104 protein-coding genes and 2 pseudogenes (1 of these 106 cut by a window edge) are annotated in these 113650 nt (G+C 62.7%); 39 read left to right on the top strand and 67 right to left on the bottom strand.

All coding sequences use genetic code 11. The annotated features are described in order from the left end of the window. The 4 genes and pseudogenes from J4G32_RS16550 to J4G32_RS16585 form a co-directional block, all read right to left on the bottom strand. Window positions 1–325, bottom strand: a pseudogene (locus tag J4G32_RS16550) (hypothetical protein); the annotation flags it as partial. 224 nt (window positions 326–549) lie between these two features. After that, entirely contained in the window at window positions 550–4641 is a 4092-nt protein-coding gene (locus J4G32_RS21855) for an autotransporter domain-containing protein (RefSeq protein ID WP_281413583.1), read from the bottom strand. 758 nt (window positions 4642–5399) lie between these two features. Next, window positions 5400–6077, bottom strand: coding sequence for a ferric reductase-like transmembrane domain-containing protein (locus J4G32_RS16580; RefSeq protein ID WP_210496630.1), 678 nt, complete (start codon window positions 6075–6077; stop codon window positions 5400–5402). A gap of 15 nt (window positions 6078–6092) precedes the next feature. Continuing rightward, window positions 6093–6593 carry a peptidase associated/transthyretin-like domain-containing protein gene (locus J4G32_RS16585; protein WP_210496631.1) on the bottom strand — a complete coding sequence of 167 codons (501 nt, stop codon included), beginning with the start codon at window positions 6591–6593 and terminating at the stop codon, window positions 6093–6095. A gap of 264 nt (window positions 6594–6857) precedes the next feature. Between J4G32_RS16585 and J4G32_RS22205 the strand changes: the two are divergent. Continuing rightward, window positions 6858–7036, top strand: a pseudogene (locus J4G32_RS22205) (LysR family transcriptional regulator); the annotation flags it as partial. 132 nt (window positions 7037–7168) lie between these two features. Here J4G32_RS22205 and J4G32_RS16590 read toward each other — a convergent pair. From J4G32_RS16590 to J4G32_RS16610, 5 genes are all read right to left on the bottom strand, one after another. After that, window positions 7169–8551, bottom strand: a complete 1383-nt coding sequence (locus tag J4G32_RS16590; RefSeq protein WP_246505177.1) for an adenylate/guanylate cyclase domain-containing protein — start codon at window positions 8549–8551, stop codon at window positions 7169–7171. 84 nt (window positions 8552–8635) lie between these two features. Next, window positions 8636–9697 carry an SDR family oxidoreductase gene (locus J4G32_RS16595; RefSeq protein WP_210496633.1) on the bottom strand — a complete coding sequence of 354 codons (1062 nt, stop codon included), beginning with the start codon at window positions 9695–9697 and terminating at the stop codon, window positions 8636–8638. Between the two features lie 226 nt (window positions 9698–9923). Further along, complete coding sequence (locus J4G32_RS16600; protein ID WP_210496634.1) at window positions 9924–10985, bottom strand: NAD(P)-dependent alcohol dehydrogenase; 1062 nt, start codon at window positions 10983–10985, stop codon at window positions 9924–9926. Between the two features lie 90 nt (window positions 10986–11075). Beyond that, window positions 11076–12071 (bottom strand): aldo/keto reductase, encoded by a 996-nt coding sequence (locus tag J4G32_RS16605; protein WP_210496635.1) that lies wholly within the window; start codon window positions 12069–12071, stop codon window positions 11076–11078. Between the two features lie 31 nt (window positions 12072–12102). Next, complete coding sequence (locus tag J4G32_RS16610; protein WP_210496636.1) at window positions 12103–12501, bottom strand: (R)-mandelonitrile lyase; 399 nt, start codon at window positions 12499–12501, stop codon at window positions 12103–12105. 92 nt (window positions 12502–12593) lie between these two features. Here J4G32_RS16610 and J4G32_RS16615 point away from each other — a divergent pair, with 92 nt between their 5' ends. Beyond that, window positions 12594–12806: a hypothetical protein gene (locus J4G32_RS16615; protein ID WP_210496637.1), complete on the top strand. Its 213-nt coding sequence runs from the start codon at window positions 12594–12596 to the stop codon at window positions 12804–12806. Window positions 12807–13345: 539 nt separating this feature from the next. Here the strand turns inward: J4G32_RS16615 and J4G32_RS16620 are convergent. The 10 genes from J4G32_RS16620 to J4G32_RS16665 form a co-directional block, all read right to left on the bottom strand. Further along, complete coding sequence (locus tag J4G32_RS16620; protein ID WP_210496638.1) at window positions 13346–13654, bottom strand: DUF4387 domain-containing protein; 309 nt, start codon at window positions 13652–13654, stop codon at window positions 13346–13348. A gap of 5 nt (window positions 13655–13659) precedes the next feature. After that, window positions 13660–15045 (bottom strand): acyclic terpene utilization AtuA family protein, encoded by a 1386-nt coding sequence (locus J4G32_RS16625; RefSeq protein WP_210496639.1) that lies wholly within the window; start codon window positions 15043–15045, stop codon window positions 13660–13662. Next, the gene (locus tag J4G32_RS16630; protein WP_210496640.1) at window positions 15042–16559 is read right to left on the bottom strand and encodes a tripartite tricarboxylate transporter permease; all 1518 of its coding nucleotides are present in this window, start codon (window positions 16557–16559) and stop codon (window positions 15042–15044) included. The genes J4G32_RS16625 and J4G32_RS16630 overlap by 4 nt, the downstream gene beginning before the upstream one ends. Next, window positions 16559–17098 carry a tripartite tricarboxylate transporter TctB family protein gene (locus tag J4G32_RS16635; protein ID WP_210496641.1) on the bottom strand — a complete coding sequence of 180 codons (540 nt, stop codon included), beginning with the start codon at window positions 17096–17098 and terminating at the stop codon, window positions 16559–16561. The genes J4G32_RS16630 and J4G32_RS16635 overlap by 1 nt, the downstream gene beginning before the upstream one ends. Beyond that, on the bottom strand, window positions 17095–18018 hold the full coding sequence (locus J4G32_RS16640; RefSeq protein WP_210496910.1) for a Bug family tripartite tricarboxylate transporter substrate binding protein: 924 nt from the start codon (window positions 18016–18018) through the stop codon (window positions 17095–17097). The genes J4G32_RS16635 and J4G32_RS16640 overlap by 4 nt, the downstream gene beginning before the upstream one ends. A gap of 85 nt (window positions 18019–18103) precedes the next feature. Then, on the bottom strand, window positions 18104–18994 hold the full coding sequence (locus J4G32_RS16645; RefSeq protein WP_210496642.1) for an isocitrate lyase/PEP mutase family protein: 891 nt from the start codon (window positions 18992–18994) through the stop codon (window positions 18104–18106). Window positions 18995–19006: 12 nt separating this feature from the next. Continuing rightward, entirely contained in the window at window positions 19007–20425 is a 1419-nt protein-coding gene (locus tag J4G32_RS16650; protein ID WP_210496643.1) for an MmgE/PrpD family protein, read from the bottom strand. Window positions 20426–20616: 191 nt separating this feature from the next. Beyond that, entirely contained in the window at window positions 20617–21993 is a 1377-nt protein-coding gene (locus J4G32_RS16655; RefSeq protein ID WP_210496644.1) for an MmgE/PrpD family protein, read from the bottom strand. A 1-nt stretch (window position 21994) separates the two neighbouring features. Continuing rightward, window positions 21995–23509 (bottom strand): FAD-dependent tricarballylate dehydrogenase TcuA, encoded by a 1515-nt coding sequence (tcuA, locus tag J4G32_RS16660; RefSeq protein WP_210496645.1) that lies wholly within the window; start codon window positions 23507–23509, stop codon window positions 21995–21997. A 37-nt stretch (window positions 23510–23546) separates the two neighbouring features. Continuing rightward, on the bottom strand, window positions 23547–24962 hold the full coding sequence (locus J4G32_RS16665; RefSeq protein ID WP_210496646.1) for an MmgE/PrpD family protein: 1416 nt from the start codon (window positions 24960–24962) through the stop codon (window positions 23547–23549). 155 nt (window positions 24963–25117) lie between these two features. On the opposite strand from J4G32_RS16665, the gene prpB reads away from it, so the two are divergent. Further along, complete coding sequence (prpB, locus tag J4G32_RS16670) at window positions 25118–26023, top strand: methylisocitrate lyase (RefSeq protein ID WP_210496647.1); 906 nt, start codon at window positions 25118–25120, stop codon at window positions 26021–26023. A 33-nt stretch (window positions 26024–26056) separates the two neighbouring features. Next, window positions 26057–27457 carry an MmgE/PrpD family protein gene (locus tag J4G32_RS16675; RefSeq protein ID WP_210496648.1) on the top strand — a complete coding sequence of 467 codons (1401 nt, stop codon included), beginning with the start codon at window positions 26057–26059 and terminating at the stop codon, window positions 27455–27457. A gap of 25 nt (window positions 27458–27482) precedes the next feature. Here J4G32_RS16675 and J4G32_RS16680 read toward each other — a convergent pair whose 3' ends face one another. From J4G32_RS16680 to J4G32_RS16715, 8 genes are all read right to left on the bottom strand, one after another. After that, on the bottom strand, window positions 27483–28226 hold the full coding sequence (locus J4G32_RS16680) for a sulfite exporter TauE/SafE family protein (RefSeq protein ID WP_210496649.1): 744 nt from the start codon (window positions 28224–28226) through the stop codon (window positions 27483–27485). A 41-nt stretch (window positions 28227–28267) separates the two neighbouring features. Then, the gene (locus J4G32_RS16685; RefSeq protein ID WP_210496650.1) at window positions 28268–30001 is read right to left on the bottom strand and encodes an ABC transporter permease; all 1734 of its coding nucleotides are present in this window, start codon (window positions 29999–30001) and stop codon (window positions 28268–28270) included. 79 nt (window positions 30002–30080) lie between these two features. Beyond that, window positions 30081–31133, bottom strand: coding sequence for an ABC transporter substrate-binding protein (locus J4G32_RS16690; RefSeq protein ID WP_210496651.1), 1053 nt, complete (start codon window positions 31131–31133; stop codon window positions 30081–30083). A gap of 12 nt (window positions 31134–31145) precedes the next feature. After that, window positions 31146–32234 (bottom strand): ABC transporter ATP-binding protein, encoded by a 1089-nt coding sequence (locus J4G32_RS16695; RefSeq protein WP_210496652.1) that lies wholly within the window; start codon window positions 32232–32234, stop codon window positions 31146–31148. 124 nt (window positions 32235–32358) lie between these two features. Continuing rightward, entirely contained in the window at window positions 32359–33054 is a 696-nt protein-coding gene (locus tag J4G32_RS16700) for a GntR family transcriptional regulator (RefSeq protein ID WP_210496653.1), read from the bottom strand. Window positions 33055–33185: 131 nt separating this feature from the next. Beyond that, complete coding sequence (locus tag J4G32_RS16705) at window positions 33186–34274, bottom strand: ornithine cyclodeaminase family protein (protein ID WP_210496654.1); 1089 nt, start codon at window positions 34272–34274, stop codon at window positions 33186–33188. Window positions 34275–34346: 72 nt separating this feature from the next. Beyond that, the gene (locus tag J4G32_RS16710; protein ID WP_210496655.1) at window positions 34347–34883 is read right to left on the bottom strand and encodes a chromate transporter; all 537 of its coding nucleotides are present in this window, start codon (window positions 34881–34883) and stop codon (window positions 34347–34349) included. Next, the gene (locus J4G32_RS16715) at window positions 34883–35452 is read right to left on the bottom strand and encodes a chromate transporter (RefSeq protein WP_210496656.1); all 570 of its coding nucleotides are present in this window, start codon (window positions 35450–35452) and stop codon (window positions 34883–34885) included. The genes J4G32_RS16710 and J4G32_RS16715 overlap by 1 nt, the downstream gene beginning before the upstream one ends. 433 nt (window positions 35453–35885) lie before the next feature. Here J4G32_RS16715 and J4G32_RS16720 point away from each other — a divergent pair, with 433 nt between their 5' ends. Next, window positions 35886–37007: a M24 family metallopeptidase gene (locus tag J4G32_RS16720; RefSeq protein ID WP_210496657.1), complete on the top strand. Its 1122-nt coding sequence runs from the start codon at window positions 35886–35888 to the stop codon at window positions 37005–37007. 266 nt (window positions 37008–37273) lie between these two features. On the opposite strand, the gene J4G32_RS16725 is transcribed toward J4G32_RS16720, so the two are convergent. From J4G32_RS16725 to J4G32_RS16740, 4 genes are all read right to left on the bottom strand, one after another. Beyond that, on the bottom strand, window positions 37274–37558 hold the full coding sequence (locus J4G32_RS16725; protein WP_210496658.1) for a hypothetical protein: 285 nt from the start codon (window positions 37556–37558) through the stop codon (window positions 37274–37276). A gap of 238 nt (window positions 37559–37796) precedes the next feature. Continuing rightward, the gene (locus tag J4G32_RS16730; protein ID WP_210496659.1) at window positions 37797–38894 is read right to left on the bottom strand and encodes an NADH:flavin oxidoreductase/NADH oxidase; all 1098 of its coding nucleotides are present in this window, start codon (window positions 38892–38894) and stop codon (window positions 37797–37799) included. Window positions 38895–39364: 470 nt separating this feature from the next. Then, window positions 39365–39778: a hypothetical protein gene (locus J4G32_RS16735; RefSeq protein WP_210496660.1), complete on the bottom strand. Its 414-nt coding sequence runs from the start codon at window positions 39776–39778 to the stop codon at window positions 39365–39367. 347 nt (window positions 39779–40125) lie between these two features. Beyond that, window positions 40126–40530, bottom strand: coding sequence for a YciI family protein (locus J4G32_RS16740; protein WP_210496661.1), 405 nt, complete (start codon window positions 40528–40530; stop codon window positions 40126–40128). A gap of 147 nt (window positions 40531–40677) precedes the next feature. On the opposite strand from J4G32_RS16740, the gene J4G32_RS16745 reads away from it, so the two are divergent. Further along, window positions 40678–42117, top strand: a complete 1440-nt coding sequence (locus tag J4G32_RS16745; protein WP_210496662.1) for a DUF1254 domain-containing protein — start codon at window positions 40678–40680, stop codon at window positions 42115–42117. A 72-nt stretch (window positions 42118–42189) separates the two neighbouring features. Here J4G32_RS16745 and J4G32_RS16750 read toward each other — a convergent pair whose 3' ends face one another. Next, window positions 42190–42636 (bottom strand): MarR family winged helix-turn-helix transcriptional regulator, encoded by a 447-nt coding sequence (locus J4G32_RS16750; protein WP_210496663.1) that lies wholly within the window; start codon window positions 42634–42636, stop codon window positions 42190–42192. Between the two features lie 79 nt (window positions 42637–42715). On the opposite strand from J4G32_RS16750, the gene J4G32_RS16755 reads away from it, so the two are divergent. The 5 genes from J4G32_RS16755 to J4G32_RS16775 all read left to right on the top strand — a co-directional run bounded on the left by J4G32_RS16755 (window position 42716) and on the right by J4G32_RS16775 (window position 47719). After that, window positions 42716–43486 carry a VOC family protein gene (locus tag J4G32_RS16755; RefSeq protein ID WP_210496664.1) on the top strand — a complete coding sequence of 257 codons (771 nt, stop codon included), beginning with the start codon at window positions 42716–42718 and terminating at the stop codon, window positions 43484–43486. Beyond that, window positions 43483–43893 carry a VOC family protein gene (locus J4G32_RS16760; RefSeq protein WP_343232669.1) on the top strand — a complete coding sequence of 137 codons (411 nt, stop codon included), beginning with the start codon at window positions 43483–43485 and terminating at the stop codon, window positions 43891–43893. Before J4G32_RS16755 ends, J4G32_RS16760 begins: the two co-directional genes overlap by 4 nt. Before the next feature lie 127 nt (window positions 43894–44020). Continuing rightward, complete coding sequence (locus tag J4G32_RS16765) at window positions 44021–44680, top strand: glutathione S-transferase family protein (RefSeq protein ID WP_210496666.1); 660 nt, start codon at window positions 44021–44023, stop codon at window positions 44678–44680. A gap of 197 nt (window positions 44681–44877) precedes the next feature. After that, window positions 44878–47304: an arylsulfatase gene (locus J4G32_RS16770; protein WP_210496913.1), complete on the top strand. Its 2427-nt coding sequence runs from the start codon at window positions 44878–44880 to the stop codon at window positions 47302–47304. Between the two features lie 76 nt (window positions 47305–47380). Beyond that, window positions 47381–47719 carry a hypothetical protein gene (locus tag J4G32_RS16775; protein WP_246505182.1) on the top strand — a complete coding sequence of 113 codons (339 nt, stop codon included), beginning with the start codon at window positions 47381–47383 and terminating at the stop codon, window positions 47717–47719. Here J4G32_RS16775 and J4G32_RS16780 read toward each other — a convergent pair. The 9 genes from J4G32_RS16780 to J4G32_RS16820 form a co-directional block, all read right to left on the bottom strand. Further along, window positions 47716–49305 (bottom strand): malonate--CoA ligase, encoded by a 1590-nt coding sequence (locus tag J4G32_RS16780; protein WP_210496668.1) that lies wholly within the window; start codon window positions 49303–49305, stop codon window positions 47716–47718. The genes J4G32_RS16775 and J4G32_RS16780 overlap by 4 nt on opposite strands. Then, the gene (locus tag J4G32_RS16785; protein ID WP_210496669.1) at window positions 49302–50696 is read right to left on the bottom strand and encodes a malonyl-CoA decarboxylase; all 1395 of its coding nucleotides are present in this window, start codon (window positions 50694–50696) and stop codon (window positions 49302–49304) included. Before J4G32_RS16785 ends, J4G32_RS16780 begins: the two co-directional genes overlap by 4 nt. A gap of 8 nt (window positions 50697–50704) precedes the next feature. Then, window positions 50705–51760, bottom strand: coding sequence for an AbrB family transcriptional regulator (locus J4G32_RS16790; RefSeq protein WP_210496670.1), 1056 nt, complete (start codon window positions 51758–51760; stop codon window positions 50705–50707). Window positions 51761–51987: 227 nt separating this feature from the next. Continuing rightward, window positions 51988–52815, bottom strand: coding sequence for a cobalamin-binding protein (locus J4G32_RS16795; RefSeq protein WP_210496671.1), 828 nt, complete (start codon window positions 52813–52815; stop codon window positions 51988–51990). An 87-nt stretch (window positions 52816–52902) separates the two neighbouring features. Continuing rightward, window positions 52903–53808 (bottom strand): isocitrate lyase/PEP mutase family protein, encoded by a 906-nt coding sequence (locus J4G32_RS16800; protein WP_210496672.1) that lies wholly within the window; start codon window positions 53806–53808, stop codon window positions 52903–52905. Then, the gene (leuD, locus tag J4G32_RS16805) at window positions 53805–54458 is read right to left on the bottom strand and encodes a 3-isopropylmalate dehydratase small subunit (protein ID WP_210496673.1); all 654 of its coding nucleotides are present in this window, start codon (window positions 54456–54458) and stop codon (window positions 53805–53807) included. The genes J4G32_RS16800 and leuD overlap by 4 nt, the downstream gene beginning before the upstream one ends. A 13-nt stretch (window positions 54459–54471) precedes the next feature. Continuing rightward, window positions 54472–55884 carry a 3-isopropylmalate dehydratase large subunit gene (gene leuC, locus J4G32_RS16810; RefSeq protein ID WP_210496674.1) on the bottom strand — a complete coding sequence of 471 codons (1413 nt, stop codon included), beginning with the start codon at window positions 55882–55884 and terminating at the stop codon, window positions 54472–54474. A gap of 43 nt (window positions 55885–55927) precedes the next feature. After that, window positions 55928–56809, bottom strand: a complete 882-nt coding sequence (locus J4G32_RS16815) for an MBL fold metallo-hydrolase (protein WP_210496675.1) — start codon at window positions 56807–56809, stop codon at window positions 55928–55930. A gap of 2 nt (window positions 56810–56811) precedes the next feature. Then, complete coding sequence (locus tag J4G32_RS16820; RefSeq protein WP_210496676.1) at window positions 56812–57387, bottom strand: carboxymuconolactone decarboxylase family protein; 576 nt, start codon at window positions 57385–57387, stop codon at window positions 56812–56814. Window positions 57388–57518: 131 nt separating this feature from the next. Here J4G32_RS16820 and J4G32_RS16825 point away from each other — a divergent pair, with 131 nt between their 5' ends. The 10 genes from J4G32_RS16825 (at window position 57519) to J4G32_RS16870 (ending at window position 67542) form a co-directional block, all read left to right on the top strand. Beyond that, window positions 57519–58517 (top strand): LysR family transcriptional regulator, encoded by a 999-nt coding sequence (locus tag J4G32_RS16825; protein WP_210496677.1) that lies wholly within the window; start codon window positions 57519–57521, stop codon window positions 58515–58517. 49 nt (window positions 58518–58566) lie between these two features. Continuing rightward, the gene (locus J4G32_RS16830; RefSeq protein WP_210496678.1) at window positions 58567–59058 is read left to right on the top strand and encodes a tripartite tricarboxylate transporter TctB family protein; all 492 of its coding nucleotides are present in this window, start codon (window positions 58567–58569) and stop codon (window positions 59056–59058) included. A gap of 2 nt (window positions 59059–59060) precedes the next feature. Continuing rightward, window positions 59061–60572: a tripartite tricarboxylate transporter permease gene (locus J4G32_RS16835; protein WP_210496679.1), complete on the top strand. Its 1512-nt coding sequence runs from the start codon at window positions 59061–59063 to the stop codon at window positions 60570–60572. Between the two features lie 51 nt (window positions 60573–60623). Beyond that, entirely contained in the window at window positions 60624–61601 is a 978-nt protein-coding gene (locus tag J4G32_RS16840; RefSeq protein ID WP_210496680.1) for a Bug family tripartite tricarboxylate transporter substrate binding protein, read from the top strand. A 74-nt stretch (window positions 61602–61675) separates the two neighbouring features. Further along, window positions 61676–62503, top strand: a complete 828-nt coding sequence (locus J4G32_RS16845) for an alpha/beta fold hydrolase (RefSeq protein ID WP_210496681.1) — start codon at window positions 61676–61678, stop codon at window positions 62501–62503. Then, a complete protein-coding gene (locus tag J4G32_RS16850) occupies window positions 62493–63293 on the top strand; it encodes an alpha/beta fold hydrolase (protein WP_210496682.1) in 801 nt (266 codons plus the stop codon). Before J4G32_RS16845 ends, J4G32_RS16850 begins: the two co-directional genes overlap by 11 nt. Before the next feature lie 36 nt (window positions 63294–63329). After that, entirely contained in the window at window positions 63330–64058 is a 729-nt protein-coding gene (locus tag J4G32_RS16855; protein WP_210496683.1) for an enoyl-CoA hydratase/isomerase family protein, read from the top strand. 116 nt (window positions 64059–64174) lie between these two features. Continuing rightward, a complete protein-coding gene (locus tag J4G32_RS16860; RefSeq protein WP_210496684.1) occupies window positions 64175–65863 on the top strand; it encodes an FAD-dependent oxidoreductase in 1689 nt (562 codons plus the stop codon). 389 nt (window positions 65864–66252) lie between these two features. Beyond that, window positions 66253–66915, top strand: a complete 663-nt coding sequence (locus J4G32_RS16865) for a CMD domain protein (RefSeq protein ID WP_210496685.1) — start codon at window positions 66253–66255, stop codon at window positions 66913–66915. Between the two features lie 15 nt (window positions 66916–66930). Then, window positions 66931–67542 (top strand): alkylhydroperoxidase domain protein, encoded by a 612-nt coding sequence (locus J4G32_RS16870; RefSeq protein ID WP_210496686.1) that lies wholly within the window; start codon window positions 66931–66933, stop codon window positions 67540–67542. Between the two features lie 55 nt (window positions 67543–67597). On the opposite strand, the gene J4G32_RS16875 is transcribed toward J4G32_RS16870, so the two are convergent. From J4G32_RS16875 to J4G32_RS16890, 4 genes are read right to left on the bottom strand one after another with little or no spacing between them, the layout of a single operon-like run. Further along, window positions 67598–68386, bottom strand: coding sequence for a heme ABC transporter ATP-binding protein (locus J4G32_RS16875; protein WP_210496687.1), 789 nt, complete (start codon window positions 68384–68386; stop codon window positions 67598–67600). Beyond that, entirely contained in the window at window positions 68383–69453 is a 1071-nt protein-coding gene (locus tag J4G32_RS16880; protein ID WP_210496688.1) for a FecCD family ABC transporter permease, read from the bottom strand. Before J4G32_RS16880 ends, J4G32_RS16875 begins: the two co-directional genes overlap by 4 nt. Continuing rightward, window positions 69450–70322 (bottom strand): heme/hemin ABC transporter substrate-binding protein, encoded by an 873-nt coding sequence (locus J4G32_RS16885; protein WP_210496689.1) that lies wholly within the window; start codon window positions 70320–70322, stop codon window positions 69450–69452. The genes J4G32_RS16880 and J4G32_RS16885 overlap by 4 nt, the downstream gene beginning before the upstream one ends. Window positions 70323–70381: 59 nt before the next feature. Then, window positions 70382–70969 carry a biliverdin-producing heme oxygenase gene (locus J4G32_RS16890; RefSeq protein ID WP_210496690.1) on the bottom strand — a complete coding sequence of 196 codons (588 nt, stop codon included), beginning with the start codon at window positions 70967–70969 and terminating at the stop codon, window positions 70382–70384. A gap of 518 nt (window positions 70970–71487) precedes the next feature. Here J4G32_RS16890 and J4G32_RS16895 point away from each other — a divergent pair. The 4 genes from J4G32_RS16895 to J4G32_RS16910 all read left to right on the top strand — a co-directional run bounded on the left by J4G32_RS16895 (window position 71488) and on the right by J4G32_RS16910 (window position 77937). Further along, entirely contained in the window at window positions 71488–74271 is a 2784-nt protein-coding gene (locus J4G32_RS16895) for a cadherin domain-containing protein (protein WP_210496691.1), read from the top strand. Window positions 74272–74366: 95 nt separating this feature from the next. After that, complete coding sequence (locus J4G32_RS16900) at window positions 74367–76340, top strand: TonB-dependent hemoglobin/transferrin/lactoferrin family receptor (RefSeq protein WP_210496692.1); 1974 nt, start codon at window positions 74367–74369, stop codon at window positions 76338–76340. A 17-nt stretch (window positions 76341–76357) separates the two neighbouring features. Then, window positions 76358–77350, top strand: coding sequence for a calcium-binding protein (locus J4G32_RS16905; RefSeq protein WP_210496693.1), 993 nt, complete (start codon window positions 76358–76360; stop codon window positions 77348–77350). Continuing rightward, window positions 77347–77937 carry a hypothetical protein gene (locus J4G32_RS16910; protein WP_210496694.1) on the top strand — a complete coding sequence of 197 codons (591 nt, stop codon included), beginning with the start codon at window positions 77347–77349 and terminating at the stop codon, window positions 77935–77937. Before J4G32_RS16905 ends, J4G32_RS16910 begins: the two co-directional genes overlap by 4 nt. Here J4G32_RS16910 and J4G32_RS16915 read toward each other — a convergent pair. Together J4G32_RS16915 and J4G32_RS16920 are read right to left on the bottom strand one after the other, a co-directional pair. Continuing rightward, window positions 77934–78305: a VOC family protein gene (locus J4G32_RS16915; RefSeq protein WP_210496695.1), complete on the bottom strand. Its 372-nt coding sequence runs from the start codon at window positions 78303–78305 to the stop codon at window positions 77934–77936. The genes J4G32_RS16910 and J4G32_RS16915 overlap by 4 nt on opposite strands. 63 nt (window positions 78306–78368) lie before the next feature. Further along, window positions 78369–79064, bottom strand: a complete 696-nt coding sequence (locus J4G32_RS16920; RefSeq protein ID WP_210496696.1) for a helix-turn-helix transcriptional regulator — start codon at window positions 79062–79064, stop codon at window positions 78369–78371. Window positions 79065–79254: 190 nt separating this feature from the next. Between J4G32_RS16920 and eda the strand changes: the two genes are divergently transcribed. The 4 genes from eda to J4G32_RS16940 all read left to right on the top strand — a co-directional run bounded on the left by eda (window position 79255) and on the right by J4G32_RS16940 (window position 84008). Continuing rightward, window positions 79255–79899 (top strand): bifunctional 4-hydroxy-2-oxoglutarate aldolase/2-dehydro-3-deoxy-phosphogluconate aldolase, encoded by a 645-nt coding sequence (gene eda, locus J4G32_RS16925; protein ID WP_210496697.1) that lies wholly within the window; start codon window positions 79255–79257, stop codon window positions 79897–79899. A 61-nt stretch (window positions 79900–79960) separates the two neighbouring features. Beyond that, window positions 79961–80758: a tellurite resistance TerB family protein gene (locus J4G32_RS16930; RefSeq protein WP_246505185.1), complete on the top strand. Its 798-nt coding sequence runs from the start codon at window positions 79961–79963 to the stop codon at window positions 80756–80758. Between the two features lie 65 nt (window positions 80759–80823). Next, complete coding sequence (locus tag J4G32_RS16935) at window positions 80824–82629, top strand: IlvD/Edd family dehydratase (protein ID WP_210496698.1); 1806 nt, start codon at window positions 80824–80826, stop codon at window positions 82627–82629. Between the two features lie 353 nt (window positions 82630–82982). Then, window positions 82983–84008, top strand: coding sequence for an AraC family transcriptional regulator (locus tag J4G32_RS16940; protein WP_210496699.1), 1026 nt, complete (start codon window positions 82983–82985; stop codon window positions 84006–84008). A gap of 1 nt (window position 84009) precedes the next feature. Here the strand turns inward: J4G32_RS16940 and J4G32_RS16945 are convergent, their stop codons facing one another. After that, on the bottom strand, window positions 84010–84444 hold the full coding sequence (locus J4G32_RS16945; protein WP_210496700.1) for a hypothetical protein: 435 nt from the start codon (window positions 84442–84444) through the stop codon (window positions 84010–84012). Window positions 84445–84545: 101 nt separating this feature from the next. Here J4G32_RS16945 and J4G32_RS16950 point away from each other — a divergent pair, with 101 nt between their 5' ends. Next, the gene (locus J4G32_RS16950; protein WP_210496701.1) at window positions 84546–85589 is read left to right on the top strand and encodes an AraC family transcriptional regulator; all 1044 of its coding nucleotides are present in this window, start codon (window positions 84546–84548) and stop codon (window positions 85587–85589) included. On the opposite strand, the gene J4G32_RS16955 is transcribed toward J4G32_RS16950, so the two are convergent. The 7 genes from J4G32_RS16955 to J4G32_RS16985 all read right to left on the bottom strand — a co-directional run bounded on the left by J4G32_RS16955 (window position 85586) and on the right by J4G32_RS16985 (window position 92537). Then, on the bottom strand, window positions 85586–86545 hold the full coding sequence (locus J4G32_RS16955; protein WP_246505187.1) for a 2-hydroxyacid dehydrogenase: 960 nt from the start codon (window positions 86543–86545) through the stop codon (window positions 85586–85588). The genes J4G32_RS16950 and J4G32_RS16955 overlap by 4 nt on opposite strands. A gap of 43 nt (window positions 86546–86588) precedes the next feature. Beyond that, window positions 86589–87449 carry a DMT family transporter gene (locus J4G32_RS16960; protein ID WP_246505189.1) on the bottom strand — a complete coding sequence of 287 codons (861 nt, stop codon included), beginning with the start codon at window positions 87447–87449 and terminating at the stop codon, window positions 86589–86591. A 127-nt stretch (window positions 87450–87576) separates the two neighbouring features. Further along, a complete protein-coding gene (locus tag J4G32_RS16965) occupies window positions 87577–88104 on the bottom strand; it encodes a MarR family winged helix-turn-helix transcriptional regulator (RefSeq protein ID WP_210496703.1) in 528 nt (175 codons plus the stop codon). 100 nt (window positions 88105–88204) lie between these two features. Then, window positions 88205–89068, bottom strand: a complete 864-nt coding sequence (locus J4G32_RS16970; RefSeq protein WP_210496704.1) for an ABC transporter permease — start codon at window positions 89066–89068, stop codon at window positions 88205–88207. A gap of 2 nt (window positions 89069–89070) precedes the next feature. Continuing rightward, complete coding sequence (locus tag J4G32_RS16975) at window positions 89071–89868, bottom strand: ABC transporter ATP-binding protein (RefSeq protein ID WP_210496705.1); 798 nt, start codon at window positions 89866–89868, stop codon at window positions 89071–89073. 2 nt (window positions 89869–89870) lie between these two features. Further along, a complete protein-coding gene (locus tag J4G32_RS16980) occupies window positions 89871–90881 on the bottom strand; it encodes an ABC transporter substrate-binding protein (RefSeq protein ID WP_210496706.1) in 1011 nt (336 codons plus the stop codon). Window positions 90882–90977: 96 nt separating this feature from the next. Then, window positions 90978–92537, bottom strand: coding sequence for an OpgD/OpgG family glucan biosynthesis protein (locus tag J4G32_RS16985; protein ID WP_210496707.1), 1560 nt, complete (start codon window positions 92535–92537; stop codon window positions 90978–90980). Window positions 92538–93192: 655 nt separating this feature from the next. Between J4G32_RS16985 and J4G32_RS16990 the strand changes: the two genes are divergently transcribed. The 4 genes from J4G32_RS16990 to J4G32_RS17005 all read left to right on the top strand — a co-directional run bounded on the left by J4G32_RS16990 (window position 93193) and on the right by J4G32_RS17005 (window position 96978). Continuing rightward, the gene (locus J4G32_RS16990; protein ID WP_210496708.1) at window positions 93193–94347 is read left to right on the top strand and encodes a type III PLP-dependent enzyme; all 1155 of its coding nucleotides are present in this window, start codon (window positions 93193–93195) and stop codon (window positions 94345–94347) included. 131 nt (window positions 94348–94478) lie between these two features. Continuing rightward, complete coding sequence (locus J4G32_RS16995) at window positions 94479–95051, top strand: GNAT family N-acetyltransferase (protein ID WP_210496709.1); 573 nt, start codon at window positions 94479–94481, stop codon at window positions 95049–95051. A 106-nt stretch (window positions 95052–95157) separates the two neighbouring features. After that, the gene (locus J4G32_RS17000) at window positions 95158–96588 is read left to right on the top strand and encodes a homospermidine synthase (protein ID WP_210496710.1); all 1431 of its coding nucleotides are present in this window, start codon (window positions 95158–95160) and stop codon (window positions 96586–96588) included. A 51-nt stretch (window positions 96589–96639) separates the two neighbouring features. Beyond that, window positions 96640–96978: a hypothetical protein gene (locus tag J4G32_RS17005; RefSeq protein ID WP_210496711.1), complete on the top strand. Its 339-nt coding sequence runs from the start codon at window positions 96640–96642 to the stop codon at window positions 96976–96978. On the opposite strand, the gene J4G32_RS17010 is transcribed toward J4G32_RS17005, so the two are convergent. From J4G32_RS17010 to J4G32_RS17045, 8 genes are all read right to left on the bottom strand, one after another. Next, the gene (locus tag J4G32_RS17010) at window positions 96979–97494 is read right to left on the bottom strand and encodes a DUF2937 family protein (RefSeq protein ID WP_210496712.1); all 516 of its coding nucleotides are present in this window, start codon (window positions 97492–97494) and stop codon (window positions 96979–96981) included. Between the two features lie 9 nt (window positions 97495–97503). Next, complete coding sequence (locus tag J4G32_RS17015) at window positions 97504–97782, bottom strand: hypothetical protein (protein ID WP_343232670.1); 279 nt, start codon at window positions 97780–97782, stop codon at window positions 97504–97506. Between the two features lie 10 nt (window positions 97783–97792). After that, the gene (locus J4G32_RS17020) at window positions 97793–98800 is read right to left on the bottom strand and encodes a WD40 repeat domain-containing protein (RefSeq protein ID WP_210496713.1); all 1008 of its coding nucleotides are present in this window, start codon (window positions 98798–98800) and stop codon (window positions 97793–97795) included. A gap of 132 nt (window positions 98801–98932) precedes the next feature. Next, window positions 98933–99895: a CobW family GTP-binding protein gene (locus J4G32_RS17025; RefSeq protein WP_210496714.1), complete on the bottom strand. Its 963-nt coding sequence runs from the start codon at window positions 99893–99895 to the stop codon at window positions 98933–98935. A gap of 64 nt (window positions 99896–99959) precedes the next feature. Beyond that, window positions 99960–100880: a metal ABC transporter substrate-binding protein gene (locus J4G32_RS17030; RefSeq protein WP_210496715.1), complete on the bottom strand. Its 921-nt coding sequence runs from the start codon at window positions 100878–100880 to the stop codon at window positions 99960–99962. Window positions 100881–100898: 18 nt separating this feature from the next. Continuing rightward, window positions 100899–101765, bottom strand: coding sequence for a metal ABC transporter permease (locus J4G32_RS17035; protein WP_210496716.1), 867 nt, complete (start codon window positions 101763–101765; stop codon window positions 100899–100901). A gap of 33 nt (window positions 101766–101798) precedes the next feature. Next, window positions 101799–102557 carry a zinc ABC transporter ATP-binding protein AztA gene (aztA, locus tag J4G32_RS17040; protein ID WP_210496717.1) on the bottom strand — a complete coding sequence of 253 codons (759 nt, stop codon included), beginning with the start codon at window positions 102555–102557 and terminating at the stop codon, window positions 101799–101801. Window positions 102558–102806: 249 nt separating this feature from the next. Continuing rightward, window positions 102807–104384, bottom strand: coding sequence for an OpgD/OpgG family glucan biosynthesis protein (locus J4G32_RS17045; RefSeq protein ID WP_210496718.1), 1578 nt, complete (start codon window positions 104382–104384; stop codon window positions 102807–102809). 157 nt (window positions 104385–104541) lie between these two features. On the opposite strand from J4G32_RS17045, the gene J4G32_RS17050 reads away from it, so the two are divergent. From J4G32_RS17050 to J4G32_RS17060, 3 genes are all read left to right on the top strand, one after another. After that, complete coding sequence (locus J4G32_RS17050; RefSeq protein ID WP_210496719.1) at window positions 104542–105510, top strand: TAXI family TRAP transporter solute-binding subunit; 969 nt, start codon at window positions 104542–104544, stop codon at window positions 105508–105510. 93 nt (window positions 105511–105603) lie between these two features. Beyond that, window positions 105604–107898: a TRAP transporter permease gene (locus tag J4G32_RS17055; protein WP_210496720.1), complete on the top strand. Its 2295-nt coding sequence runs from the start codon at window positions 105604–105606 to the stop codon at window positions 107896–107898. Beyond that, window positions 107895–108263: a DUF1850 domain-containing protein gene (locus tag J4G32_RS17060; protein WP_210496721.1), complete on the top strand. Its 369-nt coding sequence runs from the start codon at window positions 107895–107897 to the stop codon at window positions 108261–108263. The genes J4G32_RS17055 and J4G32_RS17060 overlap by 4 nt, the downstream gene beginning before the upstream one ends. Here J4G32_RS17060 and J4G32_RS17065 read toward each other — a convergent pair. Further along, window positions 108260–108502, bottom strand: coding sequence for a hypothetical protein (locus tag J4G32_RS17065; protein WP_425515527.1), 243 nt, complete (start codon window positions 108500–108502; stop codon window positions 108260–108262). The two genes, J4G32_RS17060 and J4G32_RS17065, sit on opposite strands and share 4 nt — an antisense overlap. Window positions 108503–108647: 145 nt before the next feature. On the opposite strand from J4G32_RS17065, the gene J4G32_RS17070 reads away from it, so the two are divergent. Further along, window positions 108648–110222 (top strand): gamma-glutamyltransferase family protein, encoded by a 1575-nt coding sequence (locus tag J4G32_RS17070; protein ID WP_210496723.1) that lies wholly within the window; start codon window positions 108648–108650, stop codon window positions 110220–110222. Between the two features lie 2 nt (window positions 110223–110224). Here J4G32_RS17070 and J4G32_RS17075 read toward each other — a convergent pair whose 3' ends face one another. The 3 genes from J4G32_RS17075 to ung form a co-directional block, all read right to left on the bottom strand. Further along, entirely contained in the window at window positions 110225–111253 is a 1029-nt protein-coding gene (locus J4G32_RS17075) for a nickel/cobalt transporter (protein ID WP_210496724.1), read from the bottom strand. Continuing rightward, window positions 111244–111891, bottom strand: coding sequence for a DUF1007 family protein (locus tag J4G32_RS17080; RefSeq protein ID WP_210496725.1), 648 nt, complete (start codon window positions 111889–111891; stop codon window positions 111244–111246). The genes J4G32_RS17075 and J4G32_RS17080 overlap by 10 nt, the downstream gene beginning before the upstream one ends. A gap of 101 nt (window positions 111892–111992) precedes the next feature. Then, complete coding sequence (gene ung / locus J4G32_RS17085; protein WP_246505193.1) at window positions 111993–112721, bottom strand: uracil-DNA glycosylase; 729 nt, start codon at window positions 112719–112721, stop codon at window positions 111993–111995. Between the two features lie 176 nt (window positions 112722–112897). Between ung and J4G32_RS17090 the strand changes: the two genes are divergently transcribed. After that, window positions 112898–113650, top strand: partial view of a bifunctional metallophosphatase/5'-nucleotidase gene (locus J4G32_RS17090; protein WP_210496726.1) — the 5' end (the start) only. 756 nt of this gene lie beyond the right edge of the window; the window shows 753 of its 1509 coding nt (coding positions 1–753); its start codon is at window positions 112898–112900; its stop codon lies off the right edge, out of view.

Here is a 113650-nt window from a genome sequence, read left to right on the forward strand (position 1 = left end):
CAAGCTCCGGGACGTCATGGACGACCAGCGCATCATCGGTATTGGCGCGCGAGCGGCGCTTGCCGGTATCCGGGTCCTTCATGTAGCGCAGGCAGTTCAAGCCCAGCTTGCCGACGTGGAGCTCGTTATTGAGGATGCCCGTGCCCCGTGCCCGATTGCCGTTGATGGTGGATGAACCCCAGGCGGCATGGCGCGGCCCGGGGATGCCGCGATTGAAATTCTGTCCAGAATAGCGCCAACTCGAGGTGAGCGCATGGCCCCCCACTCGCTTGCGGTTGGGCCCTTGCGGCAGATCTGGAATGCCTCTTTTCGTTGGCGCAGCCAAGCGCGGGAATGTTTCTCAATTTGCCGCGCAGTTCCACTCCGAGGTCACCTCGGCACGAGGCGGATCGCCTTGACGAGACTGAGGATTGGCTGGGGCGCAGGTTCGGACTGAACAGTGGCTGGAACTTGCCCGGTCCTCGACCGTAATCGAGGAAGGCTGAGGTAAGGCTAGCAGCTTCGGGCCTGGCGAAAGCTTTTTCCCCCTCAAGCCAACCTGTGCGGTTTTCAGAACTGCAACAAAAAACTCCCCCTGATACTGTTCTCGTAAGCATTGCGTGCGAACTGGCCAGAATACCCCAGGCTGAGCTTTGCGTTTTCTGTAAGGGCGTAGTCCAGACTGAGCTCAGTGAGCAGGGCATCGCGTGCAATCGGCGAGCCCGAAAAGTTGAAGGCCTGGCCCGTGGGGAAAGCCAGCGTCGCAATTGGTGAAGTGTCGCCGAATGCGTGACGCCAGCCCAGCGTCGCGCGTCCCGTCAGCGCCTGTGCTAACGGGCTGGACGCCCGCAGGCCAAGGGTCGAAAAGGTTGTGTCCAAGACAGTCTCGCCTGCCATGGCGGCCACACCCTGTTCACCCAGGCTGCCGCCAACGTGCACGTGCGCCAAGTTGGCGAAAGGCTCGAAAGCCGCGTCGCCAAGGACGATGCCATAAGCCAGTTCACCGAAGCCTTGCGCAGAAACGGCCGTATATCGCGCTGTCTGGCCCCCCGCCAAACTTAACACCGAGGCGAAACGCGAAATTGCGAGATCGTTCGATGCAAACGCCGCGCCTCCGCGCAGGCTCCAGGCACCGCTGCGCCAGCCGCCATAGAGCCCAACATGGTAGCTGTCGCTGGACCCGGACGCAGCGAGAGCCGATGATTGAAACGATGAGGAGCTGTAGCCTGCGGCAATGCCGACCCGCCACGCATTGTGGAGCGTGACGTCGATACCGGAGAGCAGCCCTCCGACCACGTCACTCGTCCGCCCGGCGTTGCCGTCACCGCCAAGCGATCCCCAACCGCGAAGCGCCCGCCCCCAGACCGCATATACCGGCGACGACGCAGATGCCCTTTGGGTCCCATTCACCGGATGCGTGACGGTCGCGCCGGCTCTCGAGTCTGTGGAACCGGTGAGGTCCCCGCTCGCGGGAGCGACGGGCGACAAATCTTCCCGCAACCGGTCATTCACGGCATCGCGGACGAAATGCGACTGCTGCGACAGGACGCTTGCCGCGTTGGCGTGAATGGAAGCATTGCTGAGACTGGCGAAGGCCGCACGCGCATCAGCCGTCGATGCGCCCACAACCTGCTGCCAGGATGGGCCGGCGTTAGCGCTGTCAAGCGCGTTTGCGGCGGCCGCCTGGTTAGGCGTCGCCGCCAGCTCGGCAAACCGCTCGGGGCTCCGCCATGTCGTCAAGTAGCCATTGCGGCCATCCTCGCTGAGGGTGAAGCCAATGAATGGAAAGTCGGCAATCGCAACGGTGGGAGCCTGAACGTTCAGGCCTCTCGTGGTGGTCAGGATGGTATAGGTTTTGCCTGGCAGAACTGGCGAGGTGCCGGTGTTGTAGCGTTCGATCCGAAACGTCGAACTCTGGATGTCGGCGTCGCCGATAACCGCGACCCTGTCGCTTGAGGCGCCATTGATCTCGACCTGGTATGTAGACTGCGGCTCCATCTTGAGGTGGCCGACCACATTCAGTGTCCCGATCGAATTTCCCGGCTCTAATCCGGCAGCCTCCGTGACGACACGGCCTTGGACAGTGCCGCTTCCGCCGAACGCAGCGCCCGGCCCGACATAAATGACTGGGCTCTTCAGGCTGCCGTTCACGGCAAGTTCCCCGGAATCGACGTCGGTCATCCGGGCCTCGACATTCCCGGTGGTCGACAGCCTGCCGACGCCGCTTTTGATCAGTTCGCCGGTTCCCGAGAGATTGCCTGCATATGTCCCGTCGACGTTCTGGTGGAAGCGGACAGAGCCACCGTTATAAATGTTTCCTTGCAGGCTGGTTGAGTTCCCCGATAGCCGTCCGGTCTGCACAACGGTGCCGCCGGCGTAGATGTTCATCCCGGTCAGGGTGAGGTTGCCGGCCCTCAAAATGACGGCGCCTGTGCCAGTGATATTGCCAGAAAACGCCGGATAATCGCCGCCCCTGGTCTTGCCCTGGAGCGTGTGATCGAAGAATACGGATGGCAGGTCGCTGGGGCTGCCGGTAAAGGCAATATCGCCGCGAATCGTTGAAGAGTTGCCCATGATCACGCCGCCATTGACGACGGTGTCGCTATAGCTGTTCCGCGTATTCGTGAGCGCGAGACTGCCGGGACCCAGCTTGGTCATCGCGCCGCCCGTCACCGCGCCATCGAGCGTCAGCGCGTTGTCGACGTTGAACGCGCCCCCGTTGGCCCCGAAGGCGACCGGCCGTGAGGTGGCAAAGGCGCCTGTCGCTCGCACCGCCGCGCCATCGATCGCGAGCGGTGTGTTGACACGACCGAGCGCACTATCGGCAGCAACCGTCAAGACTCCCCCCAGAACACTGGTGCCGCCCGCATGGATGTTATTGCCCGACAGAACGAGTTCGCCTGCGCCGGTTTTCACGAACGTCCCGCTGCCTGCTATCGGGCCGCTCCAGTCCAGCGAGCCCTGCGGGACATCGACCCCTCCGTTGCCGAGAAGCAGCAACGTGCGATTGACCGCCATATTGGTCGCTGCGCGGCTCGTCGTTCCGAGGCTGCCGCCATTGATCAGGATATCACCCGTCGCGTCGCCGAGGTTGTTGGGCGAGGTGAACCGCAGGACGCCGCCAGCGATACTCAGCCCCGTAAAGGTGTTTGCCCCGCCGAGCGTGACGTCGCCGCCGCCCGACTTCGTCAACCGGCCACCGCCGACAATGCCGCGGACGGCCAGATTGGTACCGGGTGTCGCATAAAATCCGCTGCCATCGACGGAGCCGAGTGTCACAGGCTGATTCAGTGTCAACTTGCCGCCGCCGGTTGCGCCCAGGGCGCCGCCGTTCAACACAATGCCGCTGCTCGCCGTGAGAGGGGAAGTCAGCAAAAGCACGCCGCCATTGACCGTTGTGCTGCCGGAATAGGTGGTCGCCCCCCGTTGCGTCAGAATGCCCGCGCCGGCTTTTGTAAGACTTCCGGAGCCTGAGATATCGCCGGTTCGGGTTGCATCGACCGCCTGATCAAAGGCGAGGTTCGCATTGTTGACGATATGGCCGGGGATGCCCGCAGCGTTGCCGCGCAGCACGCCTGCGTTGACCAACGTGCCGCCGGAGTAAGCATTGTGACCGGTGAGAACGGTCGTGCCATCGCCGTTCTTCACGATTGACCATTTGCCGGTGCCGCCAAAGCCGTACTGATCCGCGATGTCGTCCCTGATGGTCTGCGTTTGCCCGGAACTGGTAGACAGCGCAAGCGAGCCGTTTCCGTCAAGAAACAGGCCACTTCCGTAGGCCTTCCCGTCAGTTGCCCCGGTCCCACCGGCACCTGCCACGACTGAACCGCCCTTGATATTCAGGTTCCCCGCGATGGACAGCGAGCTACCGGTCTGAACGAAAATCGCCCCGCCGAAACCGCCACCACCACCGCCGCCAAGTTCCCGGTCGGTCCATGACGTATAGCCCCCGCCATCGCCGCCACCGAAGCCGCCGGCGCCACCAATTTGGCGCTCTCCCCACACTCCAGCGCCACCCCCGCCGCCGCCGAAGCCACCGGGCACCCCAGGCCCGCCACCGGTTCCCTGACGTTGGCCACCCCCGCCACCGCCATATCCGCCGGGCCGAGCGGTCGGTACGCTCGTGTTGACCACACCGAGGTTGTCGCCACCGTCGCCGCCATTGGGAAGCCCGCCATGACCTCCATATCCGATGGCAGTACCGATTTTGCCATCAGTCTCGTAGCCCCCGCCTCCACCCCCGGCGCCATAGCCATCGTGAAACCCGCTGCCGCCGTTGCCCCCCTGAGCCTTTCCGTTTTGAAGCGTGACATTGGCTATGGTCACGTTGGCTCCCGACAGAACCAGCAAACCTGCGCCGAGACCTGCGCCGCCACCGCCACTCCCACCGCTGTAGGCGGTATTGCCACGGGCGGGCATACTTCTTGGCGCGCCATTACCTCCCTTGGCGAAGGTATTGGATATATTCAGATCACTGATACTGACATTACTGGCTTCCACCGTGAGACCACGATAGCGAGTAGCGCCTGAAATATTGCTATTGTTGCCGTAGATCGTGATGTCGCTACGGATGGTGGGAAGGTTCCCGTTCAACGTGATGGTGGTGTTCGGCACGAAGGTAATCGTATCGCCACGCCGGGCGCTGCGGATCGCATTCGCCAAACTGGCACTATCGTTGACGGACCAGTCGCCAGCCGCCGCGGGCGACCAGGGGCTTGCCGCGACGAGAAGTCCCGCACACGCCAGACCGCTGCCCCCCCACCAAAGCCTCTTCTTTTGTACGATCGGCGGAAGACAGGAGCCAACTCCGGGTATCTGGAACGCGGTACTTACAGCCGCAGCCTCACGTCGTTTTCCACAGATCACCAAGCCATCCTCCGAGCCGTTTCGTAGGGTTGCCTAGCTTAGCCCTGAGCGCAAGTCACTCCTGGCGTTGCGCCAGATCGGTAGTATCAAGTCTTGGATCGGCCAATCAGCAATTTCTGAAGAGGGCCGGTCGAATCATCACGCACGTTGGACTTCGTGGTCGCGCTCGAAGTCGTCGCTCGAATGCCTATCGCAGATTGGCCGCGCCCCAAGCGTTAGGGAATTTGGATCACTTGGGCACGGATGAGGCGCCCACCTGCTTCCTCGCATGCTCGAACGTTACGGTACCCGGTCTGGCGACAGGCAATCGATCGCACGTCCTTGAGTTCGGATCGTTCGACGCATTTCTGCCGGATATCGCTGACCAGCGTGGACCCCTGCCGTGTTCCAGGTGAGCGAGACACCTAGTGTCGCGGCAAGGCGTTGGAGGGCTGGGGACGCCACCATCCGACGAAGGGCACAATAGCTCGACGTGACGATCTGAAGTCCTTCCAGGACGCGAGCGTCGGCCCCGACGAAAAGATAAAGGATACTCCCGTCGTCGAAGCGCCGTTTCACCGGATGGCGGACTCTGACGGCTCTCGTTTGGCGCCCCGTGTCGAGCCGCGGTTGCGCCACGCATGGATCGGCCTCACGACCCGAAGGTCCAAAAGCGCCACGCTCATCGCCGCCAGGGTCGCCATGCACAGCATCCACTTTGTGATCGGTTCCATTGCGCCCTCAATTTGCAAGGCGTGTATCACGGTCGCCACAACGACGATCGCGGCCAGACCGTTGTGGATCAGCCGCCAGATCGAAAATCGGAGGCCGAGTCGGCGACGGAAGACCACCAGCGCTGCCGTTGCTACGACACCCCACATGGCCGTGACGCCGTAGATTGAAAAAGGGGTGGGCGAGATGAGCAGGAGCGCATCGATCGTATCGGGCGGGCTGGTCAGGTAGAGCCCGCCTACATGAAGCACCACTGCCACAACGAGTGCGACGCCGACCCAGCGGTGCCAGCGCCGCCCGGCTGACCCCTCGGAACCAGCGAGATAGCCCGCGGGCAGAAGTGGTTGGATGAACAGAAGCGACAGGCTGATAACGCCCGCGAAGCCGCCTACGATGTAGGGGAGAGTACGGTACGCAAGGTACGGACTGAAGGCCGTGATCGCGGCCGGTACGATCATCACCAAGGCCGCGCCGCTCCAGGCGAGAACCGCCCAGATCCAGCGCCTGTCGATCGATCCCATGAGCTTAAGCCAGCGTCAGCTAGGGGCGAGGACAAAATCGGCGGACACCGACGTGTCCCGGGCGCTCGGCATGACCGGACGCAGAAAGACTGTCTCGAACGAGCCGTCATCATAGGCCAGGTGGGCATGGGGCTGCCCAAAGTTCGGGACGATCTGCGCCATCTCGAGCTCGAACGAGCCGTCATCGCGGGTCAGGACGCTCCCATGGTTGACCGGATCGGGTTCGCCCCCGAGAACCGTTGCAGCCCAGATCTGAATGCGCAGACCCTTTAGCGGCGTGCCGGCGCCGGCCCGCACCACTTTGCCACGCACGAAGAATCCAGAGCCTAGCCGCTCGACCATGGGAGCGTTTGGCCGATAGTTATTGGCACCCCCGCGCATCGTCTGCGTGGGGGCAATTGCGGTCGCGGCAGCCGCTGGCAAAACGAGGCCAAGGGGACTGGAAACGAGCGCCGGTCCGGCCAAGCCCGCCGTCGCCGCGAGAAATGAGCGGCGGCTGAGGAATTCATATGCCATGTCGCATCTCCGTGTAGGAACCAGTGTCTGCGCTCAGAAAGAATAAGCTTTCAGGCGAAGGCGAAATTGCCCAAGCGCAAAAGGCCGCCGGGTTTGGTGCAACACAGCACCGAAATGACCAAAATAGAGGTAGGGCCAGCCGGGCTCGCGGTCCATGGCGGGATCAATCAAGCGTGCGTGATGAAGGCCTTGTCGAGTGGGCTGTTCAGAAACTTCGGCGGCGCTAAGGCCGTCATGGCCCTGGCTGCGGCGGTAGCCGGGTAAGGCTTGGCTTACCCGCTCGAGGACCGGGTTCAGCCGCGCCTCGTCGACTGACGGCTGGTACGCGTGCTCGACGACGGTCGCGGGCCGTTCTCCGGTATCATCTGTATTATCCGAGACGTCGGCAACCGAAGCCAGCCTTCGCCTTGCTCCTCGTGGATGCGCTGCGGAATCGCTGCTGAACCGGATGCCTTCAGCGGTCCAAGTCGGGAATGTCCGTTTCCTTCAGTGGACCAATAAGATCTCCCCCTTCTGTTTGCGAAGCCAGAGACAGTCTCGGAGATGTCCAAGCCGCCGAATAAGCGCGAGACCTGTCACACTGCGATGCGAACGACGATGTTCTGCTGCCGGCCCCGGAGCTGGATCTCGCGGGAGAGCTGGAACCTCGTGAGCCACTCCGAGCCGCCTGCTGCCTGGATGCAGTCCTCCGAAGCGACGATCGAACCTCCAATTTCGCGGGTCAGCTCCTCAAGTCTGCACGCCACGTTCACTACGTCACCGACAACGGTAAACTCGATGCGCTCCCTGCCCCCGAGGTTGCCCACGGTCACTGGACCGCAATGAATGCCGATCGAGACGCTCAGCGGATCTGCGCCACGGCCGCACCTTTTCTGGTTCCAGCGCTCGATCTCTTGCTGTAGCTCGAATGCACACTCGAGTGCCCGGCCGGCCGCGTCCGGTTGCAGCCCAAGGGAGCCGAAGGTCGCCATAAAGCCATCGCCAAGGTACTTATCGAGCGTGCCGGCATGCTTGAAGACGATGGCGCTGCTCCGCTCCTGAAAGCTCCGAAGAAGGGCAAACGTCCGATCTGGTGATAGAGTCTCACTGATTTTTGTGAAGCCGACGATGTCCGCGAACAGGACAGCCACCGTCCGCGTCGCCGGTTCTCCGAATGCTGCCCCGCCGCGCTTGCTGAGCGCCTCGGCCACGTCCGGAGAGACGTAGCGCGCGAGATCCGCGCGCACGACCTCTGCCTCCACCTGTCTCAACAATGTCCGTCGGCTCCGCCAGACGGTCAGCGTTAGGAGCAGGGTGAACAGGGAGGTCGCGACAAGCTGAGTGTACCATGCCGTCAGGCCGACGAAGGTCGGCTGAAAGGAGAGCTCCAAGACCGTGGATGACGCCAGTGCGCCCTCGGCGGCGACGTCATTGAATCGAATTGTGTCCGGTTGAGAGTAAATCGCGAAGACACCGCTCGACCAGATGAAGAGGATCGAAGCCCCCGTCCAGAGCACCCTCCTCGGGGAGTAGGTGAGAGCAGCCTCAGCGAGGAGCAGGAGAACGAAAAGGAACTCCTGTCCGCGCAACCGGGTCTGCACGGGCCATTCGGTGCCGAGAGCGGGCGGGGGCGGCAGCAGGATCGCGGCCGACACCAAGGCGACATCAAGAACGATGAAGCCCAGCTTGATCATCTCGCCACGAGGATGGTGTCGGATGCGGTAAGGAATGTAGCCCAATAGGAAGAACCCGAAGGCGTACGAACCGTAATAGAGGTCACGCGGCCAGGGCACGATCCAGAACAGCCACATGGACACGACGACGATGGCGGTCAGCCTCGCGTAGAAGGCGAACTGGAGACCCTCTAGCTCTGCCTGGCGTGTGCTCGCCTGGAGGCGATCCGTCGAGCTGTCGGAAGCCCACGGCAGACGGAGGCCGTCGACGACCCAATGGCCCAAGCCGATGATCCGGCTCGTCATATCAGACATGCGTGGCCTCGCTGGTCAGGACATCGCTCCCGAACGGGATCCGGCAGCAACAGCCACCAGACTTCTCTGCAACGATCAGGGGATCAACCGGTCTAACCGAAGGTCGGCAAACAGATCGAAGAAGGCATCGTCGGTTGGCTGGTACCCAGTAAAGCCGAGACGACGGCTCTTGGACATGTCCGTCACCACCTCAATCGGCCGTCCGAGATCAGCATCCGTATGCCAAGGGGAGGCAAGACGGCCAAGGTCCGGCTCGACCAAGCTCTCCCGTTCGGCAATGTGACGCCAGATGGGGGCGTCCGCCTTCATTTGTTCCTCCAGCGGCAGGACGGAACCGTCGAAAGGGGCGGGCTCAAGGTTGAACCATTCTGCAAGGCGGCTCCACATCCATTTCCAACGAAAGACATCGCCGTTCACCACGTTGAACGCTTGATCAAAAGCGGCTGGGGTCGTCGCGGCCCATAGGAGATGCTTGGCCAGCTGTCTCGCATCGGTCATGTCGGTCAGTCCATTCCATTGTGCCGCCGAGCCGGGAAATCGGAAGGGACGCCCCGTCTCGCGGCAGAGCGTGGCATAGACCGCCAGCGTCGTTCCCATGTTCATGGCGTTGCCGACCGCCTTGCCAATGACCGTGTGAGGCCGATGAATACTCCAGGTGAAGCCATCGCGCTTGGCAGCAGCGAACACCTCGTCCTCCTGGGCATAATAGAAGTTCTCGATGTCGAGCCGCCCTTGATCTTCGCGGAACGGGGTCTGCGGGAGGGTGCCCTTGCCATAGGCCTCAAAGGGGCCGAGGTAGTGCTTGAGCCCTGTGACGAGGGCGACATGTCGGACCGTGCCCGCGGGGCGCAGTCCATCCAGGAGGTTGCGCACCATGGCGGCGTTGACGCGAATGTTCGCTGCTTCTGTCTCTTGCCGCGACCAGGTGGCAATGAACACGGCCTCAGGCTTAACCTCAGCGAGAGCCGCGGAGAGTGAGGCTTCGTCCTGGAGGTCGGCGGAAATCGGCGTCACTCGCGCCTGCGCGACCGGTGTTCTAGCCAGGCCGACCACATCCCAGCCCTCTGCGGCCAGATGCGCCGCAGTTGCGCTTCCGACGATACCGCTCACGCCTATCACCAATGCCGTCCGAGCCATCGCAGCCTCCCTGACCTGGGATGGTAGCTAGTCATCGAAGCCGTCGGTTCCTAGAGGGAACGATCCAGGCACATACCCGGTGCCCGGTGGTCTCAGCTCCGGATTCCGGGTTGGGCGTGGCCTGAACGATCGATCGACCGGCCTTGCCTTCGTCCTGAGCAGGAACTGTGGAAGCCCGACGCGCATACCGCTCCCTCGATTATCAGCGCGTCGGCAACTCTGCTGTTCAGGCCCCGAGCGACGCCATGTCGATCACGAAGCGATAACGGACGTCTGACCGCTCCATCCGCTCGAAGGCCTCGTTGATCTCGTCCATGCGGATCGTCTCGGTGTCGGGCAGAATGTTCTTGCGCGCGCAGAAGTCGAGCAACTCCTGCGTCTCCCGGATGCCGCCGATGGGCGACCCGGCCACTCGCCGCCGCCCCAGCAGCAGGGGAACGGACGACATCTCCTCGAGCGGGCCAATCTGACCCACAATCACCAGGGTGCCATCCACATCGAGCAGCGGCAGATATGGGTTGAGATCGTGCTTGCTGGGCACGGTGTCGATGATGAGATCGAAGCCGTTCGCGGCTTCAGTCATCGCCTCCGGATCCGTCGAGACGAGCAACCGGTCGGCCCCGAGGGCCAGTGCATCGGCCTGCTTGTCCGGCGAACGGCTCATGACGGTCACCTGAGCGCCGAGGCCGGCGGCGAGCTTGACCGCCATATGCCCGAGGCCTCCGAGGCCGATGACACCGACGCGGCTGCCCGGACCCACGTTCCATGTGCGCAGGGGCGAGTAGGTTGTGATGCCGGCGCACAGCAGCGGGGCCGCCCGGGAGAGATCCAAGCCGTCCGGCACCCGCAGGACGAATTCCTGACGGACCACGATGTGCTTGGAGTAGCCGCCGTGGGTCATCTCCTGCGTGATGCGGTCAAAGCCGCCATAGGTCCCGGTGTTGCCCTCGCGGCAGAGCTGTTCCTCACCCCTGCGGCACTGGTCGCAATGCTGGCAACTGTCGACCATGCAGCCAACCGCCACATGGTCGCCTGCCATGAAGCGGGTCACCTCTGGGCCGACCTCGATCACACGTCCGACGATCTCGTGGCCGGGCACGACCGGAAAGTTCGACCAGCCCCAATCGTTGCGCGCCCAGTGCAGGTCGGAGTGGCAGACACCCGCGTAAAGGATTTCCATCGCCACATCGTTGGGACGCAGTTCCCGGCGTTCAAAGGTGTAAGGCTGGAGACGTGCGCCGGCGGAGGGGGCTGCGTAGCCGAAGGTTTTGTAGCGAAAGCTGGCCATGATGTGTGTTCCATTTGTCTGGCTGGGAATGTCGAGTGCTTCGATGGTCGTCCGGGTACTGACGGCCGTCGGTGAGCGTAGCGCTTCGCCTTAGAGACCCGTCGTCTTCATCAACTGCTCGGGGTAGCGCTCGCCCTCGATCTGGATCGCAGCCGCGGCGCCCTCGATCTTGGCGAGGTCGGCGGCATTAAGCTCGAGAGCGGCGGCGGCGAGGTTCTCCTCGAGGCGATGAAGCTTGGTGGTCCCCGGGATCGGCACGATCCAAGGCTTCTGGGCAAGCAGCCACCCCAGCGCGATTTGGGCAGGCGTCGCGTCCTTCTCTTTCGCGATCCGCTTCAGGAGGTCGACCAGCGCCTGGTTCTTCTCCATGGCCTCCGGCGTGAACCGCGGCAGGATCCGGCGGAAATCGGTCTCGCTGATCTGGGAATCCTTGGACATTGCGCCCGTCAGAAAGCCCTTGCCGAGCGGGCTGTAGGGAACGAGGCCGATGCCGAGTTCCTCGCATGCTTCAATGATCCCGTTTGTCTCAGGACCACGCGTCCACAGCGAGTACTCGTTCTGGAGGGCCGAGATCGCCTGCACGGCGTGCGCGCGCCGCACCGTCTGGGCGCCGGGTTCCGACAGGCCGAAGTGGCGAACCTTGCCCTCTTGAATCAGGTCCTTGACGGTTCCGGCCACATCTTCGATGGGCACGTTCGGATCGACGCGGTGCTGGTAGAGCAGGTCAATGACGTCGGTCTTCAACCGCTTCAACGAGGCTTCCGCCACCTTGCGGATGTGTTCTGGGCGGCTGTCGAGACCGGCTTGCCTGTTCGACTCCGGATCGATGTGGAAGCCGAACTTGGTGGCGATCACGACTTGGTCGCGTACGGGTGCCAGTGCCTCGCCGACGATTTCCTCGTTCGTGAAGGGACCATAGATCTCGGCGGTGTCGAAGAAGGTCACGCCGCGCTCGACCGCTGCGCGGATGAGTGCAATGGCCTCGGGCTTTGGGATGGAGTGGCCATAGCTGAAGTTCAGCCCCATGCAACCAAAGCCGATCGCTGAGACCTCCAAACCGCTGCTTCCGAGCTTCCGTTTCTGCATAGCGTTCTGCCTTTGGGTGATGACGCTTGGATCAGCGGGATTGGTACTGTTCGTCGGTGACGTGCTCCATCCACTGTACGGGCGAGCCGTTGAGCTTTTCCTGGATGGCGATGTGGCTCATGGCCATGGTGGGCGATGCGCCGTGCCAGTGCTTTTCGCCTGGCTCGAACCAGACCACGTCCCCGGGACGGATCTCCTCAATCGGGCCGCCCTCGCGCTGAACATGACCGAGGCCAAACGTGACGATGAGGGTCTGCCCGAGCGGATGGGTGTGCCACGCGGTGCGCGCACCTGGCTCGAACGTGACATGCGCACCGGCGACCCGAGCCGGATCGGGAGGGCTGAACAGGGGGTCGATCCGAACCGTGCCGGTAAACCAATCGGCTGGCCCCTCGCCGGACGGCTGTGAGCCGCTTCGCTTGATGTCCATCGTCGTTCTCCTTCGATAATCGGTAGACGACGTCGCGTGGTGACGTCGGATGAAACAGGCACAGGGTGATGTAGGTCGATTGGAACAGGAATGTGCTGACATTGTGCATTGCCGCACAGTTCGACGCCTCGATCTGGGTTAATTTCGGAATCGAGCGCTATCAGGTGGAGGTTCAGTTGCGTAACGAGCTTCAAGTGTCGCAAAGGCAGCCAGCTTCGAACGGAAGGCTGACATGGTCAGAATGGGGAGCGGCTGCCAGTCTGCTTGCCTTTCTGATCTTCTGGTTCGGGGTCGCGTTGCTCTAGCGTCCGGAGCAGCGGATTCCAGTTGTATTTCGTCGGAAGGGCGGGCCTAGAGGCGGCAAGTCCTGCCGGCCGTTTTAAGCACATTGTTGCGAGGCTGAGAGAAGCTCCGACGGAATGCCAAAGGCCCCGGTGCCTCCTCCAGAGTCACGCTCGCTGGCCGGGCCTACGTCACCGCGCTCTTGCTGTCACCAGGAGAATGGAGCGCGTGATGCGAGACTTTAGCAGCTTCCACCCGTGGCGCAGAACGCCCATAGATTCGATCTTCGGCTCCTTGCCCTCGTGAGCAAAGAAAAGCTCTGCACGTAACAACTCCCCAGCGCGGTACCTCAGATCGCCAACCCAACGAAGCCGGCTGTGGGGGTTCGGTCCCGGATGACCAAAACCCCTTGAAGAAAAGCGCTCATGCACTCGTGCATCTGCGTGCTCTGAGGTTATTGTGTTCGGTCCGTCAGAGGCACCCTTCACGGAGTGAATCAATGTCACGGCGGTTCTGACGATCTGTGGCTTTGCGCAGCCAGACTGCCGCAACTCAGCCAGCATCAGGGAATGTCCACGTCGATCAAGGGGGCGTATTGTTGACCGCCGTGGTTATCGGCATCGTGCAGATCGCCCTGAAAGCGCGGGCGTGGAATTGATATCTTAAAGGCCAGAGCTTGCGGCACGACGAAGAACCGCACATCTTCGATTGGAAACCGATATAGGCACGCGAAGGTTTCCGCCGACAGGGCACAACTCGTCCGCACTCGCTCGAACACCTCGAACGTATCGAACATGATGTCGAAGGTGAGTTCGAACGGACCTGCATTCTTGCTGCGGATAAGACTTGCTAGTTCGCCGAGTTTCGCCATCGTCGTCACTCCACGTCAAGATAGTCGATCGGGAACATTTCGCACGGGTGATCTGGCGCGAGGACGTGATTCACGCAGAAGCGGTAGACTGCTCCCCGTTCTAGGTAGGCTGGGCTGTAAGGGCAGGCGAAGCCGGTTATCAGGCCGCTCCATTCCGGAATCGGCAGGTGAAGCGCCTGATGCCGGGCCAACGACACGATGGTCGTTGCGATCTCCTGAGTGCTTGCTGTCACTTCCAGAACTACACAAAGTTCATGCGTCGGGCCGTCGCGCTCGGGCTCAAGCGGGCCCATCGTCCCGTCCTTGCCATAGAGACGGATATTGAAGAGATGCTCGACCGGTCGGTCGCCGAAAACATCCCCGACCCGCGCCAGCAGTTTCTGCCGCAAGCGGTCGCACCAATCGTCGATTTGCCTGATGATGTAAGGATCTCGGATCGACCCGATCACGATGCTCTGATACCCCACATGTTCGGAGCCTTCGAGCTTCACCGTGTAGGTTTCGGCCTTGTCGAAACGGCTGCCGCGAACTCGGACGCTTCGCGCATCGATTGCTTGATAGCTCGCCTGTGTCAGATCAAGCACTCCGCTCGATTCCACCAGGCGATAGGGGTCTGCGTTCTCGTAGAGAGCATGCGCTGCCACACTTTGGGGGGTACAGCGCACGTTCGGATCAAGCGCATCAATATCGAAATGATCTCCGCGAAATGTCACGAAAGTGGAATCGGGCGACGGGCGGGAAACGGCGATCGCACTCCCGCATTCGAGCAGCTTGGCGGCGTGCCACGCAAGCCCTGGCGCCACGCCCAAGCGGATGGGAAGCCCGGCAAAGATCGCGCAATCGCTGGCGCGTCCAGCAATCACCACGTCGGCGCCGTGATCCAAAGCCTCGAGAAACGGCTCCTCGCCCATCATCCCGACGATTCGCTCCGCGCGATCGATCGCGTCGGCGTCGAATTTGGGCGCCGGCGAAAGCGGGCGGATCCGTCCCTCGCTCAGGCGCTTTTTCAGATAGGTCTTGTCCTGCTCCGCATGGATCAAGGCCAACCGGAACCGCAAGCCCTCCTCTCGCGCGATTTCGAGGACGATGTCGCGGACGGCGGCGAGGTGGGGGGCGCCACCCGCTGTTCCGGCAGATCCCACGAGAAGCGGAACATTTGCGTCGAGGGCCGCCTTCAGCATCAGCCGGAGATCGCGTTTGATGGATCGGAGCGGGAAGGCGGTCGTGCCGGCGCCGAGTGGACCCGGTCCCGGATCGGTTGAGCCCGCATCGCAGCCGATGAAATGCGGCCGTCGGGCCATGCCCGCCAGGAGCGAGCTTTCTTTGAAGCCCGATCCGCAGACCCCTGTGGCGGACAACACGCGAACTTCCGACGTCGCGGTCTTGCTCATGATGAGGCCTGGTCGAAAACACAGCGGCGGCGCCGCGAGCGATAGTATTCGACCAGTGGCGGTGCCACGAGAGCAATGAGGGCGATCGTCAGGATCGTGGCCGAAATCGGCCGCGTGAGAAAGACGGTCGGATCTCCCTGGCTGATCGCGAGAGCGCGGCGGAACTGCTGTTCGGCCATTGGACCCAGGATGAGCCCGAGAATGGCTGGAGAAACGGGGATTTCGGCGCACCGCATGACGTATCCGAGAACGCCGAACAGACAGAGTGTGCCGAGATCAAAGACTGAGGCATGCAGGCTATAGACGCCTAGTCCCGCGAACACGAGGATTCCCGCGTAGAGGTAAGGCCGCGGAATCGCGAGCAGCCGCACCCAAACCCCGGCAAGCGGAAGGTTCAGAACGAGCAACATGACGTTGCCGATATAAAGACTCGCGATCAGTCCCCAGACCAGATCGGGATTGCTCTGGAAGAGCAAGGGGCCGGGATGCAGGCCGTATTGCTGAAAGGCCGCAAGCATGATCGCAGCGGTCGCCGACGTCGGCAATCCGAGCGTCAGAAGGGGCACCAGAACGCCTGTCACGGCAGAGTTATTGGTTGCCTCGGGCCCGGCGACGCCTTCAATCGCACCCTTGCCGAATTCCTCCGGATTTTTGGAGAGCCGGCGCTCGAGCGAGTAGGAGAGGAATGTCGGAATCTCAGCGCCGCCAGCTGGCAGGGCTCCGAACGGGAAACCGATGACCGAGCCACGCAGCCAGGGCTTCCACGAGCGCCTCCATTCGTCCTTCGTCATCCAGATCTGTCCCTTGATGGGGATGATCTGGTCGGCCAGCAACTTCTGGCGAGACACGACGAACAATGTCTCGCCCACTGCGAACAGGCCGACAGCCAGGATCACCACCTCGATCCCGTCAAGCAGGTATGGGATGTCGAGCGCCATGCGAGCCTGGCCTGTCTGCATATCGATGCCGACAAGGCCTATTGCGATTCCGAGAAAGAGACTGGCGAGGCCACGCAGGAGAGATGTGCCCAGTACTGCCGCGACGGTGGTAAAGGCCAGCACCATCAAGGCGAAATAATCAGCGGGCCCGAATTTGAGCGCCAGCGTCACGACGGACGGTGCGAACAGCGCCAGAGCGAATGTCGCCAAGGTCCCGGCTACGAAGGAGCCGATCGCGGCGGTCGCCAACGCGGCAGCTCCCCGGCCACGCTTCGCCATCTGGTTGCCTTCGATTGCCGTCACGACCGATGAGTTTTCGCCAGGCGTGTTGAGAAGTATCGACGTTGTCGAGCTTCCGTACATCGCGCCATAGTAGATGCCGCCGAACATGATGAACGCGCCAATGGGCTCGAGTTTTGCCGTCAATGGCATGAGCAGCGCGACCGTGAGCGCGGGGCCAATTCCGGGAAGAACACCAACCGCCGTTCCAAGCGTGACGCCGACAAGTGCCCACAGGAGGTTGCCCGCGGTTAGTGCGACTGCAAACCCGTGCATCAAGCCGTCGAATACGTCCATCAGCGGGCTCCCCATATGGTTCCGCTAGGTAGCGGCAGGCCGAGGGCATAGGTGAAGCAGAGAAAGATGAAGCCGGAAAACATGGCGCCCACGGCGAGATCAAATGGGATCCGGCGACTGCCGAATGCGCGGGTCGTCAAGGCGAACATCAGCGTCGACGATACAACGAAGCCCAAAGGCGCGATGAGAAAGGCATTGACCACGAGCCCGAGCGCGACGAGGCCGACGTTGGACAATTGCCGCCAATAAGCCGGGCGCGACAGGGCATGTTCGTCGGCCGTCTCGGCCCACATCACCGGCCATGTCCCCTTGAGCGCGTCGATCGACAAAAGCACGCCAACGATCACCAAGCCAGCTCCGACCATATAGGGAAAGACCTGGGGGCCGACTCGCGCGTATGAGGATTGGTCCTGACCGATCAAATAGCCCTGATGCGCGACGAACAAACCAAAGGCCACGAGTGCGACCGATATGACGGTCGCACTCACCTTCTTTTGCGAGAGCCGCGGTTCCGCGTCGCGCTCGGTCTCTCCGATCATTTCACCAGCCCGAGTTGGGTGAGGATTTCAGTGATGCGCGTGGTTTCGTTGGCGATGTAAGTCTTGAAGTCGTCTCCCGCGAGATACTCGTCATTCCAGCCGTTGGTCTGGAGAATGTCCTTCCAGCTCTTCGACGCGACAACCTTGGCGATTAGATCGAGGTAAGCCTGGCGCTGGGCGGGTGTGATCCCCGGAGGTGCTGCAATGCCGCGCCAGTTGGACAAGGACGCATCGACACCCTGCTCCTTCAAGGTCGGAATATCCACGCCGGGAACGCGCTTGTCAGACGAGATGGCAAGCACACGCAGATTGCCAGCCTTGATCTGGTCGGCGAGTTCGCTGAAGCCACCGACGCCGACCGTCACCTGGCCTCCGATGATGGCGGCGAGCGAGTCGCCGCCACCCGAGAAGGCAACGTAGTTGACCTGCTTGGGATCGACACCGATCGCCTTGGCGATCGAGCCAGCCAGAATGTGATCGGTTCCGCCGGCGGAGCCGCCTGCCCAGGAAACGCCATTGGTGTTCTTCTTGAGCTGGGCGACGAGGTCCGCCAGGGTCTTGATCGGCGAGTCCTTCGGTACAACGACGACAGAGTATTCACTCATCAATCGCGCGATAGGCGTGACGTCCGCAAGGGTTACTTTCGATTTGTTTGTGGCGAACGATGCGATCATGCCGAAGCCGCCGACGATCATTGCGTTGTCGCTGCCGGAGCGATTGCGGATGAACTGAGCGAGGCCGATGGCGCCGCCCGCACCGCCGACATTGATCACGGTCGCCGTCCCGAGCTTGTCTTGCTTGAGGACCTGTTCAACAGCCCGTGAGGTGCGATCATATCCTCCACCGGGTGCCGCCGGCGCCATGATCTCATAATCTGCAGCCTGAACTCGATTGGCGCCGATCATGAGCGTTGCCATCATCAGTCCGGCGGCAGCGGCTTTCATGCGGGTCGAACGTAGGATCGTGGTCATGTGGTCCCTCCTGGATGCGGCGCGAGGCCTGTTTTTATGGTCTGGTGGTAAACCTGTTTTCGATAGCGTCCAGCGCTGCGGCGCCCATGAGCTCGTTCAATTCCTTGAACGACACCAGAAGGTCAGGGCGATGGGTTGGCTGGTCCGCATCGATCGTGGGTGCGAAAGCCTCCAAGGCGTTCATCATTCCGCGAAGTGCTGCGCTCGACAGCATGCGCGCATACGAGACAGTCCCCGCGCCAAGATCCTGCAATTGCTTGGGTGTCAGCAACGGCGTGGTACCGCGCTCCATGAGACCAAAACCCATGTTGACGGCCAGCGGCCTGCTGACGTTTCTGGCAACGGTCCGAATGTCGTCTGCCGACAAGAGCGCGTCCGCGAAGAGAATGTCGGCGCCGGCCTCCGCATACATGTTCAGGCGGTCGATGACTTCCGGGATACCATCCGTAGCGGCCGCATCCGTGCGCGCGCGGATCAGGAAATCCGGATCACGTCTCGCATCGACAGCAGATTTGACCTTGTCGGCCATCTCGTGGGCCGGGATGACCCTTTTGCCTTCCATATGTCCGCACCGCTTGGGCCAAACCTGATCTTCGATGGAGATAGCGGCCAGACCGGCCTTTTCGAACGCGCGCGCCACGAAGTGGACGTTGAGCGCATTGCCGTACCCGGTGTCGGCATCGGCCAGAAGGGGGATATCGCAGCAATCTGCCAGCGCGCTGCAGGCGCGCAGATTTTCATCGAACGTGAGGATGCCGCGATCGGCCCATCCAAGGAGACTCTCCGACAAGCCGGCTCCGGTGATCGCCGCAGCCGCGTAGCCTGCCTTCTCGACAAGGCGCAGGCTGAACCCATTGTAAACACCTGGTAGAACGAGGATTTCCGGCGCTTCGACCATTGTTCTGAAACCACGGCGATCGACCATGCATGAGATCCTTCAGGCTGCTGCGTTGGCGCTTGTGGCCGGTACAAGGAGGTCGGTGAGCTCGCGCGCATCACGATCCTCCAACGTCTCGACGAAGCGCTCGATTTCCTGAGCTCGCCCGGAAGGAAGCACGCTTGCTGCTGCACCGACAAACTTGCTGCGCAACGCCTCGACGCTCATGGGATTGGCCGGACTTCCGGGGCGGTGGAGCATCTCGAGCCGATAGGTATGACCGCCTCGCGTGCAGATCTCGACGCGAGCTGCGTGGCGCGAGGCGTCCCCGCCAAGGTCGTAGGCGGGATCGGCTTCGACCTGAACACGGTCGATCATGGCAAGAATGGCGGGATCGGCCAGGCGATCATCTGCGAATTGGTCTGGCCCAATCGCGCGGTCGACGATCATCATCGCGGTCGTAAACAGCATGTTCATCTGCGCGGCCGTCACGCCGGCTGGCTTGTAGGGCCACGCGCAATGACGATGCGCCATCGTGCTGCAATGGATTCTCAAATTTTCGATATCGTCCGCTGCAAGCGTGTGGTCGCGCATGAGCGTGTCGATCGCATGCAGCACAGAATGAACACTGGCGGCGGTCGGGTAGGGTTTGAACCCGACTTCGCGGATCACCCAATGCGTGCCGAGGCCCATCGTGAGCTGATCGAGATCAGGAGCCCCGCTCAACGTTGACAGAAAGCCGCCGTAGGGCGCTTCCAGGATATTGGAGATGCCTGTCAGGCCACGGCGCGCGAGGTAGGCTCCGGTCACTCCCATCTGGGCCGCATGCCCGGCGTGAAGCCGCTTGGACATGGCGCCTTCCTGAGCGGCCATCAGGCCGGCAGCGAATGAGCCACTGACGCCAAAGGCGTTCCGCGCCGCCTCCGGTGCGAGTTGCAGCGCGTTCACGGCTGTCGCAGCCGCTACGAAGGTGCCGCAGGTGCCCTGAAAATGGTGCCCGCGCATGAAGAGGCTGCCAGTTGCCGCGATCCCGACACGGAGACCCGCTTCGTATCCCGCGACGACAGATGCGATGAGGGCCCGGCCCGTGGTGCTTCCCTCGGCATCCGCGATTGCCAGTGCGACCGGAATGGTGAGAGAGCCGGCGTGGAGATGGGCGACCGCGTGGATGTCGTCCATCTCAAACCCGTGGCCCGCCGTGGACCCCACGAGGGCCGCTTGGGCGACACTCGTCCGGAGCGAGGTGCCAATGATCCGCGACCGCGGATGGCCGCCTTCCTCCTCGACAAAATCGATGAGATGGCGTGTCCATGGTTGTGTCACGCCGGCGAGGCAGCACCCCAACGCGTCGAGGATGCAAGCTTTTGCTTTGGCGACAACGTCGACGGGAAGATCGTCATAGCGCAGGTTCGCCGCGAACGTCGCGAGTTCTAGAGTCTGCTCAGCGTTGCCTGAGCTGCGGAGGTCAAGGCTAGGCATGCGGCAGTCCTCGAGCGGACGGATGAAGCGATCTGTCAACTGTCGACATATTGGACGGTCGATTGGAAATCAAGAGTTTTGTGCTTGCGAACGCGGTGGGACGACGCCTGCCGCCATTCTTCCGCCGTTTCCGCAACTCCAGATCCGCGAAAGCTAGCCCAGTCCGAGCGATCTCAGTCTCCGGGAGCTTCTCAAACAAGATGCAGTTCCCGAACCGTCTCCATGCGGTCCAGGTTCATCAGGCTATCGAAGAGAGTCCCGCGTATCGTCGGCTCGCTGTCGGACGCCAGGCGATCAAACTTGAGCCGGAGTTCCTCGCAGCTGAAAGGTCTTTCGGGACACCCTGTAAAGCTCTCGCGCGCGCCGCCAAACGCTGCCCCAGATCGGAGGTGGACCTTCATCTCGATGCTCCAACCTTTCATGCGCGGATCGGAGTGGACTGAGACGCGACGGGTCATGTCCCGAACCCTTCCGTCATTCAATGCGAGATCCGAATAGACGCGCGGGTCGATCGGGTCGACGAATGCTGCGAGCGCTGTATTGAACGGAAGGCTATACTGGGCCAACATAAGGTCCGAGGGCTCGGCGTCACTGTGGTGAGAGCAGACTTTGTCGGACGCAGCGATGTCGATGCGTTCAATGGCATCGCCAGAAAACCCCTCAGTCACTATCAACTCACGAAGCAATTCCACCGATGCCTGCGATGTCACATGGCACGCGTATTTCTTGATGCACAGATGCTCGATCTCGAACTCATGGCCCAAACCCTGCGTGAGGAGCGCGGGGTCATTCTCGCCGCAATAGGCATCAAGGATCCCATAACGACCCTCGAGAATGGACAGGGGGCCCTCATAGCCGCTCTGGGCGAGCATCGCAGCAACGACACCGCTCTCCGCGGCACGCCCAAGGTGGAGGCGTTTGACCATGCCGCCTGATCCTGCCTTTACGAAGGCCAGCAGGCCACCGCTGAGAGACCCGCAGATGCCGAATGCTGCACCGACTTGTTCTGGCGGCAGTTTCATCAGCGACGCGCACGCGGCGACCGATCCGAATGGGCCGGTGATGCCCGGAGCATGGAAGCCTCGCTTCTCCGCACTGTGCAACGTCGCTTTGCCGATCCGAAACAGAACCTCGCATCCAACCACGATCGCGGTGACAAGATCTCGCCCGCTCGATCCGAGGGCCTGGGCCATGGCAAGAGCCGGAAGAGCGACAGTGGCGCCCGGGTGAACCCCGGTGCCGGGCTTTCTCAAGCTATCGAGTTCGAACGCATGCGCAAATGAGCCAAGCGTCAGTGCTGCTTGAGGGACGTGTAAAGAGAAGCCGGCCTGTCCGGGGATGATGCAGGGACCTCCAGATCCCGTAGCCCGTGCCAGATCGAGCACCATTTTAGACCACGGGAAACGGCCGCCGAACAACACGCAACCCACGGAATCAGCAAGACATTGCTTCGCCCGCTCGATCGCAACGTCGGGCAGATCCTCGAATCGGACCTGCGCCACATAAGCGGCCAGCTCCGCGGCAGCCGATGTGACAGACTTCGGGGGCAAATGTACTGACGCCGACACGTCAAGCCGCCTCTGCTTTTTGGCGCGCGAAGCTTGCAGCGCTCTTACCCGCGAGGCGGCCGAAGATGGCGCCGGCCATCAGGCCGGTACCGCTCGCATAATTGAAATAATACAGCCCGCCGACAATCTCGCCTGCCGCATAGAGGCCTGGAATGGTCCGACCATACAGATCCGCCACAGCTGCCCCGGTCGATACCTTCAGCCCACCGAATGTGAACGTGACTCCGGTGGTGACGTGATAGGCATGGTAAGGCGGCTGATCGAGCGGATTGGCCCAATTCGTCTTGTCGATGGCAAGGCCGTGGGTGCGCTTGCCATCCTTGATATTTGGATTGAACGGCACGTCTGCCCGGCAAGCCGCATTGAACTCCTGCACCGTCTGCACGAACGCATCGGGGTCAACGCCTGTGAGTTTGGCCGCCAGCTCCTCGATCGTGTTGGCCTCTGCTTTTGTGACGCGACGAATGCGATATTCGCTGCGCAGGAGGTCCGTCACTTTCGAATCGAACACCTGCCAGGCGAACATGCCAGGCTGCCGCATAATTTCCCCGCCATACTTCGCGTAAGTGTGGCTGTGAAAGTTTGCTCCTTCGTCCACATAGCGTTCACCCCGCGCATTTATGAGCAGACCGAACGGATAGTTGTGTTTCTGGAATTGGTCGCCGATGGTCAGATCGCCGAACGGCGGCGCGTTCACGTCCCAAGCGACGGAATGGCAGCCGGACCAGTTACCGTAAGGCTGCGCGCCGACGGCCAGCGCCATGGTCAACCCGGCGCCCATGTTGAAGCGCGTGCCGCGGACCTTCGCCAAGTCCCAGCCGGGCCCAAGATAGCGGGCTCGCATTTCGGGGTTCGACTCGAAGCTGCCGCATGCGAGAATGACCGCGCCTGCACGGACCTCAACGCGTTCGCCGTCCTGTTCGGCGATCACGCCAACGATGCGCCCGTGTTCGCGCAGGAGTTCCACAGCGGGCGTATTGTAGTGGATCGGAATCTGGCACTCAGCCGCCTTGCGATAGAGCGCTGCCAGCAGTTCGGGACCACCGCCATTGATATGAAGGGCGAGGCCACCCCAAAACTTGAACTTGCCGTCGACCTTGTAGGCCTGGCGACCGAGGCCGGGATGCAGCTTTACGCCCTGATGCGCTACCCATTTGGCCGTTTCCAGGCTTGAGCGCACCAGAATTTCGCACAGCTCCGGATCGGTGCGGAACTGGGTCATCTCGTACATGTCGTCGAAGAACTGATCCTCGGTGTAGGTGCCGAAGTCAATATTCTTCAGATCCTCGTCGCTGATGGCGCAGATCTCACGCAGGTCGTCCGGACCGTTATAGGCGAAGCGGAAAGCGCCGCCGGTGTAGTGAGAGTTGCCGCCTCTTTCCTCAAACGGCGCCGCTTCGATAATCACGACTTTGGCCCCGTTCTCGTGAGCGGAAATCGCACCGCACAGGGCGGCATTGCCGGCACCGATCACCAGGACATCAGGCTGACTTGCCGACAATTTCTGCTCGTTCATGGTCACACTTCCTCCGCAACGATCGTCGTACTGATTTTCAGGCGGCCCCGACGTTCCGGCTCTGCGAGGGCAAGCATGTGACGCGAGCCGTTCCCGTCAGGATGACATCCGTGACCGCCGACATTGCCGCGACATTCTCAATCTGCATGAGCATTCGGAGGAGTTGCACGGATGCCTCTTCTGTCATTGTCGGTGCAACGCAGTCGCGAAATTTGGCCTCAAGCGCCCCGGGCGGCATAGGATGATCTCGATCCCGACCGACAGGTCGGTCGACAAACATCTCGTGCTTCTCGCCCGAATGCAGCGTGACACGGACGCGCGCATAAAAATGCTCGGCCGTGTCCATGGTGGCATCCGGGTCGGGTGCCGCGCGAACTCTGCTCATGATCGCGCGGATCGCCGGTTCGTTGACGGCTTGGTCAGAAAAGTGATCGAGACGGGAAATGCCTTCCGACAAGGCTCGTGCCAGGACGTATTGAACGCTGAACTTGCCGTCGAGGCCGGTCTTCGGATCGGGCCGGTTCGTATGACGCAGTCTCCGCGGATGGGTCCAGGATTCCACCAGAGCAACATTGTCAGCGGTTAGGCCGTGATCCGCCCTCAGCTGAAGCATCGCATCGATGGCCGGATGCGTACTAGCGCAGCAAGGATGACGCTTGAACGCGATTCCCGGTTCGATCACATCGAAAGGATCAGCCCATTCAGCAAGAATCCGCTCGGCGGCAAATGTCCCGGCACCGTTATAAACAGCAAGGAACCCTTGAGGGTCTTCGAGGGCGCCCATATTGGCCGTCATACCGTTCTCGGCGAGAAGCGCTGCAAGCAAACCGTTACGCGCAGCGTGACCGACGTGAAACGGCTTTGTCATGGTGCCGAAATTGGCCTTGAGTCCGGATGCCATCGAGGATGCGAGTGCCAGCGCGTGTCCAAGTTGGTCAGGGCCCAAGCCGAGAAGATGCCCGCAGGCGGCGGCGCTGCCGAAGGTTCCGAGTGTTGCGGTCGGGTGCCATCCCTTTTCGTAGTGATGAAAATTGACTGCGCGCCCGAGCTTCGTTTCCAGTTCGACGCCAGCCACATAGGCGGTCACAAACGCTTGTCCGCCAAGTCCTCGTTCCTCGGCGAGTGCCAATAGTGCAGGGATAATGGGCGCTGACGGGTGCCCGCCGAGCGTATTGCTGCAATCGTCGAAATCGAGAGCGTGCGAAGCAGTGCCGTTGATGAGCGCTGCTGTTAGGACATCTGTGTGCCGGTCACCTCCGAAGACGAGCGCGCGTCCGGGCCCGGCCATGCTCATCAGGGCTCGATGCAGGGGGAGTGTCGCCTCCGCATGGGCACCTGCGATCGTGACGCCGATGGTGTCGAGAATGGCGTTCCTGGCAGTCTCGACCGCCTGCGGCGGGAGGGCCGCAAAATCGATCTTGCATATCCGACCGGCAATCTCGCGCAGCAGCATGAGCGACCTGTAGTGCTTGAAGAAGGATGACCCTTGGTGATCCACAAACCTCGAAATGTCAACAGTAGACAACTTTACGAAATTTCTCTAAATCAGCCTAGAAGTCGTGATGGACGAGATCGCGAATCCGACCTCACAACGCGAGCGAGGCAAAGATGACGGTAGATTGGTTGGGGGGGCCGGTATCCCGGAGCCGCGCCGCAAGTTTTCGCAAACTGATCGCATCCCCGACTGCCCTCGCGGTTCCCGGGGCTTTCGATGGAATGACGGCGCTTCTCGCGCGCAAGGCGGGCTTTGAGAGCCTCTATTTATCAGGTGCCGCTCTGTCGGCCTCGATGGCGCTTCCCGATCTCGGCTTGCTGACTCTCGATGACGTCTGGCGCCGTGCGCGGGAAATCGTCCGGGCATCCGACCTTCCCCTGATCGTCGATTGCGATACTGGTTTCGGAGAAGCCCTGAACGTCATGCGTGCCGTGCGCGAACTCGAAGAGGTGGGTGCTGCCTGCATCCAGATCGAAGACCAGCTGTTCCCGAAAAAGTGCGGTCACCTGAACGACAAGCGCCTGATTTCGGTAGGCGACATGTGCCGCAAGATTGCGGCCGCCCGTCGGGCCGCAGACCAACTTGTGATCTGCGCGCGCACGGATGCGGCAGGCACAACTTCGCTCGATGACGCAATCGCACGCGCCAACCGTTACGTTGAAGCGGGCGCCGATCTCATCTTCATTGAGGCCCTGACCACGCCGGATCATTTCCGACGCGTGCGGCAGGAAGTTGCCGCGCCTCTCCTTGCCAACATGACAGAATTTGGCCGGACACCACAGACCAGCCGCCAGCAATGGCTCGATTACGGCTTCAACGTCGTCATCTATCCGGTTTCGGCTTTTCGGGTCACGTCCAGGGCGGCGCAGGAATTCTACGCGTCACTTGCGTCGACAGGAGACGTGAGTGCGTATTTGCCGCGGATGATGCCGCGATCGGAACTCTACGACACCATTCAGTACTACGACTACGAGGTGCTGGACGCCTCAATCGCGCGGACCGTTCTCGATCATCATTGAGCAGCCCGCAGCAACTTCCTCCAAGGAGCCATGATGAGCACTCACGCCAAAGTCGACAATGTCCACACGCGTCGCATCGCGGAGTTTGTTTCCGGGCTGACTTACGACGCTGTGCCGCAAGACGTGCGCGAGCGGATCAAGCTTCTCATTCTCGATTCTCTCGGCTGCGCGCTCTACGGCGCACGGACCCCGTGGTGTGAGATTCTCCAGGCGACCTTGTCCGGCATCGACGATACGCGAAGCACGACGATCTGGGGAACTGACATGCGTCTCTCGTCGCCCCACGCTGCCCTTGTCAATGGCACGCAGGTCCAGGGATTCGAGTTGGATGACGTTCACCGCCAGGGTGTGCTGCATGTGGGCGCCGTGACCCTGCCGTCCTTGATCGCGGTGACGGAGACAGGCGCTCCTCTCTCAGGAAAGGACTTTCTGGCAGCAGCTGTCGCCGGATATGAAATCGGGCCGCGGGTCGGAATGTGCATGGGGCAGGAACATATCGGACAAGGATGGCACTCCGGTGCCACGCTGGGCGTTTTCTCGGCCGCCGCAGGCGCAGCACGGGCGTTAGGGCTAGATCCGGAACAAACCATCCATGCTCTCGGTATTGCGGGAACGCAGTCAGCAGGTCTCATGGCTGCCCAGTTCGGCGCAATGGTCAAGCGCATGCATGCGGGGCGTTCCTCGCAGAGCGGGCTCTACGGCGCACTTCTGGCGCAGCGGGGATTTACCGGCATTATCGACGTGTTTGAGGCGCCGTATGGCGGCTTCTGCACGACGTTTTCGCGCTCCACAGATCGCTTCAACATGGAAGAGCTCAGCGCAGGGCTCGGCGAGCGGTTCGAGACCATGCGGATTTCTCTCAAGTTCTATTCCTGCGTGGGCAGCAATCACACGACCCTGGATGCCATCCGGGCGATGCAGGACCGTCGACCCTTTGCCATCAACGAACTCGAGAAGATCGTCGTGCACGGATCGCAGGTGACCGTCGATCATGTGGGCTGGGAATACCGGCCCGAGGGCTTGACCTCAGCTCAGCTCAACCTTCCATTCTGCGTCGCGACGCTTCTGCTTGAAGACGATGTGTTCGTGGACCAGTTCAAGCCGGAGGTCGTGCACGACGAAGCCAGAATTGCCCTTTCACGCAAGGTGCAGGTGGTGCACGATCCCGCCATCACGGCGCTGGGCTCCAAGTTCCGGCACAAGGTGCGTGTCGAGCTCTTCCTGAAAGATGGTTACCACGACGAAGAGACCCGAGAGGCGCCCCGTGGTAGCGAGCAATCTTTCGCAACGGCGGACGAGATCGTAGAAAAGTTCCGCAAGCTCGCCAGCAAAGTCATGAAGGCCGATCAGCAGCAGCAGGTCATCGATCTCGTCCTCGGAATGGACGACGTGGACGACATGGCAAAGCTGCCCCGGGCCATGCAGGTGCGCTGAAGGCCCCCAACCCGGGGGCGGCGCATCAAACGCCTCGCCAGGCGCGCCACAGGAACCAAATGCCCACGCCCGAGACGACGGTTTCAATCAGCGCGACGTGAACGCGCATCGGTAGCCGCTCGACGAGCCAGCGTCCGACGAAGGCGCCGGGCATCATCGCCAGTCCGACCGCCACCCCGATGAGGAGGCGATCGCGATCGATGAGATCAAGACCGCCGAACATGACGGTCTTCATCAGGTTGACGAGAACGCCCACCACCGCATCGGTGGCGATCAGCGCCGTTCCCGAAAGTCCCATTCCGAGCAGAAGGGACAGAAGAATGACACCCGCGCCCGTACTGGACCCCGTGATGATTCCGAACACGAAGCCGACGATGGCGATGCGTGGAGGCGTTGGCTCGATCGGTTTGCTTTTCAGGGCCCACCGCAATGGGATTGAGGCGATGAGAAAGAGCCCGATGACGGCGGCAGCCATTCGTGGCGACAGGCTGTCGTAGATCATCGTTCCGACCACGATACCGGGAATGACCGCGATCGAGATGATGCCGATGAAGCGTGGCTGGACGCTGCGGCGATAGACCCAGAGCCGCATGCCGTTGCCGAAAATCATCGCAATGGTCATCACCGGAACGATGCCCTTGAAGCCCACAACGGGCACCAGAAACGGCGTGACCATCAGGCCGCCGCCAAAGCCGCTGATCGCTCCGAAGATCGAGCTGGCAATTGCTCCGACAATGAGCAGGACCACATAGAGAGGCTCAAGCGCCATCAGGCTAGCCGCTCTGGTGTCGGACAGAGATATCACAAGCCTCACACTTCCATCTGCGCCTTCCCGGCGATGCGACGGAGGATTGCGACAGACAGAATGCTCATGGCGATGAGAACGACCGACACGGCCGCAGCGCTTTCGAAGGTGCCGTTGTCGACGAAGTTGAAAATGGCGATTGGCATGGTCTCCGTGCCCCGAACGTTGAGCAGCACTGCCATGCTCAACTCGCGAAGCGTCACGGCGAAAACCATCATCCAGGCGGCCATCATGCCGCTCTTGAGGAGCGGAACCGAAATGTCAACCAGCGTCCGTGTCCACGACGCTCCAGACATGCGGCCGGCCTCCTCGAGTTCCGTCGACAGCTGCTTGACGCCGTTGCGGACGAACTGGAATGCGAAGGGAAAACGGTGAGCCGTGAACGCGATGAAGAACAGCCAAATGGTGCCGTACAGAGCCAGCGGAGGCTCCCGATAACCAAGGACAAAACCGACCGCGAGCGCGATCCCGGGGAACGCAAATGTGACGGTGCAGATAAAGGTCAGGAGCGCGCGACCCGGCAGTTTGGTGCGCTCGATCAACCACACGATGACGAGAGCAAGCACAACGCAGATGCTCGCTGTTCCGGCTGACACCATGAGGCTGTTTCCGACCGCCCGGGGCAGGATCGTTGAGGTGTCGAACAACGCCGCATAGTTCTTGAAGGTCAGGTTCTGCCACGTGAAGGGAAGGCCCCAGCGGGAAAGAAGGGAGGTTCGGACGAGCACGAAGAGCGGAAGGGCGACGCTGGCGAAGATCACCAGCATGGAAAAGGCAAAGAGGATCCACCGGCCGATTCCAATGTCTACGGCGCGTGCGACCTTCGGCTTGGCGGAGATTACGTTGAAGCGCCGCCTGCCGGTGGCATATCGCTGCAGCATCAACCCGAGGACCGTGAAGGCGATGATCGGCGTCGCAGCCGCGGCCGCGAGTTCGAACCGCGGCGGGTAGGAGAACAGCTCGTAGATCTTGGTCGTGAGAGTGTGGAAATACGCGGCGTTGCCGATGGCGGCGGGGGCGCCGAATGCACCCATGGCCTCAAGAAACACGAAGATCGAAGACGAAACGATCGCCGGCATGACGAGCGGAAGCGAGATTCCGAGCGAGCCACGCCAGGCGCTAGCGCCCGCCATTTGAGCAGCCTCCTCGTAGGAAGGATCCATGTTGTCGAGAGCTGCCGCGCTGGCGAAGAAAATCAGAGGATAAAAACTGAAGGTGAGAACGAGGATAAGTCCGCCGCGAGAGAACACACTCCATCCTTTGGCTACTCCAAAGACCTCCCGCATGAATACATTGAGAAGTCCCGCATTGGGTCCGGCAAGAAGGATCCATGCGATCGCCGTGATGAAATTCGGCATCACGAACGCGATCAGCACCGCCAATCGAATGAACTGCTTGCCCGGCATCGTTGTGCGCGAAACGGCCCAGGCCATCGGCAGGGCGATGAGCAGGGAGGCTACAGTCGTTCCTGCCGAGATCACGATGGAATTCACGAGCGCGCTAACGAGACCAGGCTCGCTGAAGACTGTAATGTAGTTGTCGAAGGTAAAGGCGCCGGTGCGCGAGTGCAGGCCGAGATTGAAGAGAATTGCGAGTGGATAGAGAACGAGCCATCCGACGATGCCAACGGCCGCGACCATGATGATCGTGCGGAGCCATTCCTGCCGCAGATCTTCAAAGATGGCCAACGCCCGCAGATGGAGGGGACGTGCCTTGGTTGGAAAGGTCACACCTGTCACGTCGTCGTCCTTCTGCTGGTTCCGACCCGGACAAAAGGACAGGGCTGCGCGAGACGCGCCCTGTCTGTCGCCTAACTGGTCACTTGAGCCCGACGGCCTTGTCGAATTCAGACGATAGTTCCTGGCCTGTCTTCAGAAGACGATCATTGCCGAAGAGGTTAATCTTGAGTTTTGACAGGGGCGGCTCGTTGCGCGGCGCAAGCTCTACATCCTTGCGGGGCGAGTAAAAATCGGCGGCCTTCACGTGCAGTTCCTGCCCCTCCTTGGTCATGAGCCAGCGGAGCAAAAGCTTTCCGGCATTGGGATGGTTTGCCTTGGTGGGAACGGCTCCCATGAACTGTGCAATGGCAGTGCCCTCGTCCCAATAGATCAGCTCGATCGGCGAGCCTGCGGCCTTCGCCTCAAGAGCGCGATACCCACTGACGCCCCAGCTGACTGGCCGTTCGCCAGAGATGACAGAGCTGACGGCCGCCTCGTTTCCGCGTGTGAGAAGAATATCGCGCTCCTTGACGTTCTTCAGGAAGTCGACGCCGACCGCATCGACCACATTGAGCAGGGCTGCCGCGCCTGTTCCGCCGCGGGACGGCCTAGAGATGGCAACTTTCCCGATCCATTTCGGATCGGATACAAGCGCCTTGAGCGATGTGGGCGCCTCTGCCTTCTTGAGGCTCGCCGTGTTGTAGATCCCGTACATCGGCGTGATGCCAAGGGCGTAGTAGTAGTTGTCGGGATCGTAGGTCCCGGGAAGCAGCACGTCCCGATCAGGCAGCGGCACCGGCTGGACGAAACCCTCGGTCTTGTAACGAACCATGTCGGCCGGTTCGGTGAGATTGATCAGATCGAAACTCACCTTGTTGGCAAGGCGATCCGCCTCGATAAGCTGCACCATCGGTTCAGTTGAGCGGCGAGTGTAGCTCACCTTGATGCCGGGATATTTCTTGGAGAACGCCTGGAGGAGTTCCTGCGCCGCATCCTCTTTTACCGCTCCGCCGAAATCGACCGCTCCTTCCGCTTTCGCAGCCTGATAGAGCTCGTCCATCGTGGGGACCGTCGCCTGTGCGAGAGCCTCATGTGTCAGGCCAATCGGTAGAGTGAGAATTCCTAGCAGAAGAGTTCCGAGACGGTGGCGCATGAAGTCCTCCCCTTATTGGTTTGTTGTCAGTACGAGGCAATCGGCAGGATCGAAGCTGAGAAACGTGGATGCATCGACATGGCGCTCTCCGGCTGCGCTGGGGCCCACGACCCGCAAAGCGGTGCCGCCGACATCGATGAGAAGATCAAGTTGCGCTCCGAGAAAGCTACGGCGCATCACCTGGCCTCGCCGGTGGTTCTCACCGGATCCCGCCTGCGGCGAGATCCGGATGTTCTCCGGTCTGATGTAGAGTTTGACTGCGCTGCCGTCCTTGAAATGCCTGTTCCCGCTTGTCGCGAGAACGTCTCCAAGTCCTGGAGTGCGCAGGCGGATGCAATTGTTGTCCGCCGGTCCCAGGACTTCGGCATCGAACACGTTTGCGAGACCGATGAACTTGGCGACGAAGTCGGTTTCCGACCGGTAGTAGACGTCCTCCGCCGAGCCGACCTGTTCGATCCGCCCATTGTTCATTACGGCGATCCGGTCGGCCACGACCATCGCCTCGTTCTGATCGTGCGTCACGTAGATGCTCGTAATCTTCAGTTTGGTGAGAAGCGCCTTGATTTCGAATCGCATATGCTCACGAAGAGCCGCGTCCAGATTGCTCAACGGTTCATCGAAGAGAAGGATCTCGGGTTCGAGGACGAGGGCCCGCGCCAAGGCGACGCGCTGCTGTTGGCCACCGGACAATTCCGCGGAGTAGCGGTCGGCATAGGCGTCCATCTGGACCGTTGCTAGCGCGACCCGGACTTTCTCGGCCGTTGTGATCTTGTCGAGACCGCGCAGGCGCAGGCCGTAACTGAGGTTCTCCGCAACCGTCTTGTGCGGCCAGATCGCGTAGCTCTGAAACACCATGGAGAGGGAGCGTCGCTCAGGCGGAACCATGATCGCCTCGGACGCGACGACTTTACCGTTCACCCTGATGGCGCCTGACGTCGGGCGAAGGAAGCCGGCAATCAAGCGGAGAAGTGTCGTTTTTCCGCAGCCACTCGATCCCAGAAGGACGACCGTCTCGCCTTCCTCAACGCGTAACGAAACGCCGTTCACGGCCCGGATGCCGGCAAAGCTCATGCTGACATTGTCGATTTCGAGCTTGCTCATGATCCTCCCCGGACCTGTCGACATTTGTCGGTCAACTGTTGACAGATTATAGTCTGGGTCGAGTCCTGTCTGTCAAGCGCTTGGTGCGCTGCTCGCGCGGAAGAGATTGGGAGACGGGCATGCGTCAGTCTGCGGAAAGACGTTCCAGAGCGCCGCGGATATGTTGGCGCATCAGCGTCTCGGCTAAATGAGCATCGCGGGTCGTCATGGCAGCGACAATCGCCCTGTGCTCGTCGAACGCGATTGCGGCGCGCCCTGGCGACGAGCTGGCTCTAAAGCGATGGATTCGGAGAAAGTGATAGAGGTCCCGGCACAAGAGATCGACCAGGCGGGCATTTCCGCTCGCCTGGGCGATCCGGAAGTGAAAATCTAGATCTCCGGCGCGCTGATAATAGGCCGAGCCGACTTGGAGCTCAGTCCCATGGCGATGTTTTTCCAGTAGCGCCGCTAGATCGACCAGGTCCGCCTCGCTCATGTTTTCTGTGGCAAGGCGGGTTGCCGCTCCCTCCAGCACTTCGCGGATTTGAAAAATCTCGCGAATGTCGTCCGTAGAGGTCACGACCACCCGCATGCCGAGATTGGGCGTGTATTCGACGAGCTTCCGGCCGGCGAGACGGCTCAACGCCTCGCGAAGAGGGCCGCGGCTGATCCCAAGCTGCCGAGCGATCGAGGCCTCGCGAATGCGTGCCCCGGGCGCCAGTTCTCCGCGTTCAATCGCCTCGATCAGGATATCGACAACCTTGTCCGAGAGGGATTGGGCCACAACGTTCGTGCGCAGAACCGAGTCGGATTCCCCTTCTGAATTGACCAACGATACCATCGGGCGCACCCACCTCACTGCCGCTCGCTTGATCGCGGACGACGATCTATAAAGTAACCCCGGCGTCCGGCGTCAACCCGTGGCCTGGCAAGTGGCCGTGGAGAAGAGGCCGCGGAGAAGAGGCCGCCTACTCAGTTCCGAATAGACTGCAGAAAGAACGAGTCGGGAAGTTCGATGCCAACCCCGGCGTCTCGTGCTTTCTCGTAAATCCTTCCCGCTACAGCGGCGAACTGCACGCCGTGGATGTTGCCGCGCTCGGAAAAAGTGATGTCTTCCGGTCTTTTCCGGCCCCGTGAAGGGTCGGCCAGCAATTCCCCGAAAAGACTACGCCGCTCGCGGGGGATGCGGGCAAACCGCTGACCGGCGCCGTGTTCAGACTTACGACCGTTCGCCGCAAATGTCAGGCATTCCTCTTCGACAGCCCAGGAGTCGAGCTCGACCGGAGCCGTCGCATTGCCGAAACGCAGCGCTGCGTCGACCCGCTGGTTGGCCTCGTCGTCCAGGGTCCCGCCAATGCAGGTGATGTGAGTGCCGTCTTCCAGATGCCGACCCATGATCATCGGGCCGATCGCATTGGCGCAGGACGAGACGATGTCGGCCCCCACATAGACATCCTCCGGCCGCCCGACCGCTTCAGCCGCGATCTGGTAGCGGTCTTCGATCTCCCGGGCGAAGGCGGCACGGTTCGCCTCTGTTGGGCTGAAAATCCGAATCTTGCGAATGGGGCGCACTGCCGTGATGGCGGCCACATGCGTTCGTGCCATTCCGCCCGCCCCCAGGATTCCGAGGGTGGTGGCGTCCTCACGGGCCATGTAGCGAATGCCAAGGGCGGAATCCGCCCCCACGCGCATTTTCTGGATCAGTCCATCGTGAAGAATGGCCTTCAGGCCGCCGTCGGTCGCATCGAAGACCATGACGAGGCCCAAGTAAGTCCCGGGCTGGACGCAGTATTTTTCCTTGCGCTTGAGACCGTCGACTTCCCTGGTGAAAATCATGTCGGACTTAATGCGCAGCGCCGCGTATCCTGCTGAGCCTATCCCGACGGCGAGGCCCAGCTGATAGTTCGAATTGTCCTCCTTGGGCAGGCCCTGAAGGTCGATCCGTGGTGGTCCGCAGCTCTCGTGAGCCGCAAAGGCACGATAGGCGCTATCAAGCACGTCGACGAAGTCCGTCGGGTCGATCAGGGGTGCGATGGCGGCGTTGTCGAGGAGAAGAGTCATTCGGCCCCCAGTCGAGCAATCTCACACCACAATAAGACCACGTCATGAGTTTGTCGACAGTTGACACTGCGTTTAGGAATGTTTTACGAATGTGACGAACAAGAGGGCACCGATCGCGAGCAGAATGAGGGGATTGATGCGCGGCAGAATGGTGATGGCCAGGGCCGATGCGCCCGCCAGCACGAAACCCGGAATGCCGGTTTCGGCGATCCGTACAATCGACACGACCCCCGCGAGCAGCAGTCCCGCGCCAATGGGCGCAAGGCCTCGCTCAAGAGCCGTATGCCAGCGCTTTCCGCGGTGGCGGTTCCACACATGGGCCACGCCGTAACAGAGCAGCGACGACGGCAGGAACAGTCCAAGGGTCGCGGCCAGGGCTCCACCCCAGCCCGCGACCTTCCACCCGATCAGGGTGGACAGCATCGATCCGGGCCCGGGGGCCCCGCGGGAGATGGCGAAGAGGTTCACGAATTCCCGTGCGGTGACCCAATGGTGCACATCAACGGACTGGTGTTGGATTCCCGCGAAGATGCTTCCGCCGCCGCCGAAGGATATCAGAGAAAACGGAACGAAGACCGACAGGAGCGCCCAGTACGGATTGTCGCGCATTAAACATCGCTCCTGAGAAACGCCATCGCCACGCTGATCACCCCGAGAACCGCGACGACAGGCAACAACGGCCATTTCAGAAAGCCGACCGCGATGACGGTTGCGGCCATCACCAAGCTTGGGACGTAGGCCCGAGCAGCACGACGTGCACCTTTGACGGCCACCGCAAACATTAGGCCGATGGCCACGGCCGCCGCGCCGCTGAGCCCGCGGTGCAGCCATGCCAGATCTGCGAACGTCTCGTAGAGCGAAACCAGCGCAATGACCGCCAGAAAGGGGCCGACCAGAAGACCCAGCAAAGCGGCGGCAGCGCCCCGCGGTCCCAGCAGTCGCTGGCCAATATAGACAGTCAGGTTTGTGATGTTTGCGCCAGGAAGGATCTGGCCGAGCGCCAGACCGTTCATGAATTCATCCTCCGTGATCCAACGGCGTCGGGTGACGAACTCGCGATGGATCCACGCCGACAGCCCGCCCCCGAAACTGAAGAGACCAATCCACAGACAAATCGTGAAAAGTGCAAAGACCGTCGGCGATTTCAGCGTCGATTCGGTGTCATCCGCGGGCGTCATAGAAGAGCAGTGCGACCTTGGACAGGTCTCGTCAATAGTGTTTGCGACAGGCTAACCGTCAGGCGCCCCCGCCGACGCACGGCTTGTCATCGGCTTGCCCTGGGCTGCGTCGCTGTGCTGGCGGGAGCCCAGAGGATGACCCGAGATCGTCGGCATGCATCTCGCTGATGTGTGCTCGCTTGGACTTTCCGCATTGGACGCACGGTCTGGTCACCGGAGCGACGCTCGACCCGAAAAGGAATGTCATCGAACGGTGTGGCTAACCCAGATATTTGCCAAGCTGTGAGGATTGCATGAGGCCTTCAATCGTCCTGTGGAAAATGTCTTCAAGTGACAGCTGCTCAGCGATAACAATGCGATGTCGTGCATTGCCTCGGGAAGGAGTGCGTGATGCACTGTGCCTGACAACGGTGGCGACGAAAAGGGACCTGATATGGCAGCCGCGGATGAAGTGCAGGCCCGATTGAAGCGGCTTCGAGCTGCCATGCTGGGAAACGGCTATTCGGCGATCATCTTGGCCGGAAACTGCGAGTTCCAGCAGAAGGGCTATATCCGCTATTACGCGGATTGGCGCTTGCATGGCGGATCGGCCTACATGGTGATTCCGATGTCCGGCGACCCTATCCTTTTCTTGGGGCTTGGCGCGCAGGCGGAGTGGGCAAAAGAGTTGAGCGCCGTGAAGGATACGCGTGGCGTGATCGACAAGATTGAGAGCCTCTTGACCGAGCTGCGAACCATGACGGCAGCAGGGGATCGTGTCGGCGTGGTGGGCTTGACTAATCTTGTGTCCTTCGGGGATGCCACCAGGCTCTTGCGCGGGCTCGAAGACCGCGTTGTTGAAGACGCAACGCACCTCGTTGAGGATCTTTGGACGACGCTTTCTACGAATGACGCTGTTGCGGTGGAGGTCTCCCACTGCCTCGTGTCGCGGATCTTCGATGCCTTTCGGGATGCCCTTCGTCCCGGACGCACCGAGCGAGAGGTTGTCGCCGACGCGTACCGCGTCGCCATCCAAGGTGGCTGCCTCGAAGGCGTCATCCATCTCAATCACGACATGAAGAGCGGCACACGTCCGGCAACGGATCGCCAGATCGACCGTGAGGACATCTACAAGATGTTCATGGAGTTCCTCACTCCAGGCGGGTATCTGATCGAACTCGGGGGCTGTTTCTCGTTCCGCGCTCCGAACGACGGCTGGCAGCGAAAATTCGATCTCGTGGCTCTCGCGATCTCTGAAGCGATGACGGCGATCCGCCCAGGAATGATCGCCGACGATGTGGTGCAGGTCATTCGCAGGACGTATGAGAAAGCGGGAGTCGAAATCGTCGGCAGGAGATTGTGGGACTTTCACGGCCAGGGCATGCATTCCCTGCTTCGCCCGTTCGGGATGCCTGGTTCCGTCGACCCGATCACGGACAATATGATGATCAACATCCACCCCGGGCTTATCACGTCAGACCGCCTCGGCATCTCGGCCACCAACAACTACATCGTCACGCCGAGTGGCGGGCGCGCCCTCGGCGATTTCCAGCATCGATGGCACGTGGTCGGATAGATCGCTTCTCGTGCGGCAGGAGGCCTGACGCCGCGCAAGTCACGCGCTACCGGAAGGCTGAGATGACGGCAGGTCTCCTCGATCGGAGACAGCGCCGGGCGAGCGCCACCCTTGAGCTCCCGCGCGTGGCAGCCATCCCGTAAGATTGCGCCCATGAGGTCGCTTCAGGCAATCGCGTGCCTAAATGGGAAGTCGCCTCGTTGGCTTGTGCCACCGAGGGTCAAGGCCCTGCACCTTGAAGCGCCAAAGCAAAAAAGAAGTTCCGCCTAGAACTCGTCAGAGCTGTCGCGGCATCGATAGCCGATGAAGCACTGGGGGTTATTGGAACTGGGTACCCATGCCGGTTCAGGGAACTGATCGACGAGGCACTGCGCGCCGCTTTTGACGAAACGCGCATAGGTATTCGGCCCCGTGTCGAGGACGACTGCGCCCTCTTTGAGAACCAGTTGCCGGTTCTCTGAGCAAGGACGCTGGGATGTCGGCGGTCCAACTTGCGCGAGGGCCGCTGTCGAGACGAAAGCGAGAACAAATCCGGTCAGCACGCATTTCATGTCATGTCCTCCAGGTCCAACGAACGTTTGGCGTCCCCACGGAGCATTGCAGGTTCATCGCAAGGTCGGAGCCATAATACGTTAGGCATTCGCCGTCCGGCAAGACGGAACCGCGTGGGGGAGCGACGTGCTCGGATGGAGTCTAAGGCGCGGAAAGAACAGGTCATCGGCGCCCACGACGTTCAGGGATGGCGAACGCGATGCATCGGCTGGCCGTGCCCCGCGTTGCCCCGGTTCCTTACGTGTCAAACAGGTGACGATATCTGCTGGGCTGGGATCGGAGATATTGGTTCGGTGCCTTCACGGTCGCGCCTAGGTGGGCGGCCGCGTGCCAGGGCCAACGTGGATCGTACAAGATGGTGCGAGCCAGCGCCACAAAGTCGGCGTCTCCCGTGCCGACGATTGCCTCGGCTTGATCGTAACCGGTGATGAGACCGACCGCGATGGTCGGCAGGTTTGTCGCCGCCTTGACGGCGCGGGCAAGCGGCACCTGGTAGCCCGGCCCGATTGGGATTCTCTGGGCGGGCGTCAGGCCTCCGCTGGAGACGTGCATAGCACCGCAGCCTCGCGCCGCGAGCTCTTGTGAAAAGACGATGGTCTGATCGATATCCCACCCGTTCTCGGCCCAGTCGGTTCCAGATACACGCATACTGACGGGCCGCTCTGAGGGGAATGCCTCGCGGACAGCATCGAAGATTTCGAGGGGAAACCGCATCCGGTTTGCGAGGCTGCCGCCGTAGGCATCCTCCCGCTGATTCGCCAATGGCGAAAGGAATTGATGGAGCAGATATCCGTGCGCGCCATGGATCTGGATGGCGTCAAACCCGAGTCGCGCCGAGCGCTTGGCGGCATCTGCGAAAGCATTCCGAACGGCGCGAAGTCCGTCGTGATCGAGTGCGATCGGAGGATTCTCACCGTCAGTGAAAGCGAGGGCCGACGGTGCCACAGTCTGCCATCCACTGTCCTCGGCCGGCCGAATTTGGCCGCTCCCTTTCCAAGGGGCACGCGTGGAGGCCTTGCGGCCAGCGTGGGCAAGCTGAATGCCGATGGGCATGTCCGAGTATTGGCGTACTGTCTCGATCACGCGACCCAGGGCGCTTTCAGTCTCGTCGGACCAGAGCCCGAGATCGTCGGGGCTGATGCGTCCCTCGGGCAAGACAGCCGTTGCCTCGATCATCAGGCAGGCGGCTCCGGAGAGGGCGAGGCCGCCAAGGTGAATGACGTGCCAGTCGGTCGCGAGTCCCTCATGGGCGGAATACTGGCACATGGGCGCAATGACGATCCTGTTGCGCAATTCAAGATTGCCGAGACGAAACGGAGTGAACAGCGCGCTCATGAGATACCTTTGTGACCGGAGAATCCGGTCAGACCTTGGCGCGCATGCGATCGATGATCAAGCTCCTCGTCACCGAAGAGATCCGTCAGTACCCGTCATCCGGACTTTCAGGTCGCTATATCGGCGCGCATGTCGGGCTCCCGGCGAAGCACAGAGACCCGCAGACAAGGCGATGTCTGAGAGTCTCCACGCGGGTCGGCGGACCAGGTCCAAAACTGTCCAGCCGATCCGTTGCACACGCTGCCGCTCGCAGGTCGAGGCGAAAGATCGGCAGACGTCGTCAACGGTCATCTCGATGGTTCACACGTCGGAAGACGACAAGCGATCGCGTCTGGCTTCGATGGTCACCGACAGGCTCGGCGCCACCGGACTGGCGCCGAGGTAGCAATGTTCCCTGTTTGGCGCTCATCTCAAGCCGGATGTCGCGTCGCGCTTGCTTTCGCGCACAGGGACGGTGATCCGAGCGGAGTTCACCGAGCGCATTCCACGGCAACGCGTTCGTTGCTGCCGGGTACAAGGACGGTTCGGCACGGCATGCCGTTGATGATCTGGACCTCGTTGGGCGCCGCATAGGGGAAGAGCGAACCCGGTGTCCCGGAGAGCGAGCGGCCAGCCGTCTCATCGACCCGGATGCTGCCCGTCGTCGAAGGGTCGAACATGCGAGTCGCAATCGGCCCAGCGCACTCGACAGGCACGCGCACGTTGCTGCCCTGAACGAGAATGGTCCGACAGGGAACGCCGTTGATGATCTGAACCTCGTTTGGCGCTGCGTTCGGGAATAGCGATCCGGGGGTCCCCTGGATCGGGTTGGGCTGCGCGCTCGCGGCTCCGATTGAGCCCAGAACGGCCAGACTGGTACCGAGGAACATGGCAAACATCTTCATGAAGACCTCCCGTCCGCAGGTGGTGACGTGTCCCACTGTGCACATTGCGCCTGCGGGTCCGCTGTGCTGCACGGCTACGACGCGGCAGGCTCTGAAGAATGGCGCAACGGTGCCGAATGAATGTCCTCGGCACGTGTTGCAGCCGCCAGACAGGGCCTGGATCAGTCGTGACCTGCCTGACGCGGCACCTGGCCCATGGCAGGTCTCGCCGACATCATGTCCATGTTGCGATGGCTGTATTTGATCTTGATCAAACGGGCGCGCGCAATTCCGATGGTCGTCCAAACTTGGCGCGCATTGGATGGGTGGCCCGAATGTGTTGTCCGCCGACAGCGGCTCGCACGCGATTAGCCGGCTCGGTCACCGCGTTCCTTAACGGGCAAGGTCAACAAGTCGGCAAAATCTGATGCCTCGTAGAGCTCTCGGATCTCGATCTCGCTTGGTCCCGGCATGGGATTGGGGCAACGCTTGACCCAGGCCACTGCTTCTACCATGTCCTTCACGTGCCATAGCCAGAAGCCGGCGACCAGCGCGCGGGTCTCGGGAAATGGCCCATCGACCACGGTGCGGTCGGCCCCGTCGAAGGCCACACGCTTGCCTTTGGACGACGGCCGCAATCCGTCGCCGGCCAGAAGGATGCCTGCGCCGATCAGCTCTTCGTTAAATCGCCCCATGGCAGAGAGGAGCTCGGCGGACGGCAGGATGCCCGCTTCGCTCTCTATCGTCGCCTTCACCAGAACCATCACGCGCATGGGTTTGCCTCCGAGCTCCCGCTGGATGGAGCCTCTCCGGAAAAGTCAGAGCTCTCCACCTTTTTGTCAATCACAGGATCGAGGTCGGGGTCTAAGCTTGGGTGTATGCGCATTGGAGCCTGCCAATGCCTCTCCGGGGAGACAACCATGACGATTTCGCGTCGCGCCCTATCGGTCAGTGCTCTGGGACTGCTCGCCACCACATCTCTTGGGTCAACCGCTCGCGCCCTCGACGGACCGATCGTGAACCTGATCGAGGGAACGGAAGAGTTTGCGATAGCGGTCGAAGCCTACACCTTTGGCTATCCGCTTGTGACCATGGAAATGACGCGTCGCGTCCTGACCAATGTCCCTGCTGTGGAAGCCACGAAGGGGCCGATGGGTCAGGTCATCAAGGTGCGTGAATATCCGACAGCCTCCTTTCGCGACATTACGGCGCCAAACGCGGATACGCTCTACACGACCGCTTTTCTTGACGTGGGGCCGGAGCCATGGGTGTTCAGCATTCCCGCCATGGGCGACCGCTACGCCCTGTTTCCGATACTCGATGGCTGGACGAGCGTTTTCCAGGTGCCGGGCAAACGAACCACCGGGACAGCTGCCCAGACCTACGCGATTACGGGTCCTGGCTGGGAAGGCACTCTGCCGGAGGGAGTCGTCCAGTATGCCTCCCAGACAAGCCTAGTCTGGCTCCTTGGGCGGATCTACTGCACCGGCACACCCGAAGATTACAAAGTCGTCCATGCCCTTCAGGACGCTGTGAAGCTGGTGCCGCTGAGCGCTTATGGAAAGGCCTGGACGCCGCCAGCCGGCAAGGTCGATCTCACCATCGACATGAAGACGCCAGTTCGCGATCAGGTTAATCGCATGGATGCGATCGAGTACTTTACGCTCCTCTGCGATCTCATGAAGGGCAATCCGCCCTATGAGGCCGATGGGCCGATGCTGGAACGGCTCGCGCGAATCGGCATTGTGCCCGGTCAAGACTTTGACAGGAGTAAGTTCGATCCACTCTTCGCCAGACGCGTCCCGCAAGTGGCGTTCGACCGCATCATGCTTCACTTCAAATTCAGCGGCGGCGACGTCAAGGACGTCAACGGTTGGGGATTCACCACGAAGACCGGGCTCTACGGGACAAACTATATCCAGCGTGCGCTCGTCACGGCAATCGGGCTCGGCGCGAACAGACCGCAGGACGCCGTCTATCCGACGTCGAAGTCCGAAGGCGGCATGCTGAGCCGTGCCTACAATGGGTCAGAAAAGTACGTCCTCTCCTTCAAGAAGGGAAAGACCCCTCCGGTCAGCGGATTCTGGTCGTTGACGATGTACGACGAGGACTATTTCTTCGTCGAGAATCCGATTAACCGGTACTCGATCAGCGTGCGGCAGAACCTCAAGGCGAACCCGGACGGCTCGATCGATCTCTACCTTCAAAACGCGTCGCCCGGCCCGGGCAAGGAGTCCAACTGGCTGCCCGCGCCCAAAGGCAAGTTCACGCTGATGATGCGGCTTTATTGGCCCAACGAAGGCGACCCCTCGATCATCGACGGGTCGTGGGTGCTGCCACCTGTCAAGAAGGTGAGTTGAACAGGACCCATCGTGATGCGGAGGTGAAGGGCTCCCAACTCCGAGGATCAGCAATGCCCGAGGACGAGAATCTTACGCAAGTGACGTGAGGGCGTGTCTCAGGCCTGCCACGTCCAATCCCGCCACCCCGCGCTCGATTTTCTCATGGGTCCGCTCCCAGATCGGGATCGCCGCAATCAAGACCTCTCGTCCGGGGTCGGTCAAAGTCAGCAACCTGCTGCGCTTGTCAGCCGGATCAGTCTCGACTGCCAAGAGGCCACGCCGGCCAAGAGGCTTCAGGTTCGCGGTCAGCGTCGTCCTGTCCATCGCGAGAAGCGCCGCCACTGAGCCGATCGAGGCTGGCTTGGGCCGGTTGAGCGACATGAGCAGTGAAAATTGTCCGCTGGTAAGGCCTACGGGGCGCAGCGCGATATCGAAGCGGCGCGCCAGCGCGCGGGCTGCACGCTGGGCGTGAAGACACAGACAAGTGTCTCGAACGAGCAGGGTCGTCTCGAACGGAATCGTGGTTGACGTCGGCATGCTCCATATGCGTTGATATCAACCATACTGTCAACGCGGATCCATCCTCTGATAAAAACCTGCCATGGGAGACGAAACGATGTCGGAGTCTGAAGGCACCTTCGTGTGGTACGAACTCATGACGAGCGATCTTGACTCGGCGCAGGGCTTTTATCGCGACGTTGTCGGATGGCAGACCGAAGATTTCGGCAGGACTGATTTCCGCTACACGATTCTGAGAGCGGGCGACGCACGCATAGGCGGCGCAATGGCGCTGCCCGCGGAGGCCTGCGAGGCTGGCGCGAAGCCTGGCTGGATCGGTTATATCGGGACAAGCGACGTGGACGCCACGGCCGCACGGGTCGTCAACGCCGGAGGCGCGATCCTTCGCCCCGCAGAGGATATCCCCGACGTTGGACGATTTGCGGTCGTGGCCGACCCGCAGGGGGCCGCCTTTGTGCTGTTTCGCGGAACCGGCTCCGTTTCGGAAAAGCCTTCTCCATGGGCGCCCGGACATGTTGGCTGGCACGAACTCCATGCGGCCGAGTGGAATTCTGCTTTCGCCTTCTATGAGGAAATGTTCGGTTGGCAGAAGGCCGAGGCGATGGATATGGGCCAGATGGGCAAGTACCAGCTCTTCTCGGCCGGTGCTGATCCGATCGGCGGGATGATGACCAAGATGGAGGCAATCCCGAAACCGTTCTGGCTATACTACTTCAATACGCCAGACATCGACGCGGCCATGAAGCGCGTCGTTGCCGGTGGAGGACAGGTGCTCAACGGGCCGCATGAGGTCCCTGGCGGGGCCTGGATCATCCAATGCGCGGATCCGCAGGGCGCGATGTTCGCGATGGTCGGTGGACGGACGTGACCGGGATACGCGACAAGCGTGACGCCTTGCTTCGGACCAAGACGTCATCCGCCATCGTGGCGGTGCGGGATATCGCCCGTGCGCGCTTGTTCTATGCGCATGTGCTGGGGCTGGAAGTTGCCGATGAGGCCATGGAGGGGGTGATCGCCTTCAAGACGGGTGCGACTGTCTTGATCGTCTATCAATCCGACACTGCGGGGAGCAACCGAGCCAATGCGGTCGTTTGGGATTGCGGCGATCAGATCGATGCTATTATCGGCCAACTTGCCGCCAATGGTGTCACGTTCGAGCATTATCCCGACAGCGAGCAGATGCATCTCGAGGGTGATGTCCATGTATCGGGGAAGATGAAGATGGCGTGGTTCAAAGACCCGGACGGCAACATCCTGCACCTCAACAGCATGTAGAAGAGCTGCATCTCAGACCAACCCGCGCCGGTGCCGCAGAGGCTGCGCCCGCCGGGAACAGTTGGGAAGACGACGCTGCATCAGCTGCGCAAGCCCGGGAAGAGTGCCTTCAAGGGAGAATAAGTTCATGTCGTTGACGCTCTACGCGCACCCATTCTCGTCGTATTGCCAGAAGGTTCTCGTCGCGCTCTACGAGAACGCCACATCCTTTCACTGGCGCATGCTTGGTCCCGAGGATCCGGGTGCGGCCGGCGAGCTGGCGACGCTGTGGCCTTTCAAGCGCTTTCCGGTGCTTGTCGACGGTGGTCGAACCGTTGTCGAGTCGAGCATCATCATTGAACATCTCGGACTGCACCACCCGGGGCCAGTCAGGCTGATTCCGGAGGATGCCCACGCGGCTCTCGAAGTGCGGATGATGGATCGGTTCTTCGACACCTACATCATGACGCCTCAGCAGAAAATCGTGTTCGACAGCCTCAGGGACCCCGCAGACCGTGACAAAGCTGGCGTTCAGGATGCGCGCGCTATGCTTGATGTAGCGTACGGGTGGCTCGATGATCGGATTGCCGGCAGGCAATGGGCTGGGGGCGGGTCCTTCAGCCTTGCTGACTGCGCGGCTGCGCCCGCTTTATTCTACGCTGATTGGTCGCATCCGATCAGTGCCGAATTTGCGCAGGTCCGTGCCTATCGAACACGTTTGCTCAACCGGCCATCCTTCGCGCGGGCAGTGGACGAGGCTCGGCCCTATCGCTCGCTCTTCCCGCTGGGAGCGCCCGACCGCGATTGATGGCAGACCCGCGCCTTGTCGAGGACAGAGCGCAGCTTCAACACGAAGGGCGCGCTCCAGGATGATCCTTGCCGCGGTCGGTCGTCATTCCCGACATTTTCCCAGCCTGAGGGATCTGGACTTGTGGGGCGTGATGCTCCCAGCGTACCTTTAGGTTAGGGTGAGGCCGTTCTGGCCGGCGGGAGCGTTCCATGGCAATGTTCAATCGCACCCTCTTGGCGAGCGTGGGTCTGCTGGCCCTCACTTGTGTTTCTGCGCTGGCTCAGCAGATTACCGGTACGCCGGGATCCCCCGGCGCAACAACCACCCTTGACGGCAAACAGCTTCCACCGCCCGATCCGGCATTCGGTGGCGTTATCCGCCAGAAGGCTTCTGACTCGCAGGCCTGGTGGGCTCCCCGTATTGTTCCGCCGAAGGGTGCGCCTAATGTGCTGCTCATCATGACGGACGATGTCGGCTTCGGCGCGCCCGGCACATTCGGCGGCGTCATTCCGACCCCTGCGCTCGATCGCATCGCCAACGCTGGCCTGCGATATACGAACTTCCACTCAACCGCGCTCTGCTCTCCGACCCGCGCCGCCCTCATCACAGGGCGCAACCATCATGTGGCCGGATTTGGCGTGGTGGGCGAGGCAGCAACCGGATTCCCCGGCTACGACTCGATCATCCGGAAGGAGACCGGGACGATCGGCACGATCCTGCGGGACAACGGATACGCCACCTCGTGGTTCGGCAAGGACCACAATACGCCATTCTATCAGGCAACGCAGGCCGGACCCTTCGACCAGTGGCCCAACGGGATGGGCTTTGAATATTTCTATGGCTTTGTGGGTGGCGATACCAGCCAGTGGCAGCCGAACCTTTTTCGCAACACGACCCCGATCTACCCCTTTGAGGGCAAGCCAGGTTGGAACCTCACGACGGCCATGGCGGACGAAGCCATTCAGCACATGAAGCAGGTGAAGGCGGTTGCGCCCGAGAAGCCGTTCTTTGTCTATTATGTGCCCGGCGGCACGCATGCGCCGCACCACCCGAGCCCGGACTGGATCAAGACGATCAGCGACAAGCATCTCTTCGATGAGGGGTGGAACAAGCTGCGCGAGACGATCTTCGCCAATCAGAAGCGCCTTGGGATCATGCCCCCTGACGCTCAACTGACGGCATGGCCCAAGGGGCTCCCGGAATGGGACAGCCTCGGCTGGGAGGAGAAAAAACTCTTCGTCAAGCAGGCTGACGTCTACGGCGCGTATCTCGCCTATACGGACAATGAGATCGGCCGCGTCATTCAGACCGTCGAAGACATGGGTCAGCTCGACAATACGCTGATCATCTATATCAGCGGAGACAACGGCGCGAGCGCCGAGGGGATGCTGGACGGTACGCCGAACGAGTTTACTTTTTTCAACGGCGTCCAGGTTCCGGTCAAGGATCAGTTCCTCTGGTACCCGTTCTGGGGTTCGGAGCGGACATTCCCACATTTTGCAGCAGGCTGGGCGTGGGCGATGGACACGCCCTTCAAGTGGGTCAAGCAGGTAGCGTCACATTTTGGTGGAACCGCACAGGGCGTGGCCATGTCGTGGCCCGGTCATATCAACGACCAGGGCGGCATCCGTCGCCAGTTCCATCATGTGATCGATATCGTGCCGACCATTCTCGAAGCGACCGGCGTTTCGGCTCCCCATACGATCGACGGCATCAAGCAGCGTGCGATCGACGGCGTCAGTATGGTGTCCACATGGGACAAGGCCAACGCGACCACAGCAACCCGGCACACCACGCAATATTTCGAAATGCTCGGCAATCGCGCGATCTATCACGAAGGTTGGGTCGCCGCGACAACGCCCGCCAATCTGCCTTGGGCCCCAAGTACCGACACACCTCCGGATGTGATCGAGGGCTATGCGTGGGAGCTCTACAATGTCCTGGAGGATCCCACGCAGTCCAATGATCTTGCCGCCACGATGCCGGAGAAGGTGAAGCAGTTGCAGGCAATCTTCTATCTCGAAGCCGAGAAGCATGACGTTCTGCCGCTCGACAACTCAACCCTTGCGCGTTTCGTGGCGCCGCGTCCAAGTCTCACCGAGGGACGCAAGGTATTCACTTATACCGGGGGGATGACGGGCGTGCCCAACAGCGGTGCGCCCAATATCATGAACAAGTCTTATTCGATCACGGCAGAGGTTGACATCCCGGATGGCGGCGCCGAGGGGATGATTGTCACCGATGGCGGGCGGTTTGGCGGTTATGGACTCTTTCTGACCAAGGGCGAGTTCGGCTTCGGGCGAAGCAAGGTCGTTTTTCTCTATAACCTGCTCGATCTGAAACGGACGACCTGGGAGGGCCCCGAATTGACGTCCGGCAAGCACACCATTGTTTTCAACTTCAAATCCGATGGACCCGCGTTGGGCAAGGGTGGAACGGGCGTTCTGTCCGTGGATGGACGGGAGGTAGCCCGGAACTCCATGGAGCATACCACGCCGATCACCTTCCCGGAGGACGAGTCCTTCGACATCGGAGAAGACACCCGCACACCCCTTGCGCTGATCGAACATCGTTATGATGTTCCGTTCAAGTTTACCGGCAAAATCAACAAGCTGACGTTCGACTTGGCGCCCCAGCCGTGACAGAGTCGATCGCTCGCAGACGGAACAATCGGTTCGGAGATACTGGGGACTTGTCGACACCATGCGGAAAGTGCTGATGCTCGCGGCTATCGCTGAAGTTGCTACTGGACTGGCCCTGATTTTCGTTCCGTCCGTCATCGCGCTTTTGCTGATCGGCTCGGGCGTCGAAGGCGTCGCGGCGGCGCTCGCCAGGGTGGCCGGTATCGCACTGATCGGATTGGGGATTGCCTGTTGGCCCGGACCGCCAACGGTGGGGATGTTGACCTACAGCACGGCGGTCGCAGTCTACCTGGGATATCTGGGATATTCAGAGAGCTTCACGGGGCCTCTGCTTTGGCCGGTCGTTGTCCTCCACTTGGTTCTGTCAGCATTCCTGGCGGGGAGCATCATACGAACGCCGCAGAACGCGGGCTAAGGGTTGCGCCCTCGATCTTCCGCATAAGGGCCGTAGAGTCCCTGATGTATCTCGCGCAGGACATTCTTCTGCACTTTGCCCATGGCATTACGCGGAAGATCGTCGGCGAACAGGATCCGCTTCGGCAGCTTGAACCGCGCGAGCCTGCCATCCAGCGCGTCGAGGATCGCCCGCTCGTCCACTGGCGAACCGGCTGCGCACACGACGACGGCAGTCACGGCCTCGCCCAGATCGCCGTGAGGCAGGCCTATCACGGCACTTTCGAAGACACCCGGAACGGCATCGATCTCATCCTCCACCTCCTTGGGATAGACGTTGAACCCGCCGGTGATGACCAGATCCTTGCCGCGCCCCACGATGAAGACGTAGCCGCGCGCATCGCATTTGCCCAAGTCCCCGGTGATGAAGAAACCATCTGGCCGAAACTCCGAGGCGGTCTTCTCCGGCATGCGCCAATAACCATGGAACACGTTCGGCCCTCTCACCTCGATCATGCCGATCTCGTTGGTGGGCAGGATCTCACCGCTTTCGGAATCTGTCACCCGAAGCGAGATGCCGGGGAGGGGGAAGCCGACGGAGCCGGGCAGTCTCTCCCCGTCATACGGGTTGGAGGTATTCATGTTAGTTTCGGTCATGCCATACCGTTCCAGGATCGCATGACCCGTCCGGGCTTTCCACGCGCGGTGGGTCTCCGCCAGCAAAGGTGCAGAGCCTGACACGAAGAGCCGCATGCGAGCCGTCGATGCCGCCGTCAATCCGGCGTGCTGCAACAGGCGCACATAGAAGGTCGGGACGCCCATCAACGTGGTTGCCGAAGGCATCCGCGCGAGCACCTCGTCGGCGTCGAACTTGGGCAAGAAGATCATCGATGCGCCCGAAAACAGCGTCACGTTGCTGGCCACGAACAGGCCATGCGTATGGTAGATCGGCAGTGCATGGATCAGCACGTCGTCGGGGGTAAATCGCCACGTCTCGATGAGTGTAAGGGCGTTCGACATCAGGTTGTCGTGGCTGAGCATTGCTCCCTTGGAGCGGCCTGTCGTGCCTGAGGTGTAGAGGATGGCCGCAAGGTCCGATCCCGCTCGGCCAACCGTTTGGAAATCGTTTGATTGTTGATCGCAAAGCGCCATCATCGTTCCGTCGCCATCAGCATCCATCGTGAGTGTTCCAGCGCCAACACGGCTGGCGAGGTCTCCTACTCCCTCGAGCTTGGCGGGATCGCATATGACGAGAGCCGGCTCGGCATCGTCGATGAAATAAGCCAGTTCGGTCAATGTGTAGGCAGTGTTGAGTGGCAGGTAGACGGCGCCCGCGCGGATCGTTGCAAGATACAGGACGAGGGCAGGAACAGACTTTTCCACCTGGACAGCCACCCGATCGCCGGGTTTCACGTGGCTTGCCACGAGCGCATTGGCTAGCCGACCCGAAAACCGCACGAGATCATCATACGTGAAGCGCGCACCGTCCTCGGCAACGATGGCCGTCCTGGTGCCGTCCGCAATGGTGGCAACCAGTCGGTCAAACAGGTTGGCGCTGGCGGCCTCGGATTGCGCGCTGAGGGGAAGTTGGGCGGATGTCTCAGTCATGGCATCGATACCGGATCGGAAGAGGAGGAATCGGCCCGCAGAAGTTTGCGGACGGCGGGGGAAGCAGCGACGGTTCCCTTCTCGACGAAGGATTCGTGGTTCTTTTCGATGTCGTCAAGGCCATACAGGTAGTTCACCATGAGGCCGTGAGATTGCTCCATGCCCTTCTGGGACACGTCGCCAAACACATTCAGCCGTTCGAGGCGAGCACCGTTTCCAAGATGGAAGCGCGCCACCGGATCCAGCGGCCGGCCGCGCGGGCTCTTGGCGCGCAGCAGATAAGCGGCGGCCGCCTGCAGAAGCACGGGCGACAGGACTTCACGGCCGGGCCTGTCGTCTTCCCAGCCCGGAGCGTAGAGACTGGCAATGGCCGACCTCATGCCAGGCGTCAGCCATCTCGCGCTGTCATCCATCCTCTCCCTCGCGAGCCACGCGGCAAAACCCGGAACCGGCGAGAGGGTGACGAACGTCTTCAGCCCAGGCAATTCCGCCTTGAGATTGTCCACCACCTGCTTGATCAGGAAGTTGCCGAACGAGACGCCCTTGAGGCCTTTCTGAGTATTGGAGATGGAATAGAAAACGGCCGTCGTTGCGGTGGAAACGGGAATCGTGGTGCGGTCTGGATCAAGCAGAGGGCTGATAGCGGCCGGAATATCCCGCGTGAGCGCGACCTCGACGAAGATGAGTGGCTCGTCGACCAGTTGTGGATGAAAAAACCCGTAGCAGCGGCGATCCTCTGGCTCCAGACGGTTGCGAAGATCATCCCAATCCCCGATCGCGTGCACGGCCTCATAGCGAATGATCTTCTCCAGGATATTGGCGGGCGTCGTCCAATCAATCCTTCGCAAGACAAGAAAGCCTCGGTTGAACCACGATGAAAACAGATGCGCAAAATCCGCGTCAACCACTTTCAATTCAGGATGTAGCCGGCTGAGGCCCGCCACCTCTTCACGAATCCGGATCAGCGCCGCAGTGCCGCCTGGGGCGAGGTTCAAGCGCCGAAACAATTCCTGCCGGCGCGGTTCCGAAGCTGCATGCAGGGCATTCAGCGCGTCCGCACCCCCATCCTGGCGAAAGGCGTCGACGGCTGCTTCCACGCGGCTACGGTCAGGGCCGAATTGCGCTGCCAGAGCCTTCAGGAAAGTCAGGCGTTCGAGGGACTCTGCGGCCTGGAAGTGGGACAGCAGGGTCTGGGCCAGCGCGACACCTGAGGCTTCCCCGCGGCGGGATAAAAGCAATTCGCCGAGCGCCACCAGGTCGACGCCTGGCATGGTCCTGCGCGCACCGACAGGCTCCAGCAGAGCACGGCCGCGCTTTGTCAAGGTATCGATCAGATCCGAGAAGAACGCCGAGGCGCCGGTGCCGACAGGAGTGGCATTGTCGCGCTTCATGGGAGACCTCAACTGTTCTTGTGCAGGGTACGGAACAGGGCGGGTGTCGCGACCACCAGATAGATCGATCTGAACACGTGACAGGCCACGACAAAAGCGACTTCAATGCCCATGGCAAAGGCGACGACGGTCATCTCGGCGAGGCCGCCCGGCGCGAAGGCCAGCAGCAACGCGGGGAGTGAGGCCGGAACGAACAGGCTGCAGACCGTTGCGGCCAACAGCGCCAAGCAGAGCATGACAACCGTCCACGCGAGCCCCTGCAGAATCGACGTATGGAATTCCCGCCAGGTTACCCCTGCGAATCTCGATCCGGCGACGCAGCCGATGACGACTTGCATGAGGGCAACAAGCCAAGCGGGAGGGGGAAGGTCGGTCAACCCCGCGCAGTGAACGATGGCGCTGAGGAGAAGGGGCACAACCATCAGGCCGCCGTAGGCCTTCAGAGGCTTTCCCATGGCGTAGCCAATCGCAGCACATCCAAGCAGCACGACCCAGTCGGCTCCCGTCAGCGCGGGTCGCAGGCCCGCAAGGGCCGCAACTGCTGCGAGCTCGCCCGGTGCGATCAGGCGAACCGCGAATGGAACGGCGAAGACGACCGTGATGATCCTGACCGAGTGGACGAGGACCAGTTGACGCATATTCCCGCCATACTGAGCGCCGAGCAACGTCAGTTCACCGAGGCCACCGGGCGTCGAGGCAAAGAATGCCGTCGCCTTGTCGAACCGGCATACGCGCATGAAATAGAGTGTGCCGAGGCCGGTGAGCAGCAGGAAGAACGCCATCAAGGCCGGGATTACCTGCCACCATGTTGAAATGGAGCGAGCCACCTCGAGTGTGAAAGCGCTTCCTGCCATGACCCCGATGATCGGCCGCGCGAGACTGCGCGCGGAGGCCGGGAGCCTCCAGCTGATTCCTGACATGGCCAGGATGGCGGCCGCCGTCATGGATCCCAGCGTCCAGGGAAGGGGAATGTTTAAAAGCAGGAACACCGCGCCGCCCGCGCCGCCGCACGCCAGTGCCAGAACGGCATTCTTAGCAGACGAACCAAAAGCGAAGGGTGACATGGGTAAGGCGTCCGAACCGGGGTGAGGGGCAGATCTTGCTTCAGGAATCGTCGTACTGTCTCCCGTCGTCGGGGGCGTCGTTGCAGGCCGTCATGCCGTCGCAGCAATGACTGATGCCGGATCCACCACAATCATCGCACGGCAGGACCGGTGGCGCTGTCGCTCGGGAGACGACGGTCGCTTCCGAAGGCTTCCAGGCCAAAAGGTGACCCGTCCCGTGACATGTCTCACACCGCATCTGTCGTCTCCCCTCTCCCATGCGCCTGTCTCAGGTGCCACGCTTTGACGATGGCATGAAGGCGCTCAAGACCATCCGTGAGCGCCGCAGGCCCGGGCTGTAGCACGATCGTGCTGTTGATCTCGAACAGGGCGTTTTCACACACCGCCGGAATAGCATCGAAGCCCGGCCGTTCAGCCAATCGGCGCGGAATGAACTTCTTGCCGCACCACGAGGCGATGATTAAATCCGGCGATGCGGCGATGACCTCCTCGGGCTGGACCACCCGAGCTCGGGCGCCGGGCGCAAGGGCTCGCTCCGCGAAGACATCGACTCCGCCTGCCACGGTGATCAGTTCAGACACCCACTGAATGCCGCAGACCGTCGGCTCATCCCATTCCTCGAAATAGACGCGAGGCAGTGATGTCCATCCCACAGCGGCAGATCGTATGGTGTCGATCCGTTTTTCGAGCGAATGAGCAAGCGTTGTTGCGCGCTCGGAACAGCCCACAAGGGCCCCGAGCGTTTGGATCATCGCCAGAATGCCCGCAATGGTGCGCTGGTTGAAAGCGTGGACGGCGACGCCGTTGCGAATGAGGTCCGCGACGATATCGGCCTGAAGATCCGAGAAGGTGAGCACCAGATCGGGATCGAGCGCCAGAATCCGGGGCAGATCGGCCGTGGTAAACCCTGAAACGCGTGGCTTCTCGCGACGGATGCGGGGCGGCCTGACCGCGAAGCCTGTGACACCCACCACGCGGTCCTGCTCACCCAGCAGATAGAGTGTCTCGGCCGTCTCGGCGCTCAGGCACACGATGCGGCTGGGAGGATATGTCATCCGACAGCTGGCATGGGCCGGAGCCGCGCAGACAGGAACGCCCGCTTCCGAAAGGTCACCTCAGATGCGACTTTGACTGTCTGTTGTCTAATCATCGGGATTGCGCCGCTTGGCCAGCAACAGCGACGCCTCGGTGTCGTAGCTTTCTTCGCGCCTCATCTGCATCTCAAGGCCCACCAATTCGTAGTAGGTTTCGAGAGGTATCAGGTGCTCGCCCAGCGACGCAACCGACCGGTCGCGTTTCAGTGTGCGCAGCACCTGCCTGACGGCCTGGGCGGCTGCAAACAGCGTCACAGACGGTAAAGTCGCCCCAGACACTCCGATGGCTTCGAGCTCGTCCGGGCTGGCATGCCCGCCGCCTGCCGCCTGCGACAGGGTTGCGAAGTGAGGGCCGGGGACCTCGCGCAGAACGCGCGCAATGCCGGTCAGCGAATCGATGCCCTGCGGCTTTGCCATGTCCACGCCCGCGTCCATAAAGAGCTGGCAGCGGGCGATGGCTGCGTCTTCGCCCTCAATGGCCGCGACGTCCGTTCGGGCACAGATGACGAGATCCTCATCGTGACGCGCATCGAGCGCAGCCTTGATCTTCGAGAGCATCTCCCCGATCGGAATCACCTGCTTCCCGGGCAGATACCCGCAGCGGCTCGGGAACACCTGATCGGTAAGAAACAGTCCGGCGACGCCTGCGCGTTCGAATGCCTTGACCGTCTGGCGCACGTTGTTGACACCGCCAAAACCCGTGTCCGCATCCGCATAAACCGGTATCGAGACCGCATCGCAAATGCGGCCGTAATGGTCTGCGAAGTCGCGCATATTCGACTGGCCGGTATCAGGCTGGCCGAGCAGACTGCCGGCCGCCGCATATCCGCCCGCTACCATCGCGTCGAAGCCCTGCTCCTCGATCAGGCGAGCGGACAGGCCGTCATAGGCGCCTGGCATGAGCATGAGCCCAGGTGCCGCAATCAGTCGTCTGAACTGCTGGCGGAGGCTCACAATACATTCTCCTGGACTTCAGCCGGCTCCCATCGGATTGCGCTCTGAAGCCATGGCGAGGCTGCCCGCGTGCGTGTCTCCCATGCGGCGATGTCCTGCTGATGCTTCAATGTCAGCCCGATATCGTCCAGACCTTCCAGCAGTCTGATTCGGTCGGCCGCTGCAATCTCGAAGGGGATAGGCGCACCCCCAGGGCCGCTGATTGTCTGGCTGTACAGATCGACAGCAAAGGGCTCTGCGCCGTCAGACGCCAGCACGCGCGCTTCGAATGCGACAGCCGCTTCCATCGGCAACTCGATGGGAAGCACGCCGTTCTGCAGGCAGTTCTCGCGATAAAGATCCGCAAGGCTTCGCGCGATGATGCAGCGGATGCCAACCGCAACCAGAGCCCAGACAGCCGCTTCCCGGGAACTTCCGCAGCCAAAGTTATGGCCGGCCACGAGGATGCGCGGTTCCGCGAATTGCGGCCTGTTCAACACGAAATCGGGATCGAGAGTGTCGTCGTCCCTCCGACGGGCGCGGAAGAACAGCAACTCGCGATAATCCGGCTTCAGGCTGCGCTTCGTTGGCACGGGAGCGATCTGGTCGGTGTTAATGTCGTTCTCCAGCATGGGAACCGCAGCACCACTGATGGTCGTGAAAGGCGTCATGGGTCGCTCCCGGTCAGAAAGAAGAACGTTGGTCGACAATGCGCCCTGCAATGGCAGCGGCAGCAGCCATTTCCGGACCGACGAGATGGGTTCTCACGCCTCTCCCCTGACGGCCCTCGAAGTTGCGGTTCGTCGTCGACACACAGCGGTCACCGGGAAGCCCCCTGTCACCGTTGCTGCCCGCGCACATGGAGCACCCGGATTCACCCCATAGGAAACCGGCGTCGAGAAACACCCGGTCCAGCCCTTCGCTTTCGGCTTGGCGCTTGACGGTTGTGGAGCCAGGAACAACCAGGGCCTGAACGCCGGCGGCGACCTGGCGTCCGCGAATGATATCGGCGGCTGCCCGCAGGTCGGTAATCCTGGCATTGGTGCAAGAACCGATGAAGATGCGGTTGACCGGGAGTCCGAGGAGCGAGGTTCCCGGTTCAAGGCCCATATAGGCGAGCGCCCGTTCCATTTTGGCTTTCGTTTCCGGATCGGCTGCGAGGTCCGGGACACGCTGCGTGATCCCGATCACCTGACTGGGGTCCGTGCCCCAGGTAATCTGCGGCTCAAGTCCTGCGCAGTTGATCACGACCTCGCGGTCGAAGAACGCCTCATCATCGCTCGTCAGCGTTCGCCAATGGGCGAGCGCTCGATCCCACTCCGGGCCCCGTGGCGCATAGGGCCTCCCTTCGAGCCACGCAAAGGTGGTGTCGTCGGGTGCAACGAAGCCGGAGCGCGCGCCCATCTCGATCGTCAGATTGCAAAGGGTCAGGCGGCTCTCGATGGACATGGCCCGCGCGACCGCACCCGCGTATTCAATGGCGTATCCCCGCCCGCCGGAAACCCCGATCTCAGCGATGATACGAAGTGCGACGTCCTTGGCCGTGACGAAAGGGCCGAGGCTGCCGTCGAGCCGGACGCGCATGCGCTTCGGCCGTTTCAGGGCGATGGTCTGGGTCGCGAGGATGTGCTCAAGTTCCGTTGTGCCACAGCCGAAAGCCAGCGCACCCAGGCCGCCAACCGTGCATGCATGGCTGTCGGGGACGGCGTGTGTTGCCCCTGGCAAAACCATGCCGAGTTCGGGGGCCACCACATGTGAAATGCCCTGTTCGGCATCGTCGATATCGAACAGACGAATCCCGTTGCGGTAGCTGCCAGCCCGCATCGCCCTCAGAAACTGCGCGCTGTCCGGGTTCGTCGTCTCGGTCCGTCCCGGCTTGGTCGCTACTGTGTGATCCTGCATCGAGAACGTTAGGTCTGACCGACGGACACCGCGTGAGGCGGCCTGGAGCTTTTCAAATGCGTGGGGCGCGTGAAGTTCGTGGAGCACGTGCCGGTCGATGTAGATGATGTCACGCCCGTCGAGCCGTTGTGTCACGAGATGGGCGGACCACAGCTTGTCAAAAAGTGTCTGGGGCTGATAGGGCGATACCGACATCGCTATACTCCGCAAAAATTGGTCGAAGGAACCGGCACCGGCGTCACCACGCCGCGGGCACGAAACTGAAGCGTCCGGATTTCTCGTTCACATAGCCGCAATAGGGGGCGCCAAAATGCATCGGCATGATCAGGGCATGGGTCGCGGCGGCCTGCGCCAGAAGCCGGGCGCGGGTTTCGCGGGCTTCGTCCGGCAGCACGCAGTATCGCGAGTTGAGGGTCGGATCGGTGATCTGAAAAGGATTGTGCATCACGTCCGCGGCAAATATTCCATGTTCGCCGTGAGATCGCAGGTGATACATCAATTGTCCTGGCGTGTGCCCCGGCGCCCGCTCTGCGACGAGGCAGCCCGCGACCTCGTCGCCGTCACCGGCGCTGATTGTCATACCGGCTTCAATCAACGGGACTACGCTGTCAACGTAGGAGCCGCCGTTCACGCCAGTCTCACCGCGCGCGTAAGCTGAGGCGAGCGCTGATGCATCCACCATCGGCAGCACATGCATTGCGCGGGGAAATGTCGGCACCCAGCCCTTGTCAGTGAGCGTCGTATTCCACCCCACGTGATCCGCATGAAGATGTGTGTGAACCACATGAGTCACGCACTCGGGCGTTGCGCCGGTCGCCATGAACCACTCCATCCACAAGGAGTTCAGCATGTTCTGGCGCTCGGCGGAGCGCGTCTTGCGGTTTCCGACCCCTGTGTCGATCAGGATCACCTTGTTGTCGATTTCGACCATCCAGATCTGCACTGTCACGATCAGCTTGTTGGCTTGAGGACTCCAGTGATGTGGGGCCAGCCAGTGGGCCTGCTCCTCGAGATCGGATAATGCGAGGTCGGGGAACAGGAAAGCCGGATGGTGCGTCGGGCCTGAATACTCGATCACGGTTGTGACGCGCGCATCGCCGATCATGCGGGAGTGTATCATCGTCAGCCTTCCGCACCCGGGGACGCATCTGGGAATGGTGGCGCTTGCCCGGCAGCCGGCGGGCTCTCGAAAACGTTCAGCATCGTGGCGATCATTGTGTAATAGCCCAGGATCCCCAGCAATTCGACGGTCCCCGCATCGCCGAGGAAAGCGTGCAGATCCTGATACGTCGTATTGGAGACGCGCAGGGTTGTATGAAGTTCGGTGACGAACGCGTAGACCGCGCGCTCGTCGGCCTCGGCGAAATCCGGCGTGCCACACGCGTGAACCACATCGATGACGGCCGGCGACAAACCCGCACGCTCGGCAATCGGCCGATGGGCCGACCATTCATACTGACAACGCCAATGCGCAGCCGTGATCAGGATGACCAGTTCCGAGAGGCGTGCCGGGAGGGACGTTCCAAACCGGCAATGGGCGCCCAATTGCTGTGCGATGTCGCCAAAGGCAGGCGCGTGGAGAAAGATCTCGAACGGCCCACGTGTCGCGCCGACGCCTCGCGGACCGGCCTGTATCCGCCGCCTCAGCTCAGCCTGGGCAGGTGTCAGGTTGCCATCTGTGAGAACAGTCAATCGCATCGTTAAGCCTTGGATGATCGAGCGGTCTAGACAAGTCGTACCCAAATAGATAATAATTAATCCAATGAACATCCAATACTAAAATAAGTATAAAAGATACTTGGATGGCTATGGGTAGGGAGCAGTTAGATATGCGCGAAATTGACTCTGGGATAACTTTACAGAAGCTCGAGATATTTTGCTGCGTCGCGGAACTCGGAAGCGTCACGCGGGCGGCTGAACGCATCGGAATTGCCCAACCGGTCGTGACCGCCCACATTCGCAGTCTTGAGACAAAGCTTGGTGTCCGGCTGGTCGGCCGAACCGGTCGCAACATCAGCCTGACGGAAGCCGGTCAACGGGTATTCTCGTGGGCATCCGAGGTTGTGGCGAGCAAACGGCAGATGGAACGCGAGATCCAGAGCCTGGTGGGCGGCGCCCTTGCCAACGTGTCGGTTGCGGCATCGATCACCACCGGTTCGTACATGCTGCCGGACGTCGTGATTGCCTTTCACAGCTCGCACCCGGAAGCCACCATTTCCACGCATGTGTCCAACTCGCGATCAGCCTCTGAGGCCGTGCGCAACGGAGAATGCGATTTTGGTCTCATGATCCCGGAAGATGAGAATGCGTCGAAGGATCTGATTGTCGAGGCGTTGTGGAGCGAGCCGCTGATCCTGGTCGCATCGCCCACCACGCGCATTGTCGGAGAGACAGTCGATATTGCCGGCTTGGCCGGCCTCCCGTTCGTGACGGGCCCACGCTCGCTCACGCGCCGGGTCGCGGAGGACGCAAAGCTCCTCGATCTCGGCGTCGTGCGTCATAACATCGTGCTCGAACTCGGCCATCCAGAATCGATCAAGCGCGCCGTTCGCTCGGATGTCGGTGTCAGCCTGCTGTTTGAAACGGCCGTCCGCGAAGAGCTGGAGCGCGGTCTGTTGAACCGCATTGCGGTTCCCGGATTGGACCTCTCCATTCCAATCGTTCTGGTCTACCGGCGCGACAAGAGTTTCAGCCGGCTGCAGAGCGCGATGATCGAGAAAATTCGGGGCTTGGCGCCGCAAAATGCTGCGGTCAAGCCATCCGCGTCGCGCACCGCGTCTCCAAAACTCGCGTGGACACGCACTGGCGGGCGTAGCACGGCCGAATAATTCCGGCGACCTGCTCCTGGTGTTCGACACCTCAAACTTTGAGAAGAGCATGATCAAATCCAGTGGGACTGGCCTGAACAGACGGGCGCTGATCAGTGGCGACGTTGCCGCCGGCATTGTGCTGACAGGCCTTGGCATTTTCATCCTCACCCAGACTCAACGGTGGGCGTTCTCGAATGCGGACGGACCCGGGCCAGGCTTCTTTCCATCCTGGTACGGTGTCGCCATCATCCTGCTGTCGATCGCGCTCATCGTCGGGAAACTGCGCCAGCCGAGCACCGGCGAACGGCAGCCCATTGACTGGCGCTCGATCGCCCGTGTCATGCTGACCTGGGGCGCCTTCTGCCTCACAGTCGTTCTGCTTGAGCCGCTCGGTTTTGCCATCGGGTTTACTCTTCTGACCATCGTTCTCATTCGCTTCGTGTTCGAGAAATCGTGGCGTGCGGCAGTGGTGACAGGCGTCCTGAGTTCGCTTGCGTTCGAGCTCATCTTTCCATTCGCGCTCGGCGTTCAGCTCCCCGTCGGCTTGGTAGGTTTCTGACGATGGACACGTTCTCCGGCCTTCTCCACGGCTTCTCAGTCGCCTTTCAGCCCGCAAACTTGTTCTGGTGCTTTGTCGGGTGTTTCCTTGGCACCATCGTGGGCATCTTGCCGGGGCTTGGTCCCGCGGCGACGATTGCGATGCTGCTGCCGCTCACCTTCCAGATGGACCCCTCTGGCGGCATCATCATGCTGTGCGGGATCTATTACGGCGCCAAGTATGGCGGATCGACCACCTCGATCCTGCTTAACATGCCCGGCGAGGCCTCGTCCGTGGTCAGTTGCCTCGACGGGTACCAGATGGCCCGCAAGGGTCGCGCCGGGGCAGCACTGGGCATCGCGGCGATCGCCTCGTTCATCGCCGGCACCGTTGGTGTGGTTGCTCTCACGGTTGTGGCGCCGCCCATCGCTGCGTTCGCTCTGTCATTCAGTTCACCCGAGTACTTCGCTCTCATGTGCCTGGGTCTGTCACTTGTCGTACTGTTGACCGGTCCTTCTCTCGTGAAGGGATTGCTTTCACTGCTGATCGGCCTCTGGCTCGCCAGCATCGGAACGGACCTGTTTACCGCACAATCGCGCTTCACGTTTGGTCGCAGCGAGCTTCTGGGCGGGATCGAATTCATGATTGTAGCGATCGGAGTCTTCGCCCTGAGCGAAGTGCTGGCCAGTATCGAGAACCGCGAACAGACCCGCCTTCTTCCGGTTCCCCGGGGGTTGCGCAATCTGCTTCCGAGCTGGGAAGAGTTGAAGGCGTGCCGCTTTGCGTTCCTCAATGGCTCGGTTGTCGGTTTTATCGTCGGTGTCCTGCCCGGGGCTGGATCCGCCATTGCGTCGTTTATCTCCTACGGTGTCGAGAAGGCAGTTTCTCGCCATCCGGAGAAGTTCGGTACCGGTGTCCCGGAAGGGTTGGCAGCGCCTGAGGGTGCCAACAACGCAGATACCGGCGGGGCGCTCGTGCCTCTGCTCACGCTCGGCATCCCGGGCGGCGGGACGACCGCAATCCTGCTCTCGGCTCTCGTTTTTTGGGGAATCAAGCCGGGCCCGCTCATGATCACGGAATCGCCTGATATCTTCTGGGGCCTCGTGGCGAGCATGTATATCGGCAACGTCGTGCTGCTCATTCTGAACCTGCCGCTGGTTCCGCTGTTCGCGCAGATCCTGCGCATTCCTGTCTATGTCCTGTTTCCGCTGATCTTCGGCATCGCCATCGTGGGCGCCTACAGTACGTCAGGACAGATTTTCGACGTGGCGCTGCTCGCGATCTTCGGATTACTCGGCTACCTGATGGTGAAGTTCGGATTTCCGACTGCGCCCTTGATCCTCGGCTTCGTGCTGGGTGATCCCATGGAGCGTGCCCTTCGTCAGTCCCTGATGATGTCACAGGGTGACTTCTTGCCGATGCTATCGCGTCCACTCGCGGCAGGAATGCTGTGCCTCGCGGTTCTGATCCTGCTCGTCCCCTTTCTGGGACAAATCAACCGGTGGCGCGTGCGGGCCATTACCGAGACCGTCTAGTCGACACACCAACCGACACCATCCCGCCAAGACAATAAGGAGGAAACGACCATGCTGAAATTTACGCTTCTGGGCTCCGCCCTTGCTCTCCTGCTCCAGGTCCCGCTTGCGCCTGCCATGGCCGAGTTCAAGCCCACGCGACCGATCGAAATCGTCGTTCATGGCGGTCCGGGTTCAGGCAATGACCTCTTCGCGCGCTCTATCATCGCGATCGTCGAGCAGGAGAAGCTTGCGCCCGTCCGCATGCAGGTGGCCAATAAGCCGGGCGGCGGCAGCACGACAGCGTCCGCCTATCTGGCAAGCAAGAAAGGCGACCCCCACACGATTGGCGTCTTCACCAATATCTGGCTCACCGATCCGCTGCTGCAGGAAGAGGCCAATAACCCCTTGACCAGCATGACGCCGATCGCGCGCATGCTTGTTGAGCCCGCCCTTCTGGTAGTCAAAGCGGATTCGCCCTACAAATCGCTGCAGGATCTGATCAATGCGGCCAAGGAAAAGCCAGGCCAGATCAAGCAGTCTGGCGGCAGCATCACGGCACGTGAAAACATCATCCGGCAGCTGATCGCCGGCGCAACTGGTGCACGCTGGTCGTTCATCTCGTTCCCATCCGGTGGGGAGCGTCTCGCGGCGCTGCTCGGAGGCCACGTCGACCTGATGATTCTCGAGCCCGGTGAGGCAAACGAGCAGATCAGAAGTGGCAAGCTGCGTGTTCTTGCTCAGGTTGCAGAGACGCGCCTCGAAACTTTCAAGGACGCACCCACTCTGCGCGAAGCCGGCGTCTCGATTCCCAACGTGCCGCAGACGCGCGGGATCGTAGCACCTCCCGCCGTTTCTGAGGATTCCGCCAAATACTACGAGGACCTCATGGCGCGGGTGGTCAAGACCGAGGCGTGGAAGAAGTACCTGGAGACCAACTTCTTCGACGGGTCATTCGCCAATTCCAAGGACACGCGCGAATTCCTCGTCTCTTACCAGGATGACATCCGTGGTTATCTCAAGGAAAGCGGCGCGAAAGTCGTCCGCTGAGAATTCCTCCAGAAACCCCATGGCGGCGATTGCCGCCATGGGGTTCAGACTCGTCGAACAAGGGCAAAGGTCTCATGAGTGATCGGAAGTGTGGCGATGCCGTCCATCGCCTGATGGAACATGACGGCGCGACGATCGAGGTGCTAGATCAGGGTAGCGGCCCCGCCATCATCCTGTTGCCTTCGCTGGGCCGCGCTGCCCGTGATTTCGATCCCATTGCACAACGGCTTGCCGAGGCGGGCTTCCGCGTTCTGCGACCGGAGCCCCGCGGAATCGGCGACAGCACCGGCACGCTGGAGGGAATCGATCTTCACACCTACGCGGCCGATGTCGCCGCCGTGATCGAGCACCATGGTGCAGGGCCCGCCTTCGTGGTCGGACATGCATTCGGCAACCGCGTCGCGCGGATGCTTGCCACCGACCGGCCGGATCTCGTGCGTGCGGTCAGTCTCATTGCGGCCAATGTGGGCATAGCGCCAAGTCCACCGCACGTGCGCGAGGCCATCCGCAAGAGCGCCAACCCCGCTCTGCCAGACGCTGAGCGACTCGAGGCGCTGCAATTCGCTTTCTTCGCGCCAGGCAACGACGCTTCCGGCTGGCTTGTCGGCTGGTATCCGGAGGTCCTTGCGGCTGAGCGGCTCGCTGGCGATCGCACCCCGCGCGATGAAGACTACGCGGCTGGGACGGCTCCTGTCCTTTATCTTCAACCAGATCACGATCCGCTCGCGCATGTGGAGGATGCTCATGCCTTCAAGCGCGCCCTGGGCGAGCGTGTGACCGTCATCATCGTGCCTCACGCAAGCCATGCGGCGATTGCCGAACAACCGACATTCATTGCCGATGCCCTGATCGCGTACGCGCGTCGGACGTTGTCGCTCGCGGAGGCGGTTGATGCCGGCTGACAGGGCCGGTTGGACGGAAGGCGGAGGTGTCAGCCTCCGCTTTCGCATCAGCGGTGAAGGCTCGAAGAGCCTGATCCTGTTCCACGGCCTGACCGGCACGCTGGAGACGTGGGATCCGCTGATTCCCACGCTGTCATCGGGTTTTCGCATTCTGCGCGCAGACCAGCGCGGCGCAGGCCAGTCGGAGAAGGTCCGCCAACCCTATACGCTGGCGGACCTTGTGCATGACGCCGAGCAGGTGATCGAAGCGGCGGGGTTGGCACCGCCCTATTATGTCGGCGGCATCGCGTCCGGCACGGCGATCGCGTTGGCTTATGCCGACCGTCGACCGGATGCGGTCGCTGCTTTGGCGCTCTGCGCGCCAGCCTTAAGGACAGAGGCGACCCGTGTGCGGGCTATGATGGAGAGATCGGAGCGCGCCGCCAGAGACGGAATGCGGGCAATCGCAGACGAGACGATCGCTCGCTCGTATCCAGCCCACATGGCTCACGACCAGGACGGCTATCGCGCCTACCGGTCAAGCTTTCTGGCGATTGACCCTGTCGCCTACGGACACGCCAATCGCGTGCTCAGCGCGGTTGATCTCGAGGGTGCAATGGCTTCCCTTCCTCAGCCTGTTCTGTTGATCGCCGGCGCGCATGACCTCCTTCGCCCACCCGATGCGGTGCGCCCGCTCCAGGCGGCATTTCGCCATGGCGAGATGATTACCCTTGCGACCTGCCATCAGATGGCTCTCCACGCGCCGGAGGCTGTCGCAAATGCCATGCTGACGTTCTTTCACCGGCATTGATGCCGGAACCTATCCTCTTGCCTCCGGAGATTGTCCATGTCCGCCCCGACACCTTTTTGCCTTCGACAATCGGAGGGCGTCGCCCGCATCGATCTTGGACGGCCTGAGGAGGGCAATGCGCTCACCCGCCAGATGATGGTTCAGCTTGCCGACCAGATCGGCGCGCTGAGCGACGATTCGAGCGTTCACGTCATCGCCATCGAGGGAAAGGGCCCGATGTTCTGTCGCGGCCGCGACGGTCGCGGCGAATCGGCGGGCGACATGACCGCCTATGACATGCGCACGAAACTGTTTCAGCCGGTTCTCGACACCTATGCGGCGATTGCGGCCGCAACGGTTCCTGTTGTTGCTCTTGTTCATGGTCCGGCTATCGGCTTTGGAGCGGCGCTCGCGAGCGCCTGTGACGTCACGCTCGCCGCCGAGACCGCGACCTTCGCCTTTCCGGAGATCGCGCACGGCATTCCGCCCACCTTGGCGATGTCGGGCGTGTTCGGAAAAATTTCTCCAAAGGCACTTTCATACCTGATCTATTCCGGCCGCACAGTCGACGCGCGCGAGGCTGTTGCCATCGGAATTGCCAGCCAGCGTTTCCCCGACGAGACATTCGAGGCGTCGTCCGATGCCTTTCTGGCGGACCTTGCGGCCAAGAGCCGTCCCATCCTGGAAACGATCAAGCGGTTCGATACCGCCGCCAAGGACCTCGGCCCGGCCCTTCGCGGGGACTACGCCGGAACGCTGATGGCACTCATGCGAACGGCCCGATAGGCAGAGACAGGGTCCGGTCGACAGAACGGGAGCGGTCTTGCTGCAGGCAGGGGTGCGGCATCGGTGCGTCCATGTCATTGTGCTGATGTCCGCGCAGCTTGCCCGAAGGATTTCCCATGAGTCTGATCGACACTCGGCGTCACCAGATGTTTCCCGTCCTCGATGCCGCGCAGATCGCAACCGCTAGGCGTTTTGCCAGCGGGGCCGAGCGCCGGTTCACGCCGGGAGAACTCGTCTACAATGTGGGCGACCTCAATGCTCCGTCCTGGCTTGTCCTCAAAGGCTCGATCGATGTCATCCGTCGCGATGGGCTGGGACACGAAGAGGCCATTACCGCCCATGGCGTCGGTCAGTTCTCGGGTGAGGTCAGTCAGCTTGCAGGCCGAGGGTCGCTTGCGGCCGGCAGGGCGGGTGCCGATGGATGTGTGGCAGTCCCGCTCGACCCACCTCACTTGCGGGCGCTCCTGATCGGATCTGCCGATCTCGGCGAGATCGTGATGCGTGCGCTGATCCTGCGCCGGGTCGGGCTCATCGAAGGCGGTTCGGCCGGCTCGGTGCTGGTGGGCCGACCCGGTGAGGCCGAGTTCGTGCGACTTCAGGGCTTTCTCGCACGCAACGGCTACCCCAACACCATTCTCGATGCCATCGATGACGAAGGCGCCGCCATCGTCGAACGCATGGGCATCCAGCCGGACGAGTTGCCCCTGATGATCTGTCCGACGGGCACCGTGCTCAAGCGGCCCACGGATGCAGAGGCCGGCATTTGTCTCGGCATGACGCCTGAGCTGGATCCTGGCCACATCTATGACGTCGCCGTGGTGGGGGCGGGTCCGGCGGGACTGGCGACGGCGGTCTACGCCGCATCGGAAGGGCTGAACGTGTTGGTGATGGACCAGCGTGCCATGGGCGGTCAGGCTGGCGCATCGGCTCGCATCGAGAACTATCTTGGGTTTCCAACCGGGATCTCGGGCCAGGCCCTTGCGGGACGGGCCTACAATCAGGCGCAGAAGTTCGGCGCCGAACTGGCGATCCCACTGGAGGTCAGGCGGCTGATCTGCCCGGAGGCTGCGTCATCCGACAACACGCCTCTTCGGCTCGAACTGTCCAACGGCCAGATCGTTCAGGCACGCAGCGTGGTGGTTGCCTCGGGTGCGCGCTACCGCCGGCCGGAGATTCCGAATCTCGCAACCTTCGAAGGTGCGGGCGTGTCCTACTGGGCCTCGCCAGTCGAGGCGCGGCTCTGCGAGGGCGAGGACGTCGCTCTTGTCGGGGGCGGAAATTCCGCCGGTCAGGCGGTGGTTTTCCTCGCGCCCAAGGTGAAGCGCCTCCACCTCATTATCCGCGGCAAGGGGCTTGAAGCCTCAATGTCGCGCTACCTCATCGAGCGCATTTCCGCACTCGGCAACGTCGAGATCCATGTCGGCACCGAGGTCGCCGACCTTGAGGGCGACAGAGAAAAGGGCCTGATCGCTGCGGTGTTCCGGGACCGCGACACGGGCGTGGCTCAGCGTTGCCCGCTTCGGCACCTCTTCCTGTTCGTGGGCGCCGATCCCAATGCCGACTGGCTCGCAGGCTGTGTCAGTGTCGACAAACACGGCTTTGTCATCACAGGATCCTCCACGGCGCATCCAGATGAATTTCGAGGCCGGTCCGTCCTCCCATTGGAGACGGATCGCGCGGGCGTCTTCGCCATCGGCGATGTGCGGGCGGGGTCCACCAAACGGGTCGCGGCCGCAGTCGGCGAGGGGGCCGCGGTGGTTGCGCAGATCCATACCTATCTGGCGGCCGTCAACGCGACGCCCTGACGGTCCAGCGGTGAGCCTTCATCGTCCTGGGTCAAGCGCGCAAACCCCCGCGGTCTACGGCTCGCAATCGCAGCATTTTGTCCGCAGGGGAAATTTCTTCTGAGTTTGCAGCGGGAACTAGCAGATATCGTCCCCGCGAGACCGTTCTATAAAAAGAACATTTCGGTTGTGAAGAAGGAAAATCAAAGGTACCTCCTCTCTCGCGGTCGCCGATCTCGTCTACCAGCCCACTCCGTCGATCCCGCATCCGATTGTCATTGGGTCAATCGCATTGGCTGCCACCGGTTGAGCCGGCGATCGGTGGGTTCCGCGCAGGCGCGCCAGCCGATCGCAAGCTTGCTCTTGTGGCTGACCCCCTCAGCTACACGTCCAATAGATGGAGACCCGCCATGACAACACTGCTTCCTGATACCATCGACCTGTTGGCCGGCATCGAGCCCGGCTCGCGACTTGATGCCCTTCGCAATAGGCGTTCGGAGGCCCGCAAGAACGCACAGGACAGCTATCTTGCCCTGTTTGAGAGTGAAGAGCTCGAGTCGGTGAGCGCTCTTGAGCGTTTTGCCGTGGCGTCCTTTGTGACCGGGCTCCACGGCGACAAGGGCATAGCGGACTTCTATGCGTCCGGTCTGCGCCGGCGCGCCGCCCACGGCATCGTGGAGACTGTTGCAGGCGAGGTTGCGCGTGGCGCGACAAGCGGGCCCTATGGGAGCTATCCGGCCGGGCCCCTGTCGTCGGAAGATCAGCCCGGTCTGGCGTTTGCGGTGTCTCCGGCCGGCCGCGAAACCTTGGGAGAGAAGCTGGCCGCAGCCTTTGACCATGCTCATCGACTTGTCTTCAGCCCGCGCGATTCCTCGCCTGAAGCGCTCCAGGCGTTGCTGCAGGCGGGATGGAGCACGACCGGAATCGTCACGCTTTCGCAGCTGGTGGCGTTCCTGTCCTTTCAGATCCGCGTGATCGCCGGCTTGCGTGCTCTTCTGGCCGCGCCTGCGGCAAGCTCCAAGGATGACGTCGCACTTGAACTGGCCAGCGCCGTCGCGTCAGGCCGGTTGTAAGCAGGAGACATTCACATGACAGATCGCATCTTAACCCACCCCAACAACCATGAGCCCGTGGCTTTCACCCAGGATGAACTGGGATGGCTGCCCTGGCTCGAACCCATCGCCGAGACCGAGCTGACCGATCGCCACTGGGCAGGCCTCGTCGACGCCTCGCGCGCGAAGTCGCCCTACTTCATGCTGCTGGCCCGCGACCCGGACATCCTCGGAGCGCGCACGCGTACCGACAAGGACATCTTCTATAATATCAAAGACGGCCTTCCTCGCGCGGAGCGCGAGCTTGCAGCGACCGCCACGTCGCGAGAGAATGGCTGCATCTACTGCGCGTCTGTCCACTCGCGATTTGCGACCACGCATTCCAAGCGCAAGGGCGACGTGCAACGGCTTCTCGACGAGGGTGTGCCAGTCGATATCGACAAGCGCTGGAACGCAATCATTGCGGCATCCGTTGCGCTGACGCAGACGCCCGTCAGTTTTGGCGGTGGCGAGATTGAGCAACTGCGCGAAGCGGGCCTCGCCGATGATGAAATCATCGACGTGATCAATGGTGCTGCGTTCTTCAACTGGGCGAACCGTCTGATGCTGTCGCTCGGAGAGCCGGAGCTTTCTGCAAAGGCCTCATAGTGAACGCGAGTGTGCACCGGCGTCTGGCAGGGCGCCGGCTGCGCCGGGGCAGGCTTCACTCGGCGACGAGCCTCCACGGTTGCTTGGGCAGATGCGAAGAGGCGAGGCGGATCCCGAACACATCAGCGAGCCATGATGGGGTCAGCACGTCTTGCGGGCAGCCGCGGGCGACAAGGCGACCGTTCCACAGAAGTGCTAGATCGTCGGCCAAGCTCGCCGCAAGCTGCAGATCATGCAGGACGGCCACGACCGCCAACCCGGAATCGGCGAGACGGCGCGCTTCCTGTAGCAGCCCAAGCTGGTGTTTGAGGTCGAGGCTCGCGATCGGTTCGTCGAGAAACAGAACCTGTCGATGTTCCACGGTGGCACCCGCCGTGAGTTGCGCCAACACGCGGGCGAAATGGACGCGCTGGCGCTCCCCGCCGGAGAGCGTCTGATAGTTTCGGCCCCCGAAATCCGCGATGTCCGCCCGCGCGAGCGCTGCCTCGACGTGTTGCAACCGATCGTCGGCCGTGAGCCCGATGCCGATGCCCTCGACGCCGAGGCGCACGACTTCCAGCACGGTGAATGGAAGGCTGAGCTGCGAGGATTGCGACATGACGGCCCGCAGATGCGCGATCCGCCATGCCGATGTTTCGCGCAAGAACCGTCCGTCGAGACAGACTTCGCCGCAAGTCGGAGTCAGCTCGCCGCATAACACCCGCAGCAGTGTTGATTTGCCGGCCCCATTGGGACCGACAATGATGCTCAAACGGCCAGCGTCCGCCTGGAAGTCGATCTTGTCCACGAGCCAGCGTCCGGCGGCCCAATAACCGATGCCCCGTGCATCCAGCACAGCGCTCATTGCAATGCACCGCCCTGATGCCGCAGGAGAAGCCACAGGAAGAAGGGCGCGCCGATGGCGGCCGTCAGGATCCCGATCGGCAGCTCTGCGGGGGCAACAATGACACGGGCGATGCTGTCGGCCGAGATGAGCAATGTTGCGCCGAGCAATGCGGAAGCCGGCAGCAGCAAGCGATGATCGGGACCGGCGATCAACCGCAGCACATGCGGCACCACGATTCCAACAAAGCCGATGATGCCCGCGCAGGCGACCGACGCACCAACGGCGACCGCGACGAGAAAGATGGCGGCGGCTTTCATCCGCTGGACCGGGATACCAAGGTGAAATGCTTCGGCTTCGCCAAGGGCCAGCGCGTTGAGTGCGCGCGCCAGAAAAGGTGTCGCGAGAAGCATCGGCAGGATCAAGGGAGCGACCGTCTTCGCTTTAGTCCAGGTCGCGCCACTGAGCGACCCCAGCGACCAGAATGACAGGTCGCGCAATTGCCGGTCATTGCTCAGATAGGCGAACAGGCCCATTCCCGCCCCCGCAAGCGCACCGAATGCGACACCGGCGAGCAACATGGTGGCAACGGAGGTTCGGCCACCCCGGGTCGCGACGAGATAGAGGCCCAGGGTCGTGAGAAGCCCACCCAGGAACGCACCAACCGGCAGCGCTGCAAAGGGCAACGCCCCGGTGGACGACGACAGTAGGTTGTCGCCCAGCATGATGGTGGCGGCTGCCGCCAGTGCAGCCCCGGCCGAGACACCGACGAGACCGGGATCGGCAAGCGGATTGCGAAACAGGCCCTGCATGAGAGCGCCCGAGGCCGCCAAGGCAGCTCCGACCAGGGCGCCCAAGATAACCCGTGGCAACCGGACCTGAAGAACAACCAGCCCATCACCGCCCGGCGCATTCCAAGACTGGCCGAGGACGGCCAGGACACGCGCCAGCGGGGTTCCGGTGGCTCCGATGCAGAGAGACGCTAGCACCGAGGCTGCGAGACCCCCCGACAGGGCCGCAAGGACCAAGCTGGGTCGGCGTCGCCACAGCGATGGAACTGGCCGCGCGGCTATCCTCGCAACGGTCATGGTTTCTGAGCAGTGCCGAGCAGTCCCGGATACAGCGCCATCATCAGATCGCGCGCAGCCGACGGCGTGCGGGGGCCGAAGCCGAGAAGATAGAGCCCGTCCATGACGACGAGCCTGCGGCCGGCCGCAGCGGGTGTCGCGGCAAAGGATGGGAGCGCGAAGGGGTCGCCGGCCGGGCCACCCGGGCCGTGGGTCATCATGACGATCGCCTCGGGCGCTGCGGCGATGATCCCTTCGTCCGACAGCGGCTTCCAACCGGAAAGGGTGGACGCTGCATTGGTCGCACCTGCCAGCGCCAGCATCGCATCGGCGGTCGTGCCGCTGCCACCCACAAGCGGCCTGCCGTTTTGAAGTGACAGCACGAACAGGACGCGCAGGGGCGCGGGAACCCGCGTCCGCAGATGCGCCAAGTCCGCAAACGCGCGATCGACTTCATCGCGCAGAACAGCGCCGCGTTCCTGCGCACCTAAAGCGTTGGCGATATCGCGGATGCGGTCGGCAATGCCTTCCGGGCTTGGCATGTCATTGACGCGGATAATCGGAATGCCGGCTTGCTCGATCAGCAGCAAGGTGTCGGGCGGCCCTGCGCCTTCACCGGCAAGGACCAGGGTCGGACTGAGAGAGAGGATGCCCTCGGCGCCGAGAGCGCGAACATATCCGATATTCGCCTTTGTCTTGAGCGCCTCCGTCGGGAATTGACTGGTCGAGTCAACTCCGACGATCTCACTTTCCATCCCCAGACGGTAGAGGATTTCCGTAACCGCCCCGCCGACGCTGACGATCCGGCGCATGGGGGCTGCGTGCAGGGGAGCGACGACCAGACTGAGAGCGCCTGTCAGCAGAAGCGCGCGACGGGAGAGATGCGGCATCGAGAGAATTCCTTGGCGGCGCGCGCCGGCTTTTCGGCGCACCATCGCGGAGAGGGCCGTCAGCCGAAGACGACGGTCACGCGGTTTTGAACGAAGCGGAAGGCTTCGGCTGCCGCGGCGTCGGCGCGGTCTTCCTCGCAGGGCGACAATGCGACCGCATTGAAATCAGAAAGAAACGTGCGCCAGCTCAAAGCGCGCCCATCGGGATGTCCGGCGAGATGCCGCGCGCCGAAATCAGCACCCAGCCCCAGTTTCTGCGCCATCTTGAACAGAAAGGCCGCGCCAAGATTGGAGCCTTCGGCGACGTAGAGCCAACCCAGCGCCTCGGGCAGCTCGAACGCGCCGCGTCGGTCCGTCAAAGATTCGCGATTCAGCCCGAGATCGGCAAGGTCCTGATCGATCAGCCCAAAACGTGCGCGTTGCGCTAGGCCGGGGAGCAGAGCGTTGAGCACAGGACTTTGGTAGACGCTCTCGACCCGCTGCAGAAAGGGGTGCTGCACCTGCAGAAACAACCCGTAGCGTTCCCTCGTCTCGAACGGCCGGCTTCTCATCATGCCCTTATCGAGCGTCTCGTGAAGATGGTGCGTATGAGCGCGCAACCGGACGGAGCGGAGTGTCGGTTCGGTCTCGAGGGCTGACGCTGTCATGGGGACTCATTCCCGGGTGATCGCCTGGATCGGCTTGTGACAGTCAATAGCCGCAACACGGCATTGAAGTAAAGATCGTGGGCAGATCAAATAACGAAACTTATCGCCATTTAGTACTCTGGCATCGTTCTAAAATGCGCTCGATACTGCTTAAATCGGAAGCGTATTCGAGAATGTTGTGGGGACGTTGCAAAAGGAGGTGCGGGAGAATGACCTAGATTATAATTGTTATAATTTAAATCTATCAGATTTTTCAAAGATTTATACCCATTTTTACTCGACAGTGGTCTCGTCGCGACTTAAAGGAAACGCACCTTCCGCAGGCCCGTTCCAGTTTAAGAGCGTGTCCGCAAACCGAGGCCGTCATGTCAGGATGCGACGCGAACAAAATCTCGAGTCTGTCCAGCCAGTCCGGAACGACCGCGGGTTTCGAGCGATGTTGACCCAAGTCTGACACCGCCGCGCTGAACCCACGACCTCTTCAAAGTCCTTTCGCCTGATTACGGGAACGATGATCCATGCCCGATTCCGCGACCACGCTCACCATCGATGCCTCCGCTGCCGTTGGAAATTTCGATCTTGAGACGTTCCTGGCTGACTTCTACAGCGGTCTCCCGGTGGCAAGTTATGCATTCTACGGCGGGACGCCCGATCAGGCTTATGGTCAGACATATTACATGAACGGAAGTCAGCTCGCCTTCACGTTCGCCAACAGCAACAAGATCGTCCTCATTGACGGGGTCGATCTTGCCTATGACGGCATCCACAGCCCCGGCAATGGCCATGGCATCACCGGTACGATCAACAGCATCACGTTCGGCACCACCAACGCCGATACGCAGCCGAGCGATGGCGCGGCAGGGCATGGGGTGCTGACGGGTGTCAACAGCGAGGTTGTCTTCTCAGGATGGGCAACGAGTTCCGCGGTGGGCGCGGGGACGCTGCCGAGCAATGCCGTCTATACCCTCTACAATCAATTGCTGAAGGGCGGCACCGATGCCGCGTCCGTGCCGGCTCTGGCCGCGACGATCGCAGGCTACACCCATCAGATCATCGGCTCGCAGTTCGACGACGCACTGGCGGGAGGCGCCTATAACGACACCATCGACGGCGGTAACGGCCAGGACACGATCAGCCTTGATGGCCAGCGAGCCGATTATCAGATCGTGCGGAACAACGATGCGAGCTTCACGATCACTGACCAGAGGAGCGGCGCTCCGAATGGTGTCGATACGGTCAAGAATGTGGAGAGCTTCGCGTTCGCCGATGGCGTTGTCGCGGCGGCCGATCTGGTGGCGCCCGACAGCAACGATCCGGATCCGGCTTCCTTCATGACGATTGACGCCTCAGGCGCCAGCACGGGTATCAATGTCGAGGCGTATATCCGTGGCGGCTTCCTGTCCGACACGACCGGTGGCGGGATGCCCGTTTTCGACAACGGGAGCACTTTCTCGGGTGCTGAGATGATTGTCGGATTCGGCAACACGGCCGCGTCCAAATACGTGCTCGCACACGGTTCTCTCGAGTATTACTTCGGAACCCACACGGTCTGGGGTGAAATCAACACCATCGAATACGGAACCCGCGGAGGAGGCACCTACGATTCAAACGGCTTCTTCAGCGGCGGCGATGTCGAACTGAAGATCACCGGCCTGTCCCTCGTCAATGCCAAGCCCGCAAACGCGACCGACGAAGCCGAAATCGAGCTGAATGGACCGGTGCACAACTTCGCTCTCGCGCATATGTACGGAGCCGCAGCGGATGCCGCAAAGCTTGCCAAGTATGCCGATGCTCTCGATGGGCAAGGCCAGCACTTCATCGGTTCGGCTTTCGCCGATGTGTATGGGGGCACGGACCATGACGACTGGATCGAAGGCAAGGGAGGCGCGGACCAGATCCTCGCTTCCAGGGGCAACGACACGATCGATGGGGGCGCCGATTCCGATACAGTGATATTCACGGGCGCGAAGGCCGACTATACGCTGGCCAAGGATGCGGGCGGAATCGTGACAGTCGTTCGCAAGGACGGCCTGGGCACCACCACACTGAGAAACACCGAGATCGCGCATTTTAGCGATGTGGCGGTGGACCTTGACACCCTGGCCGAGGAGGCCGCAGGGCAACCTCCGCAGGATGTCGCGCTGTCGAATCTCGCCATCGCGGAGAACGCGGCCGTGGGCACCGTGGTAGGCACGCTCTCGGCGACGGACCCGGAAGGAAAGGCCGTCACCTATCGGTTGACCAATGCTGCCGGCGACCGCTTCGCGCTGGTGGACAATGCGATCGTCGTTCATGGTGCGCTCGACTACGAGTCCTTCGGACACCATTTGATCGGCGTGGAGGCGCGCGATGCTGATGGGAACGCGACGGCAGCGACTTTCACCATCGCCGTCACCGACGTCAACGAAGCGCCCTCACAGCTCTTTCTGTCGAAAGCGCATATCAGTGAAAATGCCGAAGTGGGAACGCGGATCGGCACTCTCTCGGCCCTTGATCCGGAGGGGGACGCCATCAAATTCTCGCTTCTGTCCAATGCGGCCGGACGATTCAAATTGGTTGGCAACAAGATCGAGCTTGCGAATGGCCTCGACTTTGAAAAGGCCCAGTCCCACACGATCACCGTTCAGGCGACGGACGCCAAGGGTCTGTCGATTCAGCAGAAAATCACCATCGCGGTCGATGACGTGGCCGAGACGATCGTTGCCAAGAGCAGTGGGGGAACCACCAAAGGCGGCACCGGCGTCGACCTCATTCGCGGCAGCGCCAGGAACGACAAGATCCATGGCGGCGGCGGAAACGACAAATTGTCCGGTGGCCATGGGAAAGATGCGCTTTTCGGCGATGCGGGTTCTGATCGTCTCTATGGAGGAAATGACGCCGACAGGCTCTCGGGTGGCATCGGCAACGACACCCTTTACGGTCAGGCCGGAAACGACCGTCTTTCAGGCGATGCCGGCGCCGACAAGCTCTTCGGTGGTGCGGGTGCCGACACATTCGTCTTCAGCAAGCTTCGCGACAGCACTGTCGCGACAAGCGGACGAGACACCATCGGCGATTTCTCGTTCAAGGCTGGCGACAGGATCGATCTGGCTGGGATCGACGCGAATGTGAATCGGACTGGCAACCAGGCTTTCTCGTTCATCGGCAAATCGGACTTCCACGGGAAATCCGGCGAACTGCGATACGAAAAGGTTGCCGGCCACACCTATGTGTACGGCGATGTGGATGGTGATGGCCTGCCCGATTTCTCACTGCATCTGAACGGATCGCACGCCGTCACCAAAGCCTACTTCATTCTCTGACCATGAAGGCGGCCGAACCTCTCACCCGGTGGCGACATCGCCCCCAGGGCGCACCGCATCTCTGCCTGTCGCATGCGGGTGTCGCCGCAGCGGCGATGGCTGCGCTGCTCGCTCTCACGGCGGGCGCGCGTGCGCAGCGCCTCGACGAGACCGCAGCGGCGGATGACCTGATGATGCTGGACACGATCACGGTGACGGCGACGAAATCCGGCGAGCGGGTCTACGATTCCCTCTCGGGATCGAGCGTGCTGACGGGTACAGACCTGCAGCGCAGTCTCCAGCCCGGCAGTGTGACGGACATCCTGCGCCTCGTGCCAAACGTGACGACTCAAACCTCCGGCGGGGATCCGGGCGCGGGAGTGAATATTCGCGGCCTCCAGGATTACGGGCGGGTGAATGTGCTGGTCGACGGCGCGCGCCAGAATTTCGCGCGCGAGGGGCATGGCGCAAACGGGCAGTTCTATTTTGACCCGGAGATGATGAAATCAGTCGACGTAACCCGTGGGCCCGTCTCAACCATCTACGGATCGGGCGCGATCGGCGGCGTCGTCAGTTTCACAACGCTTGATGCCGGCGACATCCTCAAGGATGACGCGACTCTGGGTGGCCGGATCAAAGGCGTGTGGGACACCAACGGCCCCGCGCCGTTGATCCATGGGGAAGTCGCGGCGCGCTCCGGCACCGCCTTCGACATTCTGGCGGCCGCAACCTTGCGAGCAGCCGGGAACTACACGGACGGTCGTGGCGCCACCGTGGACTTCACCGCGCAGGACCTGCTCTCCGGACTCGTCAAGGCACGGATCAGACCCGCCGACAACCATGAGATCACGCTCTCCGCGCTGCGGATCGGGAACGCTTTCGAGAGCGGGCTCGGCACCATCTACAACACCCGCACGAACGCCGACACCTACACCGCAGGCTATCGCTGGACTCCTGATTCCGACTTCTGGAACCTGAGCGCCAAAACCTATTTCACAACGACGAACGTGGAACAGAGGACGTTGAGCGGTCTCAATGTCGGGGGCCTCAAGACATTTGAGATCGGGACATTCGGCATCGATGCGTTCAACACCTCGCGTTTCGAGACCGGTCCCCTCCGCCATGAGGTCACCGTCGGTGGAGATCTTTTCAACGATCAGGTCGAGACAACCGATTCCTACGGAACCAGTGCTCAACTCACGCCCTCTGGCCGGCGGATGGTGGCTGGCGCCTTCGTTCAGGACAAGATCACTTATGCAAGCTGGCTCGAGATCGTCGGTGCGCTCCGGTACGATTTCTATCGGCTGAGCGGCAATGGCATTGAGAACGAGGGCACGCGGCTCTCACCCAAGATCACCGCTGGCGTCACTCCGTGGGAGCCGGTGACGTTCTATGCGAGTTATGCTGAAGGTTATCGCGCGCCTGCCCTGATCGAGACGCTGATCGAAGGTTTCCATCCGCCACCGGTGAGCGCCGGCCGGTTCTTCCCCAATCCTGATCTCAAGCCGGAAATCGCCCACAATATCGAGGGTGGCGTCAATGTCCGCTTCAATGACGTGCTCGCCGCGAACGATCAGTTCCGACTGAAGGTCGGGGTCTTCCGCAATCGCGTGGACGATTACATTGAGCAGGTCTTCACGCGCTTTCCCATTCCCGGCGGCTACCAGTACCAGAACATCGCCCAGGCGGTTCTGCATGGGTATGAAGCGGAAGGCGTCTACGATGCGGGGAGCTTCTTTTTCTCGCTCGCGGGCGGCGTCACCGACGGCAAGAACGCCAAAACCGGGGAAGGGCTCAACTCCGTCTCGCCCGGCAAGATCAGCGGCACGGTGGGCTTTCGTGCCCTTGACGCCAGCCTCGAGTTCGGCGTGCGCGTGACCGGTGTGGCGCAGAAGAAGGACGCGGCAGACTTCGGGTTTGTCGGCGACGGCTACGCGCTCGTGGATGTCTTTGCGAGCTGGAAGATCAAGCCGGACATGATAGCGGGCCTCGTCATCCAGAACCTGTTCGACCGCCAATATACACAATACCTCAACGCGCAACCCAGCCCCGGACTGAGCGCCAAGGCCAGCCTGTCCATCCGCTACTGAACCATGGAGATTGCCTGATGATCACCATCACGCTGAAGAATGTCGGAAGCGCCTCCAAGGGCGTTAATTTCGACAGCTATATCAAGAGCTATTTTGCGAGTTTTGGGTTCGAGGGTTGGCCCTACATCACCGGCGGGGCGGGCCAGTATGATGGCAATCAGCTGATCCTGCTGGACAATCTCGCGGGCCGCAACACCAAGACCATGGTGTTGGATGGCACAGGCTTCTCGTACGACCTCTCAAAGCACATCATGAGCGGGACGTTGAAGACCATCAAACTCGGCACGCTTGGTGACAGCTATCAATCCGGTGGCTCGTTCCAGACCGACGGCGCTGGACGCATCGTCAACGTTTCGGCACCCGTCGAGATAACGGGGTTGTCGATCGCCAACGGCGCCGGCGTGCGGGGGGATTTCCACAATCTGACGTCAGGTCTCATGGGCGGAGTCTCTGCAAGTCACAAAGCCGATGCGTCGATCCTGAAGGATTCGCTGGCGAGCGAGGCGATCAGGCTGGTCGGGTCGGCTGGCGCCGATACCTTCACCGGTACCAAGTTCTCCGACATCATCCGCGGCAATGCCGGCAACGACGTTCTCAACGGCGGCCTTGGCAAAGATCAGATTCGCGGCGATGCCGGAAAGGACAAAATCTACGGTGGCAACGGGGCGGACAAGCTCTGGGGCGGCGCCGATGCCGACGTCTTCGTCTACAAGAGCGTGGCTGACAGCACCGTCCGTTCCGCAGGCCGCGACACGATCTACGATTTCTCCTTGCGTCAGGACGACAGGATCGACCTGCGGGGAATCGACGCGAAAGCGGATCGCGGCGGCAACCAGGCATTCACGTTCATCGGCAAGTCGGCGTTTCACGATGTGGCAGGTGAACTGCGCTATGCGACCGTCGGTAAGAACACCTATCTGTACGGCGATGTGAATGGCGACGGGGTGGCCGATTTCGCGATCCACCTCAAGGGTGCGCTTGCACTGACCAAGGGTGATTTCTACCTGTGACGTCGGACAAGGATTCCGGCGAGGGAGGGGCGCTCGATGCTTCGGCGATCGAGTTGTCGTTGCGGTTTCAGGGTTTTGCCGCGGGCCCGGGCGCCGGCGGAGTCGGTCGCGCGTTTGCACACCAGGCAGCTCCGCATGGTGATCCCGCTTGGGCCAATGCCTGGGCGCGGCTGACGGCAGTAAGGGTCTATCTCGCGCTCAGTGCGGATCCGCTGGTAGGCCGCACGGAGCGGGGGGTTCTCCTGAAGGCGCTCGCGCGCCATATCGGCACAAGCGAGGCGTACCTTAGGAAGCTCGCGACCCGGTACTTTTACGCCCAGTCCCTCGACATGTTCCTCCCGCGCAGGATGGGCCGCGCGGTCGCGACCGCGTCAGGGGCTGGCAGCCGGGGACGCCGGATCGATCCCCGTGTCGCTGCCATCATGGCCGAGGAGGTCGCCGTCTGGCGGCAGGCGGGCGCCGATCCCGCCCGCAGGATGTCGGTCTACGAGCGGGTGATGGAGCGCGCCGCTGCCGAGGGCCTGCGGCCACCCGCCTATCCGACGCTGCTTGCGAGGATGAAGCGGGCGACCACGGTGCCGCGTTAAGCCGATGCTGGCGCAAAGACCCGCAGTCGATGTCCGTCAGGATCGAGCGCCACGAAGGTCCGGCCAAAATCGAGCGAGACGGGTGTCTGGAGTATCGTGAGTCCGCGCCTTGTCCATTCCGCGAAGGTGGCGTCGACGTCCGGTTCGCTGCCGAGCCGGAAGGCCACTTCCGCGCCGCCGCCCATCCCGGTCGGCACTGGCTCCACCGTGCGACGTCCCCACAAGCCGAGCTTGAGCCCCGACGCGAGGACGAACAGGACGAACGTGTCGGTCGCCTCGACCGGCTGGGCCTCCAGCAAGTCAGCGTAGAAACGGCCGCTGGCTTTCGGGTTCTCCACGTAGAGAAGGATGTAGTCGGGTTGGGTCATGGGATGGCTCCTGCTGGTCGATGGCAGAACCGTACCGGACCATGCTGTCAGTTTCCGGCAGCATCAATCAAGCCGACGGGAAATCCCCTCGCGCTCGCGCCATTCCTTCAACAGGACCTGGCGGCGGCGTGGATAGCGGCTGTCCGAGACCGCCAAATGGGTGATTCTGTCCGCTCGAAAATGGCGGTAATCGCCTCTAAGTTCGCACCACCCCAGGACGATCCGGACACGATCGAAGTAGCCGAGCGCGAAGGGCCAGATGGTTCGTTCAGATGGCGTTCCCGCACCGTTGCGATAGGTGATGGCGAGTTTGCGCTCGGAGCGGATCGCCTTGCGCAGGGTCGCCAGATCCACGGCATCCGACACCAGGGAAGGGCCGGGTCCGACGAGGAGCGTGGAAGCATCAAAACTGTCGCGCAGATCGGCCGGGAGCACAGCGGCGATTTTCGCCAAGGCATTGCGGGCGGCCGTGCCGAGGGGATCATCGGCGCGGTCGGCGACCCAGCGGGAACCCAGCACGAGGGCTTCGAGCTCATCTTCGGAGAACATCAGCGGCGGCAGCATGAAACCGGGCCGGAGCAGGTAGCCGAGTCCGGGTTCGCCCGCGATCTCCGCGCCTTGGGCGCGCAGGCTGGCAATGTCGCGGTAGAGCGTGCGAAGGCTGATGCCCAACTCATCGCAAAGCACGCGGCCGCTCACCGGGCGACGGTAGCGGCGCAGGGTCTGCAGCAGGCCTAGCAGGCGTTCCGACCGTGACACGCTTCCCTCCCAACGGCCGATGATGCCATATTCTGGCAGCAATAGCCTATTGCAGAAAGGAACGGCCCGCGCCAACTCCCCGATGCTTGACGCCACGGCCAGAATGGGTCTGGTTGCGGCACCACAGCGCCGAAATCGGTTTCGCGATGTGAGGCGAATCGCGCCGCTCACGCTCCAGGAATTGCCTGTCATGAACGCACATATTGCCACCCTCCGCGCCTACACGAAGCTCGCGGCTGTCATCCCGGTCGTGACCATCGAGGATGCGCGCCAGAGCATCGATCTGGCGCAGGCACTGGTGGAGGCCGGCCTCCCGGTCATCGAGATCACCTTGCGCACGCCGGCGGCCCTGGATGCGATTGCGGCTATTGCAAAGGCAGTCCCGAACGCAGTTGTCGCCGCCGGCACGGTTCTGCACAAAAGCCAGATCGCCGAGGTCATCGATGCCGGAGCCAAATTCATCGTCACGCCCGGCACGCCCACGCGTCTCGCGGAGGACCTGGCCGAAGCGTCCATTCCGGTGATGCCGGGCTGCGCGACCGTGTCGGAGGCCCTGAGCCTTGCGGCGATGGGGTTCGAGATCCTCAAATTTTTCCCGGCAGCCGCTTCGGGGGGGGCGGCCTGGCTGAAATCGGTTCGTGGACCACTGCCGGCCGTATCCTTCTGCCCGACCGGAGGGATCGATCTGCAAACCGCGCCGACCTATCTGTCGCTTCCCAACGTAATCTGCGTGGGCGGCACGTGGGTGACGCCCATGGATGCGCTGCGCGCCGGCGACTTCGCGCGCATCGGGACATTGGCGGCCGGGGCAGCACGCCTGAGCGCCCAAAGCTGAACCATTCGCGCACCCTTCCGTTGTGTCTGCACATGTGATGGCGGACAGGCAGGAGGTCACGATGGTGGATTACAGGAAGCTTCTGGATGCGGTCGTGGGCTCCATGGGCAGAGGCGATGTGGCGGGCACGGCCCGTGAGGCCGCAGCAGGGCTCGGCAAGACCGTCGACCAAGCGGTCGCCGACGTGAAAGCCACGACGCCGGACCAGTTTCTGCAGAAAGCCAAGGAACTGGCGGCACAGCATCCGGGCCTCACACAGGCCGCCGTCGTCGGATTGGCTGGCCTTCTGTTCAAGAATCGGAAAGGTGGTCTGTCCAGCGGCCTTGTGAAGCTTGGCGGCCTCGCGGTCATCGGTGCCCTTGCGTATAAGGCTACGCAGAGTCGGTCGACAGGCCCGACGGAGCCTTCGCGGTTCTCGGATGGGCCCACGCCTGTGGCTTTGGATCCCGCATTGAAGGCGCTGGCGCCAACGGACGACGATGCTCGCCTTCTTCTGCGCGCCATGGTAGCGGCGGCAGCCGCCGACGGGCAGATCGACGACAACGAGCGTACGCGTATCACCAAGGGGCTGGTGGATGCTGGCATCGATCCTGAGGCCAGTCGCTGGCTCGAAGACGAGATGGCATCGCCCGCAGATGTCGACGAACTGGCGGAACCGGTGAATGATCCCGACCTGGCAGCCCGTGTCTATGCGGCAGCCCGGATCACCATCGACCCGGACACCCTGCAGGAGCGTGATTTCCTGCAACGGCTGGCTCTCGCTCTCGATCTTGACCCGGCGGTCCTGCGCGAGATCGATTCTGCGGCGACGGGCCTGCGCGAGAAGGCTGCAACGGACGCCCCCTCGCATCACGGTTGATTTCGTCGGCCGGACCGAGTGATATCCGCTCGACACGGACGCGACGACGTCGAAAGGAATCAGGAATGGCTGCCAGACCCCAGCGGCGCACGCCGGATCAGCTTCGTTCGAGGCTCTGGTTTGATAACCCCGACAACCCGGGGATGACCGCGCTCTATCTTGAGCGTTACCTCAATTATGGGCTGACTGCCAAAGAGTTGCAGGGCAAGAAGCCGATCATCGGCATTGCGCAGACGGGTTCGGACCTCGCCCCGTGCAACCGTCACCATTTGGAACTCGCCAAGCGCGTCCGCGAGGGAATTACGGCCGCGGGCGGCGTGGCCTTCGAGTTTCCCTGCCACCCGATCCAGGAAACCGGAAAGCGGCCGACGGCCGCTCTCGATCGCAACCTCGCCTACCTGTCGCTGGTGGAGGTTCTTTATGGATATCCGCTGGACGGGGTGGTGCTGCTCACCGGCTGCGACAAGACCATGCCGGCTTGCATGATGGCAGCCGCGACGGTGAACATTCCTGCAGTGTCGCTGAATGTCGGGCCGATGCTCAATGGCTGGCATCACGGGGAGCGGACAGGCTCGGGAACCGTGATCTGGAAAGCCCGCGAGCGACATGCCGCAGGGGATATCGACTACCAGCAATTCATCGACATCGTGGGCTCCTCCGCGCCGTCGGTGGGCCACTGCAACACGATGGGCACGGCCTCCACGATGAACGCCCTCGCCGAAGCGCTCGGGATGTCGCTGACCGGCTCCTCGGCGATTCCCGCACCCTACCGCGAGCGGGGGCAAATGGCCTACGAGACCGGCAAGCGGATCGTCGACATGGTCTGGGAGGACCTGAAGCCCTCGGATATCCTGACGCGGGAAGCCTTTGAGAACGCCATCGTGGTCAATGCGGCCATCGGGGGCTCCACCAACGCGCCGGTTCATATCAATGCCATCGCGAAACATGTGGGCGTGGCGCTGGATTGCGACGATTGGGAGAAAGTCGGTTTCGAGACGCCGCTCCTGGTCAACATGCAGCCGGCCGGCCTCTATCTGGGCGAAGAATATTTCAGGGCGGGAGGGCTGCCTGCCGTGATCGCCGAGTTGATCGGCGCCGGCAGGATTCATCAGGACGCACTGACCTGCACGGGCCGGACCATCGGCGAGGATTGCCTGGGTAAATTCACCTGGGACCACGAGGTCATCCGGTCTTATGACAACCCCCTCAAGGAAAAGGCGGGTTTCCTGAATCTGAAGGGGACCCTGTTCGATTCGGCGATCATGAAGACGAGTGTGATCAGCCCGGAATTCCAGGAGCGATACCTCGACAACCCGGAGGATCCCAATGCCTTCGAGGGGCCGGTCGTGGTGTTCGAGGGCCCGGAGGATTACCACCACCGGATCGACGATCCGTCCCTGCATATCGACGAGCATACCATCCTGATCATGCGCGGTGCGGGCCCGATCGGCTATCCGGGCGCTGCGGAGGTGGTCAACATGCAGCCACCGGGGGCCTTGATCCGCAAGGGGATCCTGTCCCTCCCGTGCATCGGCGACGGACGCCAGTCGGGAACATCGGCAACGCCCTCGATCCTCAACGCCTCGCCAGAGGCTGCGATCGGGGGCGGCCTCGCCATCCTGGAAACCGGCGACCGTATCCGGATCGATCTGAACCTTCGCCGCGCCGACATCCTGTTACCTGCCGAAGAACTGCAGCGCCGCCGTGACGCGCTCGCCGCAAAGGGCGGCTTTCCCTATCCGGCAAGCCAAACGCCCTGGCAGGAAATCCAGCGCGGGATGGTCGCGCAATTGTCCGAAGGCATGGTTCTCAAGCCGGCGGTCAAATACCAGAAGGTCGCCCAGGCCTCCGTGCCGCGCGATAATCACTGACGTCAGGCAGGAGCGCGGGTGGCCGGTGTTTCGAGCTCCCGACTGGCACCGCCCGTTGTGGCGCCTGTTGGGCGTGGTGCTTGCGTCGCGTCTTGAGTTTGACAGGAGTCGTGTCGCGGTTGTGTCCGGAATCGTACTCTTGCTAGGATGGTTGCGAACGCGATATCGTCAAGCTTGGCGATCGGAAATGCAGCCATGCACGGACAATGCCGTTCTCTTCCTGATACGAGGGGCCCTTCGGGACGCCGCAAAAGCCTGATTTGGGATCAGGTTCCTGGCCAGCCCGCCGGCGGTCGCACGCGCGTCGTGCGCCGCACGGCCATCTCCCACCTGTTCCGCCGGGATCCCGGCGCATGAGCGGCGCCTCGGGCGAGCTCCCGGCTCCGGCTGTCGGAGCCCTCTCGCAGACCCCCGGTCTGATCGATCGATCGGGCCGCTTTTCGACCCTGGACGAGGTCGAGCATGTGGTCGGGGCTGCGGTTACTGAGCATCGCCTGGTTCCCGCGACGCGGCATGCGCAGGTGGCGAGCGCCTTCCAGTTTCATGGCGCGCGAGATCTCGCCACCTTCAGTATCCGTTACGGGTGCGCCCTGACGGTCGAATGGAAAGATCTCGAGGCTCCGGAGCGCCTCGCCTTCATCGTGGCGACAGAGGGGAAGGGCCAATTGCTGCACGGGCGCAGAGCCCACGTGATTTCGGCCTCCGAGGGTGCCGTCGTGACCTCTGGATCGCAGGAACTCCTGCAATACGGCGAGGATTGCGAGACCGGCGTCCTCGTGATGAACCGCAGAAAGCTCAACGAGCATTGCGCGCGGCTCCTCGGCCGGGACCCCATCGAAGTCGCATTCGACACCAGCTTTCCCCTTGAGAGCGCCCAAGGACAAAGCTGGCTGCGGCTCTACCGCTACGCTTCCGCTGAAATCGCCAATCCCGACTCCCTCGTTCGATCCATTGTGGCGGCGCGGGCGAACCTGGAGCAAATGGTTCTGACGGGACTGCTTTTCGGGCACCGCCACACCTACAGCGACGCACTCATGCGGCCGCAACCTGCGGCAGCGCCGTTCTATGTGAGGCGGGCCGAAGCCTTCATCGAGGCCTCTTTCGCCGATCCGATTTCCATTGCCGATATTGCAGCCTATGCGGGAGTCAGCGCCCGCAGCCTGCAAAGCGGCTTCCAGACATTTCGCGGCACAACGCCAATGATGTTCCTGCGCGCGGTCCGGCTGCGCCATGCCCACCGCCAGCTCCAGCATGCCGATCCGACCGCCTCGACGGTGACCGAGATCGCTATCGGCTGCGGTTTCAGTCATCTGGGAGAATTTGCCGCTCATTACAAGCGGACGTTCGGCGTTTCGCCGCGGCAGACCCTTGCCGGCTGATCTAGAGGGCCGAGCCGCGGACGGCACCGTAGCGCATCCCGTAATGGCCGACCTCGGGGACCGGCCGCGGAGAGGCGGAGGGTGCCCAGTTTTCGCCGCCGGCCCGGGCAATCCAGGCTGCGGCGCGTTCGTCACGCCAGTTGAGGCGCAGGGCGGTTCGGAAATCCGCGAGAGCGGCATGAGACTGGCCGCGCAGATAGAGACCGATGCCACGGTCCACATGGAAGGATACGAGATCCGGGCATCCGAAGAATGTTTCTTCCGCTACGGCATCTCGCCCGCGGAAGATCCAGGTCAACAACGGAGCGGTCAACTGGCTGAACCAGGTGAGTCGTTCCGGCGAACGAGCTTCGGCAGTGCGCAAAACCGTGAAGCAGCCGCGTCGGATGTCCAGCGGTTGCGCTCCGAAAGTGGGGACTGGCGGCATGAATGTCATGGTTCATCTGACACCCAGACGCGGCCTGCCGAAATCGGAATACCGCAAGTCTTGTCGCGATAACGCAGGAATAGTACCGATTTGAGCGCTTGGAGAGCTTGATGCCAAGTCAGGACAATCCTTCCAAAACCAGCCCCCCGGATGCGGCCCCCGGGCCTTCCGACCCACGGGTCGTTGATTTTGGATTCGCGTCATCCAGCCACGACGAGTTCGAGGCGGTGCTCAATAAGCTCATCTCGCCGACGCGCGTTCGGCCCAACGGCCGTGATGCTCGGTCGGGGGGGCATCTCGAATTTCATGGGACCCACAACTTCAGCGTTTTCGAATCAGCGTTCGCTGGTGTGACGCATGAACTTCCGGCCGAACCGGACGACAATCGCCTGGCCTTCGTGTCCGCATCCAGGGGGGTCGGCCAGATCGAGCTGAACCGGCAGGGCCATGTCTTCAGCCGTACATCGGGGATCCTGATGACGTCCGGCGCCCCGCGATTACTGCGGCAGTCGGACGATTGCCTCATGACGGTCTTGATCCTGGATCGCGGGCTGATCGCGAGCCATTGCGCAAAATTGCTCGGCCGCGATCTCGAAAGTGACGTTACGTTCGGCGAGACATTGCCGCTCGATACGCCGAGCGGTCAGAACTGGCTTCGGCTGGTGGACTATGTGAATGCCGAACTGAAGCAGCCATCGTCGCTCGCACGAACAGTTCCGGCGGCCTTCCAGCAGATCCAGCAAATGGTCATGACGGGCCTTCTTTACGGCCATTCGCACAACTACTCGCAGGCGCTGATGGCACCGCAATCGCCCGCTGCGCCCTATTATGTAAAGCGGGCTGAAGCATATATCGCGGCGAATTTCGGCGAGCCGATTTCGCTGGCGGAGATCGCTTCTCATGCGGGGGTGAGCGCGCGGAGTTTGCAGAACGGATTTCAGAACTTCCGGGGTCGCACGCCGATGGCGTTCCTGAGAGCCGTCAGGCTGCAGGCCGCCCATGAACGGCTTCTCGCTGCCGATCCGGCCGTCGAGACCGTAACGCGGGTCGCGCGGGATTGCGGCTTCAATCACCTGGGCGAGTTCTCGACCCATTATAAACGCACCTTTGACCTGACGCCGCGCGAGGCGCTCCTCCGGACCCGCCGCCCCTAGGGCCTGGACCACGGGGTCTCGTCGACCGGACTTAAAGGGCCCTTGCCGGAAAACCACGAGTCGAGGTTGTCGACCAGCATTTGGCCCATGGCCTTTCTCGTATGCACGGACGCTGAGGCCACATGCGGCAGCAGGACGACGTTGTCGAGGTCGATGAGGGCCTGCGGAACCTGCGGCTCATGCTCGAACACGTCCAAACCGGCAGCAAGGATCGTCCCGGTTTGCAGGGCTGCGATGAGGGCCTGTTCGTCGACCACGCTGCCGCGGGCGACGTTGATCAGGACGCCGTTTGGTCCAAGCGCCTTCAGGATCGACGCGTCGACCAGATGCCTGGTCTCCGGTCCGCCGGGGGTGATGACGATGAGCACGTCGCAGGTCTCGGCCAGGTCCAGCAGGGTCGCGCAATAGGGATAGGCTACATCCGGCTGCCGGCTGCGCCCATGATACGCGATCCTGACGTCGAATCCTTCGAGCCGTCGTGCGATGGCCTTGCCGATGCGACCCAGCCCGACGATGCCGACACGCCGGCCCCGCAGGGTCGGCGACAGGGGATACACCGCGTCCGCCCAGCGTCCTGCCCTCAGATAGCGGTCCGCCTGTGGTATCTGCCGCAGGGTGGCAATGAGGAGGCCCAGGGTGAGGTCCGCCACCTCGTCGTTCAGCACGTCGGGCGTGTTGGTGACGACGATGCCGCGCCGCGCCGCGTCCGCCACGTCGACGTTGTCGTAGCCGACGCCGAACGTGGAAACGATCTCGAGATTGGGAACCCGCTCGAAAAGCGCCGCGCCGGTCGATCCATGACTGGAGCCGGTCGCGATTCCTTTGATGCGCGGCCCGACGTCGCGCACATAGGCGTCCACGTCGTTTGCTTCCCAAAGACGATGGAGCGTGAAGCGCGCATCGAGCGCATCCATGATGCTCGGCATCATCGGCTGGGTCATGAGAATATGGGACATGGGGAGGTCTACCTGCTCGCTTGCCATCGGAATGCGTCGGTCGCTACCGGGCTTCCCGCTCACGGTAAAGCAGATAAAGGCCGGAGGCGATTACCACCGAAGCCCCGACGAAGGTCCACCGATCCGGCCAGTCCCCGAACACCACATAGCCGAGGATCAGCAGCCAGATGATCTGGGAATACATCAAGGGAGATAGGGTCGCCGCAGCGACGCGGGCATGGGCCAGGATCAGCAGCCAATGGCCGACAGCCGCGAGGACACCCATGACGAGCAGAAGGCCGAGGATCGTGGCCGAGGGCATGCCCGTCCAGATCCAGGGCAGGATCGCCGTCATGGCCACGATCCCCACAAACCCCGAGTAGAGCGTCGTGGTGGCGGATGAATCGTGAGCTGCGAGCTTGCGGGTAATGATGCCGAAAAACGCGTAGCCGATGGTGCCGGCAAGCGCGATCAGGGCCGCGGGGTGCATGACGCCAAGGCCTGGGCGGGTGATGATGAGGATCCCCCCGAGTCCGATCACGATGGCGACCATCCGCCGGGGCCCGACCCACTCGCCGAGCAGCGGTCCGGCCAGGAGCGCGACGAGAAGCGGCGTGGCGAACTGGATCGACATGTTCTCCACGAGTTGCAGGTATTTCAGCGCGGTGAACGAGCAGATGGTCGTGAACAGCATGAGGGCCGACCGAAGCAGTTGCAGGTCGAGCCGGTTGGACCGCAGAACCCCGGGCCGCGTCCACGGGTTGATCATGGCGAAGGTCAGGATCACCGCAACCACGTACCGAGCCCACACGGTGAAGAGCGGATCGACCGTGCGGTTGATGTATTTCGCTGTCGAATCGAGGGCGGAAAAACAAACGATTGCCAGGAGCATCAGCGCGATGCCGATGCCGCGCTGGCGTGTCATGGAAGCTGCAGTCGCGGCGGACGATTCGGGAAGGGCCATCCGGTGACGTTACAGGGAGGCGTTGCCGAAGAGGAGTACCATTGCCGCACAGCCCGCCTGCAAGACGGGCAGGGGTCGCCTCACGAGATCACGCGTTGGCCGCCAGAGGCTCCTCGAGGGCACCTGATTCCTCGAGCTCGTCGTCGGCCTCGAAGCCAGTCTGGTCGGCGCCGGTCAATCCCGCCAGATTCTTGGCGGCCTTGCGCAGAAGTTTTCTCAGGCGCTTGCGGTCCTTGTTGTCGAAGTCCGCGAGCAATTCGGCCTCGACTTCGTCCCAAAGGGAATTGATCGCCTCGGCCTTGCGCTTGCCTTCCTTCGTGAGCTTCACGCGCACGATCCGGGCGTCGCCGGCTTCGGTGTGCCGTTCGACCAGCTTCAAGGCGGACAGGCGAGAGATCGTCTTCGACGCCGTCGGCGGACGAACCCGCAGCATGGTTGCCAGGTCGCCCATGGTCATAGGCCCCGACATGGCGAGCGCCTGAAGCACCTGTTCCTGACCGGCAAACAAGCCGAGATCCGACAACTTGTCGCCCGTCCGGCTGCGGTGGAGACGGGCTGCCTGAACCAGCGACCACCCGACGCTCTTGGTGCCCGGATGCTTGGTCTCGTTGTCCATCACGTTCTCGCCCCTGCAACTGTCGGCGCCGACACCATCATCATGAACTCATGACGGTTCGATGACAGGCCGACACAAAGCCCACGATATCAGTCCTCGGTCATGGTTCAGGCCGCCGCTCGCTTTCATGCCAATGACGCAATGCAAGATGCGAAAGGCCGGCCATCGCCAGGAACAGGATCACGCCGACGCCGGCCAGCAGGACAAGCGCTGCGAACAGCCGGGGGATGTTCAGCCGGTACTGGCTCTCGATGATGCGGTAGGCGAGCCCCGACCCGGCCCCGGCGGAGCCAGCGGCCATCTCGGCCACGACGGCGCCGATCAGGGACAGGCCGGTGGCGATCCTCAGGCCCGCCATGAAAGCAGGCAAGGCCGCAGGCGCGCGCAGGATCCACAAGGTGCGGGCGCGCAGGCGAAAGCGCCCCCAGATCCCTGGCGCCGGTGCCGGGCCGTAGAGCGCGAAGAGCTCAAGCAGGCTCCGGTCCACCGATCTGAGCCCCAGCATGGTGTTGGACAGGACCGGAAAGAACGCCACGATCCACGCACAGGCCAGAACCGCCACGTTCTGGGGCAGGTAGATCAGCAGCAGCGGTGCGACCGCGATGACAGGCGTCACCTGCAGGACGATCGCGAAGGGATAAAGCGAATACTCGACGATTCGCGACAGACTGAAGAGGACCGCAAGGCCCACCCCTCCGAGGACCGCCAGGGCGAGGCCCAGAAGCGTGGTCTCCAGCGTGACCTGCAGCGATCCCCAGAGCAGGGGCCAGTCGGCGACCATCGTGCGTCCGATCACGCTCGGCGCGGGCAGAATGTAGGAGGGCACCGAGGTCAGGCGGACCGACATTTCCCACGCACCGAGCGCCACGATCAGCACGCCGAGGGGGATGGCGATCCGTAAGGCCGTGCTCGCCGTGGCGGTGCCGGCCTGAGGGGTGTCGGAATGGTCGTCGGGCGCTGACATGGCTATGCCTCCCCCGCCCGATTCCGTGACGCCAATCGATCCGACACGTCCCGGCAGAGCTGGGCGTAGGGCGCGCTCGTGCGAAAATTGACATCGCGGGGCCCATGTGGGTCGATCGGCACCTCGGCGGCGATCGCGCCGGGCCGCGCCGTCATCACGGCGATCCGGTCGGACAGGTAGACGCTCTCGAACACCGAATGGGTCACGAACACGACCGTGCAGCCCAGTTTCTCCCGAACGGCCAGCAGATCATCGTTGAGACGAAAACGGGTGAGCTCGTCGAGCGCCGCAAAGGGCTCGTCCATCAGCAGCAGTCGCGGCCGCACCACCAGGGCCCGCGCGAGAGATGCCCGCATCTTCATCCCACCTGACAACTCGTGCGGGAAGGCGTCGGCGAAATCGCCGATTCCCACGAGGTTTAGGCTTTCGCCGATGCGGTCCCGCGCTTCGCGACGGCCCACGCCCCGGAGACGCAGCGGGAGCCACACATTGTCCGCGACCGTTGCCCACGGCATCAGGGTTGGGTCCTGAAACACGAAGCCGATCTGGCCGCGGTGGTCGGCGCTGCTGTCGTCCGTCCATACGACGTTGCCGGCCGTGGGGGCAATCAGGCCGGCAAGGATCCGCAGGGCGGTCGACTTTCCACAGCCGGACGGGCCCAGCAGGGACAGAAACTCGTTGTCGACGACCGTGAGGGACAGGTCGGACAACGCTGCGACGCCGTTTGCGTAAGTCTTCCCCACATGGCGGAGCGCCACGAGCGCGGGTCCTGTCCTTGTCGTAAGGGACGATTGCGCCATGACTACTTCGGCAAATCGCGGCCGACGCCCTTGTTGACGAACTGGAGCGTGTAGGCCTTGCGGGAATCGAGGTCGGCCTTGAACAGGCCGGCTTTCACCATCTTGTCGAAGAAATCCTTCATGCGCGCATCGGTCATCGCGCCGATGCCGAGGCGGGATGCGTCGCCGGAATCGACGATGCCGTATTCCTTCATCCGCGCCACCGAATAGGCGAGCAACTCGTCGGTCATCTCCGGATTGTCGCGCTTGATCAGGGCGTTGGCCGCAGCATTGTCGCCGTAGAGATAGTGGTGCCATCCGATGGACGAGGCGTCGACGAAGCGCTGCACGAGATCCGGATTCGTCTCGACGACCTCGCGGCGGGTCTCGACGGTCGTGGAATAGGTGCTGAACCCGAAATCGGCCAGCAGAAAGACATTCGGCGTAAAGCCTGCCGCCTTGGCGATGGTCAGAGGCTCGGCCGTCACATAGCCCTGCTGGACAGCTTTCGCATTGGCAATGAAGGGCGCTGGATTGAACCCGAACGGCTTCACCTGCTCGTCGCGAAATCCGTACTCCGCCTTCATCCATTGAAAGAAGGTGGCGACGCCGTCCTTCGACAGCAGCAGGTCGCTTGAGGTCTTGAGATCCTCGAACCGGTCGAGCCCCTGACCCGGATGGCTGAGCAGGACCTGCGGGTCCTTCTGGAAATGGGCCGCCACCACGACGGTGGGGATATCCTTCTCGACCGCCGAGAACGCCTGGATGAGGCTGCCGCCCATATAGAAGTCGAGTTTTCCGACTGTCATGAGCATCCGGTTCGCGGCCCTTGGCCCGCCCGGCACGATCGTGACCTTCAGGCCGTATTTCTCGAATGTGCCGTCAGCCACCGCCTGATAATAGCCGCCATGCTCGGCCTGCGCGATCCAGTTGGTGCCGAACGTGACCTCATCCAGGGGGGCGGCCATGGCGGGTCCGGGGACTGCGACCCATAGCCCCCCCGTCAAAATCGACGCGCGCAAGAATCGTGTCATCGGCAGGTCCCTTCGCCACGAGAGCAAGTCCCGGTCAGGCCCGCTTTTGCGGTCTCGGGCCGAGCTTGGCAAGCACCCGTGCCGATCGGGCCGGTCTCACTCGACAGACCAGGGATAGGTCCAGGTCTCCGTCAGCGTCCGGTTGCCTGCCCGCAGGAAGGCCCGCAGGTCCGTCGACTGCCCGGGCTCCAGCTTGACGTCGACAGCGACGCGGAAACCCTTGGTGTGCCCGTTTGGCATGATGAAGCTGTGCGTGATCTTCCCATTCGAGAGGCTGGGGACAAGCTGCACCTGATCGGGATCGGTCAGATAATAGGCCAGATCGCCACCTGCGAAATCGATGATGAAGCGGCGATGAGTCGGGTCGCTTGGCTCATTCGAACCGCTGGCGCGCGGGGGGGTCTGGAATGTATTGATGACCTTGCCGCCGGGATGCATTCCGCCGATCGCCGCCACCGCCCTCAGCCGGTACGACACGGTGATCTCCTGGCCCGGCTCGTAGGCCTTGGTTGGCTCCCAGTAGGCCACGATGTTGTCGTGGGTCTCGTCCTTGGTGGGAATCTCGGCGAGTTCGATGCGGCCCTCGCCCCACTCGCCGATCGGTTCCACCCAGTATCCCGGCCGCTTGTGGTAATGGGCTTCCAGATCCTGATAGTTCTCGAACACGCGGTCGCGCTGCATCAGGCCGAAGCCACGCGGATTGTTGTCGCTGAACGACGAGATGGTTTTTCTCGACGGGTTGCGAAGGGGCCGCCAGATCCATTCACCGGCGCCGGAATGCATCAGGAGTCCGTCCGAATCGTGGAGTTCGGGTCTGAAATCATCCGTCCGCTTCTTGTCGTTCTCGCCCTCGTAGAACATGGACGTGAGGGGGGCCAGGCCGAGATTCGCGATCGCCTGGCGCGGGAACAGGGTCGCGGTGATCTCAAGGGTCGTCTCCCGGGACGGGTAGAGCACGAACCGGTAGGCACCGGCCACGGACGGACTGTCGAGCAAGGCATAGATGGTGATCCGGTCCGTGTCCGGGGTCGGCATCTGGACCCAGAACTCCCTGAAGTTCGGGAATTCCTCGGCGTCGCCACCCTCCACGTTGATGGCTAATCCCCGGGCGGAGAGACCGTATTTCTGGTCCGCGCCCAGGAAACGGAAATAGCTCGCGCCGAGAAACGCGATCACCTCGTCGAAGACCTTGGGCGAGTTGAGGGGGTAATGCAGCCTGAAGCCGGCAAAGCCCAGATTGACGGGCAGGGGACGCTCGATCTTGTTGCGCCCGTAATTGAACAATTCGCGCTGATAGGGGACGGGTGTCGGTACCCCGTCGCGCAGGACATTGACCGTCACCGGACGCTGGTACAGGAAGCCGAGGTGGAAAAGCTGCATCCGGTACTGGCTTCCGCCAGAGCCCAGAAGCGCGCGCTCCGGGCGGAAGCGGATGTCCCGGTAATCATCGAAGTTCAGGGTGTTGAGCGGTTCGGGCAGCTGAGACGGGGGCGCCTCGTAGGGAGCTGCCGCCAGTTCCCGGGCCCGGCGAATCACGTCTTCGAACTTGAAGGGGTTCGGGGCCGGCACACCACTTGGCTGCTGCTGGGCAAAGGCCGAAGTGGCGACGCTGGCCAGAAGGCCTTGCAGGATGATTCGGCGGGAGAGGGTCATCATGGAGGCCGGATTGCACTTTCTGGTCAGAAACAAGGGGTTCAGCGCGGGCTGCGCGGCGCAGGCCCAATCTCTCTTCCGTCTACTGCCGCCGCTTAATAAAGGCTGAATGGATCGCTGTGGACGAAGGTGTGGGCGCGATCTCGAAAAAAATACCCCAAAAAGGCAAAAAGGGCTTGTGATCAGAGGACGATGAGCCTATCTCCAGCCCTGCCCAATTTCGCACGTGCCCGTGGTCGCGTGCCGGTTGGTGGGCATCCGGACAAGAGGCCGGACAGCCGCCCGAGAACGTCCTAGTTCTCGATACCCCTAACCGGCAGCCGGAGGCGAAACCGGCGTACCCCGTTCTCAACGGGGGACGTGACTTAAAGCAACGACGAACGGGCTTTTTTGGTCTCGTTGGCCCTCCAAAGGTCAGCACCGAAGAGGCTTGTTTATCATTGCCGCGCGTGCGGACAGGGAATTTCCCTTTCCAAACCAAGGCAGCATCGTCGGGTGAAGAGCCCATTGCGTCGTCGTGTCTCCATCGCACGAGAGCGCAGTGTCGTCTTCCCTCGCTGACGCCGGACGTCCAAGGCTCCTCGCGGAGCCCATAGTCGTCTGAACTTTTCAATCCGGGGCCATCGCGCCTCCATTGAGCCTTTGTGGGGAAACCGCCATGACACAGCGCATTCGCGAATTCTTGCGCAACCGACGCGAAGACGGCCCTTGCGTGGTCGTCGACCTTGATGTCGTGCGCGATAACTATTCCAAATTCTCCCGGGCACTCCCCGACACGCGCGTTTTCTACGCCGTGAAGGCGAATCCCGATCCGGCGGTACTCAAGCTGCTGGCCGATCTCGGCTCGTGCTTCGACACGGCGTCAGTCGTCGAGATCGAGCTTGCCCTTGCGGCCGGCGCGACGCCTGAGCGGGTCTCGTTCGGCAACACGATCAAGAAGGAACGCGACATCGTCCGCGCCATCGCGCTCGGCGTGCGCCTCTTCGCGGTCGATTGCGAGGCCGAGGTCGACAAGGTGTCCCGTGCGGCCGCCGTGGTCGGCGTGCCGACCGGCGACGTCAAGGTGTTCTGCCGCATCCTCTGCGACGGCGCGGGCGCCGAATGGCCCTTGTCGCGCAAGTTCGGCTGCGTTCCCGAGATGGCGATCGACGTGCTCGAGCATGCTCACCGGCAGGGTCTCGAGGCCTACGGCGTGTCGTTCCATGTGGGGTCGCAGCAGCGCAACACGGAAGCTTGGGACCAGGCGCTTGCGTCGGCCTCCGCGATCTTCCGCGATTGCGCCCAGCGCGGCATCCATCTGTCGATGGTCAATCTCGGCGGCGGGTTCCCGACCAAGTATCTCAAGTCGGTTCCGGCGGTGAAAGCCTACGGCGAGTCGATCTTCCGGGCGCTCTCCAAGCACTTCGGCAACCGGCTTCCCGAGACGATCATCGAGCCGGGCCGCGGCATGGTCGGCAATGCGGGCATCATCGAGGCCGAAGTCGTGCTCGTCTCCAAGAAGAGCAAGGACGAGGACGAGGTGCGCTGGGTCTATCTCGACATCGGCAAGTTCGGCGGTCTCGCCGAGACGATGGACGAGTCGATCCGCTACCCGATCCGCACCGAGCACGACCAGGACCGCAAGGTGCCGTGCGTGCTCGCCGGACCGACCTGCGATTCGGCCGACGTTCTCTACGAGAAGGAGCCCTACATGCTCCCCTTCTCGCTGGAAATCGGCGACAAGGTGCTGATCGAAGGCACGGGTGCCTATACGACCACCTATTCGGCGGTCGCGTTCAACGGCTTCCCGCCGCTGAAATCCTACGTGATCTAAATCGCGTCCCGCCTGCCTCGGTTCGCTCGAGGCAGGCACCAACTTTTCCCCGAATGTTGTCCCGGACGGCCCGCTCGATGAGAGCGGGTGCGAGGGCTGTCGCTCACCCCACCGCACGGGAGGCCACGGCCATGATCAAAATTCGCCAAGAAATCGACCGCGACGTCGAGGCCCGCGAGACCCTGCTCGACACCTGCTTCGGACCGGAGCGGTTCGAGAAGACCTGCGAACGTCTGCGCGAAGGCCGCAAGCCTGCGCACGGGCTTTCGCTCGTCGTCACGCGCGGCGATTCCGTCGTCGGGACCGTGCGCCTGTGGCATGTCAGCGCCGGCGCGGGCCGTCCCGCCCTGATGCTGGGCCCCATTGCCATCGATCCTGACTGCCAGGGGTTGGGGCTCGGGGCACGGTTGATGCGCGAAGCGCTGGGCCGCGCTGGCGCGCAGGGTCACACGGCTGTCTTGCTGGTCGGAGACGCTCCCTACTATGAGCGCTTCGGCTTTTCAGCAGCAGCCACGCGGGATCTGTGGATGCCGGGGCCTTTCGAGCGCGAGCGTTTTCTCGGCCTGTCGCTGGCCGCCGGTGCGCTTCACGGCGCGCGCGGGCTCGTCTCGGCGACGGGCATGGCTGCGTCCAAGCCCGACTGGTCGACGCTGATTGCCGCGGCATCGCAGCCTTCCTACGCGGGCCTCAAGCTCGCCGCCTGAATCCGTTGCCTGCAATTGACAGCGCGCCGCGCCTCCTTCGATGGTGCGGCGCGTATCCGTTTCTGCGACCTCCGTCGCCCGAAAGCTGACCAAGGAGACCTGACAAATGACCAACCCGCCCATCCACGGCCAGATCACCGGCCCCGTCGTGATGATCGGATTCGGCTCGATCGGCAAAGGCATGCTGCCTTTGCTCGAGCGTCATTTCACGTTCGATCGGAGCCGCCTCGTGGTCATCGATCCCAGCGACAAGGACCGCAAGCTGCTGGACGATCGCGGCATCCGCTTTGTCCATTCGGGCCTCACGCCGGAGAATTATCGGGACATCCTGACGCCGCTTCTCACGGCTGGCGGCGGCCAGGGCTTTTGCGTCAACCTGTCGGTCGACACGTCCTCCCGCGACATCATGGAATTGTCGCGCGAACTTGGCGCGCTCTACATCGACACCGTGGCCGAGCCCTGGCTCGGGTTCTACTTCGACAAGAGCAAGGGGCCGGAGGCGCGCACCAATTACGCGCTGCGCGAGATCATCCTCGACGCGCGCCGCCGCAATCCCGGCGGTCCCACGGCGGTGTCGTGCTGCGGCGCCAATCCCGGAATGGTGTCATGGCTCGTCAAGCAGGCCTTGCTGAACCTCGCCAAGGACAGCGGCATCGCCCATGACGAGCCGGCCTCGCGCGAGGAATGGGCGGCGCTCATGAGCCGCGTGGGCGTGAAGGGCATCCACATCGCCGAGCGCGACACGCAGCGGGCCACTTCAGAAAAGCCCATGGGCGTGTTCGTCAACACCTGGTCGGTCGAGGGGTTCGTGTCGGAGGGCGTGCAGCCGGCCGAACTCGGCTGGGGCACGCATGAGACCTGGATGCCCGCGAACGGTCACGGCCACGAGACAGGCTCGCGCGCCGCGATCTATCTGCTGCAGCCCGGCGCCGACACCCGCGTGCGCTCATGGACGCCGACCGCGCAAGCCCAGCACGCTTTTCTCGTCACGCACAACGAGTCGATTTCCATCGCGGATTATTTCTCCGTTCGCGAGGGCGATACGGTCACCTATCGGCCGACCTGCCACTACGCCTACCATCCCTGCAACGAAGCCGTGCTGTCCCTGCACGAGATGTTCGGCAAGGCCGGCAAGCCGCAGGACACGTTCCATATTCTCACCGAGGACGAGATCGTGGACGGCATCGACGAACTTGGCGTCCTTCTCTACGGCCACGGCAAGAACGCCTACTGGTATGGCTCGCAGCTCTCTATCGAAGAGACGCGGGCGCTTGCGCCGTATCAGAATGCCACGGGTTTGCAGGTGACGTCGGCCGTGCTCGCCGGCATGGTCTGGGCGCTCGAGAACCCGCAGGCGGGCATCGTCGAGGCGGACGATCTCGACTTCCGGCGCTGCCTCGAGATCCAGACGCCGTATCTCGGCCCGGTGATCGGCGTCTACACGGACTGGACGCCGCTCGATGGCCGCCCGGGATTCTTCCCGGAGGATATCGACACGTCCGATCCGTGGCAGTTCCGGAACATTCTCGTTCACTGAAAGCCACACATGGTGGCCGGCCCTGCGCCGGCCACGAAGGACGCATGAACGATGCCGCATTTCGAGAACTTCTACGCCGACAAGCTTCGTGGCGCGCTCGGTGTCGCCGATGCCGACGCGGTGCTCGACCTGCGCGATGCACCTCGCGAGGCAGCGGCGGCGTCGTTGCAGGCGATGCTGGAGCGAAGTCTGCTCGTCGATGCGACGACCGTTGCAATCCGGCTCTCGCCGCCCCCCGAGGGAGGTGGCGAGACGCTGTTCCAGCCCATCGGCAAGGCCCTTCTGGAAGCCAAGAAGCGGGGCTGGATCGAGAGGCTTCATACCCTGCCGTCGCCTGACGGCCTGGGCTTCTATGTGGTTCTCGCGGGACGCTCCGAGCGCGACGCCTGATTACGAGGCCTGCACCCGGGCCGGGCGACGGAAGAGGCTGCGCAGAAATCCCCATAGCAGCAGAACGCCGCCCCAGATGCCCACGAACCCGAAGGCCGCCGATACCACGCCTTCCTGCGTGACTGGAACAGCCGGCTCGAAATCGCGATAGGCCGCGCTCATCACGTCCGTGTCGCCATCGCGCACCATGAGAGCGACCCGTCCAAACGGCCCCGCATCGATCATCGCCTGGCGGTGGGCCTCCAGGTGGCCGAGGCGCTCCACGTTTCCCTGCATGGCAACGCCCTGTCGGCTGGCCAGCGTGTCGGTGTTGGCGCGCAGGCGCAGGATCGCAGTTTGGGAGGTCTCTCCGCTTGCGCGTGCATCCGCGTTAAAGCGCGTGACGACCTGCCTCAACTCGTCGATCCCGCCCCCGAGACGCTGGCGGTATTGCTGCGAGAATTCCGGTCCCTGCGACGCCACGACGGCACCGAGCAACCCGCACCCGACAGCGCTTATGCGGATGATGCGCGACATCGTTCCTCCTCAGGATGCGAGGGCTTCGAGGATATCGTCCTGCGTCACGTCCGCCAGCCCCTTGGCGACCTTGCAGGCCCGCGTCTTAACGCCCGGTTCCATCACCAGAATGACAGTCTCGACGCCCGGGCAGGCGGGGTCCATGCAGGCGATCTCATTGACCGCAAAAGCCGTGTCGGGGGAACCGCCCAGCGCAGCGCGCGCCCAGTCCTTGATGCGTGCGATCGCCTCGGGGTCTGCCTTCGGGACACCGAAGGCTCCTCTGATGAACGCCCCCAGCCGCGCCACGTTGCCGGCCTCAGGTCGGCAGGGTGAGAAGGCCGGCCTGGCCGTCCTCGCAGCCGAAGGCCAGCCGTTTGCCGCCGGCATCCCACTCCATGGCCGTGACGCCGCTGCCCTTGAGAGCCTGGCGAACGAGCAATTCGGCCGCATCCACCATGCGGATCAGCAGAATGCAACCGTCCTCGTAACCGACCGCGAGCACGAAGGTGTTGGGGTGGAACGCCACGCGGGTGACCTTGGCGGGCCGCACACCACATTCGCGCGGCTGCTTGCCCATCGGGCCTTCCTTGGAATCGAAAGGCCACAGGATCGCCGCTTCGGCCCCCGATGTGGCGAGCCATTTGCCATCTGACGACCACGACACCGAACGGGTCTTGGATGGATACCCGCTCATGCGCATGTTGCCCTTGTCGGGAACAAGGCGCCAACCGTGCAGGGCATTTTCCTGCATGGACGTCACGATAAAGCGCGCATCCGGCGACCACACGATATCGAGGTGCGATCCTTTCCAGTCCAAAAGCTCGGGCTTGGCCTCGACATTGGGAAACCACAGGGTCGCGCCGTTGTAATGCGCGATGGCGAGGCGATAGCCCTTCGGCGCAAAGGCCAATCCACGCGGCGCCGAGGCGAGTTCCAGGATTTTCTCGCGACCTTTGTCGTCAATCGCGATGGCGCGTTTTCCGGCCCCGTAGGCAAAGGCCCCGGTCTTGCTGATGGCGAGCGAATCGATCCAGGCGCCTTTGGTCTCGGCAAGGGTCCCGCTCGACCCGTCGGCGTGGGTAACGGCGACGCGGCCATCATCGCCCCCGGTGAGAAACCGCGCACCGTCGCTGAGACCCACCAGCACGCCGGCACCCGGATGAGCCTCCACCCGCTGTGTCTCGCCGTCGCGTGCCAGCACAATCGTCCCGTCGCCGAGGCCGAAAGCCGCCGTGCCCTTCAGCCAGCCGATGGCCGTGACATGCGCGTTGGTGTCCACGGCCAGAACGTGTTGGGTCAGTGACGATGCAGGTCCAGCGGTCATTCGGGCAATCCCTTCGCGGATGCCATTAGCACAAACGGGAGGGCCGTCGACAGGTGAGATCGGTCCAAGGTGCAGGGTCGGCGATCGGGCCAGGCGCCGTCACCGACGGCATTCTCGCACGCTCGCCTGTCGTCAGACCGCGCAGGCGAGGAACTCCTCGCGGATCGCCTTTTCGTTGAGATCGCGGCCGATGAAGACGACCTTGGAGGTGCGCTTCTGGCCAGGTTTCCAGTCGCCCTGCACGTCGCCGTCGAGGATCATGTGGACGCCCTGGAAGACGAAGCGCTTCGGTTCGCCGGGAAACGCCACGATGCCCTTGCAGCGCAGGATGTTCGCGCCCTCGACCTGGGTCAGGTTCGAAATCCACGGCATGAAACGCTCGGGGTCGACTTCACCGTCGATTTTGACGGAGATCGACTGCATCTCTTCGTCGTGGTGGTGATGATGGCCCTGCTCGAGAAAATCGGGTTCGATGTCGAGAATGCGGTCGAGATCGAAGGCATTGCGATCAAGCACTTCGCTGATCGGCACGGCGCAGTTCTGGGTGCGATGAAGCTTGGCATAGGGGTTGATGGCGCGAATGCGGCCCTCGACCTCTTCCAGCTCCGCGGGCGACACCAGATCGATCTTGTTAAGAATGATCACGTCCGCAAAGGCGATCTGGCTTTTGGCTTCGGGCGCATCCTTCAGCCGCTCGGACAGCCATTTGGCGTCCGCGACCGTGACGACCGCGTCGAGACGGGCCGCGTCCGAGACGTCCTGATCCATGAAGAAGGTCTGGGCGACGGGTGCGGGATCGGCGAGACCGGTGGTCTCGACGATGATGGCGTCGAACTTGCCCTTGCGCTTCATCAGGCCGTCGAGAATGCGGATGAGGTCGCCGCGCACGGTGCAGCAGATGCAGCCGTTGTTCATCTCGAACACTTCCTCGTCGGCGCCGACGACCAGTTCGTTATCGATGCCGATTTCGCCGAATTCGTTGACGATCACGGCATATTTCTTGCCGTGCGGCTCGGTCAGGATGCGGTTGAGAAGCGTCGTCTTGCCGGCGCCGAGATAGCCGGTGAGAACCGTGATGGGGATCTTGTCGGACATCGGGAAAATCCAAAACCTGTTTGCGGGAGCCGTCTCCGGTCGAGCTGAGACGGCAAAGACCGTCTCAGCTCGACAGGGCCGCGCTGAACGCCCTTATATTGTGTCTCATCATGTCAATGTAAGTCCCGGCCGGACCCGTGGGGACGGACAGCGCATCGGAGTAGACGCGCTCCCCGATGGACGCCCCTGTTTCGCTGGCGATGCGTTGCATGAGACGCGGATCCGACACGTTCTCGACGAAGATCGCCTTGATCGTCTCGCGCTTGATCTGCTGGATGATTTTGGCCACGTCCCGGGCCGAGGCCTCGGCGTCGGTCGAGACTCCTTGAGGGGCGATCATCGCCACGCCATAGGCGGCCTCGAAATAGCGGAACGCATCGTGGGACGTGATGATGCGACGCCGGTCTTTCGGGATGGCTGACACCAGCGCCCGGATATCGGCGTCGAGCGCATCGAGTTTTGCCAGATAGGCCGTGGCGTTCGCCTCGTAGGCCGCCCGCCCGTCGGCATCGGCCGCCACGAGGCCGTCGCGGATCGCCGCCACATAAAGCTTGGCATTCGCCACATCCTGCCAGGCATGCGGGTCGGTGGACGCATGGGAATGGCCGTGAGCGTGGTCATCCTCACCGGAGAGCGGCGTGACGGCGCGGGCGGCCTCGACGGTCGCGGCCTTGGTGCCGGAGGATTTGACGAGCCGCTCGATCCAGCCTTCGAACTTCAGGCCGTTGGTGAAGACGATTTTGGCCTCGCTGAGACGGCGTGCATCCGCGGGGCTCGGCGAATAGACATGTGCGTCCCCGTCGGGTCCCACAAGCGTCGTCACCGCGACCCGGTCGCCGCCCACATTGGCCACCATATCCCCGAGAATCGAGAAGGTCGCGACGACCTTGAGCCTGGCCGGAGCCTGTGCGGAGGCCGTGGTGGCGAGGCCCGCCATCAACCCGCCTGCCAGCAAGGCCAGGACGGTCTTTCGCGTCACATTCATGGTCGATCTCCCTTGGTGTCAGGCTTCGAGATGACGGCCCGGCCACAGCAGCCACAACAGGCCGCCCTCGCGGCCGGCAAGGAGCGACAGCACGTAGACGATGCCGGCCGTCAAAATGATCGCCGGACCGGCCGGCAATTCCAGGTGAAAGGAGAGCAGCAGGCCGCCCAGCCCCGAGAGCATCCCGATCAGAATCGAGACGATCATCATCGCGGTGATGTCCGCGGCCCAGAACCGCGAGGCAGCCGCGGGCAGCATCATCATGCCGACCGCCAGCAGGGTCCCGAGCGCGTGGAACCCGCCGACCAGATTGAGCACCACCAAACCCAGAAAGGTCAGGTGCGTCGGCGTTCCGGCGCGGCTGACGGAGCGCAGGAAAACCGGATCGACACATTCGAGGACGAGCGGCCGATAGAGGATCGCGAGCGCCATCACGGTGATGGTGGAGATGGAGGCCAGCAGCAGCAGGGTGTTGTCGTCGAGCGCCAGCACGGTGCCGAACAGCACGTGGAGCAGGTCCACGTTGGAGCCGCGCAGCGACACGATGGTGACGCCCAGCGCGAGCGACAGGAGGTAGAAGGCCGCCAGCGAGGCATCTTCCTTCAGGGCGGTGAAACGCGAGACGAGGCCGGCCGCCACCGCGACGATCACGCCGGCGGCGAGGCCGCCGATGGTCATGGCCGATAGCGAAAGGCCCGCGAAGAGATACCCGACCGCGGCACCGGGCAGGATGGCATGGGCCATGGCGTCCCCGGTCAGACTCATCCGACGCAGCATCAGAAACACGCCAATCGGCCCACCGCCGAGCGCGATGGCGATCACGCCGACGAGGGCGCGTTGCATGAAGGCGAATTCCGAGAACGGACCGACCAGGTAATCGATCATCTCAAGGCCGCGCGACGAAGGGTGAGGTGCGGGTCATGCGGCGCTCCGGTCACAGGCGGCGGCATGCGGATCGTAAGCCTCTACCATCTGGCGGGCGCGCAAGAGGTTTGCGGCGCTGAGCACCTCGGCGGTTGCGCCCCAGGCAACCGGTTCGCGGGCAATGAGCAGCGTCTGCGGAAACACCCGCTTGACCGTGTCGATATCGTGCAGCACGGCCACGACGGTGCGCGCCTCCGCATGCCAGCGTCGCACCAGATCGAGCAGGTCGGCCGTCGTCTTGGCGTCGATCGCCGTGAAGGGTTCGTCGAGCAGGATGATGGGCGAATCCTGCAGCAGCAGGCGGGCAAACAACGTCCGCTGCATCTGGCCGCCCGAGAGCGTGCCGATGGGGCGGCGCTCGAATCCGGTCAGGCCCACCGCCGACAGGGCCTCCTCGATGCGCGAGCGCGCGCCCTTGCCGATTCCTCCCAGCGCGCCTGAGCGCGACCACAGGCCCATGGCCACGAGATCGTAAACCGACAGCGGGAACGTCCGGTCGATTTCGGCCGCCTGCGGCAGGTAGGCCACCGAGGCGCGGGCCGGCAGCGTGAGCCGGATATGACCGTCGAGCGGCCGAAGCGCGCCGACGATCCCTTTCAGGAGCGTGGACTTGCCCGCCCCGTTGGGCCCGACGATGGCCGTGAGGCTACCGGTGGCGATCTCACCGTTCAGGTGATGGACCGCCGGATGGCGGCCATAGCCCAACGTCACCTCGTCAAAGCCGATCGCCGATGCTGCCACGGTCCCGCTCATGCGATCACGGCGAAAACGAGTAGCCAGAGGCAGGCGAGCAGGCCGGCCGACCCGACCAGGCGCTGAAGCGCGGAGAGGCGGAGCAGCGAGAAGGTGGGTCGTCCCGCCACCACCTGCGTCGGGGCGTGTGCGTGATGACGGTGCGAATGGCTGTGCGGCATGGCTCGGTCATACACCCGCGCCGGGCTGAATTCTAGGGGAGTACAGTATTTTATACGTACCCCTTGGCGGCGTCCCGATAGGAACCTGTCAGGCCACCGGATGGTACTGGTAGAGCCAGGTTTCGCTGAGAATTTCATCCCCTTGCCGCAGGTAGCAGCGCAACTCGACCGGATCGAGACCGGCCGCCGTCAGGTCAAACTGCGTCCGCCAGTGGCCGGGCACGTCGTCAGGGACCGCTTCGGTGAGGATGTTGGCGAAGGTGCCGCGCGAGGCGGTCAGGACCGGTTGCGGGATGACCCCCTTGGGCAGGCGGGTGAGCGGCTCTCCCATGAACTCGACCATGAATTTGCGCACGCCCTTCGGACGCGCCGTGCCCGCCTGTCCGCCATTGCCGAAGCGGGTCGCCACCACGCGGGCGAGCGGCGTCGGATAGGGCTCCTCGGCCGACCAGTACATGCGATATTTGAATTCGAACATCTTGCCGGCGACAGCTGGCTCCGCCGGCACCCACATGGCCACCACATTGTCGTGGATCTCGTCATCGGTCGGGATTTCCACCAGCTGAATGGCGCCGCGCTCCCAGTTGCCCGTGGGCTCGATCCAGAGCGACGGTCGACGGTCGTAATAGACCCCGTCCAGGTAGTGGTCGAAGTTGCGGTCGCGCTGCAGCAGCCCGAACCCCTTCGGATTGGTGTCCGAGAACGACGAGGTGATGATGCGCGGCGGGTTGTTGAGCGGCCGCCAGATCCGTTCGCCCGTGCCCGTCCACATGGCAAGGCCGTCGGAATCATGGATTTCCGGGCGCCAATCGACGGCGGTCGCCTTGGATTTCTCCGAGTACCAGTACATCGAGGTCAGCGGAGCAATCCCCAGCCGGGCCACATCCTGACGCAGGAAGATGGTGCTCTCGATGGCCATGATCACCGATTTCGCCCGTTGCATCACGAAGCGATAGACGCCGGCCACGCTCGGGCCGTCGAGGAGCGCATAGACCGTGACGGTGTCGGAGCCTGGCGCCGGCGTGTCGAAATAGACGTGCGTGAAGTCGGGGAATTCCTCGTTCTTGCCGAACACCGCCACATCCACCGCAAGCCCCCGGGCCGAAAGGCCGTACTGGTAGAGCTCGCCGATGGCGCGGAAATACGACGCGCCGAGAAACGCCACCCAATCGTTCTTGCGCCAGTCAAGCTTGCCGTTGCGGGCCTCCTGGAAGCGGAACCCGGCAAATCCGGAATTGTCCGGCAGTTTGCGTGCCGGCGAATCCGCCGGCATCTCGAAATAGGCGTTGTCGTAGAGAATCTCGCGCGCCTGGCCTTTTTCCGTCACATGCATCCGGACCGGCTTCTGGAAATAGCGCCCGAGATGGAAGAACGTCACCGGAAATTCGCTCGGCCCATTGGCCCAGAGCGCGAGATCGGTCTTGAACTTCAGCTTTCCGTGCGCGTCGTAGTCGATCTGGTCCAGCACCTCGGGGGATGGGCGGACCGGGGGAACATACGGTTGTGCCGCCATCTCGCGGGCCTGTTTCTTCAGGCCCTCGTATGAAAATGGCGTGGCCGGCCCCATCGTCAGGCTCTGCTGGGCCATGGCCGCGCCGGAGAATCCGGTCACGGCAAGGCCTGCCGTAGCGGTAGCGAACTGGAAAAACTGACGGCGATCGAACATGGTGGATGTCATCTGCGCTAGGATGAAACGAGCCCTACCAACCAAGGTGGCAGGATTAAGTCACTCTTAGCCCCTTGAGTATTCCGCGTCAGCCGCCAAACTGACGTCACACACAGGCGCACCCAAAAAAGCCGCCGCAATCCTAGGGAGTTAACTGATGCACATCCGTTTGACACGAAGCCTATTGGGCGCCGCGACCGCTCTTGCCCTCGCGGGAGCAAGCCTGCCTGCCCAGGCGCAGGACTTCATCAACATCCTGACCGGCGGCACATCCGGGGTCTATTACCCGCTCGGCGTGGCCATCTCGAAGGTGTTCTCCGAAAAAGTCCCGGGCAGCCGGCCGTCGGTGCAGGCCACCAAGGCTTCGGTCGAAAATCTCAACCTGCTGCAGCAGGGCAAGGGCGAAATCGGCTTCACCCTCGGCGACAGCCTCGCACTCGGCTGGGCCGGCGACGAGGAAGCGGGCTTCCGCGGCAAACTCGACAAGCTGCGCGGCATGACGGCGATCTATCCGAATTACATCCAGATCGTCGCCTCGAAGGATTCCGGCATCAAGACGCTGGCGGACCTCAAGGGCAAGCGGATCTCCGTGGGAGCGCCCAAATCCGGCACGGAACTGAACGCCCGGGCCATCCTCGCGGGGGCTGGCCTCACCTACAAGGATCTCGGCAAGGTCGAGTACCTGCCCTTCGGCGAATCGGTCGAACTGATGAAGAACCGCCAGCTCGACGCGACCCTGCAATCGGCCGGTCTCGGCGTCTCCTCGATCCGCGATCTCGCAAGCTCCGTCCCCATCGTCGTGGTGGAGATTCCCGCCGCCATCGTCGACAAAGTCGGGGCGCCTTACGTCAAGGTGATGATCCCGGCCAACACCTATGAGGGCCAGACCGCCGCCGTCCCGGCGGCCGCCGTCGTCAATTACCTGGTGACCCATTCGGGCATGTCGGACGACAAGGTCTACCAGATGACGAAAGCCCTCTATGAAAGCCTGCCGGATCTGGGCGCAGCCCATGCGGCCGCCAAGGACATCAAGCTCGAGAGCGCGCTTGTCGGCATGCCGGTGCCGATGCATCCGGGCGCGCAGCGTTACTTCGATGAAAAGGGCGTCAAGAAGCAGGGTTCCTAAGTCCTTGTGCTGATTTGACATCGAGGCCGGAGCGGGTGAACTGCTCCGGCCTTTTCAGTTGCGACGACTGCGAAAAAATGGGGAGGGGGCGACATGAACCTGGGCGTCAATTCATCTGAGGTCAGCGCCATGGGAGCGCCGGCGGCGGCGATCAATCCGGAACACGGATTGCCCGAGAGCTTCGGCGAGGGAATGGCGGGGCGCATCCTGTTCTGGATCGCCGTGTCGTTTTCCACCTTTCAGGTCGTGACCTCGTTCGGCATCCCCCTTGACGCTCCGTTCATCGCGGCCGTCACGCTCAATCATTTTGTGGCCGTTGCCCTGGTGCTCTGGGCCGGGTGGCTTGTCGCCCAGAGCCTTCGCGGCCGGGCCATTCTCGACGGCGCCCTGGCGTGGATCGCCATCGCGGCGGCCTTCGGCCTGATCGTGAAATTCGGCGGCTCCCTGCCGAGCCAGGTCGTGCGCGGGCTGCATGTGGGATTCCTGTGCCTCGTGGCCGGCGCCATGGTGGCCAACCACCGGGCCCAGTCGTCGACGACCCGGATCCTCGGCTGGGGCGTCGGCCTCGCGGGCTTTGCGGTCGGGCTCTATCAATGGCTGCTCTACAACGACCTCGTCGTGCGCGCGGGCGAACTGACATCCCTCGATATGGTGGTGGGAATCGCAGCCCTCGTGATCCTCATCTATCTCGTCTGGCAGGTGATGGGGATTGCGCTGCCGATCGTCGCCACGGTGTTCCTCGCCTATTGCATTCTGGGCCATTGGCTGCCCGCACCGCTCGACCACCGCGGTTACACGCTCGAGCAGGTGATCGAACACATGTCGTTCGGCACGGAAGGGATCTATGCGGTGCCGACCCTGGTGTCGGCCACATACATCTTCCTGTTCATCCTGTTCGGCGCCTTCATGGAGAAGGCGGGCGTCATCGATTTCTTCAACGATATCTCGATGGCGGCCTTCGGCAGCAAGCAGGGCGGCCCGGGCAAGGTCTGCGTCGCATCCTCGGCCCTGATGGGAACCGTGTCGGGATCGGGGGTCGCCAACGTGGTGGCGTCCGGGCAATTCACCATTCCGCTGATGAAGCGCTTCGGCTTTCCGTCCGCCTTCGCCGGCGGCGTCGAGGCCACCTCCTCGATGGGCGGCCAGATCATGCCGCCGGTCATGGGCGCCGTGGCGTTCATCATGGCCGAGACCATCGACGTTCCCTACGCGAAAATCGTCGAGGCGGCGATCATTCCGGCCGTCCTGTATTTCGCCGCCTGCTACCTCGCCGTGCACCTCGAGGCGGGCAAGCGCGGGCTGAAGGGCCTGCCGCGCGACCAGCTTCCGAATGCCTGGACCGAAATCAAGAAGAACTGGTTCCTCATCACGCCGCTTGGCGTCCTCGTCTATCTGCTGTTTGCCGGGTACACGCCCCTTTTCGCCGGTGCCGTCGGCCTGTCGCTGACGGTCGCGCTGATCATGGGTCTTGCCATCGTGGCGGGCCTCGCGGTGCCGGCCCTGCGGGTCGCGTTCTGGATCGGCCTGGCGCTGGTCTCGGCCTATTCGCTGGCCTCGAGCGTCTCCCTGGTTGTTGCCGTAGTGGCGTTCCTGGCAATCTGGAACGCGTTTTCCGGGCGTGGCCGCGTGACCCTGCAATCCTGCGTCGATGCCATGGCGGACGGTGCCCGGCAGGCTCTCCCGGTGGGTCTGGCCTGCGCGGTTGTCGGCATCGTCATCGGCACCATGACGCTGACCGGACTCGGCACGATCGTGGGCACCTGGATGATCTCCATCGGCAAGGACAACATGTTCCTGGCGCTGGTTCTCACGATGATCTTCAGCCTGATCCTCGGCATGGGCATCCCGACGATCCCCAACTACATCATCACCTCGTCGCTCGCGGCGCCGATCCTGCTCAATCTCGATGTGCCGCTCATCGTCTCGCACATGTTCGTGTTCTATTTCGGCATCATGGCCGATCTCACGCCGCCCGTGGCGCTGGCGGCCTTTGCGGCAGCCCCCATGGCAAAGGTGTCGGGCATGAAGATCGGCGTTCAGGCGATCAAGATCGCGCTGCCGGGATTCATCGTGCCCTACATGGCGGTCTACGATCCGGCCCTGATGCTCCAGCCGGTCGCCGGCCTGCAGGGCGCGGGCTACTGGTTCGCGGTGGTCTACGTGGTGGTGAAGGCCTGCGTGGCGCTGGGCCTCTGGGGCGTCGCGGCGGTCGGCTATTTCCGCGCCCCGCTTGCCTGGTGGGAGCGGATCTGGGCCGCAGCGGCCGCTGGGTTGCTGGTGCTGGCGGTTCCCGTCACCGACGAGGTCGGGTTCGTCCTCGCCATCGGGTTTGCGGTCTTTCACATCTGGCGGACGCGGCAGGCCGAAAGCGTCGTGGCGAGCCGGTGATCTGTCTGCTGGCCGGGACCAAGCTCGCGCCCCTCATGGCCGCCGCCATCACGCTCGCCTGGACGCATTCGGTCGAGAAAACCCAGTGGGAGGAGGACTGGCGGTCGGGACCGGCCGGGCTCGAACTGGTGGAGGCCCGCATCGAGGGCTCAGGAGCCGGGATGGAGCCGCCGCCTGAGGCCGAGCGGGTCGGCGGCATCTGGCGCTGGCATCCCAGCCTGCCGCCGCAACGCGACATCGTCCTGCGGCGCTCAGGCGCCACGTCCGATTGGCGGATCTGCATCGCGGGACAATGCCGCACGATGGACGCCTACATACCGGCGGATTCCGACCCGGTGGTGATGACGAATTGCCCGGTGCCTTAGGCGCGCTGGGTGATCGGCTCGACCTTCGTGCACAGCTGCCAGACGATGGTCATCACATAGGCCGCCATGAGGCTGAACAGCCCCATCAGGATATATCCGACCGTGCTGCCGAGCTCGAACAGTCCGGCAATCGCCCATCCGCCCGCAAGCGCCACGCCAAAGACTTCCGTGGCCACCAGGATCATGATGCTGACGATGGTGATCAGGTTGCGCCAGTTGGTGCGTTTCGGCTCTGCCAAGGTCGTGTCCTCCATGCGCGCGGTCGCCGGGCGTGGTGCAACGGGTCACACCGGTTCGGCCTCGCGGACGATGCTCAAGGGTTGAGGCACTACCTCAATCGCCCCCCGACGTGCAAGTTCCGCGATTCTCCCCTAGGGTCGCCCGATGCCAGAAACCCCAGTCTTTTCCACCGCGGCGGTCGCTGCTCCCCATCCTCGTGCCAGCGCGATCGGCCAGGCGATTCTGGCCTCTGGCGGCAATGCGATCGAGGCCGTGGTCGCGATGGCGGCGACCTGCGCGGTCGTGCTGCCCCATCTCAACGGTCTGGGGGGCGACGGCTTCTTCCTCGTCCGGGAGCCGCGCGGCCGCGTTCATGGCATCGAGGCCGTCGGTCCTGCCGGAGCGCTGGCCACGATCGCCCGCTACCGGCAGCGCGAATATGAGGCGGTTCCCACCCAGGGCGCTGATGCAACCGTCACCGTGGCTGGGGTCGTCGCCGGGTGGTCCCTCGCGCTCGAACTGTCACGCGCCCTCGGCGGTCAGATGCCCCTCGACATGCTGCTGACCGACGCCGTCGCACTGGCCCGGGACGGCTACGACGTCGTCCCCTCCGAGGGCCGCCTGAAGCTTTCGCCCACCCTCATCGCCGATCCGTCATTCGCCCGCACCTTCCTGCAGGACGGCAAGCCCGCGGTTGCCGGCGACCGCCGGCTGCTTCCCCGGCTGGCGGACACGCTCGAGCGGTTGTCGCATGCGGGATTGGCCGATTTCTATCGGGGTGACGTGGGCCGCGAAATCGCCCTCGATCTCGAACGCATCGACTCGCCCATCGGCCGCCGGGATCTCGAGACCTACCGCGCCCGTAGCGTGGAGCCGCTCACCGTCGGGCTGCAGGGCGCGACGCTCTACAACCTGCCGGCCCCGAGCGTGGGATTTGCCTCCCTGATGGCGCTCACCATTGCCGATCGCCTCGGCGTGGGCAGCAGCGAATCGGTCCTCGCCCATCACGGTCTGATCGAGGCGACGCGTCGGGCGCTCGTGCTGGCCGATCGCCGCATCACCGATCCCCGCGAGATGGAGGCGGATCTCGCCGATCTCCTGGCCGGAGGATTGCCCGAGCACGAAGCCTTGCAGATCGACCGCAGCCGGGCCGGGACATCCGCTCTGCCCACAGGCACGGAGGGCGATGGCATCTGGATCGGCTGCATCGACAAGGACGGGCTTGCGGTGTCGTTCGCGCAATCCGTCGACGGCTCGTTCGGATCGGGGATCGTCCTGCCCAGGACCGGCATTCACTGGCATAATCGCGGGCGGGCGTTCTCCCTCGATCCATCGCGCCTGAACCCGCTTGTGCCCGGGCGCAAGCCGCCCCACAGCCTCAATCCGGCCCTTGCCGTGTTCGCCGACCATCGGGTTTTGACCTACGGCGTGGTTGGCGCACAGACCCAGGGGCAGATCCTGTCACGCTATGCGGATCTCGCGGCAGGTCCTGCGGACACCCTCGCGGCGCCACGGTGGTGGCTTGCCCGCAGGGATGACAGCGAGACCGTGCTGCGGGTGGAAGAGGGGTTCGATACGAGCTTCATGCGCGGCCTGTCCCGTCTCGGGCATCAGGTCGAGGACGTTGCCGCAGGAGAAGCGGCCCTGCCGGGAGCGGGCATGATCGTGAAGCACGCGCGCAACGGCCGTGTCGAGGCCAGCCACGATCCCCGGGGGGAGGGCGAGGTCATGGGCCTCTAGGCTCAGCTCGCCGGCCCGGCGCTCCACAAGCCGAGCAGGAGACTTGCGCCCAGCACCAGCACGAAAGCGGCGGCAAGCAGCTCCAGGCCTGCCACCGCCACGGCGCCCGCGGCCCCGCGACCGCCCGCGAGGCGCAGGGCGAGGGCCTTGGCAAAGACCGCCAGCGCCGCGATCACGCCGGTGGTGAGCGCGGTGCCGAGCGCCATCGCGAAGGTGGCCGCAACACCGGCCGCAAAAAGGCCCTGCGAAAGGGCAAAAACCAGAATGACGAGCGCGCCCGCGCAGGGACGAATGCCGGCCGCAAGCGCCACGCCTGCCATGTCGCGCCACCGTGTCATGCGGTCGAGCACATCTGGCGGTGGCATGTGCACGTGATCGCAATCGGCCTCGGGGATTGTGGCCAGCGGGTCGCGGGCGAGGGCGAGGGTGCCCATGACCTTGCCGCTCTTGCGCCAGGTGAGCATCGCACCGAGCAGGGCCACGACCACGAAACTCAGCAACTCCACACGAACCGTCACGAGGTTCATGGTGGCGGCGGTGGCGCGAAAAACGAGGGCGACGACGCTGACCAGCAGGATTGCAACGAGAGCCTGAACGATGGCTGCCGCAAGGCTCAATCCGAAGCCCTTGGCCAGTGCGCGCTCATCGGCCACCAGGTAGGCCGCGATGACGCCCTTGCCGTGCCCGGGGCCTGCTGCGTGGAACACCCCATAGGCGAAACCGATTCCCAGCAGGGACCAGAGCGCCGTGCCGTGTTCCTTCGCGGCCGAGAGCGCGTCCTGCAGGCTGCGGTAGAATCCGCTCTGGATCGCCAGAAGATAGGCACCCAGTTCGCCGCCGGGCGCCGCCTCGCGCAATCCCATGCCAAACGGATTGCGGGTCGGAGCCGCAGCCTGGGGCGCTGCTATCCAGACCAGCAATGCGATGGCCGTGCCAACGATGGCGACCGCAGCGGCACAGAGCAGGAGGCGCTGCCAGGTCCCAACACGCGCGGCAGGGGCAAGAACGGCGGAACCGGCGTTCAGGGACATGCGATGATCGCCTTGTTAGCGAATTGCGTGCCGAAGTTGGACGCTGCCGTCAGCGTCTCGAAAAACGCCTCGGACATGTTCTTCTGCTGCGTCGCCTCGAGCGGTTTCGGGCGCGCGATGCTCGTCGCGCAGCCCTTCGGCGCGCTTGCGAGCGTGACGGCATCCTCACCGTCTGCGAGGCTGAACGAGACGAAAAAGGTCGGATCGTAGATCTCGAGCGCCGTCGTGCGGGCCGCCGAGGGCGCGCTCAGCGGCAGGAAGAACGACAACACGACCTCGTCGGTCTCATAGATCATGCGGGGGTCACGCGGCGAGCCGAATTCCAGCTTCTTGCCGTTGGCCTTCAGCACCGTGAAATATCCGAATTCCGCGAGCGATTCAGTGTTCTCCTTGGCCAGATCCTGCAGTTCCTCGGGCGACAACTTGCCGTCCCCGTTCTTGTCCAGCCCCTGGGTCACATAGGCCGAGTAGCTCTTGTCGAAGGTCCAGGCATGGCGGATTCCCGCAATCTTGCCATCGGTCTCGTAGACCATCTCGGCCCGTGCGATCACCCAGACGTGCGGATGGGCAAAGGCCGGCACGGCAAACCCGGTCAACGATCCGACCAGAAGACATCGAAGGCCAAGGCGAAGTGTCATGCGTCGATCCCAGGGCAGGAGGATTCACGGGGCGAACGCCCCTCAGGTGGTCCCCTGCCTAACGCATCATGGTTAATGGAGGCGAAACGGAGGCGTCCTTATCACGACAGACACCAGTCGATAGGAGCCTGGCCGTGCTGCTCGAGCCAGAGGTTGGCCCGGCTGAACGGGCGCGTTCCCTTGAAGTCGCGCAGGCGATTGAGGGGGGACGGATGCCCCGATTCGACGATCAGGTGCCTGGTTGCATCCACGAGCGCCGCTCGCTGTCGGGCGGCCGCTCCCCACAGGAGAAACACTACGGCAGGCTGCCTGGCAGATACCGCCGCGACCGCCTGGTCGACCAGGGCGGCCCAGCCGAATCGCAGATGGCTGCCTGCCTGCCCGGCCTGAACGGTCAGGGCGGAGTTCAGCAACAGGACGCCCTGTTCGGCCCAGCCGCTCAGGTCACCGCTGCGCGGCATCGGCACCTTCAGATCCTCGGCCATTTCCGCGAGGATGACGCGGAGCGAAGCCGGCAGGCGGCGGCGGCCGCGATACGAGAACGCCAATCCGTGGGCGTCCCCCGGAGTCGGATAGGGATCCTGCCCAAGAATGACCACCTTAACCCGGTCCATGGGCGTGAGCGTGAGTGCGCGAAACACCGATTCGGGTGGCGGCAGAACCTCGCCCCCGGCCGCCACGATCGCATCGACCCTTTCGGCCACCGTCCCGGCACTGCCGTTACGGAAGAACGGGAGTTCCTGCCAGGTTCCTTTGGCGCTTGCGGCGAGAAAGTCCGCCAGGGCTTTGCCCACGGGACCGGGCGTCGGCGGGCAGGGGGGTGTCATCATGCGGTCGTGTCCGAAGGGCAGGGAAATCGGCGGAGGTGCGCAAGCCATCCGATGGCCTCGCTCGGGCGTCGCGGGCCGGTTCGGGGCCGTCGACAGGCTCGGGCTTGTGTGACACGATAGCGCTCTCATTTCCACCGATGAACCGTCAACCGAACCCTAGCCAAGGATCTCCGATCATGCGCCCAAGCCGCCCTCTTGCCGCCCTTCGCGCCGGCCTCCTCGGTCTCTCGCTCGTCGTGTCGGGTGCGGCACTGGCGCAGCAGGCGGTCACGATCCGGTTTGTCCAGACCAACGATATCGACCGGATGAGCCCCGAGAAGGGCCGCGGCGGGTTTGCCAAGCTCGCGACCGTCATCAAGGAAGAGCGCGCCAAGGGCAACACGTTCTTCGTGCATGCGGGCGACACCATCTCGCCCTCGCTCCTGTCGGGCTTCGACAAGGGCGCGCATATCATCGACATCCTCAACCACATGGGGGTCGATGCCATGACCCCCGGCAATCATGAATTCGATCTCGGCCCCGATGCGTTCCGGGCGCGTATGGCCGAGGCGAAGTTCGATGTTCTGACCTCCAACATTCTCGACGGCAATGCGCGGCCGGCCAATACGAAGGCCGACAAGGTCGTCGACGTGCAGGGCATCAAGGTCGCGTTCTTCGGGCTGACGACGGAAGACACGCCGATCATGTCGAGCCCCGGCAGCATCAAATTCGGCCCCACCATCGCTGCCGCTCGCGACAAGGTGAAGGAGTTGCGCGCAGCCGGCGCGGATCTCGTTGTCGCCGTCACCCACACGCCCCTCGATGTCGACATGATCCTCACCCGTTCGTCCGGCGCCGATCTGATCATCAGCGGTCACGACGAGCACCTGCTTGCTTTCTATGACGGCAAGGTCGCGCTGACGGAATCAGAGTCGCAGGCGAACTACATC

The sequence above is a fragment of the Microvirga antarctica genome, from assembly GCF_017921815.1.
Lineage (GTDB): Bacteria > Pseudomonadota > Alphaproteobacteria > Rhizobiales > Beijerinckiaceae > Microvirga > Microvirga antarctica.

What these genes read in the sequence shown, in the direction of transcription:
- J4G32_RS16580 (WP_210496630.1), bottom strand. Translation starts at nt 6,077, where the DNA reads ATGGGATCGATCGACAGGCGCTGGATCTGGGCGGTTCTCGCCTGGAGC.
- J4G32_RS16585 (WP_210496631.1), bottom strand. Translation starts at nt 6,593, where the DNA reads ATGGCATATGAATTCCTCAGCCGCCGCTCATTTCTCGCGGCGACGGCG.
- J4G32_RS16590 (WP_246505177.1), bottom strand. Translation starts at nt 8,551, where the DNA reads ATGACGAGCCGGATCATCGGCTTGGGCCATTGGGTCGTCGACGGCCTC.
- J4G32_RS16595 (WP_210496633.1), bottom strand. Translation starts at nt 9,697, where the DNA reads ATGGCTCGGACGGCATTGGTGATAGGCGTGAGCGGTATCGTCGGAAGC.
- J4G32_RS16600 (WP_210496634.1), bottom strand. Translation starts at nt 10,985, where the DNA reads ATGGCCAGCTTTCGCTACAAAACCTTCGGCTACGCAGCCCCCTCCGCC.
- J4G32_RS16605 (WP_210496635.1), bottom strand. Translation starts at nt 12,071, where the DNA reads ATGCAGAAACGGAAGCTCGGAAGCAGCGGTTTGGAGGTCTCAGCGATC.
- J4G32_RS16610 (WP_210496636.1), bottom strand. Translation starts at nt 12,501, where the DNA reads ATGGACATCAAGCGAAGCGGCTCACAGCCGTCCGGCGAGGGGCCAGCC.
- J4G32_RS16620 (WP_210496638.1), bottom strand. Translation starts at nt 13,654, where the DNA reads ATGGCGAAACTCGGCGAACTAGCAAGTCTTATCCGCAGCAAGAATGCA.
- J4G32_RS16625 (WP_210496639.1), bottom strand. Translation starts at nt 15,045, where the DNA reads ATGAGCAAGACCGCGACGTCGGAAGTTCGCGTGTTGTCCGCCACAGGG.
- J4G32_RS16630 (WP_210496640.1), bottom strand. Translation starts at nt 16,559, where the DNA reads ATGGACGTATTCGACGGCTTGATGCACGGGTTTGCAGTCGCACTAACC.
- J4G32_RS16635 (WP_210496641.1), bottom strand. Translation starts at nt 17,098, where the DNA reads ATGATCGGAGAGACCGAGCGCGACGCGGAACCGCGGCTCTCGCAAAAG.
- J4G32_RS16640 (WP_210496910.1), bottom strand. Translation starts at nt 18,018, where the DNA reads ATGATGGCAACGCTCATGATCGGCGCCAATCGAGTTCAGGCTGCAGAT.
- J4G32_RS16645 (WP_210496642.1), bottom strand. Translation starts at nt 18,994, where the DNA reads ATGGTCGATCGCCGTGGTTTCAGAACAATGGTCGAAGCGCCGGAAATC.
- J4G32_RS16650 (WP_210496643.1), bottom strand. Translation starts at nt 20,425, where the DNA reads ATGCCTAGCCTTGACCTCCGCAGCTCAGGCAACGCTGAGCAGACTCTA.
- tcuA (WP_210496645.1), bottom strand. Translation starts at nt 23,509, where the DNA reads ATGAACGAGCAGAAATTGTCGGCAAGTCAGCCTGATGTCCTGGTGATC.
- J4G32_RS16665 (WP_210496646.1), bottom strand. Translation starts at nt 24,962, where the DNA reads ATGCTGCTGCGCGAGATTGCCGGTCGGATATGCAAGATCGATTTTGCG.
- prpB (WP_210496647.1), top strand. Translation starts at nt 25,118, where the DNA reads ATGACGGTAGATTGGTTGGGGGGGCCGGTATCCCGGAGCCGCGCCGCA.
- J4G32_RS16675 (WP_210496648.1), top strand. Translation starts at nt 26,057, where the DNA reads ATGAGCACTCACGCCAAAGTCGACAATGTCCACACGCGTCGCATCGCG.
- J4G32_RS16680 (WP_210496649.1), bottom strand. Translation starts at nt 28,226, where the DNA reads ATGGCGCTTGAGCCTCTCTATGTGGTCCTGCTCATTGTCGGAGCAATT.
- J4G32_RS16690 (WP_210496651.1), bottom strand. Translation starts at nt 31,133, where the DNA reads ATGCGCCACCGTCTCGGAACTCTTCTGCTAGGAATTCTCACTCTACCG.
- J4G32_RS16695 (WP_210496652.1), bottom strand. Translation starts at nt 32,234, where the DNA reads ATGAGCAAGCTCGAAATCGACAATGTCAGCATGAGCTTTGCCGGCATC.
- J4G32_RS16700 (WP_210496653.1), bottom strand. Translation starts at nt 33,054, where the DNA reads ATGGTATCGTTGGTCAATTCAGAAGGGGAATCCGACTCGGTTCTGCGC.
- J4G32_RS16705 (WP_210496654.1), bottom strand. Translation starts at nt 34,274, where the DNA reads ATGACTCTTCTCCTCGACAACGCCGCCATCGCACCCCTGATCGACCCG.
- J4G32_RS16710 (WP_210496655.1), bottom strand. Translation starts at nt 34,883, where the DNA reads ATGCGCGACAATCCGTACTGGGCGCTCCTGTCGGTCTTCGTTCCGTTT.
- J4G32_RS16715 (WP_210496656.1), bottom strand. Translation starts at nt 35,452, where the DNA reads ATGACGCCCGCGGATGACACCGAATCGACGCTGAAATCGCCGACGGTC.
- J4G32_RS16720 (WP_210496657.1), top strand. Translation starts at nt 35,886, where the DNA reads ATGGCAGCCGCGGATGAAGTGCAGGCCCGATTGAAGCGGCTTCGAGCT.
- J4G32_RS16725 (WP_210496658.1), bottom strand. Translation starts at nt 37,558, where the DNA reads ATGAAATGCGTGCTGACCGGATTTGTTCTCGCTTTCGTCTCGACAGCG.
- J4G32_RS16730 (WP_210496659.1), bottom strand. Translation starts at nt 38,894, where the DNA reads ATGAGCGCGCTGTTCACTCCGTTTCGTCTCGGCAATCTTGAATTGCGC.
- J4G32_RS16735 (WP_210496660.1), bottom strand. Translation starts at nt 39,778, where the DNA reads ATGAAGATGTTTGCCATGTTCCTCGGTACCAGTCTGGCCGTTCTGGGC.
- J4G32_RS16740 (WP_210496661.1), bottom strand. Translation starts at nt 40,530, where the DNA reads ATGCGCGTGATGGTTCTGGTGAAGGCGACGATAGAGAGCGAAGCGGGC.
- J4G32_RS16745 (WP_210496662.1), top strand. Translation starts at nt 40,678, where the DNA reads ATGACGATTTCGCGTCGCGCCCTATCGGTCAGTGCTCTGGGACTGCTC.
- J4G32_RS16750 (WP_210496663.1), bottom strand. Translation starts at nt 42,636, where the DNA reads ATGCCGACGTCAACCACGATTCCGTTCGAGACGACCCTGCTCGTTCGA.
- J4G32_RS16755 (WP_210496664.1), top strand. Translation starts at nt 42,716, where the DNA reads ATGTCGGAGTCTGAAGGCACCTTCGTGTGGTACGAACTCATGACGAGC.
- J4G32_RS16765 (WP_210496666.1), top strand. Translation starts at nt 44,021, where the DNA reads ATGTCGTTGACGCTCTACGCGCACCCATTCTCGTCGTATTGCCAGAAG.
- J4G32_RS16770 (WP_210496913.1), top strand. Translation starts at nt 44,878, where the DNA reads ATGTTCAATCGCACCCTCTTGGCGAGCGTGGGTCTGCTGGCCCTCACT.
- J4G32_RS16775 (WP_246505182.1), top strand. Translation starts at nt 47,381, where the DNA reads ATGCTCGCGGCTATCGCTGAAGTTGCTACTGGACTGGCCCTGATTTTC.
- J4G32_RS16780 (WP_210496668.1), bottom strand. Translation starts at nt 49,305, where the DNA reads ATGACTGAGACATCCGCCCAACTTCCCCTCAGCGCGCAATCCGAGGCC.
- J4G32_RS16785 (WP_210496669.1), bottom strand. Translation starts at nt 50,696, where the DNA reads ATGAAGCGCGACAATGCCACTCCTGTCGGCACCGGCGCCTCGGCGTTC.
- J4G32_RS16790 (WP_210496670.1), bottom strand. Translation starts at nt 51,760, where the DNA reads ATGTCACCCTTCGCTTTTGGTTCGTCTGCTAAGAATGCCGTTCTGGCA.
- J4G32_RS16795 (WP_210496671.1), bottom strand. Translation starts at nt 52,815, where the DNA reads ATGACATATCCTCCCAGCCGCATCGTGTGCCTGAGCGCCGAGACGGCC.
- leuD (WP_210496673.1), bottom strand. Translation starts at nt 54,458, where the DNA reads ATGACGCCTTTCACGACCATCAGTGGTGCTGCGGTTCCCATGCTGGAG.
- leuC (WP_210496674.1), bottom strand. Translation starts at nt 55,884, where the DNA reads ATGTCGGTATCGCCCTATCAGCCCCAGACACTTTTTGACAAGCTGTGG.
- J4G32_RS16815 (WP_210496675.1), bottom strand. Translation starts at nt 56,809, where the DNA reads ATGATACACTCCCGCATGATCGGCGATGCGCGCGTCACAACCGTGATC.
- J4G32_RS16820 (WP_210496676.1), bottom strand. Translation starts at nt 57,387, where the DNA reads ATGCGATTGACTGTTCTCACAGATGGCAACCTGACACCTGCCCAGGCT.
- J4G32_RS16825 (WP_210496677.1), top strand. Translation starts at nt 57,519, where the DNA reads ATGCGCGAAATTGACTCTGGGATAACTTTACAGAAGCTCGAGATATTT.
- J4G32_RS16830 (WP_210496678.1), top strand. Translation starts at nt 58,567, where the DNA reads ATGATCAAATCCAGTGGGACTGGCCTGAACAGACGGGCGCTGATCAGT.
- J4G32_RS16835 (WP_210496679.1), top strand. Translation starts at nt 59,061, where the DNA reads ATGGACACGTTCTCCGGCCTTCTCCACGGCTTCTCAGTCGCCTTTCAG.
- J4G32_RS16840 (WP_210496680.1), top strand. Translation starts at nt 60,624, where the DNA reads ATGCTGAAATTTACGCTTCTGGGCTCCGCCCTTGCTCTCCTGCTCCAG.
- J4G32_RS16845 (WP_210496681.1), top strand. Translation starts at nt 61,676, where the DNA reads ATGAGTGATCGGAAGTGTGGCGATGCCGTCCATCGCCTGATGGAACAT.
- J4G32_RS16850 (WP_210496682.1), top strand. Translation starts at nt 62,493, where the DNA reads ATGCCGGCTGACAGGGCCGGTTGGACGGAAGGCGGAGGTGTCAGCCTC.
- J4G32_RS16855 (WP_210496683.1), top strand. Translation starts at nt 63,330, where the DNA reads ATGTCCGCCCCGACACCTTTTTGCCTTCGACAATCGGAGGGCGTCGCC.
- J4G32_RS16860 (WP_210496684.1), top strand. Translation starts at nt 64,175, where the DNA reads ATGAGTCTGATCGACACTCGGCGTCACCAGATGTTTCCCGTCCTCGAT.
- J4G32_RS16865 (WP_210496685.1), top strand. Translation starts at nt 66,253, where the DNA reads ATGACAACACTGCTTCCTGATACCATCGACCTGTTGGCCGGCATCGAG.
- J4G32_RS16870 (WP_210496686.1), top strand. Translation starts at nt 66,931, where the DNA reads ATGACAGATCGCATCTTAACCCACCCCAACAACCATGAGCCCGTGGCT.
- J4G32_RS16875 (WP_210496687.1), bottom strand. Translation starts at nt 68,386, where the DNA reads ATGAGCGCTGTGCTGGATGCACGGGGCATCGGTTATTGGGCCGCCGGA.
- J4G32_RS16880 (WP_210496688.1), bottom strand. Translation starts at nt 69,453, where the DNA reads ATGACCGTTGCGAGGATAGCCGCGCGGCCAGTTCCATCGCTGTGGCGA.
- J4G32_RS16885 (WP_210496689.1), bottom strand. Translation starts at nt 70,322, where the DNA reads ATGCCGCATCTCTCCCGTCGCGCGCTTCTGCTGACAGGCGCTCTCAGT.
- J4G32_RS16890 (WP_210496690.1), bottom strand. Translation starts at nt 70,969, where the DNA reads ATGACAGCGTCAGCCCTCGAGACCGAACCGACACTCCGCTCCGTCCGG.
- J4G32_RS16895 (WP_210496691.1), top strand. Translation starts at nt 71,488, where the DNA reads ATGCCCGATTCCGCGACCACGCTCACCATCGATGCCTCCGCTGCCGTT.
- J4G32_RS16900 (WP_210496692.1), top strand. Translation starts at nt 74,367, where the DNA reads ATGGCTGCGCTGCTCGCTCTCACGGCGGGCGCGCGTGCGCAGCGCCTC.
- J4G32_RS16905 (WP_210496693.1), top strand. Translation starts at nt 76,358, where the DNA reads ATGATCACCATCACGCTGAAGAATGTCGGAAGCGCCTCCAAGGGCGTT.
- J4G32_RS16915 (WP_210496695.1), bottom strand. Translation starts at nt 78,305, where the DNA reads ATGACCCAACCCGACTACATCCTTCTCTACGTGGAGAACCCGAAAGCC.
- eda (WP_210496697.1), top strand. Translation starts at nt 79,255, where the DNA reads ATGAACGCACATATTGCCACCCTCCGCGCCTACACGAAGCTCGCGGCT.
- J4G32_RS16930 (WP_246505185.1), top strand. Translation starts at nt 79,961, where the DNA reads ATGGTGGATTACAGGAAGCTTCTGGATGCGGTCGTGGGCTCCATGGGC.
- J4G32_RS16935 (WP_210496698.1), top strand. Translation starts at nt 80,824, where the DNA reads ATGGCTGCCAGACCCCAGCGGCGCACGCCGGATCAGCTTCGTTCGAGG.
- J4G32_RS16940 (WP_210496699.1), top strand. Translation starts at nt 82,983, where the DNA reads ATGAGCGGCGCCTCGGGCGAGCTCCCGGCTCCGGCTGTCGGAGCCCTC.
- J4G32_RS16945 (WP_210496700.1), bottom strand. Translation starts at nt 84,444, where the DNA reads ATGACATTCATGCCGCCAGTCCCCACTTTCGGAGCGCAACCGCTGGAC.
- J4G32_RS16950 (WP_210496701.1), top strand. Translation starts at nt 84,546, where the DNA reads ATGCCAAGTCAGGACAATCCTTCCAAAACCAGCCCCCCGGATGCGGCC.
- J4G32_RS16955 (WP_246505187.1), bottom strand. Translation starts at nt 86,545, where the DNA reads ATGTCCCATATTCTCATGACCCAGCCGATGATGCCGAGCATCATGGAT.
- J4G32_RS16960 (WP_246505189.1), bottom strand. Translation starts at nt 87,449, where the DNA reads ATGACACGCCAGCGCGGCATCGGCATCGCGCTGATGCTCCTGGCAATC.
- J4G32_RS16965 (WP_210496703.1), bottom strand. Translation starts at nt 88,104, where the DNA reads ATGGACAACGAGACCAAGCATCCGGGCACCAAGAGCGTCGGGTGGTCG.
- J4G32_RS16970 (WP_210496704.1), bottom strand. Translation starts at nt 89,068, where the DNA reads ATGTCAGCGCCCGACGACCATTCCGACACCCCTCAGGCCGGCACCGCC.
- J4G32_RS16975 (WP_210496705.1), bottom strand. Translation starts at nt 89,868, where the DNA reads ATGGCGCAATCGTCCCTTACGACAAGGACAGGACCCGCGCTCGTGGCG.
- J4G32_RS16980 (WP_210496706.1), bottom strand. Translation starts at nt 90,881, where the DNA reads ATGACACGATTCTTGCGCGCGTCGATTTTGACGGGGGGGCTATGGGTC.
- J4G32_RS16985 (WP_210496707.1), bottom strand. Translation starts at nt 92,537, where the DNA reads ATGATGACCCTCTCCCGCCGAATCATCCTGCAAGGCCTTCTGGCCAGC.
- J4G32_RS16990 (WP_210496708.1), top strand. Translation starts at nt 93,193, where the DNA reads ATGACACAGCGCATTCGCGAATTCTTGCGCAACCGACGCGAAGACGGC.
- J4G32_RS16995 (WP_210496709.1), top strand. Translation starts at nt 94,479, where the DNA reads ATGATCAAAATTCGCCAAGAAATCGACCGCGACGTCGAGGCCCGCGAG.
- J4G32_RS17000 (WP_210496710.1), top strand. Translation starts at nt 95,158, where the DNA reads ATGACCAACCCGCCCATCCACGGCCAGATCACCGGCCCCGTCGTGATG.
- J4G32_RS17005 (WP_210496711.1), top strand. Translation starts at nt 96,640, where the DNA reads ATGCCGCATTTCGAGAACTTCTACGCCGACAAGCTTCGTGGCGCGCTC.
- J4G32_RS17010 (WP_210496712.1), bottom strand. Translation starts at nt 97,494, where the DNA reads ATGTCGCGCATCATCCGCATAAGCGCTGTCGGGTGCGGGTTGCTCGGT.
- J4G32_RS17020 (WP_210496713.1), bottom strand. Translation starts at nt 98,800, where the DNA reads ATGACCGCTGGACCTGCATCGTCACTGACCCAACACGTTCTGGCCGTG.
- J4G32_RS17025 (WP_210496714.1), bottom strand. Translation starts at nt 99,895, where the DNA reads ATGTCCGACAAGATCCCCATCACGGTTCTCACCGGCTATCTCGGCGCC.
- J4G32_RS17030 (WP_210496715.1), bottom strand. Translation starts at nt 100,880, where the DNA reads ATGAATGTGACGCGAAAGACCGTCCTGGCCTTGCTGGCAGGCGGGTTG.
- J4G32_RS17035 (WP_210496716.1), bottom strand. Translation starts at nt 101,765, where the DNA reads ATGATCGATTACCTGGTCGGTCCGTTCTCGGAATTCGCCTTCATGCAA.
- aztA (WP_210496717.1), bottom strand. Translation starts at nt 102,557, where the DNA reads ATGAGCGGGACCGTGGCAGCATCGGCGATCGGCTTTGACGAGGTGACG.
- J4G32_RS17045 (WP_210496718.1), bottom strand. Translation starts at nt 104,384, where the DNA reads ATGTTCGATCGCCGTCAGTTTTTCCAGTTCGCTACCGCTACGGCAGGC.
- J4G32_RS17050 (WP_210496719.1), top strand. Translation starts at nt 104,542, where the DNA reads ATGCACATCCGTTTGACACGAAGCCTATTGGGCGCCGCGACCGCTCTT.
- J4G32_RS17055 (WP_210496720.1), top strand. Translation starts at nt 105,604, where the DNA reads ATGAACCTGGGCGTCAATTCATCTGAGGTCAGCGCCATGGGAGCGCCG.
- J4G32_RS17070 (WP_210496723.1), top strand. Translation starts at nt 108,648, where the DNA reads ATGCCAGAAACCCCAGTCTTTTCCACCGCGGCGGTCGCTGCTCCCCAT.
- J4G32_RS17075 (WP_210496724.1), bottom strand. Translation starts at nt 111,253, where the DNA reads ATGTCCCTGAACGCCGGTTCCGCCGTTCTTGCCCCTGCCGCGCGTGTT.
- J4G32_RS17080 (WP_210496725.1), bottom strand. Translation starts at nt 111,891, where the DNA reads ATGACACTTCGCCTTGGCCTTCGATGTCTTCTGGTCGGATCGTTGACC.
- ung (WP_246505193.1), bottom strand. Translation starts at nt 112,721, where the DNA reads ATGATGACACCCCCCTGCCCGCCGACGCCCGGTCCCGTGGGCAAAGCC.